79 protein-coding genes and 1 tRNA gene (2 of these 80 only partly in view) are annotated in these 115,343 nt (G+C 46.4%); 42 read left to right on the forward strand and 38 right to left on the reverse strand.

All coding sequences use genetic code 11. From position 1 onward, the window contains the following. The 3 genes from BUR42_RS08110 to BUR42_RS08120 all read right to left on the reverse strand — a co-directional run. Positions 1-486: the 5' end (the start) of an HlyD family secretion protein gene (locus BUR42_RS08110; protein WP_074238747.1), read on the reverse strand. 666 nt of this gene lie to the left of the window's left edge; 486 of the gene's 1,152 nt are visible here — the first part of the coding sequence; its start codon is at positions 484-486; the stop codon falls past the left edge of the window. A gap of 99 nt (positions 487-585) precedes the next feature. Beyond that, complete coding sequence (gene rnhA, locus BUR42_RS08115) at positions 586-1,050, reverse strand: ribonuclease HI (protein ID WP_074238748.1); 465 nt, start codon at positions 1,048-1,050, stop codon at positions 586-588. 44 nt (positions 1,051-1,094) lie between these two features. Beyond that, a complete protein-coding gene (locus BUR42_RS08120) occupies positions 1,095-2,732 on the reverse strand; it encodes an acyl-CoA carboxylase subunit beta (protein WP_074238749.1) in 1,638 nt (545 codons plus the stop codon). Between the two features lie 107 nt (positions 2,733-2,839). Between BUR42_RS08120 and BUR42_RS08125 the strand changes: the two genes are divergently transcribed. Both BUR42_RS08125 and BUR42_RS08130 read left to right on the forward strand, forming a co-directional pair. Continuing rightward, positions 2,840-3,298 carry a DinB family protein gene (locus BUR42_RS08125; RefSeq protein WP_074238750.1) on the forward strand — a complete coding sequence of 153 codons (459 nt, stop codon included), beginning with the start codon at positions 2,840-2,842 and terminating at the stop codon, positions 3,296-3,298. 137 nt (positions 3,299-3,435) lie between these two features. Continuing rightward, positions 3,436-4,587, forward strand: coding sequence for an acetyltransferase domain-containing protein (locus tag BUR42_RS08130; protein WP_074238751.1), 1,152 nt, complete (start codon positions 3,436-3,438; stop codon positions 4,585-4,587). Here the strand turns inward: BUR42_RS08130 and BUR42_RS08135 are convergent. Next, complete coding sequence (locus tag BUR42_RS08135; protein ID WP_074238752.1) at positions 4,584-5,510, reverse strand: bifunctional helix-turn-helix transcriptional regulator/GNAT family N-acetyltransferase; 927 nt, start codon at positions 5,508-5,510, stop codon at positions 4,584-4,586. The two genes, BUR42_RS08130 and BUR42_RS08135, sit on opposite strands and share 4 nt — an antisense overlap. Positions 5,511-5,669: 159 nt before the next feature. Here BUR42_RS08135 and BUR42_RS08140 point away from each other — a divergent pair, with 159 nt between their 5' ends. Both BUR42_RS08140 and BUR42_RS08145 read left to right on the forward strand, forming a co-directional pair. Further along, positions 5,670-6,377: a hypothetical protein gene (locus tag BUR42_RS08140; protein WP_143197384.1), complete on the forward strand. Its 708-nt coding sequence runs from the start codon at positions 5,670-5,672 to the stop codon at positions 6,375-6,377. Between the two features lie 20 nt (positions 6,378-6,397). Then, a complete protein-coding gene (locus BUR42_RS08145; RefSeq protein WP_074238754.1) occupies positions 6,398-7,681 on the forward strand; it encodes a M64 family metallopeptidase in 1,284 nt (427 codons plus the stop codon). Between the two features lie 60 nt (positions 7,682-7,741). Here BUR42_RS08145 and BUR42_RS08150 read toward each other — a convergent pair whose 3' ends face one another. Both BUR42_RS08150 and BUR42_RS08155 read right to left on the reverse strand, forming a co-directional pair. Then, entirely contained in the window at positions 7,742-9,619 is a 1,878-nt protein-coding gene (locus BUR42_RS08150) for a M1 family metallopeptidase (protein ID WP_084185456.1), read from the reverse strand. A gap of 50 nt (positions 9,620-9,669) precedes the next feature. Continuing rightward, positions 9,670-10,779, reverse strand: coding sequence for a helix-turn-helix domain-containing protein (locus tag BUR42_RS08155; protein WP_074238755.1), 1,110 nt, complete (start codon positions 10,777-10,779; stop codon positions 9,670-9,672). 38 nt (positions 10,780-10,817) lie between these two features. Between BUR42_RS08155 and BUR42_RS08160 the strand changes: the two genes are divergently transcribed. Both BUR42_RS08160 and BUR42_RS08165 read left to right on the forward strand, forming a co-directional pair. Beyond that, positions 10,818-11,630 (forward strand): glycoside hydrolase family 16 protein, encoded by an 813-nt coding sequence (locus tag BUR42_RS08160; RefSeq protein ID WP_074238756.1) that lies wholly within the window; start codon positions 10,818-10,820, stop codon positions 11,628-11,630. A gap of 13 nt (positions 11,631-11,643) precedes the next feature. After that, complete coding sequence (locus BUR42_RS08165; RefSeq protein ID WP_074238757.1) at positions 11,644-12,501, forward strand: pirin family protein; 858 nt, start codon at positions 11,644-11,646, stop codon at positions 12,499-12,501. Here BUR42_RS08165 and BUR42_RS08170 read toward each other — a convergent pair. Then, positions 12,498-13,607 carry a DUF2911 domain-containing protein gene (locus BUR42_RS08170; protein WP_074238758.1) on the reverse strand — a complete coding sequence of 370 codons (1,110 nt, stop codon included), beginning with the start codon at positions 13,605-13,607 and terminating at the stop codon, positions 12,498-12,500. The two genes, BUR42_RS08165 and BUR42_RS08170, sit on opposite strands and share 4 nt — an antisense overlap. A 131-nt stretch (positions 13,608-13,738) precedes the next feature. Here BUR42_RS08170 and BUR42_RS08175 point away from each other — a divergent pair, with 131 nt between their 5' ends. From BUR42_RS08175 to BUR42_RS08200, 6 genes are all read left to right on the forward strand, one after another. After that, entirely contained in the window at positions 13,739-14,719 is a 981-nt protein-coding gene (locus tag BUR42_RS08175; RefSeq protein ID WP_074238759.1) for a DUF2157 domain-containing protein, read from the forward strand. Further along, the gene (locus tag BUR42_RS08180) at positions 14,706-15,872 is read left to right on the forward strand and encodes a hypothetical protein (protein ID WP_074238760.1); all 1,167 of its coding nucleotides are present in this window, start codon (positions 14,706-14,708) and stop codon (positions 15,870-15,872) included. The genes BUR42_RS08175 and BUR42_RS08180 overlap by 14 nt, the downstream gene beginning before the upstream one ends. Before the next feature lie 258 nt (positions 15,873-16,130). Next, the gene (locus BUR42_RS08185) at positions 16,131-16,925 is read left to right on the forward strand and encodes an SDR family NAD(P)-dependent oxidoreductase (RefSeq protein WP_074238761.1); all 795 of its coding nucleotides are present in this window, start codon (positions 16,131-16,133) and stop codon (positions 16,923-16,925) included. 175 nt (positions 16,926-17,100) lie between these two features. Beyond that, entirely contained in the window at positions 17,101-17,763 is a 663-nt protein-coding gene (locus BUR42_RS08190) for an SGNH/GDSL hydrolase family protein (protein ID WP_074238762.1), read from the forward strand. A gap of 410 nt (positions 17,764-18,173) precedes the next feature. Further along, positions 18,174-18,635: a redoxin domain-containing protein gene (locus BUR42_RS08195; RefSeq protein WP_074238763.1), complete on the forward strand. Its 462-nt coding sequence runs from the start codon at positions 18,174-18,176 to the stop codon at positions 18,633-18,635. Between the two features lie 5 nt (positions 18,636-18,640). Next, a complete protein-coding gene (locus BUR42_RS08200) occupies positions 18,641-19,165 on the forward strand; it encodes a DsbA family protein (protein ID WP_074238764.1) in 525 nt (174 codons plus the stop codon). Positions 19,166-19,469: 304 nt separating this feature from the next. Here the strand turns inward: BUR42_RS08200 and BUR42_RS08205 are convergent, their stop codons facing one another. Continuing rightward, positions 19,470-20,087 (reverse strand): response regulator transcription factor, encoded by a 618-nt coding sequence (locus tag BUR42_RS08205; RefSeq protein ID WP_074238765.1) that lies wholly within the window; start codon positions 20,085-20,087, stop codon positions 19,470-19,472. Between the two features lie 163 nt (positions 20,088-20,250). Next, positions 20,251-23,211 carry a ligand-binding sensor domain-containing protein gene (locus BUR42_RS08210; RefSeq protein WP_074238766.1) on the reverse strand — a complete coding sequence of 987 codons (2,961 nt, stop codon included), beginning with the start codon at positions 23,209-23,211 and terminating at the stop codon, positions 20,251-20,253. 240 nt (positions 23,212-23,451) lie between these two features. Between BUR42_RS08210 and BUR42_RS29955 the strand changes: the two genes are divergently transcribed. The 5 genes from BUR42_RS29955 to BUR42_RS08235 are packed head-to-tail and all read left to right on the forward strand — an operon-like array spanning position 23,452 to position 33,629. Then, positions 23,452-30,012, forward strand: coding sequence for an RHS repeat-associated core domain-containing protein (locus tag BUR42_RS29955; RefSeq protein ID WP_084185458.1), 6,561 nt, complete (start codon positions 23,452-23,454; stop codon positions 30,010-30,012). A gap of 12 nt (positions 30,013-30,024) precedes the next feature. Continuing rightward, on the forward strand, positions 30,025-30,450 hold the full coding sequence (locus BUR42_RS08220) for a hypothetical protein (RefSeq protein ID WP_074238768.1): 426 nt from the start codon (positions 30,025-30,027) through the stop codon (positions 30,448-30,450). 10 nt (positions 30,451-30,460) lie between these two features. Continuing rightward, a complete protein-coding gene (locus BUR42_RS08225; RefSeq protein WP_074238769.1) occupies positions 30,461-31,462 on the forward strand; it encodes a hypothetical protein in 1,002 nt (333 codons plus the stop codon). Further along, positions 31,462-31,839: a DUF4430 domain-containing protein gene (locus BUR42_RS08230; RefSeq protein ID WP_074238770.1), complete on the forward strand. Its 378-nt coding sequence runs from the start codon at positions 31,462-31,464 to the stop codon at positions 31,837-31,839. Before BUR42_RS08225 ends, BUR42_RS08230 begins: the two co-directional genes overlap by 1 nt. Before the next feature lie 41 nt (positions 31,840-31,880). Then, a complete protein-coding gene (locus BUR42_RS08235) occupies positions 31,881-33,629 on the forward strand; it encodes an ABC transporter ATP-binding protein (protein ID WP_074238771.1) in 1,749 nt (582 codons plus the stop codon). Between the two features lie 2 nt (positions 33,630-33,631). On the opposite strand, the gene BUR42_RS08240 is transcribed toward BUR42_RS08235, so the two are convergent. After that, positions 33,632-34,639, reverse strand: a complete 1,008-nt coding sequence (locus BUR42_RS08240; RefSeq protein ID WP_074238772.1) for a LacI family DNA-binding transcriptional regulator — start codon at positions 34,637-34,639, stop codon at positions 33,632-33,634. A 367-nt stretch (positions 34,640-35,006) separates the two neighbouring features. Here BUR42_RS08240 and BUR42_RS08245 point away from each other — a divergent pair, with 367 nt between their 5' ends. Genes BUR42_RS08245 through BUR42_RS08275 form a run of 7 tightly spaced genes read left to right on the forward strand, consistent with a single transcriptional unit; the run spans position 35,007 to position 47,387 of the window. Further along, complete coding sequence (locus BUR42_RS08245) at positions 35,007-38,111, forward strand: SusC/RagA family TonB-linked outer membrane protein (RefSeq protein WP_159442239.1); 3,105 nt, start codon at positions 35,007-35,009, stop codon at positions 38,109-38,111. Between the two features lie 10 nt (positions 38,112-38,121). Then, a complete protein-coding gene (locus BUR42_RS08250; RefSeq protein ID WP_084185460.1) occupies positions 38,122-39,918 on the forward strand; it encodes a RagB/SusD family nutrient uptake outer membrane protein in 1,797 nt (598 codons plus the stop codon). A gap of 32 nt (positions 39,919-39,950) precedes the next feature. Next, a complete protein-coding gene (locus BUR42_RS08255) occupies positions 39,951-43,046 on the forward strand; it encodes a SusC/RagA family TonB-linked outer membrane protein (protein WP_074238775.1) in 3,096 nt (1,031 codons plus the stop codon). Positions 43,047-43,068: 22 nt separating this feature from the next. Continuing rightward, entirely contained in the window at positions 43,069-44,922 is a 1,854-nt protein-coding gene (locus BUR42_RS08260) for a RagB/SusD family nutrient uptake outer membrane protein (protein ID WP_074238776.1), read from the forward strand. Between the two features lie 18 nt (positions 44,923-44,940). After that, positions 44,941-45,330, forward strand: coding sequence for a hypothetical protein (locus BUR42_RS08265; RefSeq protein WP_074238777.1), 390 nt, complete (start codon positions 44,941-44,943; stop codon positions 45,328-45,330). A 4-nt stretch (positions 45,331-45,334) separates the two neighbouring features. After that, positions 45,335-46,036 carry a 3-keto-disaccharide hydrolase gene (locus tag BUR42_RS08270; protein WP_074238778.1) on the forward strand — a complete coding sequence of 234 codons (702 nt, stop codon included), beginning with the start codon at positions 45,335-45,337 and terminating at the stop codon, positions 46,034-46,036. A gap of 4 nt (positions 46,037-46,040) precedes the next feature. After that, positions 46,041-47,387, forward strand: coding sequence for a Gfo/Idh/MocA family protein (locus BUR42_RS08275; protein WP_074238779.1), 1,347 nt, complete (start codon positions 46,041-46,043; stop codon positions 47,385-47,387). 139 nt (positions 47,388-47,526) lie between these two features. Here BUR42_RS08275 and BUR42_RS08280 read toward each other — a convergent pair whose 3' ends face one another. Genes BUR42_RS08280 through BUR42_RS08290 form a run of 3 tightly spaced genes read right to left on the reverse strand, consistent with a single transcriptional unit; the run spans position 47,527 to position 50,374 of the window. Continuing rightward, positions 47,527-48,528 carry a bestrophin family protein gene (locus tag BUR42_RS08280; RefSeq protein WP_074238780.1) on the reverse strand — a complete coding sequence of 334 codons (1,002 nt, stop codon included), beginning with the start codon at positions 48,526-48,528 and terminating at the stop codon, positions 47,527-47,529. A gap of 15 nt (positions 48,529-48,543) precedes the next feature. Then, the gene (locus BUR42_RS08285) at positions 48,544-50,004 is read right to left on the reverse strand and encodes a family 43 glycosylhydrolase (RefSeq protein WP_074238781.1); all 1,461 of its coding nucleotides are present in this window, start codon (positions 50,002-50,004) and stop codon (positions 48,544-48,546) included. A gap of 28 nt (positions 50,005-50,032) precedes the next feature. Then, the gene (locus BUR42_RS08290) at positions 50,033-50,374 is read right to left on the reverse strand and encodes a hypothetical protein (RefSeq protein ID WP_074238782.1); all 342 of its coding nucleotides are present in this window, start codon (positions 50,372-50,374) and stop codon (positions 50,033-50,035) included. Between the two features lie 73 nt (positions 50,375-50,447). Here BUR42_RS08290 and BUR42_RS08295 point away from each other — a divergent pair, with 73 nt between their 5' ends. After that, positions 50,448-51,224, forward strand: coding sequence for a hypothetical protein (locus BUR42_RS08295; protein WP_143197385.1), 777 nt, complete (start codon positions 50,448-50,450; stop codon positions 51,222-51,224). 430 nt (positions 51,225-51,654) lie between these two features. Here the strand turns inward: BUR42_RS08295 and BUR42_RS08300 are convergent, their stop codons facing one another. The 4 genes from BUR42_RS08300 to BUR42_RS08315 all read right to left on the reverse strand — a co-directional run bounded on the left by BUR42_RS08300 (position 51,655) and on the right by BUR42_RS08315 (position 61,220). Continuing rightward, positions 51,655-56,523 carry a PKD domain-containing protein gene (locus tag BUR42_RS08300; protein WP_200798234.1) on the reverse strand — a complete coding sequence of 1,623 codons (4,869 nt, stop codon included), beginning with the start codon at positions 56,521-56,523 and terminating at the stop codon, positions 51,655-51,657. A 93-nt stretch (positions 56,524-56,616) separates the two neighbouring features. Next, on the reverse strand, positions 56,617-56,982 hold the full coding sequence (locus BUR42_RS08305; RefSeq protein WP_074238783.1) for a DUF2200 domain-containing protein: 366 nt from the start codon (positions 56,980-56,982) through the stop codon (positions 56,617-56,619). Between the two features lie 47 nt (positions 56,983-57,029). Next, on the reverse strand, positions 57,030-57,866 hold the full coding sequence (locus BUR42_RS08310; protein WP_074238784.1) for an SGNH/GDSL hydrolase family protein: 837 nt from the start codon (positions 57,864-57,866) through the stop codon (positions 57,030-57,032). A 114-nt stretch (positions 57,867-57,980) separates the two neighbouring features. Beyond that, positions 57,981-61,220 carry a glycosyl hydrolase gene (locus BUR42_RS08315; protein WP_074238785.1) on the reverse strand — a complete coding sequence of 1,080 codons (3,240 nt, stop codon included), beginning with the start codon at positions 61,218-61,220 and terminating at the stop codon, positions 57,981-57,983. A gap of 243 nt (positions 61,221-61,463) precedes the next feature. Here BUR42_RS08315 and BUR42_RS08320 point away from each other — a divergent pair, with 243 nt between their 5' ends. Beyond that, positions 61,464-61,979 carry a hypothetical protein gene (locus BUR42_RS08320; protein WP_074238786.1) on the forward strand — a complete coding sequence of 172 codons (516 nt, stop codon included), beginning with the start codon at positions 61,464-61,466 and terminating at the stop codon, positions 61,977-61,979. Between the two features lie 60 nt (positions 61,980-62,039). On the opposite strand, the gene BUR42_RS08325 is transcribed toward BUR42_RS08320, so the two are convergent. Continuing rightward, positions 62,040-62,123, reverse strand: a tRNA-Leu gene (locus tag BUR42_RS08325). A 6-nt stretch (positions 62,124-62,129) separates the two neighbouring features. Further along, complete coding sequence (locus BUR42_RS08330; RefSeq protein WP_074238787.1) at positions 62,130-62,471, reverse strand: iron-sulfur cluster co-chaperone HscB C-terminal domain-containing protein; 342 nt, start codon at positions 62,469-62,471, stop codon at positions 62,130-62,132. Positions 62,472-62,525: 54 nt separating this feature from the next. On the opposite strand from BUR42_RS08330, the gene BUR42_RS08335 reads away from it, so the two are divergent. Next, positions 62,526-63,761: an NAD(P)-dependent oxidoreductase gene (locus BUR42_RS08335; protein WP_084185462.1), complete on the forward strand. Its 1,236-nt coding sequence runs from the start codon at positions 62,526-62,528 to the stop codon at positions 63,759-63,761. Here BUR42_RS08335 and BUR42_RS08340 read toward each other — a convergent pair. The 4 genes from BUR42_RS08340 to BUR42_RS08355 are packed head-to-tail and all read right to left on the reverse strand — an operon-like array spanning position 63,724 to position 68,815. Further along, complete coding sequence (locus BUR42_RS08340; RefSeq protein WP_074238788.1) at positions 63,724-64,428, reverse strand: tRNA1(Val) (adenine(37)-N6)-methyltransferase; 705 nt, start codon at positions 64,426-64,428, stop codon at positions 63,724-63,726. The two genes, BUR42_RS08335 and BUR42_RS08340, sit on opposite strands and share 38 nt — an antisense overlap. After that, the gene (locus tag BUR42_RS08345) at positions 64,428-66,527 is read right to left on the reverse strand and encodes an alpha-L-fucosidase (RefSeq protein WP_074238789.1); all 2,100 of its coding nucleotides are present in this window, start codon (positions 66,525-66,527) and stop codon (positions 64,428-64,430) included. Before BUR42_RS08345 ends, BUR42_RS08340 begins: the two co-directional genes overlap by 1 nt. Positions 66,528-66,537: 10 nt before the next feature. Continuing rightward, complete coding sequence (gene tsaD / locus BUR42_RS08350) at positions 66,538-67,545, reverse strand: tRNA (adenosine(37)-N6)-threonylcarbamoyltransferase complex transferase subunit TsaD (protein ID WP_074238790.1); 1,008 nt, start codon at positions 67,543-67,545, stop codon at positions 66,538-66,540. A gap of 19 nt (positions 67,546-67,564) precedes the next feature. Further along, on the reverse strand, positions 67,565-68,815 hold the full coding sequence (locus tag BUR42_RS08355) for an ABC transporter permease (RefSeq protein WP_074238791.1): 1,251 nt from the start codon (positions 68,813-68,815) through the stop codon (positions 67,565-67,567). Between the two features lie 111 nt (positions 68,816-68,926). Between BUR42_RS08355 and BUR42_RS08360 the strand changes: the two genes are divergently transcribed. Then, entirely contained in the window at positions 68,927-70,510 is a 1,584-nt protein-coding gene (locus tag BUR42_RS08360; RefSeq protein WP_074238792.1) for a peptide chain release factor 3, read from the forward strand. Between the two features lie 253 nt (positions 70,511-70,763). Here the strand turns inward: BUR42_RS08360 and BUR42_RS08365 are convergent, their stop codons facing one another. From BUR42_RS08365 to porG, 3 genes are all read right to left on the reverse strand, one after another. Next, positions 70,764-72,689: a menaquinone biosynthesis decarboxylase gene (locus BUR42_RS08365; protein ID WP_074238793.1), complete on the reverse strand. Its 1,926-nt coding sequence runs from the start codon at positions 72,687-72,689 to the stop codon at positions 70,764-70,766. Between the two features lie 93 nt (positions 72,690-72,782). Next, complete coding sequence (locus BUR42_RS29550) at positions 72,783-73,067, reverse strand: hypothetical protein (RefSeq protein WP_143197386.1); 285 nt, start codon at positions 73,065-73,067, stop codon at positions 72,783-72,785. Positions 73,068-73,317: 250 nt separating this feature from the next. Then, the gene (porG, locus tag BUR42_RS08370) at positions 73,318-74,178 is read right to left on the reverse strand and encodes a type IX secretion system protein PorG (RefSeq protein WP_074238794.1); all 861 of its coding nucleotides are present in this window, start codon (positions 74,176-74,178) and stop codon (positions 73,318-73,320) included. 338 nt (positions 74,179-74,516) lie between these two features. Between porG and BUR42_RS08375 the strand changes: the two genes are divergently transcribed. The 4 genes from BUR42_RS08375 (at position 74,517) to BUR42_RS08390 (ending at position 83,501) form a co-directional block, all read left to right on the forward strand. Next, a complete protein-coding gene (locus BUR42_RS08375) occupies positions 74,517-79,421 on the forward strand; it encodes a translocation/assembly module TamB domain-containing protein (RefSeq protein WP_143197387.1) in 4,905 nt (1,634 codons plus the stop codon). A gap of 9 nt (positions 79,422-79,430) precedes the next feature. Beyond that, positions 79,431-81,752 (forward strand): translocation and assembly module lipoprotein TamL, encoded by a 2,322-nt coding sequence (gene tamL / locus BUR42_RS08380; RefSeq protein WP_074238796.1) that lies wholly within the window; start codon positions 79,431-79,433, stop codon positions 81,750-81,752. A gap of 113 nt (positions 81,753-81,865) precedes the next feature. Beyond that, a complete protein-coding gene (locus BUR42_RS08385; RefSeq protein ID WP_074238797.1) occupies positions 81,866-82,546 on the forward strand; it encodes a T9SS type B sorting domain-containing protein in 681 nt (226 codons plus the stop codon). A gap of 34 nt (positions 82,547-82,580) precedes the next feature. Beyond that, positions 82,581-83,501, forward strand: coding sequence for a PorP/SprF family type IX secretion system membrane protein (locus BUR42_RS08390; protein ID WP_084185463.1), 921 nt, complete (start codon positions 82,581-82,583; stop codon positions 83,499-83,501). Here the strand turns inward: BUR42_RS08390 and BUR42_RS08395 are convergent. Then, complete coding sequence (locus BUR42_RS08395; protein ID WP_074238798.1) at positions 83,494-84,639, reverse strand: molybdopterin molybdotransferase MoeA; 1,146 nt, start codon at positions 84,637-84,639, stop codon at positions 83,494-83,496. The two genes, BUR42_RS08390 and BUR42_RS08395, sit on opposite strands and share 8 nt — an antisense overlap. A gap of 331 nt (positions 84,640-84,970) precedes the next feature. Here BUR42_RS08395 and BUR42_RS08400 point away from each other — a divergent pair, with 331 nt between their 5' ends. The 5 genes from BUR42_RS08400 to BUR42_RS08420 all read left to right on the forward strand — a co-directional run bounded on the left by BUR42_RS08400 (position 84,971) and on the right by BUR42_RS08420 (position 88,857). Continuing rightward, a complete protein-coding gene (locus BUR42_RS08400; RefSeq protein ID WP_074238799.1) occupies positions 84,971-85,951 on the forward strand; it encodes a terpene synthase family protein in 981 nt (326 codons plus the stop codon). 171 nt (positions 85,952-86,122) lie between these two features. Then, the gene (locus tag BUR42_RS08405; RefSeq protein WP_074238800.1) at positions 86,123-86,944 is read left to right on the forward strand and encodes a hypothetical protein; all 822 of its coding nucleotides are present in this window, start codon (positions 86,123-86,125) and stop codon (positions 86,942-86,944) included. 449 nt (positions 86,945-87,393) lie between these two features. Further along, positions 87,394-87,726, forward strand: coding sequence for a hypothetical protein (locus tag BUR42_RS08410; protein WP_074238801.1), 333 nt, complete (start codon positions 87,394-87,396; stop codon positions 87,724-87,726). A gap of 89 nt (positions 87,727-87,815) precedes the next feature. Then, the gene (locus tag BUR42_RS08415) at positions 87,816-88,061 is read left to right on the forward strand and encodes a TFIIB-type zinc ribbon-containing protein (protein ID WP_074238802.1); all 246 of its coding nucleotides are present in this window, start codon (positions 87,816-87,818) and stop codon (positions 88,059-88,061) included. Positions 88,062-88,080: 19 nt separating this feature from the next. Next, positions 88,081-88,857: a TerC family protein gene (locus tag BUR42_RS08420; RefSeq protein ID WP_074238803.1), complete on the forward strand. Its 777-nt coding sequence runs from the start codon at positions 88,081-88,083 to the stop codon at positions 88,855-88,857. Positions 88,858-88,947: 90 nt separating this feature from the next. On the opposite strand, the gene BUR42_RS08425 is transcribed toward BUR42_RS08420, so the two are convergent. The 10 genes from BUR42_RS08425 to BUR42_RS08470 all read right to left on the reverse strand — a co-directional run bounded on the left by BUR42_RS08425 (position 88,948) and on the right by BUR42_RS08470 (position 106,982). Beyond that, a complete protein-coding gene (locus BUR42_RS08425) occupies positions 88,948-89,337 on the reverse strand; it encodes a hypothetical protein (RefSeq protein WP_074238804.1) in 390 nt (129 codons plus the stop codon). A 49-nt stretch (positions 89,338-89,386) separates the two neighbouring features. Then, positions 89,387-93,877: a DUF6443 domain-containing protein gene (locus BUR42_RS08430; RefSeq protein WP_084185465.1), complete on the reverse strand. Its 4,491-nt coding sequence runs from the start codon at positions 93,875-93,877 to the stop codon at positions 89,387-89,389. Between the two features lie 8 nt (positions 93,878-93,885). Next, positions 93,886-98,082 carry a DUF5977 domain-containing protein gene (locus BUR42_RS08435; RefSeq protein ID WP_074238806.1) on the reverse strand — a complete coding sequence of 1,399 codons (4,197 nt, stop codon included), beginning with the start codon at positions 98,080-98,082 and terminating at the stop codon, positions 93,886-93,888. 34 nt (positions 98,083-98,116) lie between these two features. Continuing rightward, entirely contained in the window at positions 98,117-99,109 is a 993-nt protein-coding gene (locus BUR42_RS08440; RefSeq protein WP_074238807.1) for a hypothetical protein, read from the reverse strand. 19 nt (positions 99,110-99,128) lie between these two features. Then, a complete protein-coding gene (locus BUR42_RS08445; RefSeq protein ID WP_084185637.1) occupies positions 99,129-100,541 on the reverse strand; it encodes a hypothetical protein in 1,413 nt (470 codons plus the stop codon). 61 nt (positions 100,542-100,602) lie between these two features. Then, positions 100,603-101,550, reverse strand: coding sequence for a hypothetical protein (locus BUR42_RS08450; protein ID WP_074238809.1), 948 nt, complete (start codon positions 101,548-101,550; stop codon positions 100,603-100,605). A gap of 88 nt (positions 101,551-101,638) precedes the next feature. Continuing rightward, positions 101,639-102,112: a hypothetical protein gene (locus tag BUR42_RS08455; protein ID WP_143197388.1), complete on the reverse strand. Its 474-nt coding sequence runs from the start codon at positions 102,110-102,112 to the stop codon at positions 101,639-101,641. A gap of 275 nt (positions 102,113-102,387) precedes the next feature. Then, positions 102,388-104,847: a TonB-dependent receptor gene (locus BUR42_RS08460; RefSeq protein WP_084185466.1), complete on the reverse strand. Its 2,460-nt coding sequence runs from the start codon at positions 104,845-104,847 to the stop codon at positions 102,388-102,390. A 189-nt stretch (positions 104,848-105,036) separates the two neighbouring features. Further along, positions 105,037-106,431: an endonuclease/exonuclease/phosphatase family protein gene (locus BUR42_RS08465; RefSeq protein WP_074238812.1), complete on the reverse strand. Its 1,395-nt coding sequence runs from the start codon at positions 106,429-106,431 to the stop codon at positions 105,037-105,039. Then, the gene (locus tag BUR42_RS08470; protein ID WP_074238813.1) at positions 106,428-106,982 is read right to left on the reverse strand and encodes a GNAT family N-acetyltransferase; all 555 of its coding nucleotides are present in this window, start codon (positions 106,980-106,982) and stop codon (positions 106,428-106,430) included. The genes BUR42_RS08465 and BUR42_RS08470 overlap by 4 nt, the downstream gene beginning before the upstream one ends. A gap of 70 nt (positions 106,983-107,052) precedes the next feature. Here BUR42_RS08470 and BUR42_RS08475 point away from each other — a divergent pair, with 70 nt between their 5' ends. From BUR42_RS08475 to BUR42_RS08490, 4 genes are read left to right on the forward strand one after another with little or no spacing between them, the layout of a single operon-like run. Continuing rightward, the gene (locus tag BUR42_RS08475; protein ID WP_074238814.1) at positions 107,053-107,667 is read left to right on the forward strand and encodes a TetR/AcrR family transcriptional regulator; all 615 of its coding nucleotides are present in this window, start codon (positions 107,053-107,055) and stop codon (positions 107,665-107,667) included. A gap of 55 nt (positions 107,668-107,722) precedes the next feature. Continuing rightward, the gene (locus BUR42_RS08480; protein WP_084185467.1) at positions 107,723-109,084 is read left to right on the forward strand and encodes a TolC family protein; all 1,362 of its coding nucleotides are present in this window, start codon (positions 107,723-107,725) and stop codon (positions 109,082-109,084) included. Positions 109,085-109,092: 8 nt separating this feature from the next. After that, entirely contained in the window at positions 109,093-110,145 is a 1,053-nt protein-coding gene (locus tag BUR42_RS08485; protein WP_074238815.1) for an efflux RND transporter periplasmic adaptor subunit, read from the forward strand. An 18-nt stretch (positions 110,146-110,163) separates the two neighbouring features. Continuing rightward, positions 110,164-113,208, forward strand: a complete 3,045-nt coding sequence (locus tag BUR42_RS08490; protein ID WP_074238816.1) for an efflux RND transporter permease subunit — start codon at positions 110,164-110,166, stop codon at positions 113,206-113,208. A gap of 45 nt (positions 113,209-113,253) precedes the next feature. Here BUR42_RS08490 and BUR42_RS08495 read toward each other — a convergent pair whose 3' ends face one another. After that, positions 113,254-115,050 (reverse strand): AMP-dependent synthetase/ligase, encoded by a 1,797-nt coding sequence (locus BUR42_RS08495; RefSeq protein ID WP_084185468.1) that lies wholly within the window; start codon positions 115,048-115,050, stop codon positions 113,254-113,256. 251 nt (positions 115,051-115,301) lie between these two features. Here BUR42_RS08495 and ggpS point away from each other — a divergent pair, with 251 nt between their 5' ends. Beyond that, positions 115,302-115,343, forward strand: partial view of a glucosylglycerol-phosphate synthase gene (gene ggpS, locus BUR42_RS08500; RefSeq protein WP_074238817.1) — the 5' portion only. Its footprint extends 2,187 nt past the window's final position; the window shows 42 of its 2,229 coding nt (coding positions 1-42); it begins with the start codon at positions 115,302-115,304; the stop codon falls past the right edge of the window.

Consider the following 115,343-nt stretch of genomic DNA (forward strand, 5'->3'; position numbering starts at 1 on the left):
GTCGCTTTGCAGCTTGCGCATCGTGGCCTGCTGTTCATTCAGCGTGGACATAAACCGGGAGTATTGCTGCTGGTAAAGTGCAGACTGTAATCCGCCACCACCGCCACCGGAGGCCAGGCGCGACAGGTCATTCACATAAGATTCCCGTTGTTTGAGCTCAAAGGAGTTTTGCAGGAGTTTGCTGTTGCTGATATCTTCCTGCAGGCGCAGGATCAGCTGACCTTTTTGAACATGCTGCCCTTCTGATACCATCACTTCTTCTATAGTACCGGCAATAAGGCTGCGTAGTTCGTTTTTTTCTGTGATCGGGCGTACAATGCCGCCGGACTTCACGGAAACATCCACTTTAATGAAAGGTAAGGCAAGGATGCTGACCAGCACTGCCAATAGAACCGTTGTATAGATCAACTGCGTTCTTACCTGCACACGGGGCAACCACGTGAAGGTAGAATGCTCGATGACCTCCACTGGAAAGAGTTGAGGCATGCAACAAATTTCAATAATGAAAAATGATGCTTAGCGGTTCAAATAGGTGAAATCTTGCTTAGAGATTGAATAGCAATTTACAAATATTTATTGAAACTTTTATGCTCCCTGTTCATATCCCACGTCCACGAGCAAACCTCCGCCATCCGCAGCAGCGGTGGCCAGTTCATCGCAACGGTTGTTTTCCGGGTTGGTGGCATGGCCTTTTACCCATTGGAATTTCACCTTTTGTCTTTTGAATGCAGGAATAAAACGTTCCCAGAGATCACGGTTCTTTTTGTCTTTGAAGCCGGTTTTCACCCAGCTCCATAACCAGCCTTTTTCAACGGAGTTCACCACGTATTGGCTGTCAGTATAAATAACAACGGAGAGCCCGTCTTTTGTAAGCGTTTCCAGTGCAACGATCACGGCCAGCAGCTCCATGCGGTTATTGGTGGTCATCCTGTACCCCTGCGATAATTCCTTCCTCACCTTTCCCCAAATGAGCACAATACCATAACCGCCTCTGCCTGGATTTCCACGGGCGGCGCCATCTGTATATATAATAAGTTGCTGAGTCGTCAAATCCTTGGTTTTCGTTTTAAGGGAGCAAATGTAATACTTCTCCCTTACACCTGTATCACCCCTGTGCGGAACGTTTCGGCAACAGGTGCATGGTTACAGGCTTTCAGGCATTCTGCCACAATCTTCCTGGTGTTCACCGGTTCAATGATCTCATCCACCCACAACCTTGCGGCTGCATAGTAAGGAGTGGTTTGTGCATTATACCTGTCTGTAATATCCTTCAGTAATTTCTCTTCTGCTTCAGGTGTGATCACTTCTCCTTTTGCTTTGAGGGATGCTACCTGGATCTGCAATAATGTTTTGGCTGCCTGCTCTCCTCCCATCACCGCTATTTTTGCATTCGGCCATGCAAAGATGAAACGTGGGTCGTAAGCTTTTCCGCACATCGCGTAATTGCCTGCGCCATAAGAATTACCTATGATCACGGTGATCTTGGGCACTACGGAATTAGCCACGGCATTCACCAGCTTTGCACCATCTTTAATAATGCCGGCATGTTCACTTCTGCTGCCCACCATAAAGCCCGTTACATCCTGCAAAAAGAGCAGGGGTATTTTCTTTTGGTTACAGTTCATGATAAAACGCGCCGCTTTATCTGCGCTGTCGTTATAGATCACACCGCCCATCTGCATCTCTCCTTTTTTGCTCTTCACTATCTTACGCTGGTTAGCCACAATGCCCACTGCCCAGCCTTCTATACGGGCATATCCGCAGAGGATGGTCTTGCCATAATCTTCTTTGTATTCATCAAACACAGAGCCGTCCACCAGACGTTTGATCACTTCATGTACATCATAGGACTTTGAGCTGTCTACCGGAATGATACCATATAATTCATCCGCAGATTTCAGCGGGGCAACAGGGGCGATATGATCAAATCCTGCATCCGCAGGTTTTCCCAACCGGGAAACAATTTGTTTGATCCTGTCCAGGCACGCCGCTTCTGTTTTGAACTTATAATCTGCAATACCGGAGATCTCTGTATGTGTAACGGCGCCACCTAATGTTTCCGCATCCACATCTTCCCCGATGGCAGCTTTAACGAGGTAAGGCCCTGCCAGGAAAATGGAGCCGTTGCCTTCCACCATCAGCACTTCATCACTCATAATAGGAAGATAGGCACCACCGGCTACACAGCTTCCCATTACCGCAGCGATCTGTGTAATGCCCATGGCACTCATTTTAGCATTGTTCCGGAAGATCCTTCCGAAGTGTTCTTTATCCGGGAATATTTCGTCCTGCAGGGGAAGGTATACACCGGCGCTATCTACCAGGTAAATAACCGGCAGGTGGTTTTCCATGGCAATTTCCTGCAGGCGGAGGTTCTTTTTACCGGTGAGCGGGAACCAGGCCCCGGCCTTCACCGTCATATCGTTGGCGATGATCATGCACTGCCGGCCGCTTACATAACCTAATCCGGCTACCGTACCTCCGGCAGGGCATCCTCCATGCTCGGAATACATATCATAAGCCGTAAATGCACCAATTTCTGTAAAGGGGGTATTCTTGTCAGTCAGGTAACCGATGCGCTCGCGAACGGTCATTTTACCACGCTGGCGAAGTTTCTCTATACTTTTCTTTCCGCCGCCCTGTTCAATCACCGATAAACGTTGTTTCATGGTGCTGACCAGCCTGCGCATATGGTCTTCATTCTTATTAAATTCCAATTGCTGTTCCTCCATAAAGTGGTAGATATTTGATTAAAAATAAGGGAAATGGAGGAAATGGCCTGCTAATTGTGAAAAGGAGATTGGAATCATATCATTGGAAGAATCTATAACTTTACAGCATGTCCACACTTATCGTATTATCAGAATCTTTGCAGCATATTTACCACGGTCAGCCATGGCTGGAGGTAACCGTTATGGAGCATTTGCAGGAAACAGATGCGGTACAGGCATCTAAACGGATAGGCAACTCCCACAACATCTGGGAGCTGGTGAACCACCTGATCTGGTGGAACAAGAACGTGATCCGCAAACTATATGGAGAAGCGCCCGACCAGGACGGCGACCTGCCTGATTTCTATTTCCCTGAAAATCACGGGGAAAATAACTGGCAGGCTACCTTAAACCGCCTGGAACATTCCATTACCGAAATGGTGGAAACCGTCAGGAACTTCCCGGAGGAAAAGCTATTCACGCCGGTACCCAATACCCAGCACAATGCCTATTACTATATACAGGGCGTATTGCAGCACGTGCCCTATCACCTGGGGCAGATCGTACTGCTAAGGAAATATGCTTAAAATGATAAAACGCCGCTGATCAGCGGCGTTTCTTTTTTACATAGGAGATGGTTAAAAAGTACTATTGGTGGTTCAGTATTCAATATATAGTTTTATTTTCATATTGTAATCCAAATTAACCGCCAAATTATCTTGCCATGCATCGAATTTATTCAATTGACGTTTTGCGGGGGCTTATTATGATCATTATGGCGTTAGACCATGTACGGGATTTCTTTCACGTATCTGCGATGACGAGTGATCCCTTAGACCTGCAAACAACAAACCCCGCCCTCTACTTTACCAGATGGATCACCCATTTCTGTGCCCCGCTTTTTGTTTTCCTCTCCGGTTTATCCGTTCACCTTATGAATGGCAGGAAAAGTAAAGCTGCCATCAGTAAATACTTATTTACGCGTGGCCTCTGGCTCATCCTGATAGAGGTCACCGTAGTATCCTTTGGCCTCACTTTCAACCCTTTGATGAACCTGGCCATCCTGCAGGTGATCTGGGCCATCGGTGTTAGCTTCCTGGCTTTATCCCTATTGGTGTTCCTGCCCTGGCAGGCTGTACTGGGCATAGGTTTGCTGATCACCCTCAGCCATAACCTGCTGGATACCGCAAACCATAGTGTGTTCATGGAGTTTGCACACAATACCCGTTATACCTATTACCAGGTACTTCCCGGTCATGGTGTGATCGTATTCTATCCTTTCCTTCCATGGATAGGCATTCTGCTGATGGGTTACGGATTGGGCAGGATCTTCCGGCAGAATATACCTGTTGCCAGGCGTCGCAGGATCCTGCTCACTGCAGGTTCAACGATGGTGGTACTCTTCTTTGTACTCAGAGGCATTAATGTATATGGCGATCCCCGTACCTGGGCTTCCCAGGCAACGGCGCTGAAAACGTTCTATTCCTTCATGAACGTCACCAAATATCCCCCATCCCTGATGTACTCACTGATCACAATAGGGATAGGACTCATAGCCCTGGCCGCTTTAGAACATGCCCGCGGAAGATTCGCAGATATTGCGAAAGTATATGGCAGTGTTCCTTTCTTCTACTACATCCTGCATTTTTATATCATTCACACGTTGTGTGTGATCGTATTTTTTGCATCAGGATATGGTACAGATCAGATCGTGAACATGCAGGTGCCGTTTTTATTCCGGCCGCCGGAATTCGGTTTTCCTTTATGGGTAGTATATATTATCTGGATAGCTGTGGTAGCTGTTTTGTACCGGCCCTGCAAATGGTTCTCGCAATATAAGCGAACCCATAAGCAATGGTGGTTGAGTTATCTTTAACGCAGCTTTAGTTCATATCTTTCTTCATACAGGTCGTGCCCCCAGATGCGCTGTGGTGTGGAAGCGGTTTTAACGAAACCGGCTTTCGTATACATGCTGCCTGCTGTAGTTTGCTGATGTGTGGTGAGCAGGTAAACAGACCTGAAATTTTGTTGCCTGCAAAAAGCCATGGCTTCGCCCATGAGCTTTTTGCCCAGGCCTATGCCTCTGAATTCAGGCCGGAGCAGGAACCAGCGTAATTGCGCCACTCCTCTCCCTTTCCCGATGATCGCTATCATCCCTATCAGCTCCCCGTAGCAGTATGCCAGCCAAACCCTGTCCCTTGCAGGATCATAGGTTTGCATAAATTCATACAGCGTTTGGGTAACATAGGTTTCAAATGCCAGGTCGTATTGATACTCCTGTGCATACAGGATACCATGTAAACGGATCATATCCCCGATATCGCCCGGCTGCAGGCCATGGCGTATAACAACATCTTCCAGCGCAGGTGTACTGTCCGGCGCTTTCAGGAGATTACGCAGGATATTCATGGAGTTGGCTATCTTTTCCCGCTCTGCAGGGCGCAGGTCTTTCAGCATTTCCCGGATCTGCCCGTTAGAGCGCTCGTTCATACCCGCCATCAGCTTTTTACCCCGGGCCGTTAACTGCAAATAATAAGAGCGGCCATCTTCCGGCAAAGGATGTTTGAGGATCAATCCTTTCTTCTCAAAGTTGCGCAGGATCCTGCTGAGATAACCTGCATCTATCTGCAAAGCCTCCCGGATACCGGTAGCCGTGGTCTGCCCGTTAAAATCTATTTCGTAAAGCACCCTGATGTCCGTTAAGGAATAGTCCGTATCAAAGAAGTGCTGCTGCAACAATCCCAGTTGTTTGGTGTAATACCGGTTGAACTGGCGGATGTTAGAAATAAGCTGGTCCATACTGCAAATATAATAATTAGTTGTTTTTGTCAACTAATTTATTTGACAAAGGCAACTATTTATATGCGTATTAATACCTATCATAAACCGTATTAATTCCCTGTTCTTAAAAGCGCCTTAAGCGTTACTTGCATCAGAATCACCCCAAATTCAATTTCTATGAAACAAATTATTTGCATAACGGCCGTGATGCTCATGCTCTTTGCAGTAGCCTGCATACGGAAAACCGGGCAATCCACTTCCTTTACCGTTTCTACAGACATTTCATCCCCCGGAGAAGTTGTACTCCTTCAGTTTGCTGATACCGCGGAGGTAGATACCAGCGGTATGGAAGTGAGCTTCGGAAAAGAGGCAGCCCTCATTACCGGATTGGGCCGGCAGGGAGACCTTGCTGTACTGGTACCGGATGCCCCTGCAGGAAAAGTACAACTGCAGGTGAAGCGGAAAGATAAAATACTGGGCGAATCGGCCTTCACTATCCAGGATAACTCCGCTAAGTCCATCGCCTTCAGCATGCAGGGAAAAGAATTTAAAGTGCTGGCCAGCAAAGGCACCAATAATGCCGTAGAACAATACCAGGGCACAGAAGGCCGCATGCTGGCATTTGATGTACTGGATGCAAAGGGCCAGCTGGTAATGACCGGCACGGTAGCACATCCCGGCGCCATGGAAGTATTTGTGGAACCCAAAGTGATCCACCGGGAATCCATGCATGAGCACATGCCTTCCTTCTTTTCCATTACCATCCCCAATGCAAAAGGAAAGCTCACGATCAAATTCTATGAGCCAGACAGTAACCTGAGCATTACTTCCGGTAATTTCAGCAGCGCACGCACATTAATTTCCGAAGTAACCTTTAATAACTAAACCCCTAAATCTCTTTCATCATGAAAACACTTGTTAAAGGATTATGCGTGTTATTGATCTTAATATCCGTTCGTGTAAGCGGTGCTATCAATATACAAAGGAACGGGTCCCTCAATTATACACCCATACTTAACAACGGTCCTGTTTCCGTGAAGTACGACATCGTATTTGTAGGTGATGGATTCACTGCCGCACAGCAGGCTGCTTTTAATACGGCAGTGGACCAAGCTGTTCAGGCCCTGCGCAATCTTCAACCCTATGGCAGCAGAATGTGTGCCTTTAATATCTGGCGCGTGAATGTGGTATCTGCTGAATCCGGCGTAGACCATCCTGCGGATGGGGTTTTCGTTAACACGGAGCTGGATTGCCGGTATGGCAACCCTGCGGCCATGGAAGCGGAAAGATGCGTCACCAGCAGCTCTCCGGCTAAATGTTATGAAGCAGGCAACTTTGCTCCTGCAGCTGATGCCGTATTTGTATTAGTAAATGATACGCAATGGGGCGGTTGTGCCGGAGGCCTTGTTTTCTCTTCCATAGCCGCAGGTTTTGCCGGTATCATCACGCATGAATTAGGGCATAAAGTAGGCGGGCTTGCAGATGAATACGATTGTTATATGTGCGATGGTTCAGATGATAACCGAACTTACCAGGCAGCCTGGGGAGAACCTGCTGCCAAAAACCTCACCATCAATACAAACCGTGCCACTATCAAATGGGGTTCTTTCATTAACGCCACCACTCCCCTGCCTACCACTTCCAACGTACCTGCCGGTGTGGTAGGGTTATGGGAAGGCGGCGGATACTATCGTTTTGGTATCTACCGCTCACAGTTCAATTGCCAGATGCGCGACCTCAATGAGTTCTGCGCAGCCTGCAACCAGGAAATGAATATCATCCTTTCCGGGAAATGCACCGCCTGTGAAATTGATCCTGCAGGATTGCTCTGTGCCTTCCTCAAAAACCTGGACCGCTTCAAATGGATCAACTGGCGCTGCAGGTTCCGCTGGCCTATTCCGGGCTGCCCCTTCTGCCCGCCTGATTTCAGCAGGGATGATATTATCCGTGTTGTACTGGAAGGCATTGATCCCCGCGAATTCAATATATCGGTGATAGACGCTACCGGTAAAGTAGTGACCATGGGCCAGGGTTCGGAAAAAGGCGTGGAACTTTCCTTTAGCCGCAAATCAGGCAGCAAGGCTAACTACTTCGTGGAAGTAAGCGCTAAAAGTGAAGCCAGCCAGGGTAAAGTATCCACCATCAAAACCAACCTGTTCATCAATAACAAAGAGGTGGCGATGTACTAAATAAATTTTTTCCTTTCCAATAGTTAGAAGCATAATTCCTGAATGCCCGAAGGCCCGGATCTACCGGGCCTTCTCTTTCTTCAGCTCTACATAGAAATTATCTTTATCCACTTTAAAGGTCTTCTCTTTCAGGTATTTGGTGGTGATGGATTTCCAGTCGTTTTCAGGATAGAGGAATACATACATCTCATTATCCAGCATCACCTTCACCGGCATTTTAAATCCGGGTACGGTGTTGTTCCATTTATAATGCAATTCCCTGCCTTCCATGTAATACGCCAGTTCGGGTACTTTTATGGTCCTTAAGTATTGTTGAAAAAAAGCAGTGAGGTCCATGTTCGCCTTTTTACTGATATAGGCTTCTATCTCCTGCGTGGTTACCGTTTTACAGGCATAATCCTTCTGAATACCGCGCAGTATATCAAAGAAAAGCGTATCGTTGTTCAGCACACTCCGCAGGGTATGGATCACCCGGCAACCTTTGGAATACACATCATACAGGTTGTAAAAAACATGGTTCACATCATACTCTCCGATCATGGGCTCTTTATTATCTGCTTTTTCCCGTTCCAGTGCTTTTAATGCGGCCTCATATCCATACTTATATTCCACCATCATTTTCTCCGCATAGGTGGCAAACCCTTCATGCAACCAGAAATCCGCGAAGTCTTTCATGGAAACATTATTTCCCCACCATTCATGCGCCACTTCATGCCACATCAATCTCATCATTTCCGTGGTATCCCCGTAAAAGCCACCCAGCGCTACAGCACTCTGGTGTTCCATGGCGTGTATGGTTTCTATCAGTTTAAAACCATCCCGTGGAAATGGATAGGGGCCAAAATGTTTCTCGAATTGCTCCAGCATGGGCTTCACTTTGGCAGAGAGCCAGCGCGCCCTTTCCAGGTGAATGGGCAGGCAATAGTAGTCCAGCGTAAGATCACCATAGGTATCAGAGAAATGCGCATAGTCCCCGATATTGAAGGTTACGTTATAATTATTAATAGGATAGCTCACGAACCATTCCGTTAATGTTCTGTTGCCGGGCAGGTTGACCTTATTCCGTAATCTTCCGTTAGAGATATTCTGTACATCATCCGGTACGATCACACTGATCAGTGTACTGTCCGATTCATCGGAGAGATGATCTTTATTCGGCCACCAGAGGCTGGCGCCGGAGCCTTGCATGACTACCTGCGCAAAAGTTTTTCCGCTTGTATCCTTACGCCAGAGTACACCGCCATTCATACCTACAGTCATGTCCGGCTCCTGTGGCTGGCCATGATAATATACCCTGAATTCTTCTTTGCTACCCTTTGGGATAAGCGCAGGGAACTGTACAAATACCGCATCAAACTCCCGGGTATAGGTTAAGAGCTGTCCTTTATAGATGATGCTGTCGATGGGCATGTTCTCATAGAGGTCTACCTGTAGTTCCCGGAAAGGGTTTACCGTATTGAAGCGTATCAGGGTATTACCCTGAAGGGTGTGCGTGGCAGGAAACACTTCTACGGTGAGGTGATAATAGGTAACATCGTAACAGGCCCTCAGCGGGCTCAGTTTGCCTCTTAAAGTATCTGCCCGGGTAAAACCGTTCTTCCGGTTAGGGACCCTTTTGGCTTTCGGAAAATTTGGCATATCCCATACTTTCAGGCAATCGTAATCCCCTCCTCCCTGATGAACGATCATTTTACTTTTGGTAAACTCCACGATCGCTTCCGGTTTCACCACGTCGATCCGGTATTTATTTCCGCCAAGGGGGAACATGGTCAGGAAATTCTTCCCATTCTCTGAAAAGCGAAGGGAATCATTTTCTTCCTTTACGGCAAAAATGCGGATGGGGTTGATGTTAAATTGGTAGGTGCCAACAAAGCTGCTTTGTTGGGCTTTTGCATATTGCGCCAGCAATAAAAAGAGGATCATCGTCCGAATAATCATATGGTTCCGGTTTAGAAGCAAACCAATGAAAAAGGCCGCCCCTGGCCTATTCAATTCCGGATTTGAATAGTATTTTGCATGAAATCGCGGGGTGTTTGACCCGTTACGGCCTTAAATGCCCGTTGAAAAGTTGGCTGGGAATTGAAACCGCAATCGTAGGCAATACCGGTAATGGTCATCTTCCGGTTCGCCGGGTCCAGGATCATTTGTTTGACCGCTTCCACCCGCCAGGTGTTCACGTATTCCGAAAACCCTTTTTGCAATCCCTGGTTCAACACGGCAGATAATGTTTTGGAATGTACGCCGATATGTGCTGCCAGGCTGGCAGTGGTTAACTCTGGGTCTAAGTATAATTTATCTTTTTCCATGGCCTGCTGCAGGGCCTTTATACAGCTCTCCACTTCTTCTGAAGAGAGGTTATCAAAATAGGACTGGGTTTTCTTCTGCTGAGTGATATAAATAACCCGGGTGCGATGGTAACTGGTATATCCTATCCAGTAAATAAAGACTACCAGGGCTATTTCTATTACATAATACTTTTCTGCACCTATATTCATAAAGAAAGGAAGCCCCACCGTGCAGATCCAAAGTAAAGCAAACACTCCCATCACCGCCAGCAGGAGTTTCAGCCAGCGGGTGACCGTCTTTTCCTCTTCCGGCATCCTGGTCAGTAAACGGTATTCCCGGAGGGCCATCAGGTAAAAGACGGTGAAAACGATCACGCTCAGGGGCTCCAGGATGGTGCCATACCATGCATCGAGTAAAAATGGATCAAGAATGGCCTGCTTGCCATTCACATGCAGGATCCAGATCACTAATAAAGAGGCCCGGATCGTAAAAGCTGCCCACACGAACATATAATACCGCCAGGCATTCCGTACGGGAACAGTTGTACGAAAAGAACGTACATACAGGTAAAAGGATGGCCCTAATCCAAAGATCAATACAAAAGGGAACAGGTTAAAGAGGTACATGAACTGGAAAAGTTCCGAACTCCAGTTCAGTGTTTCAAAACCGTTATAGCTCAATATGAGGATGAAGAAAGCAAGCGAACGCTTCTGCAGTTTATTATCATTTGGTGAAAAATAAAGGTATAACCCGAAGAACAGGGCCTGCAGCGCTCCCAATAACACGATCAGCGAAAAAACATCCAGTTTCATACCACTTAAAGATATAAATTTGAAAGAATACTTTATCTATGAAACAGATCATCCTTATTCTCACAACACTCGTTACTTCTTCCTTTATACCCGCGAAGGATAATTATAAACTGGTATGGGCGGACGAATTCAATAAAGATGGCGCTCCCGATCCTGCAAAATGGGATTATGAATACGGTTTTGTACGGAACCAGGAACCGCAATGGTACCAGCCGGAAAATGCCAGCTGCAAAGATGGCTTCCTGGTCATTGAAGCAAAAAAGGAAAGAAAGAAGAACACTAACTACGATTCCACCAGCAAATATTGGCAGCGCAACCGGGAATATGCGGAATATACCTCCGCCTGCCTGATCACAAAAGGGAAATTCGATTTCAAATATGGTAAGGTGACCATGCGGGCAAAAATAGATATCCGTAAAGGCATGTGGCCCGCCTTCTGGATGCTGGGCAACAAAAAAGGCTCCACCCGCTGGCCTGCCTGCGGTGAAGTGGACATTATGGAATATTACCGTGGCAACCTGCTGGCCAATGCCTGCTGGGAAGGAGAAAATTCATCCGCCTGGGACGAAGCAAAATGGCCTGTGGCAGATATGGGCGGTGCAGCCTGGGCAGAAAAGTTCCATGAATGGCAGCTGATATGGGATGAGCAAAAAATGGTGATCTCTGTAGACGGTAAAGAACTGAACCAGGTGGATATGAGTAAAACCATCAACGTACACCGGGGAGATAATCCCTTTAAGGAGAATTTCTTTTTATTGCTCAACTTCGCATTAGGACAGTCAGGTGAAGAAATCCCTGCAGAAAACATTCCGGCGAAGTTCATTGTTGATTACGTTAGAGTTTACCAGTAAAAAGATAAAGCATATGAAAAAAGCGATCCTGCATGTATTATCAGGCCGGGAGAAAAAGATCACCGAAGAAGAAACAGTGATACAGCCGCTTCCGCATAAAGATTTCAGATTTGCCAATCCCTTCATAGTGATCCATCACATTGGCCCGGAAGAGATAAAAGCCGGATCGGAGTTGCGCATTCACCCCCATCCGCATCGTGGGTTCTCCCCTGTTACCTTTGCCATCCAGGGAGAAGGGTATCACATGGATAACGCCGGTCATTCCGGCACCATCTCCGCAGGTGGCATTCAATGGATGTTTGCAGGAAAAGGATTACTGCACAGCGAAGGGCCCACCAAAGCGATCTTGGAAAAAGGCGGCACGCAGGAATGGATCCAGATCTGGGTGAATGTACCGAAAGCCAATAAGTGGGATGATCCCTATTACCAATCTGCCGCAAAAGATCAGCTGCCCGTAGTGTTGGAACAGGAAGGCGTACAATTAAGACTGGCCAGCGGGGAATATGAAGGAAAGAAAAGCCCCATGAAAAGCTTCACGCCTGTTATTGCCATCATCGGTACCATTCAGAAGGGCAAAACGGTGAAGATCGATGCTACGCCGGGTTACCAGGCATTATTATATGTTTCAAAAGGCAGTATCTCTGCTAATGATAAAGAATCCATTCCCTTCCACAACCTGATCGTTTTTGAAAAAGAAAATGATGAGATCGTTATCACGGCGCTGGAAGATGCAGGTATCCTGTTCCTCTCCGCAGAACCGATCGATGAGCCGGTTGCCGCTAAGGATAATTTTGTGATGAATACGGCGGAAGAAGTAGAACAGGCCATCTCCGATTACAAAAATGGCCTGTTCGGAACACTGCAATATTAATTAATATCTTTCCCTTCTTTCAACTTCGCAATGTGCTGTTGCAGCTGCTTTTTGGCGTCAGCGCCAGGAGCTGCTGCCAGTGCCTGCGTAGCAAATTTGAGGGCATTTTTATAATCCCCTGCACCGGAATAACCACGTGTTAAACCCATCAGTGTAGTGTATTCACCAGGATGCTGATCATAGTTCATCTTAAAGATCTCCAGCGCTTCCTTACTCTTTTTCTGTGCCAGTAATTGACGGCCATATTGGTGTATGTCATTCATTCCGCCGAATGGAAGCGCCTTCTTCATAATTTCAGCAGCTTTTGCCTCCTGCCCCAGTTTGGAAAGTATTTGTGCCTTGGTACTCCAGGCAGTAAAACTTTTATCACCTCCGAAATTGGGGCCAGTGGCGGTATCCGTCCACAGCAGTGCTTCATTCAGGTTGGTGTTATGTTCTAAACAGTACTGTGCCGCATGGCTCCAGCTCTCCCACATAAAACCTTTTTCAGAACGTAACTCTTTGCGGATAGAAGCCAGTTGTTCTTCCACTGCATTTACTTCCACTTTGAAAGGGATCATCAGCTTTTCCCATTCCAGGCCAATAGTGGCGGAGTTATCTGTTTCATTCATAAATTCATACTTCAGCCACTCCACACTCTTATCCAATGCTACCGGTTTCACTTTTACACGCAGGGCATCTTCCTTATCGTCATAAAAATAATGTCCCCAGGAGCTGGAGTTTTTAGAAAAGATAAGCGTAGACTCCTCTGGGCCATAAGCAATAAAAAAGCCGTACTTCCCTTTTGCCAGGGGCTGCCCCTCGATCTTTACATCGCTGCTGAATTCAATGGTTGTGTTTTCATTCGCGCCGGCACGCCAGGGAGCAGATTTGCTGCTGCCGAAACCAGGGTTCTCAAAACCAACATGAACAAGCTGCCCCCAGACCTTACCCTCCCGGCCTTTTACACCGGGCCTGTCATAATTGATGGTTACTTCTGTGAGGCCGATCCGCTCTGACACAGCGGCTTTTTTGTTGCCCCCCTGGTGAGGAATGTTTAATAAAGATTGTGCAAATAAGGATGTTACGCACCACGTTAGGCAAATGGTGAAGGTGAACGTTTTCATAAGCAATAAGATTTTGTACCTGTAATCTAAACTGCCTGAATGAGCATTTCGGCTAAAATGTGATCAGGGTTAGCATTTCAGGATGAAAGGAATGCAAAATTTGTCCTATATTTCGCCATATTAAGGAAATTATGAACATACAATTGTTTGAAAAACTTTCAGGAGAAGGCCTCGTTTCCCCTGGATCACTCCAAAAAGTAAAAGCCGCGGAAGGCAAAAGGCTCTTTTCCCTGCATTGGGAATTAAAGACCATCCTCTACCTCGGTGTATTGCTCCTCAGCGGCGGGCTGGGCATCCTCATTTACAAGAACATAGACACGATCGGGCACCAGGCTATTTTGTTTGCCATTGCCGCACTTTGCCTGGGATGTTTTTATTATGCCCAGAAGCATAAACCACATTTCTCCTGGAACAAGGTGCTTTCTCCCAACAGTCTTTTCGATTACAGTGTACTACTGGGCTGTTTGCTCTTTGTGACCTTCATCTCCTACATGCAGGCGCAATACAATGTTTTCGGCACGCGTTATGGCCTGGCCGCTTTTTTCCCGATGGTGCTGTTATCCTTCAGTGCTTATTACTTTGATCACATCGGTGTGCTTAGTTTGGCCATCACGAACTTTGCGGCATGGCTGGGTGTTTCCATTACACCCTATCATATCTTCTCACAAAATGATTTCAGCAGCGACCGGCTGATCTATACCGGGTTGTTTTTAGGGGTGTTCCTTATTGCAGCGGGACTGTTCAGTACGAAAAAGAATATCAAGCAACATTTTGCTTTCACGTATCACAACTTCGGCACAAATATTTTATTCATCTCCCTGATCTCCGCAATGGTAGTGTTTGAACGCATGTACCTGCTCTGGTTCTTACTACTCGCCGGAGTTGCCTATGCTATTTATACCATGGCATTAAAGAACCGTTCCTTCTACTTTTTACTGATCACTATCCTCTATGCATATGTGGGGCTAACCTATGTAGTATTACGTTCCCTGTTCATCCAGGACCTGGATACCATTACGCTGGCACTGTTCTATCTCGTGGGCTCCGGCGTTGGTTTAGTTGTGCTCCTTGTTCACCTCAACAAAAAAGTAAAACAGCATGATAGCCTATAAAAGATTGGACCTCGAAAACAGCTGGATCCAGCAGGATGCAAAAGAGGCCTGTTTAAAAGAATGTATTACGAAGGAAGAGAACCAGCAAATAAAAGCGCAATATCCTACAGGATTATATACGCCTAATATCTTTATCCGCATCGGGCTATTCCTGGCTACAGCCGTGATAGGTATTTTCTCATTCGGCTTGCTGCTGCTGTTTATGGCCAGTGCATTGAACGAAGAAACCTTTGGCGGCATCGCGATCTTTTTTGCATTGGTTGCTTATGGCTGCCTGGAACTCATTGTAAAAGAGAAAAAACATTTTGGGGCTGGTGTGGATGAAGCTTTAATGTGGATGACGGGCGCGTTGGTGATCACCGCTTTCATCCTGCTTGGCAAATGGGATGTTGACCAGCCTGTATATTACATGGTTGTGCTTTTACTGGCCGGTTACTTCGCCCTGCGTTTCCTGGACAGCCTCATGGCCGTGGTATCTTTTATCGGCCTGCTGGGCACTTTGTTCTGCATCACCCTGCAACTCGGCAGTATCGCCAAAATGATCATGCCTTTTGTGGTGATGACCGCTTCACTGCTGGTATATCTCGCAGCATCCCGCTTATCCGGGAAAGCTGGCAACCGCCCCTATTTTAACTGTCTCAACTTAGTGTCCATTGCCTCCCTGCTCACCTTATACATCGGCGGGAATTACTTTGTAGTAAGAGAAGCGGGCAATGAAATGTTCGGTATGCACCTGGCGCCGGAAGACAGTATTCCGGGTGGCTGGCTTTTCTGGACCTTTACCGTTATCATTCCCCTGATCTATATCTTCCTGGGCATCCGTAAAAAAGATGCCATCCTGCTCCGCACAGGGCTTGTACTGGTAGGCGCCATTGTATTCACCATCCGTTACTATCACAGCGTTATGCCCATTGAAGGAGCCATGACCCTCGGTGGCATTCTGATGATCGTACTGGCCTATGGGGTGATCCGGTACCTGAAAGAGCCGAAGCATGGCTTCAGCTCCGAGGGAGAAGAAACTTCCGGGGAAGGCGCTATACAGCTGGAATCCCTGGTGATCGCCCAAACCATGAGCACTACTCCCCAACCGGACGAAAGCTTTAAATTTGGGGGCGGAACAGGTGGCGGCGGAGGGGCTTCTGACAGTTATTGATGTCCCATCCTTCTACCATCCTTCTGTCATCCTTCAGCCAAACTTGCTCAAACCCTTGCTGGCACACAGCACTGCACAACAATGGCAGGAGGTTGACTGAAGGATTACACAAGGATCAGGTAAAGATCAACCTGTTTTTGCACAATTTTGTACCCTTTTTACCCCTATCCATCAGTTTTATAATAGACATCTATAAGTAATCCTATATTATTTATACCAGAATAGTGCTGAACTTTGTATCCGATTAAAAAATAAAAGATGGACTTACAATTAAAAGGAAAAACGGCTTTTATCAGTGGCTCTACACAAGGGATCGGTTTTGCCATCGCATTACAGTTGTTAAAGGAAGGTGCCTTCGTAGTCATTAATGGCAGAACGGAAGACAGGGTGAAAGAAGCAGTGGCAAAACTTCAACAGCAGGTGCCCGGAGCTACCGTATCGGGTGTAGCTGCAGATTTTTCAAAAGCAGCAGACGTAAATAAACTGATCGAAAAGTTGCCGGTGGTAGATATCCTGGTGAATAACGCAGGGATCTTTGAACCTAAGCCATTCGAAGAAATAACAGACGAAGAATGGCTCCGTTTCTTTGAAGTGAATGTACTGAGCGGTGTGCGTTTATCCCGCCACTATTTCCAACATATGCTGCAACAGAACTGGGGCAGGATCATCTTCATCTCCAGTGAGTCTGCCGTAATGGTACCGGAAGAAATGATCCATTACGGGATGACTAAAACAGCACAACTATCTATCAGCCGCGGATTAGCAGAGCTGACCAAAAACACCAATGTAACCGTGAATACGGTAATGCCTGGCCCTACAAAATCCGAAGGTGTGGTGGAATTTATTAAACAGGTGGCCATCAGCAAAGACATCACGCCGGAAGAAGCGGAAAAAGACTTCTTCAAAACCATGCGCCCTTCTTCTCTCATTCAGCGCTTTGCGGATGTATCCGAAATAGCCAACCTCGTAACTTACGTTGCCAGCCCGCTTTCTTCCGCCACCAATGGCGCTGCCTTACGTGCAGACGGAGGACTGGTGAAATCTATCGTTTAAATCAATATAAGATGAAATACCTCGGAAAGCTGCTCCCTCACAGGAGCAGCTTTCCTTTCTATTGCCCATAGCTCCCGGGCACAAAAGGAATTCAGCAAAATTACCGCGCTCCTTTCAGCATTAAATTTTGATCCTTAATTGATAATGCGTACTTTTTTGCAAATTATCAATTCCAATGAAAAGACTATCGACAATGTTCCTCGTTTGCAGTGCCTTTGCGTTGTTCTCTTTTGCTCCGGCTAAAAAGAAAAAAGTGATCTTCTTCGGTGATTCCATTACGCAGGCAGGTGTAGGCCCGGAAGGATATATTACGCAGATGAAATCAATCCTTCCTTCGGATGGATATGAACTGATAGGTGCCGGTATAGGCGGCAACAAAGTATATGATCTTTACCTGCGTATGGAAGACGATGTACTCAATAAACAACCGGACATCGTTGTGATCTATATCGGCGTAAATGATGTATGGCATAAAAGCACACATGGCACCGGCACCGACCTGGACAAATTTGAAAAGTTCTATCGTGCGCTGATCAAAAAGATCCAGGCCAATAATGCGAAAGTAGTGCTATGTACACCCGCAGTGATCGGAGAAAAGAAAGACGGAGACAATGCGCAGGATGCAGACCTCAATAAATTCAGCGATGTGATCCGGAAGATCAGTGAGGATACAAAATTACCTTTATGTGATCTCCGTAAATTGTTCATGGATTACAACCTCCGGCATAACACGGAGAACAATGAAAAAGGGATCCTTACCTCTGATCGCGTGCATTTGAACAAAGAAGGAAATGCACTGGTGGCAAAGAGTTTATCGGATATTATTGCAAAGCTTTAAAACAACAAGGGCTGTTCGGTGTATGAACAGCCCTTGTTATAAATGATAAGCCCCTTTCCCTGCACATGTTGGGTAACTTTATTCCCATTACTGCTAAACTGCATAATAACCCGCGCAATTAACGCCATGCTGTTCAATGACGAGGCGGTTGCCTATGGTCTGATAAAATGATAACAGTTACGCCGCGGTAAATGGAACGGAATTTGATACCTGCCTGTTGGGCGTTGTTAAGCCTGCCGTTAGATTAGTCTTTCAAACCGGGAAAGTTTTTTTTGAAGATTATAAACATCCGGATGGTGGTTAACGTTAGGTAAATTAACAGATGTACCTGTTGCAAATCCGCAGCAGCGTATAAAAAAGGCCTATATTTGAAAGGCCCCTTATTGTTCACGCTTAATAAAATGTGCTGCATGTTAGAAATAGGAACACAAGCGCCTGACTTTTCACTCCATTCCACTCCTGACCAGAAAGTATCTTTACAGGATTTTAAAGGAAAGAATGTAATACTGGCTTTTTACCCGGCAGACTGGAGCCCTGTTTGCGGCGACCAGATGGCATTATACAATGAGATGTTGTCTATCTTCAAAAAATATGATGCGCAGATCCTGGGCATTTCTGTAGACAGCGCCTGGAGTCATACCGCCTATTCGCAGGACAGGAAATTACATTTCCCTCTCCTCTCGGACTTTGAGCCCAAAGGAGCCGTAGCAAAGAAATACGATGTATACGATGCCAAAGAAGGGCAATGTGAAAGAGGTTTATATGTATTGGATGGTGAAGGGATCGTACGCTGGCACTACCTCTCGCCTGTAGGCATCAATCCGGGTGCAGACGGGATCATTGAAGCGCTGGAGACTATCACCAAAAAATAACGATCATGGCTAAACTTTCCCCACCGGTTAATAACGAAGATCATGCAGAAGGTGCTGCAGACGCTCCCGTTACCCTGGTAGAATATGGTGATTTTCAATGCCCTCATTGTGGTGCGGCACATCCTATTTTAAAGCAATTGCAACAGGTGCATGGCAAAGACCTGCGGCTCATCTTCCGTCATTTCCCTTTATCAAATTCACATCCCATGGCTATTCCTGCAGCATTGGCAGCAGAAGCCGCGGCAAAGCAGGGTAAGTTCTGGGAAATGCATGATATGATCTTTGAACACCAGAATGAGCTAAGCCCTGAAGCATTCCTAAAGTTCGCCGGTAAATTAAAGCTGGACCTGAAAGCTTTTGAAAAAGACAGTGAAGATGAATCATTAGCGGAAAAAGTGGATGCTTCTTTTGAAAGTGGTGTGCGCAGCGGCGTGAATGGCACACCTTCCTTCTTTATCAACGGCAGCAAATATAACGGCGGCTACGATGCCGCTTCTCTCTCTGAAGCGATTACGGCTGCAGCACAATAATACGTGCCAGCCTTCTTATTTCCAGGCAGGTGGATAAGGTAAGTTGGGAAGCGTTGCTGGCAGGGATATAAGTGAACACAAAACCACAGATCTTTTTCTCCTGGAAAGTTTAAATGCGCTCCTGGTAATTGCCCGGACAGGTATAATTGTCCGGGCCACTTTACATTACCATTATTTCATCAGGTTAGGGAATTATAGGATTTCAAATGTTGTTGATTGAGTCACATAGATTGGGGCAAACAATATGTCGGTGTAAAGAAAGCAGATAAAAAGTTAACGGGGTATCCCTACTTTGGGGGAGAGCTTAATATTTGCCCCTGATAATGGCATGGCGGCTGTTCACTTCCAGCTTCTGGTAAATGCTTTTGATATGGGATTTAACCGTTTCCAGGGAAATGCCCAGGCGGATGGCTACTTCTTTATTGGTCAGTCCTTCTTCAATGGCCTGTACCACCTGTGCTTCCCGCGGCGTGATCTTTAAAGGGATGGTATCCGGGGTTTTAGGATTGAAATAAGCGACTACTTTACGTGCAATGCCCGGAGACATGGGGGCGCCTCCTTCATTCAGGGAAAGCAGGCCTTCTTTTATCTTTAGCAGCGGCGTTTGTTTCAGTAAATAACCGGTAGCGCCGGCGCACAGGGCCTGGAAGATCCTGTCCGGATCATCGTATACCGTGAGCATTACCACCTGGCATTGAGGGGAACGTTTCTTTATCTGGCTGATGCCTGCAATGCCGGATTCGCCGGGCAGGCCAATGTCTGAGAGAACTATGTCCAGGCGTACATCATTTTCCCAGGCATCCATAAAGGCTTCTACCGTACCGGCAGTAACAATACAGGTAAAGCCGGGCTGATCATTAAAGAACTCAACCAGTGTATTCCTGATCTCCGCGTCGTCTTCTATTATGCCTAAGTGTACCATGAAACAAAGATGATAATATAAGTGAAACAGCGCCATCCCTACTTTGGGGGGCTGGGTTTGATAAGGTTTAACGGATGGAACGGCTTTATATCATTACATGATGCCGGCTTTAAATATCCCTGAACCACGGGTCTCATACTACCTGCTAAAAGTCAATCACTTTCTACCCCGGTACCCTCAAACAAAGCGCATACACATTTTCCTCCGTACGCACTTCCAGCGTACCTTTCATTTTCTCCGCCCTTAACCGCATATGCTGCAACCCCTGCCCTCCCTGGTAATGCTTCATCTTCACCCTGCTGCCATCATATGCATTGCTCACCTGCAATACAATCTCCTGCCCGAATGTGAGCATTATTTTCATATGCGGCTCGCTGGCATACCGTGCTGCATTGTTCACCGCTTCTTTAAAGATCAGGAAAAAGTTCTGCCGTACCATCTGGCTCAGCGAACGTGCAGCATACTCTCCTTTTAGTGTAAGCGAACACGTGAGGTCCAGGTCGTTCTGCAGGTTCATGAGATGGTCCTTTATCCGGGAAACAAGGTCTGCCGCCGTATCAAAGCGTGAGTCTATGGACCATACCATATCGCTCATGGTACTCAGCGCATCTTTACTGGAAGCAGCTATCTTTTGAAGGGACACGGCGTCTCCGGGCTGCGTACTCAGCCTGTCCGCCTGGAAATAAATACGGGTAAGGGAGCTCCCTACTTCATCGTGCAGGTCTCCGGCGATCTTTGTTCTTAGCTGTTGCTCCTTCAGCAGCTCCCGCATGCGGTAACGGAAGATCAGCCAGCCTATACCAATCAGTACCAGCAGCACAAAGATCCTGAACCACCAGGTTTGATAATAAGCAGGATTCACGATCAGCGGGATGGACATAATTGTTTTGTATACTTTCTCTCCCGGCAGCAAGGTCACCAGTTCCAGGTTATAATCCCCGGGGGCAAGGCCAACAAAGCTCATTTCGTGCTGGCGCCCGATCTCCTGCCATGCTGCTTTATCCGTTAAGCGGTAATAATAATGTAATTGCTCTATGGCATTATCTACGCCTCCGAAACGCAGGGAAAAATATTGCACTTCAGGATTCACCTCTATGGCAGCCAAAGGTTTGTAAGGCATGGTAAAATCATGCAGCAACTTATTCTTAGTACCAGTTGTGAAATCCGTAAAGCAAAGAGATACCAGTGTATCTGCTGGTTTATATGCTTTGAGGTCTTTCACCGTAAAAGCAGTGATGCCATTAAGCGTTCCCAGGAAAATCTCGTCCTCATAAGTAAGGAAGGCAGAGTGATTGAATTCATTGGAGGGTAAGTGATCCAGCCGGGTGTAATTGCGGATCTGCTGATCGTGGATATTGATCAGGCTCAGGCCCTGGTCTGTTCCTGCTATCACTTCTTCTCCCCTCCTGATCAATGTATACACGGCATTACCTGCGAGGCCGTTGGTTACATTTATTTCTCTCAATACCTTGCCCTGTTCATTAAATACCAATATCCCCCTTCCGTTTGTACCCGCCCATAATTCCTGTTGCACAGGCGCTATACAGTAATAATCCCCTCCGGCATAGGAAGCATCCGTATCCTCAAAGAGGCGGACCAATTCATCATTTCCGGGTGTATATGCAAAGATGCCTTCCAGCGTGGCGAAATATCTTTTATTGCCATGAATGATGATATCGTATACTTTGGATTGACGGAGGATTTCTTCTGCTGCACCTTTGAATGCAGTGCGCGAAATGCCTGTATTTACATTCAGCAGGTATACGCCAAAGTAAGTACCTACCCATACCATGGAATCATTCTCCCTGTTCAGGCTAAGGATATACTTGTTATGCAGCCGTTTATTAAAGGGCAGGTTGGTTGTATCCATCTGCAGGGGCTGCATCTTTTGTGTCTTTATATCAAACCACTGCAGGCCATCTCCTTCTGTAGCCAGGAGCAAACGGTCCTTCGGCCAAAGCAATGAAGTATACATGATCTTTTTAGACAATACCTCCCGTTCACCTGTGTTCATGTTCAAACGGGAAAATCCATCTTTATAGGATCCGATATAGAACATGCCATCAGTGTGCCGGTATATGCTCCGGATACTAAGCGGGGAAGTTTCTATAGAAGGGGTACTGAGCGTATTCCTAAAAGGAGAATTCACCTGCTGCACTTCTGCAATTCCTTTATGAAAACCGAAATATAATTTCTGTTTATTCTCGCGGATATACCTTACCCTGATGTTCCTGAAATAATCTGCCAGGCCTGGCGCATATGCTTTTGCCGCTGCATCGTTCACGTCGTATGAAAAAAAGCCGCGGTTATTGAAAAAGATCCCCAGCCGGTTATGCGGCAATGGAAAAAGGTAAGCCCTGTCTTCCTTTGTAACACTGTCTTTAACAGCATATGTCAATGGTGCTATGCTGCCCGTCTGTAAGTTCAGGGTATAAACACCGCGTGTTTCCACATAAAAGATCACTTTACCGGAAGGATGATAAAAGACCTCCTTACTGATCTGCCCATCAATCTCCGGCATAGGATAATACCGGTTCACCGTATAACTGCCCTGCTGCTTTTTCAGGGTCACAAACTTTCCATTGCAGGTAACCAGCAACTCTCCTCCTTCAATCTCACGGATCATTTCAATAGACGATAATCCGGAGGGATTAGGATTGATCTTTGCAAGGTCTGTTACCAATACCAGCTGATCCTTCTCAATGCGGTAGATCTTTGCATCGCTGGAGCCAACATAGATAGTACCATCTTTTGCTTCATAAAATTCTTTTACGAACAGGCTCCTGGCAGGCCGCCCCGGCTGGCCTTTCTGATTAACAGAAGTAGTGGTCCAGTTCTTCAGATCGAATTTGGTGATACCACTTTGTGTGCCTACCCATAAGTTATCAGATCTATCCGCATACAACCTTGTGATGGCAATATTGATGATGGCGGGTTTACTGACCAGGTCGAAAGTGAGGATGCGATTACCGTCGTACCGGTGGAGACCACGGCTGGTACTGATCCACAAAAGACCATGACGGTCGATCTCCATGTCTTTAATATTTCCTTCCCGCAAAGTATTAGGCAGGTCTATATAACGAAAGCGAAAACCATTATTTGCAAATAAGGTTTCCGATATCATACATAGATAAAAGCATAACAGGAAGCGGGTCATTACTGCGTTATATTTTCACAAATAACCGGTATTTTCTGTCAAATGTCAAGACGCGTATATAATTGATTGCTTTTAATTTACACCTCAATTGTTAATGTAACAGCTGTTTAAAAATAAATCCCCTACATTTAACATCGTTAACCGTCAAGCCCCCTATTTGCCGCCGACCCTAAGCATTTTATTCACATTTAACCCTTTAACCGGAGTATGAAACGAATTCATCCAGGCCGCCCCAAGGCATTGCTGTTCTATGTATGCATGTTATGGTCCTGCATTGTTCAGGCACAATCTCATCCAGACGCTATTTATCCCATACCTCCCAATCCCGCATATACGTTATTGCATCATGACATTAACCTGTTTACCGGTGACGTCAACAATACGTTCGATCTGATAGGTATTACAGGCAATAACCTCAGCTTTAACCTCACAGCCCTTTACAATAGCCGCTCCGCGGGTCTTAACAATACTAATCCCGCCGGATATGTCAACAATGCATTAGGAGGTAACGGATGGAAACTGATGGACTATCCCAAAATAGCAAAGGATGCATCAGGGATCTACATGCTGGATGGCTATGCGGTGTATCCTTTAATTTCAACGGGCACCAACACGTACACACCCGGTGGTAAATATTATTTGTGGCAGGTGAGCCTGATCAACAACAGCAGCTGGGATATTGCCACTGCGGAAGGCCTCCACTATATTTTCAACACAAGGTCTGTACCATTACCCAATGCAAACGTATGGAATATTACAACCATCAAAGATGCTGTATGGGGAGACTCTCTGAACCTAAATTACTCCGGCACAGGCAACCTGAACAGTGTGAACAATACTTCCGGGGATACGCTGCTGCTCAACTACAACGGCATTCTCCAATCAGTTACACATCGTAAGAACGGGAACCTGATTGCCAATATAGGGCTTACCTATCAACAGGTGAATAATCATCCCAACCTATCGGCCATCAAACATTATCACCAGGTATATGGGCAGCATGCTGATCAGATGGCGGGTGGTTATAACTTTACTTACTGGCCGGCTACGGGAAATAATTACGCCAATGCCATGGCCACCTTCACTGATCAGGCCGGCGCTGTTACCACTTATTCCTATATCCCCAATGCGGGAGGTAACAGTTACAGGACCGTACAGCTGGCTGTGAATGACGGATATAGTAATAACTCCGGCGATACTGCGGACCTGAATACCTATACTGCCATAGTATATGATACAACGAATGTGATCACAGACCTTTCCGGTATCTACCATTACTACAATATTGTAAATACTTATCCGGGAAGCCGCTACGGCATGCCATACAATTATGGCAGTGTAACATATGGATTTTTAAATGGCCTTCCTGCGCAATCATTAAAGCAATTACCTGGCGGATACAGCATTGGCAGTGTACACAGCCCTGCCCTTCAGGGCTGCCAGTACCTGTACCTGGTGAACAGTGATACCAGCAATATTACTACTACACTGCATTACTGGAGCGGCAACACTTTCCCACAGCTGGATAAATTTTACAACCAGTTGCATGGCGTGGGGAAATGGATATCTTATACTTATGGCACACCTTATAATTTAATTGTGCAGATGGCTACTTCCCGCAGAACGCCGGAGCCTTTAAGCCCGGCCGTGAATACAGATTCTGTTGTCACTGCAATTCAATATGCCTTTCAGCAATATCCTGCATTAACGGCCCCCAATATTCACCTGCTCAGTGCAACAGCAGGAGAAATTGAATCCGTACAGGAAGATCTGCAGGGAGCTTTTAAGATCACGGCCTGCAAATGCACACAGTGGACGCAGTGGAGCCAGCAGGGTTTACCGGGCAGTAGTGGGAACTGGGGGCCGTGGAAACGTGTATCCATGCGGGATAGTCTTGCCACAGTGGAAGATTGCCCTACGGTCACCGCATCTTCTGCGCAATGGGTTGTAAACACCACGTATAACAGCCGGAACCAGGCAGGCATGGCTACAGACAGCAGTGATGCAACAGGAGACCGTAATGCAGCTATTTATGCCGTATCTCCAAATGCAGGACGTTTGGTGGCACAATTCACAAATGCCAGCGTCAATAACCAGGAAGCAGCCTACATGGGGTTTGAATCCTATGAGAATACCAGCGGATGGTATACGGCCCAGGGCACTGTCACAAATGCTTACTCACATACAGGCAGGGCATGTTATATGCCCGGAGCCGGAGGTTTACCCCTGAACAGGTTTACGCCTGCCCGCCAAAACCAGGTTTACCGGTACGGGTTCTGGTACCGCATGGATACTTTAACTGCCTACATGCAATACCAGTATTTCGACAGCCAGAATAACAGGTATGAAACCAAGGCATACCCCTTGCTGCCTACCAACGGAAAATGGACCTGGTTTTCCTGTGTGATGGATTTCCCCGCAGAACAAATATTACATCCCAATGTGATCTTCCAGGTAGATACTTACATCTATACGAATGACCCGCCATCAAACCTTGCAGTGGACGACATCAGCTTTATGCCGGTGAACAGTACCTTTGATGCCAGCGTGTATGAAACGCACCGTGGATTCACCACTGCCAGCTTAGGTATGAACGGCCAGGCTACTTTCTATGTGCGGGACCGCTACAACAAAACAATAGCAGAAATAGGCCCTGGCAGCGGTGATCAGATCAGCCAGGTGACCATTCCCTATAATTCCCGGGAAGGCAGCCTGCATACTACCGGCAAAGATACTTTCGATCCTATCTTCCCTAACATGTCCCTAAACCTCAACGCACATAAAGGTGGCACCTGGGACCCTTTCGCCAATCCGAATTCAAAGGTCTTTCCTGCTAGCGGCATGGTGAATATGCAGGTGATCAACAACTGGCTCACGACTACCGGATCGCCCGCATCAGCCACTTTTGCCGGCAATATTAACCAGGAGAATATTGCATTGTATACAGAGATCTTCCCTGACAGCCTTACCGGCAATAGTGAAACAGGTTTTGCCTTTCAGCTGGATAGCCTGGCTGCAGGTAAAGACAGCATCATATCTACCAGTACGCTGAAGTTTGTACTTACACCAGGGTTGGCCAAACTATACCATGGCAACATGATCTGTAAAACACAGCCCTTGATGCATGTACCGCATTATAATACCATGATGGTCACCATTTCAAATGGCAACTTCCTGATCGCATACCTCAATGGCCGTTATATTTTTGAATGTTACTTCCCGAACGGGCGTATCAAAGCACCGGCGCAACTGATCGCTGCCAATGTGCATGTAAATTTCGACAACTTCCTTTTCCTCAACGATGTACAGGCCACACAGCAAACATTTGATGCGCTGATGCGTCCAAGGCAGCAACTGATCAGGCGCAGTGTAAATGAATTACAGGTAAAGGAAATACTGTATGGCGGCCCGCTCAACTTACCCGTAGTAGAAACGAGGGCCGGGATCATTGGCGGTAAAAATGCAGATAGCCTGGGCCTGAGTTACAAACCCAATTTTGCCAGTGGTTTTAATTATGATTCCATGACGCTGAGTAAAAAGAGTGTGCTGGGTGCGGCAGCGGGATATGAAAATCCTTTCAGCTCTTCTGTAGCTTATAGTAAAGATCCTTTAATGCAGATCACCGGCATTGGCAGTGGCGGCAATTTCACGGCAGGTAAAAAAGATGATCATTACCTGCAATTCACTTATAGCAATGCCCAAGGGAACATCTTCAACTATACACCGTCCGATCTGATCAGTATCACCCGTGTTTCCAGTGACAGTACCACCACCATCACTTACCTGAATAAAGAAGAAGTGACCTTTGCAGAAGCGCGCATCAAAGGGAGCGATACACTGAAAACACAATACGAATATGATCGTAACATGCGGCTGGTAGCCACTTACCAACCTAACTACTACAATTCCTCGTTAGCCGGCAACAGTAATTTCATCCGCACACAAGCATATGATTACACGGGCAATAGGATCAGTGAAACCTCTTCCGATGCCGGCACCAGCCAATACATCTATGATCTCTCCGGCCGGCTGCGCTTCCGCATTGATTCTGCGGGTATAGCAGCCAACCCGGATACGATCATTTACACTAAATATGATCAGCAGAACAGGGTAACAGAAGAAGGTTTCCTGCAGCAGAACTGGAACAGGAGCACCTTACAGGCCATAGCAGATACCAGCAACGCCTACCCTTCCGCCGGAAACTACTCCTGGCGAAAGAGATATACCTACGATGCTTATACCGGCGATAGCATTTACCAGGGGAAACTCACCGGCGTAGCTGTGAACTGGAATGCAGATGCCATCCCTGATATCTATGAAACCTATTGGTATGACCGTTATGGACAGGTTACAGGAAAAGGTTTAAAGGTATTGGACTTTGATACCACCACCAGGATTGTACAGTATACTTATGATCAGCAGGGCCGTACCACCGGCGTACAATTTCCCGGTACCGGTTATCCCGGGCTGGTTTATACGTACAACGGCACCGGCAATCTCACCGCCATAGGCATTCCGGGAGATACCTCTTACTACGCCACTTACGACTATGGTTACGCCACCACGGAACGGTTGAACAAGGGTACCTTCATGCGTACCTACAATTATACGGAGAACGGATGGATCAATAGTATTAACGACCAGCTCTTCAACGAAAAACTGACCTACACTTATAAGAATACTAAAGACGGCCCGCAATATTACGATGGGAAGATACAGGCACTCAGTGATTATTATAAAAGTACCAACCAGGCCATACAGGCCAGTTACAGCTATGACAATAATGGCCGGCTTGCAGTAGCCAACCTGGGAGCAAACAATCCCTGGAGCATGGGTATTAAAACACCGCTCAGTTATGATAACAATGGCAATATCCTTTCATTACAGACAGGCACTACCAATGCATTACAATTCCAGTACCAGGCCGGCACCAATAAGGTAAATACCGTTCAGGGTTTCAATCAGAATTATACTTATAACGGAAATGGCAGCATCACTTCTGCACCATATGGTGTAAATAGTATTCAATACGATCCCTTATCCGGTCTTACACTTAGTATGAAGAACAGGTCCGGAAACACTTTGTCTTTTGAATATGATGGTAAAGATCAGCGTGTATTAAAAACCGTGCAGTATGGTAATGATTCCACGCAGCAACGTTTATATGTACATGGCTTAAATGATTATCCGTTATATGAAGTAACTAAAAATACCACCACCTTTTACATTTATGGCCCCAAAGGCATGGTAGCCATGCAACAGGGCGCTAAACGGTATTTTGTGATACGGGATTATCTCAATTCAACAAGGCTGCTGATAGATACAAACAACGTTACAAAAGCTACATTCAATTATAATTCCTACGGTACCATTTCTTATTCCGCTGTAGATACCGCCCTTGTTAAAATGCCGGTAGATTACCTGTATACAGGGCAGGAATATGATGCAGAAAGTGGATTATACAATTACCGGGCAAGGTTATACGATCCCGGAAGCGGACGTTTCTTTTCAACAGATCCGGCACAACAGTACCCCAGTCCGTATGTATATGCAGGCAATAATCCTATCTCCTATACAGACCCCACAGGCGCCTGGAGTTTTTGGGGTGTGGTAGCTGTAGTGGCGGCGGTTGTAATGGTAGCGGCAATAGTGGTAGTGGCGGTAGTAGCTGCTCCTGCGTTGGTGGCGGGTACAGCCATTGCTGCCAGTTCAGTGGCTGTTATCAAAGGCGCAATATTTGTAGGCCTTGCTGCGGGGGCTGTTTTATACATGTCGAATGCGGCAAATCTGCCTGATAGCCCTCAAATCTCCGTAAACAACAACACGAACACCACAACACCCATAGCCCCCACTCCTGTAGTACCTCCGATAGACGCTACAGGCGATGGCATCACAGCGCCTTTGAATGTAACGCAGAAAGATTTTGGCGTTACCAGCAGACCCATTGCCGGCAGGTATTCCATCGTTAATCTTACAAAGGCCACGCCCTTTGTACCTGATAATTCGTCTAACAGTACAGTGGGCTGCCCCAAAGATGGCGCCGCTCCTTATGCGGTTTTCCCTTACAGGCCTATTATCGCGGCATCAGGGCAAACACCTGTCAACCCTCCATGGACGGACCTTTACGACTATACTTTATACATCAATTCCAATTTCTTTGATATCGGGGATGATCTGCATCCATACATAGCATCCTGTACGAACATCCTGGGGCTTAGCGTGAGTAATAATAACGCTATATCCAATTGGCAGACTTACCCGGCATGGGTGTCCGGCAGCCTGAGCTATTACCTGGATGCGCTGGTGATCTATAAGGATGGCGCCCCGGCCGCTAATGGCAAAAAAGCGGAGATGGTGCGTTACAAAGACCTTACGCCGGATTTCATTACACAAAATGTAGCTTTTGCAGTAGGCGGCATGTATTACATCCGCAATGGTGAAGATACCAGCAAAGTATTCGGGGACATTGTGAGCAGAACGTCTCCCAAAGGGCGTACTGCAGTAGGCATTGATGATTCCGGCACACATCTCCTTGTACTGGAAGTGGACAGCAAACTACCTGGCACTAGTGAAGGCGTTACGTTTGCAGACATGGTGAACTTCTTTACCAGCCGCGGATACAATAATGTAATGAACCTGGATGGCGATGGCTCCAGCGCATTTTACTACAAGAAAAACGCTAACATCATTTCCAGTTTACCCATGGACACATATGGCGGAACTATCCGCCTGCACCGCCCGATCCCTAATTTCCTTGGTTTCAAATAAATAAGATACCTCATGCAACAAACAGGCAATTCCTTCACAATAGAAGTGAAGTTCTATAACAGTCCAAATATTATCACCTACAACATTCCATGGTCTCCCGGCCTGTATATACAGAGCGCCATGGAAGCCTGCTATAATACCACACCGGGGCCCGGTACTCCGCCATTCACATTTCAGATCCAATACTACGGCACCTACGATAAAAAATTCATTGGCTACATGGTGGTAGCAGTGAATGGTACTTTCCGTGCAGCCGGTTACATATGGTATGTGTACCTGAACAATGTAAAAACCAATAACAGCCTGAATGCCATACCACTGAACCCCGGAGACGTGATTGAATTCAAATTTGAAACATACGCAGCAGCAGCAGCTTCAGCTCCCGGTTCATTCTATCATACTTTCCTTCAGGCAGAAAAAGCACTTCTTTCATTATAAACAATAACACATGGCCAAACCTACCAACGTTTTTGTACGCGATTACCTTACCGATAACGGAGATATACCTAATTACGGCGGGTTGAACCTCAGTCCGGATATCATTCCCCAACTGTCTCCTGCCGATCCTTCCAAAGTACAGCAATTATATGGCCTGCCTACCTATGGCCAGGATATTGCCACACAGGAAAAGATCAATATAGAAGCAGGGCAAAGTAATTACATTTACATGCGGGCCAAAAATCCCACCAGTGCTTCCCTAACTGTTCAATTATCATTATACTGGTCTTCCGGCGGCACGTTGCAAATACCTTCCCAATGGATCAATCAGCAGATAGGCCAAAGCCAGCAGATCACCATACCTGCTACCAGCGTGAGGGCCGCACCGGAACCTTTCATCTGGACGCCTTTGCAATTACCGGACCTTGGCCACTACTGCCTCATTGCACAGGTTACCTGGAATGGATTCAACGGTATTACCAAATCCACTACCTTTCCCAACCTGGCGGCCTGGTGGATGTATTGCAGGAACAACAACACCATTGCACAAAGGAATATGGAAATGGTGAATGTAAAACCCAACAACCGTGTGGAATGGAACCTGGATCTCCTCAACCCTGATCCCAATCCATTGCTGCATACCGTTATGGCAGTATGTAATGTTCCGGAGGGATCTACTGTAGCTTTGTACTGCAGCGCACCGCAATTAAATCCGCCTATCAGTACAGGGCCGGTAACCATCCTTGGCACCGATAATAATCAGAATGTGATTGCCTCCACCATGTTCCCTGCTAATTTCCAGGGCACGCTGCAGCTCATTTTCCAGCCACCCGGTAATGCACAACCTGGGTTGTACAGTATCGTAGCACAACAATACGCAGCCAGCAGCAGCGGCAAATATGAATTCCTGGGTTCTTACACTTTCGAGATCACCATCAGCCTGAGTGATGATGAGCGTAAGATACGGATCGTGGAACACCAGCATCAGCTCCTGAATAAATTATTGTCCTGATGGCAAACACAATAAGCCTGGCCGTACAGGGAGGGGCCACTATCAATAATATTCCCTGGACAAGCGGCATGAATGTACAGCAGGCAATGGAAGCTGCTTACAATACTTTTGTGAACCCGCCCATGCTGCCCAGGCTTTCTTACTGGGTGGAATACTTCGGCGCTTCGCTGGGATACTTTGTAAGCATGATGGACGGCACTACCCGGATGGGCAACAAATACTGGATGCTGTATGTGAACAATGTGCTGGCAACCGGGGGAATAGATGCCACCATCTTAAATGACGGAGATGCCGTATCTTTTAAATACCAGGCATATTCCCCGGAGTTACATGGGCATACCCTGATGGCACAGGTACATGCGCTGAAAACGAAATAAACCCCGGGAACAGGCTGCCCCCTTTTTTGTTATATTGAGGTATGCAGATCCTCTGGAAATACTTCTCGCAACAGAAATGGTGGGTGGCCCTAGCCCTCCTGCTGGCAGCCATTGCACAATTGCTCAGCCTCATAGATCCCATCATCTTTGGGAAGATCATAGACAATTACGCCAGCAATCCGGATAACCTTCCGCAAAAGGAAATGATAGACGGTGTGTTGTACCTGCTGGCTATAGCCATAGGCGTTGCAGTAGCCGCCATCCTCACCAAAGCCCTGCAGGAATATTTCACCCGCCTGGCTGTACAGCGTTTTGGCATGCAGATCTTTAACGACGGGCTGAAGCAAACCCTCCGGCTTTCATTCCAGGAATTTGAAGAACAACGTAGCGGGGAAACATTGTCCGTACTGCAAAAGGTAAAAACAGATACAGAGAAGTTCGTCAACTCCTTCATCAATATCCTCTTCTCATCCATAGTAGGCATGGGTTTCCTGATCTGGTATTCCATCACCAAGAACTGGTTGCTGGTACCGGTATTTGTTGTTGGCATTGCTGTATTGGGTTCCTTAACCGGGCTGTTAAGCAAAAAGATCAAAACAGTACAGCGCTCCATCAATAAAGAAACCAACGAAATGTCCGGCGTGATCACAGAATCACTAAGGAATATAGAGCTGGTAAAAAGCCTGGGCCTCACCTTTCCTGAGGTGCGCAGGCTGAAGGTGCAGACACAGAAGATCTATGACCTGGAAATGATGAAAACAAAACGGGTGCGCACGCTCTCTTTCCTCCAGGGCATTACACTCAACCTGCTGAAGCAATCCATCTTATTCATCCTGCTCTGGCTCATTTTTCGCCATATACTCAGTACCGGGGAACTGATCAGCATGCAGTTCATTTCCACTGCTATCTTCGGGCCCTTGCAGGACCTTGGGAATATCATCCTCAATTACAGGGAGGTAGAGGCTTCCATCAATAACTTCGATCAGCTGATGCACCGGCCTGTGGAACGTAGACCAGATGCCCCTGTAGAAATAGGCCCCTTGCAAAGCATCCGTTTTGATAAAGTAGTGTTCAAACATAAAACAGCCAAAACAAATGCTATAGACGAAGTATCCTTTGATCTCCGGCTCGGGGAAACCATTGCTTTCGTGGGGCCCTCCGGTTCAGGGAAATCCACGCTTGTTAAATTACTGGTAGGGCTTTACCGACCTGTAGGCGGAGAGATCCTGTTCAACGGGATCCCCTCTTCAGAAATACGCTACAATGTACTGCGCAGGCAGATCGGCTTTGTTACGCAGGATACCCAGCTCTTTGCCGGTACCATCAAAGAGAACCTGTTGTTTGTAAAATCAGATGCCACAGATGAGGAAATAACCGATGCACTTAATAAAGCAGCCTGCACCGCTTTATTAACCCGTTCTGAAAAGGGCATCAACACCATGTTAGGAGAAAGCGGCATGAAATTATCCGGTGGTGAAAAACAACGGATCTCCATAGCGCGTGCCTTGTTACGGAACCCAAGGCTGCTCATCTTTGATGAAGCCACTTCCGCATTGGATTCTTTAACAGAAGAAGATATCACCAATACCATACGGGATGTTTCCCTGCGGAAAGAACAGATCACCATCCTGATAGCCCACCGCCTGTCTACCATCATGCACGCAGATGTGATCTATGTACTGGAGAAAGGGAAAGTTTCAGAGACCGGATCTCATGATGAACTGTTACAGCAGAAAGGGCTATACTACGCCATGTGGCGGCAGCAGGTGGGTGAAAAGAGAAGCACCTGATCTTAAATGGAGGTCGATTTTCTTTTCATCAGCAATGATTTTAAAATAACATGTTTATCTTTTGAAGCAGACTTGCTTTTTTTATTGATGATGTTCAATAATTCTTTTGCGGCGGCCTCCCCCATATCAAAGGCAGGCTGTGTGATGGTTGTTAAAGAGGGATTCAGGAGAGAAGCCGTCTGCAGGTTAGAGAAGCTGATGATCTTTATATCACGCGGGATCCGCAGGTTGATCTTCTCGCAGACCCTGTAACAGATAACCGCCAGTTTTTCCACAGAAGCAAAGATCCCGTCAGGTCTTTCCTCTACCAGCATCTTCTCGATGGTCTCAAAGGTTTCCTCATTTTCATTACTGCATTCAACGATCAGCGGGTGCTGCTGGGTAGAACCCTGCAACGCATCCAGGTAACCATTCATCCGGATCTTTCCGATGGAAATATTCTTATGCACCTGCAGGTAAGCAATCTTTTTACAGCCTGCGTCTATCAGGTGGCGGGTAGCAGTTACAGCACTTTCATAATTATCCGAAGTAACTTTAACACTGTCCAGGTTATCACTCACCCGGTCAAAAAGCACCAGCGGGATGCCATTTTTGGTAAGTTCCAGTAAATGGCTATTGTCGTTGTTTTCCCGGGACATGGATAATAATACCCCGTCCACTCTCCCATTCGCCAGTGTATTGATAAAGGATACTTCCAGTTCATAATCACCGTGCGTGAAATAAAAGAGTAAGTAATAACCCTGTTCCTGGGTTACTTTTTCTATACCGCCAATTACAAGAGAAAAAAAATCATTCACCATTTCAGGAATAACCACAGCAATAGTCTTTGTTTTTTGCCCCCTCAGGCCACTCGCATTGGGATTAGGTTGGTAATTTAATTGTTTCGCTAAGGCAAATACCTTCTTTTTAGTGTCGGCGCTAATTTCATAACTGTCCCTCAATGCACGTGATACTGTAGAAATGGATAAGTTTAACTCCTTGGCCAGTTGTTTGATATTAACTTTACTCATGATTTGAATCCACCTATTAATATAAAACTATTAGTTGGAACTACCAATTACGATGCCCCCTTTTCACGGAAACGTTTCCGTAAATAAATCCGCAAATTTACAAAAAGCCTGATTCTTTTTTATAACATTACACCTGCGCGTCAATGTTGTCCACGTTACAAGCAAACCAAAACTATAAGAACAAATGCCTGCATTAAGCTGACCATACCTGTTTAACATACAGTAAAATCGCATACCCACTGTCCTTTTCCGGCCGGGGAGGATAGTTATTCATGGGTTCTAATCAATACGAGCTATGTGTATGCTGCACAGAGATGGAACTTCCTGTGCCTGCTCATTCCAGATTTTTAACAAGAATTATTACGTTATGGAAAATTTAAGAAAGCGGAAAAGAGCCTTCTCCAGCCTGCGGCGCCTCTTTGGGGTTATTTTCTGCCTCCTCTACCTCCCCGTTCTGGGCGCCACGGGAAACAATTATGAGACCATCACCATTACCGGAACTGTTACTTCATCTGATGGCAATGCCCTTCCCGGCGTGGTCGTGCAGCTGAAAGGAAGCGGTACCAATGCCATTACCGGCAAGGATGGTCATTTCTCCATTAAGGCCGATAAAGATGCTGTACTCGTCTTTACTCATCCTGAATATGCCAGGCGGGAAGAATCGCTCACAGGCCGCACTAAATTATCCGTGGTGTTGAACAGCGGCACGGGCAATAACAAAGACAGTGTTTATATCAACACGCTCTACAATAACCGCCAGCTGAAGCACAACGTAACAGGTGCCTATTCACAGATCTATGGGCAACCTATAGAAAACAACCCGGTGATCAATAACGACAACAGGATGCAAGGCCTGCTTCCGGGCCTTTTTGTGATGCAGAACAATGGGGAGCCCGGGGATGAAGGCGCCTCCCAGCTGGTTCGTGGTAAACGTACCTTCAGGAGTAATTCCCCGATTGTACTGGTGGATGGATATGAAAGGAGCATGGACTTCCTGGATCCCAATGAAATAGCCACCATCACTGTTTTAAAAGATGCGGCGGCTACTGCACAGTATGGATTACGTGGCGGCAATGGCATTATACTCGTTACTACTAAACGCGGGGAGGAAGGCAAGATCAAAGTGTCCCTCAACGCCCGGGCCGGTATCAAAGCCCCTACCACAGAACCAAAATTCCTCAACTCCTTCCAGTATGCTACGCTTTATAATGAAGCGCTGACCAACGACGGAGCTGCCCCAAAATATAACGCGGCAGACCTTGCCAAATATGAGAAAGCTTCCCAGGGGATCTATGAAAATGAGATGGACCGCTATCTCTATCCTAATATCAACTGGTATGATCAATACATGAATCCAACCACTGTACAGCAACGCTACAGTTTAAATATACAAGGCGGTTCCAGGGTGGCGAAATACTTTATCTCTGCCGGGTATACGGATAACTCCGGTTCCTATAAAGTGGATAAGAACGCCAACACTTACAACACCAATGCGGATTTCAACATGATCACGCTGCGCTCCAATGTGGATATTACCGTAAACAAACGGTTCACGCTCACATTAGATATTGCCGGAAGACAGGAACAACGTACCTATCCCGGCTCAAGAACAGATGCAGCACTGCGTGTATTCCGCGCCTTATACAAAACACCACCCAACGCTTTCCCCGTATTTACACCCGGCGGCCAGTTGGGAGGTACCAAAGACTTTAAAGACAATCCATACGGCTTGCTGAATAAACAGGGTTATTCCCTTTATTATGTGCGCAGCATGTTTGCCACCTTAAGAGCAAAACATGATCTCGATTTTATCACACCCGGCCTTTCCCTGAGAGCCAATGTGGCGTTCGACAGCTGGTACGATCAGAACACCAACCGCAGCAAAAGCTTCAAAGTATACGATCTGCGCCAGCCTAACGGCACAGTGGAATACCTGCCCAATGGCAATATCAAGTATGTTGAAACCGGTTCTGATACACAAATGTCATCCGGCGTAGAATACCCTACCACACAGCGCGTCTTTAATACAGATGCCTCGCTGAACTACGACAGGGAATTCGGACGTCATGCCATTTCTGCTTATGTAGCCATGGCGCAGCGGATCTTGTCGGATGAAAACGATGGGAACGTTCCCAGGGCATATCTTGGTGCAAACGGAAAAGTATCCTATAGTTATAATAAACGTTACCTGGCGGAATTCAATTTCGGTTACCAGGGTTCAGAGCAGTTACTGGCTTCCAATAAATTCGGGTTCTTCCCCGCTGCTTCATTGGGCTGGGTATTGTCCGAAGAAAATTTCCTGAAGGATAACAAGTGGGTGAATTTCCTGAAGCTCAGGGGATCCTACGGTATTACCGGTAATGACGACCTGGGCGGATATTTCCTCTGGTATCAGAAATATGCATCTTCCGGTGGTGTGAACTTTGGTTATACTTCCATCTCCTATCCGGGTTGGAATGAAAACGCATTTGCGCTGAATAATGTTACCTGGGAAAAAGTAAAGAAAACAAACATAGGAATAGACGCGGTGCTGGTAAAGAATAAAGTGAACCTTTCCTTCGATTATTTCCATGAGCGTAACCAGGATATCATGATCCAGCCTGCGCTGCCAAATATCATGGGTATCCGCTTCCCTGACTTCCCTATCGGTATCATTGAGAATAAAGGTTTTGAAGCTTCCCTGGGGTATACAGACAGGATAGGTGACCTGGAATTCTCCATCAATGGTATGCTCTCCAAAGCAAATAATAAAGTAATAGACAGAGGAGAAGAAAAACAACGTTTTGCTTACCAGGCCCGTACCGGCCGGCCACTGGATGCCATCTTCGGACTACAGGCATTAGGCCTGTTCCGCGATCAGGCAGAGATCAATGCAAGCCCTACACAAACTTTCGGCGTTGTAAAACCGGGAGATATAAAATATAAAGACCAGAATGGCGATAACCAGATAGATGCTTACGATGAAGTATACCTTGGCCAGGGCAATATGCCAGATCTCCAATATGGCGCAGGCCTGGGATTAAAATACAAGGGTTTTGACATGAATGTGCTGTTCACAGGGCAACAAGGCACACAGCAAAACATGACAGGGGAAGCCATCTGGGAATTCCATGATAATGGCACCGTACGGGAGCATCACCTGGGAAGATACAATCCCGGAGACGCTGCCAGCTGGGAAAATGCCACCTATCCACGTTTATCGCTTTCCAATAAAGCCAATAACCAGCGTACCTCCACTTACTGGTTAACCAATGGGGCAATGGTAAGGCTGAAATCTATGGAACTGGGTTATACCCTGCCAGCAGGCCTCACCTCCAGGATAAAGATCGAAAAGATCCGCTTCTATGTGAACGGTTATAACCTGCTCACCTGGCAATCTACTGATCTGATGGATACAGAAGCGCGTTCAAGCCATTATGTGGTGTACCCGATCCAGCGCATTATCAATGGCGGCTTAAACGTAACATTCTAAACTTATTATCATGAAGAAGTCTACTTTAATATTCACGATAGCTGCGATGTCAGCAGGGGCGATATTCAGTTGCAAACGCCCTTTGTATGTAGTGCCGGTGGAATTTAAATCGGCGGAAGATATCTTCTCCGATTCTGCACGCGCCGAGTACTTTATAAACAATGCCTATACAGATATGCCGGCAGAAGTATCCAACAGCTACAACTGGCTGGATGGTAACGCCATGCTGGCATCTGCTTCAGATGAAGCCATGCATATCTCTACCAATAAAACCACACCCTCTGCCGCACAACGCATGAGTGCCGGTAACTGGAACCCTTCCAATATGCGGTATTACCGTGCAAGTGATGGAGCCGGAGAAATAGGCTCCTGGCTGAAATGGGGTGGCTATCATGGCAACCGGAAAGCCAATACTGTTTTAAAGAATGTACACCTGCTTCCTACCACTACAAGTCAGCGGTTCAGGAACAGGATCAAAGGAGAAGCCCTTGTTATCCGGGCATTACATCATTGGTTCATGTTCCAGAAATGGGGTGGTATCCCAATTGTAGACAAATCCTTTGAAGCATCTGATGATGTGCTCGTACCAAGGAGTTCCGTAAAGTCTGTGATCGACTTCATCGTCAATTCCTGCGATGAAGCTATTGCCCTCCTTCCCAATGATCCATATACAGAACCCAGTGAAGTAGGCCGTATAGACCGCGGCACCTGTATGGCGCTGAAAGCAAAAGCATTACTGTATGCTGCCAGCCCATTGTATAACCGTGCGGGTAACGACAGCCTCACTTCTTATGGAAATGTAGATATCACCCGCTGGGAACTTGCCGCTAAAGCAGCACAGGATGCAGTTGACCTCAACTGGTACCAGCTGTACAAACCTACTGCCAATGGCCAGCAGAACTATGCAACATTATTCACTGCATGGGGAGCAGGTACCGGTAACAGGGAGCTTATCTTTGCCCGTTTAAGAACACCGAACAGGGATACAGAAAACGACAACTTCCCCGCCGGGTTCACCAATGCAAAAGGTGGCACCTGTCCATCGCAGGACCTGGTGGATGCCTATGAAATGGATAACGGCACCATTTTCAGCTGGGCCAATACCACACAGGCAAAAGACCCATACCTGAAAAGAGACCCGCGTTTCTATGCCAGCATTATCTACAACGGCGCCAAGTATGCCAAGTTTGCCAACAAAACCAATTATACCTTCTCAACTTATGATGGTGGCGAAAATGCAACAGGGCTGGCAAAAAGTGAAACCTCTTATTACCTGAATAAATTCATGGACTATGCCAACGTAAATCCCGCAGGTGCTACAGGTTCTGCTTATCATAACTGGATGTATTTCCGTTATGCGGAAGTATTGCTGAACCTTGCCGAAGCAGGTAATGAAGCGGGCGGGCCAGGTTACTCCGCACCCGGAGCAACCAACCCCATGACTCCCGTAGCTGCATTAGACCTTATAAGAGCGCGTGCAGGTATGCCCACAGTACAAACTTCTTTTGCTAACAGGGGCCTGCCTTTAAACAAGGAAAACCTGCGCGAATTTATCCGTAATGAAAGACGAATAGAACTGGCCTTTGAAGATCACCGGTATTATGATGTACGCAGATGGATGATCATCGAGCAATTACCCAAATTCATCAAAGGCTGCCAGATCATCAGGGCTGCTAATGGTACCCTCACTTACAAGCCGGATGTAGTAGTGGAAAACAAAGTGTTTGAAACCAAACATTACTTCTTCCCTATCCCGCAAACAGAAGTGAACCGGAACCCTAACATGAAACAAAATCCGGGCTGGTAAGCATACAGTTCTTACAATTAAAATTCAGAAGGATGAAAAAAATATTATTGATCACCTTACTTCTCTTCATATCCCTGACGCAGTTATTCGCACAGGGGAAAGTGATCACCGGCAAGGTGATAGACAGTGATGGTGAAATACTGATAGGTGCCAACGTGATGGAAAAAGGCACTACTAACCGGGCCATCACAGATCCAAAAGGAGAATTTAAACTGACGCTTACCGGTGCGAGTCCCGTGCTGCAGATCTCCTATGTAGGATATCAGACACAGGAACTGCCCATCAAAGGTCAGGCAATCGTTCACATCACCTTAAATTCAGACGCTACCAAACTGGGAGAAGCTGTGGTAGTTGGTTATGGCACACAGAAGAAAGCCAGTGTGGTAGGAGCCATTTCCCAGGTGAAGGCAGAAGAGCTGCAGCAGTCTTCCACTCCCAACCTTTCCAATGCCATCGCCGGCCGTGTGTCTGGCGTGGTTACCATTATGGGAAACGGTAAACCCGGCAGTGATAATGCGGAGATCTATATCCGCGGTATGGCCACCACCAATACCACGGCACCACTTGTACTGGTAGATGGTATCGAACGGGAATGGCGGCAGATAGATCCGGTAGACATTGAAACATTTTCCGTACTGAAAGATGCATCCGCTACGGCAGTGTATGGTGTACGTGGTGCAAACGGCGTTATCCTCATCACTACTAAACGAGGCGTAAAAGGAAGACCGGTATTGAGCATCTCTACACAGGCAGCTGCGCAACAATCTATCCGCACACCCAAATACCTGGACTCTTACAACTTTGCTTTATTGACCAATGAAGCATTGACCAATGAAGGAAAACCGGCGGAATATTCCGCCAGCGACCTGGAACATTACCGGCTGAATAATTCACCCTACACGCATCCGAACAATGATTATTACAACGACTTTGTAAGGGATGCCTCCTGGCAGCAGATGACGAACGTGAACGTAAGAGGAGGAAATGAAGTACTGGCTTATTTTATTTCTGCCAACCACCTGCACCAGGAAGGGATCTATAAAGATTTCCCCAATGCGCAATATAACACCAACACCAATTTTGAGCGCTATAGTTTTCGCTCCAACCTAGACTTTACCGTGAACCCCACCCTGAAGATCGGTGTGGACCTTACCGGCAGGTTTGAAGTAAGAAAGCGGCCTAACTTTGGAGACGATAACGGAGAGGACCTGTTTGACAAGCTCCGCAGGCTGCCACCCAACTGGGCGCCGTATATCAATCCGGATGGTACTTTAGGTGGCCGTTCTGATGAATCGCGCCTCTCTCCTTACGCCCTGCTTTCTCAATATGGAAACCGTGAAAGGAACACCAATGTGCTGGAAGGTGCATTCACCATTAAACAGGACCTTGGCAAGATCCTGAAAGGTTTGTCCTTCCGCTCGCTCATTGGTTTTAACAGCAGCTATCAAAGCCGCCGGGATATTGTTGAGAAAGCTACAATGTGGGAATACAACCGCTTTGGCAGTTATATCCTCAATAGAAACCCTACCGAGATCTCCATATCAACCGGCAAAGGCCCCGGCAGGAGGAGAGAATCTTTTGAGGGCGCATTGAACTACAACCGCACTTTTGGTGATCATGCCGTTACCGCTATGGTACTCTATCAGCAAAGTCAGTATTTTGATGAAGCAAAAGTACCTACGGGGTATTTAGGCTGGGTAGGCCGGGCCACCTATGCATACAAGAACAAATATCTCTTTGAAGTGAATGCCGGTTACAACGGCTCCAAACAATTTGATCCCAGCAGGCGTTATGGATTTTTCCCCGCGGTATCAGCAGGTTGGGTACCATCAGAAGAACGCTTCTGGAAAGACAATATCCGCTTTGTGAATTACCTGAAAATAAGAGGTTCTTATGGTGAGATCGGTAATGACCAGATCGGGAACTTCAATTACCTGTATGAGCAACGTTATCTCTACGTACCCGATTCAGATGGCTGGAAATATGTATGGGGAGAGAATGCTTTCGGCGAACGTGGTATAGTTGAAGGGCAACCAGGCAACGCCTATGTAACCTGGGAAAGGGCCAAGAAATCAAATATTGGTTTCGATGCAAAAATGATGGACAGCAAAATATCTGTTACCGTAGACGTGTTCCACGAGAACCGGAGAGACATTCTGGCGATCCCCTATTCCGTTCCCCTGTTATTTGGTATGAACAATCCACAGGGTACTGTTAGAACAGACGGGCAGGGCCTTCCTCCTGAAAACATCGGCAGGGTGACCAACAAAGGGATAGATATGGAACTGGGTTATAGTGACAAGATCGGCACCTTCGGTTACTTCATCAAAGGTAATTTCACTTACTCCCGCAACGTAATAGACAGGATAGATGAAGAAGGTAAAAAATACGACTGGCAAAAAATAGAAGGGAAACAGATCGGTCAGCACTTTGGCCTTACAGATATGGGCCTGTATTCCAGGAATGATTTTCAGCTGGATGGAAATGGCGAACTATTACTCGAAGGTGGATTCCCTGTGTTGAAAAAAGATATAGCCCTTCCCTCCTATGGTGTTGTATACCCCGGAGATATCCGGTATAAAGACCTGAACGGTGATGGCATTATCGACAGTTATGATGTGGGAGCCATCGGTAAAGGCAGGGTACCGCAATACATTTATGGTATCTCCTTCGGCGCAAACTACGCCAACTTTGATATCAGTGTATTGTTCCAGGGCGCAGGCGGAGCAGATATGTATTTTAAAGAAGATGCCGTATGGGAATTCTTTGCACTGGGTAAAGTAATGGAGCATCACCTGGGCAGGTACAATCCAAATGATCCTTCTTCATGGGATAAAGCTACCTACCCAAGGCTGCACCCCAGCGAGAATACCAATAATCACCAGAAATCCACTTATTGGTTATCCTCCCGCAACTACCTCCGGTTAAAGAATGTGGAAATAGGATACAACCTGCCTAAATCACTGCTCTCCAGGGCAAGGTTCTCCAGCGCACGGATATTCGTCAATGGTACCAACCTTATCACCTGGGACAAGATGTTGAACTGGGATCCTGAATCCGGTAGTGAAACAGGTAACTCCTATCCGCAATTCAGAACATGGAACCTGGGGGCAAGAATTTCCCTGTAATGTTTTATTAAAACGAACGATCATGCAACAACTGAAATATATACTCACCGTTATCTCTTTTTGCGCAGTGTTCACTTCCTGCACAAAAGACGGGGCAGGTCTGCTGGATAAAGCAGAGTCCGGCGACCTGAATGAGGAAAGGGTATTTACCAATGCAAAATACACCAAGGAATTCCTCACGGATATCTACCGCCGCATCCCTTACGGATGGGACGATAACGTTTACCTGGATGCTTCTACGGACGATGGGGAAGCACGCCCCTGGTGGGGATGGGTGAACAACATCCATGTTGGCGCCTACAATCCTACCAGCATGCCGGATAAATTCAAACGCTGGGCGAATTACTATGCTGCTATCAGGGCATGTAACCTCTTCCTCAGCAAAATTGACGGCGCGCCCATAGATGCAGAACAATACATGAATTCTGAAGAAGTAAAAGAGCGCATGAAATATGAAGCAGTTTGCCTGCGTGCTTATTACTATACAGAACTGGTACGCTGGTATGGTGGCGTTCCCATCATCACCAAAGTACTCACACGCGATTCTCCGGAACTCTATTCCAAACGCGCCAGCCTTGCCGAGATACAGGAGTTTATACTCAAAGAGTGTGATTCAGCCGCAGCGCATTTGCCTGCAAGGCAAACAGGCGTTGATTACATGCGTGTTACCAGCGGTGTGGCCAAAGCCATTAAAGCCCGTTTACTCCTGCACCTCGCAAGCCCGCTGTTCAACAGTACCACGGCAGGCCCTGCCAGCCCATGGTCATGGGGAAGTTATGATGCTAACCGCTGGAAGAATGCCGCAGATGCAGCCAAAGCCGTGATGGACCATAAAGATGAATTAGGTGCCCCTGTTTACAGCCTGGTTGTAAAAACAGAAGCCAATAACTACTTCGGTGCAAAAGTTACCTATCCCGGCTCTTATAAAGCTATGGGCTGGTTCAACGTATTCATTACAAGGGTGAATACAGAAATGATGCTGGCTTATGGTAAAAAAGGAACTACCAACGAGCTGGATAAATGGCAGCTGCCAGGTGCCATGCAAAAAGCAGGTGATGCCTCTTATACACTGCCTACTTACAACTATGCTGCCTGCTTTGAAACCAAAGACGGTATTCCTGTATATGTAACGGATGAATATGGCGTGCCTGTAATAGATGCCAACGGGCAGTTCACCGTGAACCCCGCTTCCGGTTTCGACCCTCAGAAGCCTTACATCAACAGGGATTCCCGGTTCTATCATTCCATCTGGTACAACGGCTCCATGTTTGGCGGCACTACCTTTAATCCATGGCGTAGCGAGGATGGTTCTTTCGGACAGGAATTCCTCAGCGGCTATGCACATACCGGCCTCTTCCTCCGTAAGTTTATGGATCCCAAGAACATCTCCCTCAGTAACGGCGTAACCGGGCAAACCAATCACAACTTCCCTTTATACCGTTATGTAGAAATGCTCCTGAACTATGCAGAAGCCCTCAATGAGTTCCTGCCGGACGGGGCTTCCCGTATGGAAGTGATCCAGGCGCTGGACCAGATCAGGCTCCGTGCAGATATGCCAAATGTGAACACCACCTTTACCACCAACGGCTGGAATGTGAACGACCAGAAACAAATGCGCAAATTCATCCGTAACGAACGCCGGATAGAACTGGCCTTTGAAGAACACCGCTTCTTTGATATCCGCCGCTGGCTGATCGGTGAGCAAACACAAAAGGTGGTATATGAACACGATATCTTCAAAAAACTGGATGGTTCTTTTGTGTACACCATAAAGGTTTGGGAAAGAAGGGTATTCCAACCCAAACATAACCTGTTGCCTTTACCGCAATCAGAAGTGAACAACAATCCTAATATGCAGCAAAATCCGGGTTGGTAAATTTAAATTGTATTGATCATGAAAAAAGTATTTGTAATTTTCATACTGGCACTCGCCGCTTTCAGCAGTTGCAAAAAGGATGACTTCTACGCGAAGTTTGTTCCTGAAGTGCTGTTCTACGAAAAGGATAAAGTGGAGAACGCGGATTTTGTTACCACCACACTGCCCGCCGGCACCACGCAATGGACCGTAAAAGCAAGGGTGAGCGCTCCCATGAAGCTGAAGGAAATAAAACTGTATAAAGGGCAGGACCTCCTGGAAACTTATACAGACTTCCTGCAAACACCCACCGTATTCAATGTACAAAGGGTAGTAACAGGTATTACAGCTGAAACCACCATGAAGATAGTGGCGGTGGATGCAGACAATAAAAGCACTACCAGAACTTTTATCATTAAAGTAAACTAATCACATGAAAAAGCCGCTTTGCTTAATAGTGAGCTGTACATTACTTTCCCTTGCAGGTTTTTCGCAGGAAAACACGCTCACGGCAAAAGAGAAAAAACAAGGCTGGACGCTGCTTTTTGATGGCACCAGCACGAATGGATTTACAACACCCGGCGGCAAACCTGTTCCCGCAGGATGGCAGGTAAAAGATGGCAGCCTTACTGCCATTAAAGGCGGCAAGGGTGGTGATATTATCACTACCGGAGAGTACAGCAACTTTGAGCTGTCCGTTGATTACAACATTGAACCCGGCTGCAACAGCGGTGTTAAGTACTTCTTTACAAAGTATGAAAAGGGCGGTAACCTGGGCATGGAATACCAGATCCTGGATGATGCACTGGCAGAAGACAACAAACTGGAGAATCATCGTGTCGGCTCTTTTTATGATGTAATGCCTGTGGCAGTACCTGACAAAAAAGTGAACCCACCCGGTCAATGGAACACCATTCGTATTGTATCTAAAAAAGGGAAAGTGGAACATTGGCTGAACGGGAAAAAGATCCTTTCCTTCACACGCGGCGATGCTGCATTTTCAGCGGCTGTGGCCAAAAGCAAATTCAGCAAAGCAGAGCCGGCCTTCGGCACAGTGGAAAAAGGCCACATCCTTTTACAGGAACATGGCGGACAGGTATCCTTCAGAAACATTAAGATCTTAACATCAAAATAATACCATGGAGAAAAGACGCGATTTTATCAAGAAGCTCGCATTAAGTTCCGCAGGTTTCGCAATCGGTAACTCAGCACTGGGTTTTAGTGCTAAGAGCTATAAAAATATCATAGGCGCCAATAACAGGATCAGGGTATCCATTATTGGCGTGAATGGCCGTGGCAATGGCATGGCCGGTGTTTTCGCAAAACAGAAGGATACGGAAATAGCTTCTATCTGTGATGTAGACAGCAGGGCCATTCCCAAAGCCATTAAAACAGTAATGGCCACCGGGCATACCAATACTCCCAAAGGAGAAAAAGATCTCCGCAAGGTATTGGAAGATAAAGGTGTTGATGCCATCTACACCGCCACACCGGATCACTGGCATGCACCTCTGACCATTATGGGATGCCAGGCAGGCAAACATGTGTACGTTGAAAAACCTTTAAGTCATAATCCTCACGAAGGCGAAATGGCTGTTGCAGCAGCGCGGAAGTATAACCGTGTAGTGCAAATGGGCGCGCAACGCCGCTCCGCTCCCATCCTTACAAAAGGTATTGAAGAATTACACAATGGCGTTATCGGAAGAGTATATTTCGCCAAAGCATGGTATACCAATACCCGCAAATCAAATGTACTCAAACCGGCAGAAGTACCGGATTGGCTGGATTATGATCTCTGGCAGGGGCCCGCTCCCCGCAAGCCTTACAAAGATGGTCTGATCCATTACAACTGGCATTGGTTCTGGCATTGGGGTACAGGCGAAGCACTCAACAACGGCACGCACGAAGTAGACGTGGCGCGTTGGGGGCTGGGTGTTGAGTTCCCTACACGCGTTAGTTCTGTAGGAGGCCGTTACCAGTTTTCAGATGATTGGGAAACACCGGATACACAGATCGTTACCATGGATTATCCCGGCCGTGTTTCGCTCATGTGGGAGAACAGGAGTTCTAACGGAAGGAAGATCGAAGGACTCGATCGGGGTGTTATTTTCTACGGCGAGAAAGGCAGCCTGGATACCGGTGGAGACAACTACAAAGTATATGATCTGGACGGCAAGCTGATCAAAGAAGGAAAGACCGCCATGAAGGAAAGCGAAATGGACGGGCGTAATACTTCCAGCCCAAGTTTAGGCCTGGATAACCTGCACGTAATGGATTACCTGGATGCTATCAGGAATAACCGCAAACCGAACTGTGATGTTGAGCTGGGGCATAAGAGCACAGTGGCGATGCAGCTGGGTAATATCTCCTGGCGTGTTGGCCGTGATCTCAAGGTAGATCCTAAGAACGGGCATATCATTGGCGATAAGGATGCGGAGAAATTGTGGCGCAGAAGTTATGAGAAAGGTTGGGAACCGAAGATATAAGCGATACAAAAAGGGCTGAGCAATTGATGCTCAGCCCTTTTTGATATGAGAGGTAAAGTTATCAAAGATGTCTATCCTTAATGTAGCAAATCCCCACTCCTATGCGTTCTTTGTACCTTTTTCCCTAACCCCCGTTTTGCTACATCAAAACACCATTAACAGGCGTAAGCCTTTCCGGTATTTCTTTATCATCCATCATTTCCCGCAGGTCAATTTCTATATTACGGCAGATGGAACTCATGGGAATATCCGTCAATGCATTTTCAAAAGGGTTCTCGCTCAGGTCTCCTACTGCCTCCATGGCATTAAATACCCAGTTCACGATAATGCAAACGGGGAATAGAAGCCAAAGGGCGTTTGGCGTATGACGGGCAATTTCTGCAATCAGCCCGAATGGTAAAAGCATAATAAAGATATCTACGAACAAGCGGCTGAAAACAGCATACTGCCTGGGGAATGGATAGTTTTTTATACGCTCGCAGCCACCCTGCTGGTTGTACAGGTCCGTGATAACATTGGTAAGGTTGGCATGTTCAATATTATCTATCACGCCTTGCTCCTTGAGATATTTTATATCCCTGCTTTGCAGGTGTAACAGGTGTGTAGCAGGGTTCACTTTGCTGGTTGCGTAAGTTCTTTCATCCTCTCCACAGAACTTATCCAATGTTTCCCGCATCACCGTTCCATAGTCCTGGTTATCTTTATACTGTATGCTGGATATATAACTCTGATAATACTTTTGGGTCCATACCTTGTTCCGCCTTAATTGCAGCCTGAGAGCATTACACCAGCCAATGTGCCGCATTACCATGTGCCGCGCCATGGCCCGGATCTCCCGGTTTGCGTTATTACCTGCAAGATCAAGCACCATGGCAGCCCATACCCTGCTGGCATTGGTGATACTTCCCCATAACCGGCGCCCCTCCCACATCCTGTCGTACGATGAATTGTTTTTGAAGCCTACGTAAAAGGCAACGGCTGTGCCTATAACGCCAATAGGCAAAAGGGGGATGATCGCTTCTTTAAAACCAAATACCACATACAACACATAAGCCACAACCATTGGCGTAACGTGTATCAGCAATTGAACGTAAGAACGGGGCAGTACATACTGTAGCTTCAGGGTCCGGTTTGTATACATAATGAAAGGTTTAGTCTACTTATTATCAAGCCTGAAAAAAGAAAACTGTGCATTGTCTTTTTCATTGCCGCTGTAATGTAATCCCGGTCGGGGACTCCTGTCCCATTGGGGAAGAAATTTAACATCTACGTCTGCGGCCAGCTCAATCCATGATGCCTTTTCTGTTTGGTAGAAAAAGCTGCAGGTCTTGTTCGGAGACATGGAAATTTTCAGTTGGGTAGTTGATGGCTGTACCCGGGCGGCTTTAATAATTACCCGTTTGTTCTTCTCCACCTTCCACATTTTAACGCTGTCCCCTTCAACACCAATCCCTATGGCAGCATTTGCATCGCCGTAAATGGTAAGTCCTTTTAGTGCCTTATTACGGTTAACCACGGCGGTGGTCAGATCAAAGTTATCTGATGTAGGCCGGACTGTTAATGCAATACCGGTGAGGTTATCTTTTGTTTGCTTTCCGGATAAGCGCAGCATGCCTTTCTGCAGTTTATACGAAGGGGTGGCATGCCTGAAATCCCATTGCCAGTGGCGGTCAAGACTATTCCCATCTGCTTTGGCGGCAGTGTTGTTGGGCAGCAATTGAAGCAAAGGCCAGCCTGTGTACTCCTGGTAGATCAGTTGTGACATCAGTGCTTCGCGGCCTGTAAACACATCGCTCTTTTTATTGTACGCGTGGTGCAGGTAATACATAACACCGTCTGCCGAAGGAACAAAAGTTCCGTGCCCCATACATTTCCATTCATCCTTCTCGCTAAGGATCGGGTTACCATTAAAGTTTTGGTACGGGCCTTTGAAGTTCGCGGAACGGGCAACGCTCACGTTATAGCTGCATCCCTGCCCGCAGCAGTTGCCGGCTGAGTAGAAGAGATAATAGTAGTTATTTATTTTCAGGATACTTTGTCCTTCCATGCCTGCACGGCTGGTATCCTTCAGTAAAGTGAAATATTCACCTTCCGTTTTAAGTCCGTCTGCCGATAACCTGGCCCCTAACAGCTCAATTGGCCTGTCGTCCAGGCCATAGGCTTTGAAGGTAATGTAAAGCTGTCCGCCATCGTTAAAAACAAAGGCATCGATGGCTTCCTTTCCGTGTTCAATGATGATACCGTGGTCTGTAAATCCCCGGTCCGGGTGTTTTGAAGTTGCCACGCCGATGTAAGAGCGGTTATCAGATTTTCGCCTGGCCGTATAGTAAATGTAATAGGTGTCTCCGATCTTGTAGTATTCGGGCGCCCAGAAAGAACCGGTTGTCCATTCAGGGGCTTTATCGAAAACATAACCTGTTTGATGCCAGTCTTTCAGATTGGATGATCTGTAGATGGGGAAATAAGGCGCCCATTCTGAAGAGGTCCCTGTTGCATAATAAACACTGTCCACCCTTATTATGGATGGGTCTGCCAGATCACCCGCGATAGTTTGTGCATTAAGCAGGGTGCATTTCAACAGGCAGATAACAGAGAATATGATTTTAATCCTGTGCATGTAGTTCCGATTAAAAATATGATACGCGCTAAATACTATATCCCAATTCCCCCACGCGGTGTTTAAACCACAGGAATGTACCTATTGCTGATACAAGCGATAACCCGATCATCACCCAATATATTACACGTTGCCCTTGCGTCATCTCCGCGGGCTTTAAAGCGGCCGGCCGTATTATCAGAAGATAAAGGCCAAACACTACTAAAAATGGCCCTATGCCCACTCCCTTATAGGAATAGCTTAAGTTATCCTGCTTCTGAGCCATCGCCTCCAGGGGCCGCCAGATAAAGTAATAGATAAAACCAATGCCGCCTGCAAGGCTTAATAACCCGTATAGGATAGATCTGTTACCGCTGGGTGGAGTGCTCATGGTTTTATTAATTGGTTTATAATGCCGGCAATATACGCACCTAATGTTTTAAATGTATGTAAAAACCACTTTTTTGCATCTGATCATAAACGGCCATATGAACTTCCTTTTTATCCTGTTATCCACCTTTGGGAACTATACTCCTCCCCTGACCATTCATGTGCTGGTGGCGTTGTGTGACAATAAGTACCAGGGCATTGTTCCTGTGCCGGCGAAGATCGGTAACGGGCAGGATCCTGCCAATAATCTGTACTGGGGATGCGGATATGGGGTTAAAACCTTCCTGAAAAAACAGCCTGAATGGCAGCTTATTAAGCTGATCAAACAGCCTGCGCCTTATGTTCATGAGCGCCTTGTTTTCAAACATCGCGTACTTCGGGATGTTCACCTGGTTGCAGATGCTTATGATGGTGCCCGCATGAAAGAAACGATCACCTCCTTTTTGCAGTATGCGTCAGGGCGTAATGCTCTTGATATTCCATTGGATAAAGATACCCTGCATGCAGGAGGAGATGCCCGTTTGATCTGCTTTGTAGGCCACAATGGTTTAATGGATGCAGCGTTACCCGCTTATCCTGAAAAAGCAGATGATCGAGCGCGCGATGTAGCCATTTTCGCCTGCGCCGGTAAGCAATACTTCTCCGGACCTCTTCGCAGAACAGGTGCAAACCCGTTGATCTGGACCACACACCTTATGTCTCCCGAAGCTTATACCCTGGATGCGATGATAGACAGTTGGCTGCAAAAGGAAAAGCCTGCGCTTATCCATGAAAAGGTAGCCCAGGCTTATCACCAATATCAGCATTGTGGATTGAAGGGGGCCAGGAGACTTTTTGCTACAGGGTTTTAGGCTTTACTGCTCCAACAACCTATAAGCAATCCCGCACCAATCCCGTATCATTCCCGTATCAATCCCGTATCAATCCCGTATCCATCCCGTATCAACCCGGGGTACCTGACAAAAAAACATGCTCAAATATCCTCAATTGACATCAATTCCATCATAAACCCTCTATTCCCGCAAAACACCTCAATTCCCGCAAAATCCACTTAAAAACCTCAAAAACCACCCGCTGATTTTTCCTGCCTGTATCCTCAAACTACCTTCGAAGGAAGAAACAGGCAATCTCCCTTCCGCGAAAAAAATTCCGGAAAATAACCTAAGACTAATGAACTCACGAAAGAAGTACAATAAATGCTTACATACAAAGAAAGGAAACACCGTTTTTTCTTTGTTAACAACTTTGATCTATAAATGTGATGGAAGTCTTCAGTGTCATCTACTTAATCAACGTCACCGTTCCCCTGAACAGAAAACTCGTCCCATCCTCACAAATTGTCTCTATTGCATAAACATAGTTGCCCATCGGCGCTATCGAACCCTTCCAGTTCCCATCCCAGCCCGCACTTGCAATGTTCATCTGAAAATGTGTTTTCTCAAACACCAGACTGCCCCATCTGTCATAAATGCGCAACGATGCTACTTCTTTGATCCCACGCCCTTTAGGATAGAACCATTCATTCATCCCGTCCCTGTTAGGTGTAAAGGCAGTAGGCAGGAACACCGCTCCCCTGTCACAGGTTACCATCACCACTACTTCATCCGTAGCCTTACAGCCGTAGCTATTTTCCACCTCCACTTTATATTTGGTGGACAAGTTTGGTGAGGCCAAAGGTTTAGGACAGGTGGCACAGTCTAACTGATCCGGTGGCGACCACTTCCATTTTATAATATCCGGGCTACCTTGCCCATACAGCGTTACAGGCATCCCCGTCATCCTTATCCGATCCGGTCCCGCACTAACGACAGGCGCTGGATGTACACTTACCACCAGCGATGTATCATGTGTAAAGCAACCATCAGCATCATAACCGGTCACAGCATAGGTATAGTTACCTGCTGCTTTGATAGTGGCATGTGGATAAGGAATATTAGCAGCATTCAGCCCCTCTCCCTTCCATACATAGTGATCTGCACCCTTTACCCATAAAGGCAACACATACCCCAGGCACATGATCGTATCCGGTGTAGCCTGTATCTTAAACGGCTGCGCCACACGAATGCTTACATTATCCGTATTACTGCAACCATTGGCATCCGTCACACTCACCTGGTAAGTAGTGCTTACGCGGGGAGCCGCCACAGGATCAGGTGCCTGCGGATTGCTCAGATCTGGCGCCGGTGACCATAGATAGGTAATACCGCCACCAGCACTCAACGTTGTGCTTTTGCCCAGGCATATGACGGCAGAAGCTGCAGCAGCATTGATCACTGGTTTAGGTTGTATCGTAATATTGTGAAGCGCCGTATCACTGCAACCGTCCTTGCTGGCAACAATAAGTTGTACTTCAGAACGCCCCGCTTTGTTATATGCCTGTTCAGGAGGTCCCTGTACATTACCCGTATTGCCATTGCCAAAATCCCACTTCCAGGTAACATCACTCACTTTACTCACCGCTCCGCTGAAACTTACCTGCTCATCCTGGCAAGCTTGTAAAGGCGCAGTGATTGTGGCTACGGGTTTAGGATAGGCATACACCGTTTTGCTTACGGTTTGCGTACAGCCATAAGCGGTAGTAGTAGTAAGCGTAAAATTAAACGCCTGTGTTTTATCCAGGAAAAAACGAGGTGTGGCAGTGGCATCATCTTCCACCTGCAGCCCTGCATCAAATGTCCATTTGTATTCCGCCTCTTCTTTCAGTTCATCAATGGAATAGCTGTTGAATTGTGGCGCAAAAGCAATCCAGCCTTCGTCACATACAAATTCCGGTGTAGATGTGAGCTTCACATCCAGCTTATCTATAACAATGGGATCCTGCAGGAAAGCTGTTCCCTTACAACCTGCCTGATCAGAGAGGATGAGGCGCGGCTTGTAAATGCCGGGATCTTTGAAAGTATGTTTAATAGTACTCTCAGTTGTTGTAGTAACAATCCCATCCGTAAAATCCCAGGCAAAATCAACAGCATTTAAGGCACTTACCTGGAACTCGATCTCTTTGGAGAGGCAGCCACCCTTCGAAGACGTTGTAATGGTTGCATAAGGCCCTTTAACTTCTACTTCCTCCTCATATTCATCCTCGGTACCTGCATCACCTACCACTTTCAGTTTCACTTTATATTTCCCCGCATAGGTATAAGTATGAGAAGGATTACTGATAGTAGCAAAGCTGCCGTCACCGAAGTCCCAATAGGAACTGGTGGCGTTAACAGATGTATTGGTAAAACGGGCTATCACGGGTGGGCAACCACTGTTATTTACGAACGAAGTACTCACCGTAAAACTTGCGCTGACACTGGAAACTTTGATCTGTTTCTTAGCACTGTCTGAACAACCCAGGTTGTCTTTTACCAGCAGCTTCACTGTGTAAACACCTTTATCAGGATAGGATTTGGACGGACTGTTCTGTGCAGAGAATGTATTATCTCCAAAGTCCCACTCGTAGGTGGCATAACCACCTGTTTCACTCGTGTAATTATAGAACCATACATTACCACCCGGCCGTATCAGTGAAGCGCTTGGTGAAAAATCCGCATTAGGGCCATTCACCTGGAGATAGGAACCGGAAAAGGAGCTGGTACAACCATCCTGGTCCGTAACAGTGAGCCTGGGATAGAAATAACCGGACTTACTATAAGTATATTTGAAAGGAGCTGCGGTAAATACCTTTGTGCCGGCGCCATCCCCGAAATCAAATGCCCAGGTTTTTATAGGTTTCCCTTTTGAAACATCTGTCTGATCAACAAAGGTCAGTTCTGTACCCCGGCATTCCAGCACCGGCGGCGAAAGGAATTTAGCCACCGGCCCATGCACGTCCACAACAACCCCGTTGCTGGTATCCGTACATCCCTGGAAGTTATACGCTATCATGCGGATGGTATCCTTGCCAGGTTTGAGATTAGTAAAGAGCGCCGTTTCATAATTGCTGTAATTATACCAGTCCCCGCGTGTGCCATCTGAAGAGATCCACGAATAACTGTACTGGCCATAGATAGTTCTCTCTGCAGACACCAGGCTGGCCTTGAGTGTTTCATTGCCACACAACGATGCTTTGTCTGCAGTAATAACAACAGGCGAAGGTGCATACACATTAATGTTCATCGAGTCCGTACTGGTACAGGTGCCGTCTGAAACAGTGAGCCTTACCTTATACGCACCTGTTTTATCATATTTATGTTTGGCAGGTGTTGTTTTTGTAGTGTAGGTATCTTCCTTTCCATCTCCCCAACTCCACTTCCAGCTGGTAATGGTACCGATAGATTGTTCATCAAAGACCATCTCCGTACGGTTATCACATTTAACAGGCTGCATCGTGAAACGCGGGAATGGGTTTACGGCTTTGATATATGCCGTTTTGGTGACCGTTTCCACACAGCCATTATTTGAAACAGTCAGGCTTACGGTATAAGTGCCGGGCTGCCTGTAGCTGTGTGCAGTATTCTGGGTATAGTCACCATAACCGTCCCCGAAATTCCAGGTCCAGTTAAAGCCTACATCTGTAGTTCCGTTGAAATACACCCAGTTGTTACCGCAGATCTGGGGAGCTTGCGGGGATGAGAAATCAGGCTTTGGCTTTTTATATACCCGGATCTCATTGAAGGAATATAGTCTCACGGTTCCTTTACATCCATTGGTTGTTGTATAGGTAAGTTTTACCTGGTATGTGCCTGCTGTATTATACGTATGCGATGGGGTGGCAGCTGTGGATTTGGGGCTGCCATCACCAAAATCCCATTCATAAGTGGCAATGGCGTCTCCGGTACTCACATTACTGCTAAAAGAAGGCGTTATTCCTTCACAGCCACTGGCGATACTTGCGTATGCATATACCTCCGGTTTCACCACATTCACATAACGCTCTGCTGTACTGGAACAACCGGATGCATTGCTGGCGGTAAGTTTTATATTAAAATACCCCAGGTTGCTGTAAGTAACAGAAGGATTTTGCTGCGTGGAGGATTGCCCGTTGCCAAAGCTCCAGCTCCAACCTGTGGCCCCCTGCGATTTGTCTGTAAACTGAACAGTAGCAGGCACGTCACAGATAGCGGTCTGGTCACTCACAAAATCAGCCCTCGGTGCAGGTTTTACTTCAAGGTCCTTGGTCACCGATTCACGGCAGCTGCCATAGTCCGCCGTCATGGTCACCTTTACGATACCGGCGCCGGCAGGATAATAGGAAGCAGAAGTGCCATAGTAATAATTGATATAACCTTTGTCGACACCCCAGGTAATATTGTTTGCCTGCGGGCTGTTAGCAGCGGTAAAGCTGGTTCCGGAAACATTCTCGCAGATGCTGGCCGGCATCTGAAAATCCGTTTTAAAATTGGCTACATTGATATCTTCGGAGGTTTTGGTGGCGGTACAGCCTTTATCACTGGTAACAGTGAGCTTAACCTTGTAAACACCCCTGGTGGCATAAGTATGCGGGGCAGGGCTGGCTTCTGAAGCAGTACCGCCATCGCCAAAATCCCATTGATAGCTCAGAGTACCAGGCCCGGTAGTAGTGTTGGTGATAGTCAATGCTCCGGGTGCGGAACAAAGGAATTTATCAGACACGCTAAAATTGGGAACCAGGGACGCTGCCGCATCCACAATATTGCTGATCTGCTTTGATGCTGTACAACCATTACTGTTAGTGACGGTGAGCGTAACTGTGGGTGACAGGGCGTTGTTATAAGTATGCACAGGCATACTGCCGGAACCGGTAGTACCATCCCCGAAATCCCAGCTATAGGTGGTAATAGTACCATTCACCGGGTTGGACTTGTCCGTAAAAGTAACGTTGAAAGGAATACAGCCTTTAGCCGGGCTGGCGGTAAAATCCGGCTGGGGTTTCTCCCATACGGTAACCGTCTTTTCTATACTATTGGTAGCCCCGGCAGCGTTCTTCACAGTTAATTTTACCTTGTAGGTACCGGCAGTTGTATAGGAAGCACTGGGGCTTTGCTGTGTAGAGGTAGAACCATTTCCGAGGTCCCATTGCCAGGAAACAGGCGTGCCCGTTGAATTATCAACGAATTTAGTGATCAGGCTTTCGCAATCACTGGTTTTAGTGGGAGTGAATTCCGCCTTTAACTGCTGTGCATGTGCAGAAAAAAGCATGAGGAAGAACACAGTAAAGGTACAGGCTGCTTTGGTAATTAGGGACATGAAAAACAAGTTCGCGCCGGGAAAATAAGCATAAATTTCAATCCCGGCAATGATGATTGTTACCCGGCTTTTACAGGCCTGTAAATCACCCTTTTACGAACCACGCAGGATCTTCTCCATCTTCCTGCCCTTCGCCAGCTCATCCACCAACTTATCTAAATACCTCGCCTGCTGCGTTAAAGGGTTTTCGATATCTTCTACACGGTAGCCGCAGATCACCCCGGTTATAAGATGTACGTTAGGGTTGAGCGAAGCCTGCCGGAAGAACTCCTCAAAAGTCACTTTTTCTTTTATAAGTTCCTGCAGCTTCTTGTTGTTGAAGCCTGTCAGCCATGTTATCACTTCATGCAATTCTTCCTTAGTTCTGCCTTTCCTTTCTACTTTTTCAACATACAGGGGATAGACCGAAGCAAAGGTCATTTTTGCGATACGCTGATCTTGTTTGTGGGAATTGTCCATACCTTAAAGATACAAAGAAGCCCGAATTACCGCATGTGGCTTTATCTTTATTGCACAACCCCAATCTGCCTGAAAGTATTAATTACTTTTTTCGAGATGATGGCATTTCCTTTATCTGATGGATGTAATCCATCATAAGTAATATTTACTGCCTGGGGTGGATATGGATATTCATCATTTTTGGGATCAAATGGTATCGTAGTGAATTCCGGATAACGATAATTTACATATTTACCGCTGCGGGGATCTTTTAAACGCTTGAAGTTCACCATATGCTCCAGGTCAAGCAGCGGATCATGATACAGATCGATAACGGGTATATTCTCCATCTTTCCGATAGCGATCACCGCGTTGGCAAACGCTTCCAGTGATTGCCCGTTTTTAGCTTTATATGAACCATGCGCGTTATTATTGGCATCAAACAAATAAACAAAATCATTACGCTGCATAGGCGTAATGAGCACGATTTTCGCGGCCTGGTTCAACTGGCGTATCTTATCGATGATGATCCTGAATGAACCAAATACAGAATTAGTGCCTGTATTGTTCTTGTAATCATCGATGATCCCTACAGGCCGGCCACCCCACCAGTCATTTGTACCAAGGAATACGGTGTAAACATCTGCTTTCCCCAGCCCCAGATCTTCGATCTTGCCGGCTATATCACTTGACTTCCAGCCGTTATGTCCCTGGTTGATATAAAGCAGGTCAGGTAACCCCTCCACCACGCGGCTTAAATAACCTTTGGCAACACGATTGCCTGTTTCATCCGGGCGATCGTTCAGGTAGGTGATAGAGTCACCGATCGCCACCCAAACCGTTTGCTTTTCAGTAAAGGAAAAAAGGAACAATGTTCCGATGATTATGAATGTTCTTATCAGCATAAGGAAACCAAGATAAAAAGAATTGCAGGAAAAAGGTTACCAGGAATTGCCTGAACAGGGCATAGCTACTTAACCGATATACCGTATCCATGCCTGGCATATTAGATAATAACTTCAAAGTCCTTTTTCAACCAATACTGTTACCGGGCCAAGCAACCCACTATTCCTCAACGGCGACTCTTTAGATGGTCCGCTAATGGTCCATGTTTTCCGTTTTGCCTCCGGTAACGCAGCATCATAAACCAACCGGTTAAACCAGGTACTGGTTATTTCAACCTTCAGGGAATTTTTACCCGGAACTATTGCGTTGGTCATATCTAATTGATAAGGCGCACACCATACTGCACCGAGATCTTTTTCATTAAGCGTTACTTTTGCTATCATGTTCACGTCCCCCAAATCAATCGAAAAACGCATACCGGGTTGAACCTGTCCGATCTCAAACGTTGTTGTATAGGTAGCTGTACCGGAAAATGCTTTTGCTTCAGGCAACATCTCCAGGTCTTTCCATGGTTTTAACTCATTGATAACGATTGACTGCGGAGCACCCCAGCCCCCGGGAAACGAAAGGTCCCATGGCGCAGTCAGTTGCCTGGCAGTAATAGTTTTCATCTTTAATGGTTCATTTTGTTTTTCATTATTATGATGAAAGACTACAAAACATGCGCCTGCGACTGGCAGATCAAGCGATAGGGATGTACGGCCTGCATGCTGTTGTGTTGCAACAGCGCTGATGGTTCCGTTAACAGGGTCCCAGATCTCAACACTTCCGGTATTCCTGAAACTGAGTGTGCCCTTAAATGGCTGATCCCGGGGTGAACAAACAAAATACCAGTCAGCTCCTTCCGTTCTGCGATGCGTCCAGAGAACATTCCCTCCTGTAACATCGGGAGCGATCTTCAATTTCTTTAGGGCTTCTGATAAAGTTATGCCGGATATAATACGTCCTTTACCCCATATGTTTTCTACTGCTGTATTGAAGCGCATTTGTGACTTTTCGCCGCCACTAAGCGTAGCCAGGCTTTGGGGAGCATTGCCCACAACAGTAGCGCCATCACGTATGAGAGATTCCAGTTTTTCAAGGGTCTCCGGCAACATGTGCGTTGTTTCAGGTAACCATAATACCCGGTATTGTATTCCTTCAGGCGAAATAATCATGCCGTTTGCTACTGTAAGCCTGTTCAGTAAAATATCGGTGTTACAGTAATCATATTTGAATCCTTCAGGGAAAGAGGCATTCTGGTCTGGCTTATGATCCATTTCATCGCCGAGATACCAAAGCACATCAGACACCGGCTTGCCTCGCTCCTGTAAATACCCGCATCTTGCAAAATAGGTGTTCAGCAGGGGCATATGTTTCCACCAGGTTTGCTGCCGAAGGAATGGTGTTCCTATTTTTGCACCAAATGAAGTACCCGGTATTAAAGAGTCTGCGCGGGGATTGTGGGTATAGGTATGGTATACCAGATGTGTTACGCCTTCTGCCATGTTCACATTAGCTACTTCTTTAAGGGCCTGCCATTGTTCGTCCCACGTAAGTTCAAAAGATGTAAATGCTTCGGCAGCAACACGCGGTTTACCGTAAAGCCGCGCAGCAGAAGCAGTGGGTTTTATGGATTTGAAATTTAATGAGCCTACATATCCGTTTGAAAAAGGTTGCCAGAATTCGCACATGGGCACATCAGCAAACTTGTAATACTGCAGGATATCAGCGGGAAAAACATCTCCGGCCGCAGTCTCGTATGAGATAGCCATATTATTCTCTTTGGCTAACTTAGCCATTCGTCCAAAGAACTTATTCGTAAACAGATCGTTTGTAGTAGAACGCCAGTCATGCAGGAAACGGAATGTGGTCTCCTGATCTTTCAGCACATAACCGAACAACGCAGGAAGCCATTGCCGGAGTGAATAACCTGCTACACGACTAAACTCCGATTCCATATTATCCGTCCAGGTTTGTGTTTCACATTCCCAACTATCCATCAGCATGCCATTCAGCAAGCCTTTTCCCAAGATGCCTTTTTCTCCGGAGAGGCGGCCGATATACCCTGCAAAATGTGCGTCAGCACCTGCTTCTGAAAGTTTATTACATTCCCATCCGGTGCCCTCCGGAGGAGCCGGACCATTTTTCCTTCCGCTATTTACATGCCCTATACGCAGGATGGTCCACTCTCCCGGAGGAGCATTCCATGTCAGACCACCGTGCCCGTCTGCCATTTGAGTAATATCCAGGACCTGCGCCGGATCAATGTACGTTTGAGGGGATTGATGATATTTTGTCCCCTTGCGATCAATGCTTCGCAATGTCCATCCCGCTTCCGACTCCCAGTTATTCTTACGGGCAGCTGAAAAGAAATGAATGTAGCGCAGCGACATCTCATGTTTGTTATTGATAGAGATCCTATATTTCTTCACACCTTTTACTTCTTCACATGCAAAAGAAATGGGTTGGTTGTCCTGCCAATTAGCGGAAGGTATAGTTGTATTCAGAATATCTTTTGTTTTACCATCAGCCGTTATCGCCGCTACTTTCATCGTTACACCAGGCTCATAATTCCATGCATGGCTCAAACTGTTGACACTCGGAAATTCAATAGTTCGTACAGTTCCAGTATCAGGAAAAGTAACTTCAACCCAATATGGCTCCCCGGATGCTGCCGGAGCGAAACGCAAAGGACCTTGTCCCTGCTTCAGCACCAATTCATTCCATGAAATATTACTGCTGCCTGTAGCAGATTGCGGTGTAAGAGGCTTTGCCATATCTCCGGATGGTGTAGGAAATGCCAGCACTGCAATGTCTTTGTAATCCCGCCAGGGTTCCCTGCTTGGTTGCGGTTGGTCCAACTGCACCTTTATTACACCTTTTCCTCCTTTTATGTCCGTGCGGGTCCAGACCAGGTTACGCATGGCATTGGCGGGCGTGATCCAGGGACCTCCTGCCATTGCCCATCCCGGGCAGTTTTGCATGGTAAACCGTAAACCCAGGCGGCGGCATTCCTGGGCGGTATGCAGCAACGCGTCTTCCCATAATGGGCTAAGACAGGCAATCTGAGGATCTACACCTGGCCACGGACCACCAAACTGGCCGTGGAATAGTTGAATTCCGGAAATACCCGCATCCGCAATTGCATTTAGGTCTTCTGTAATGCCTTTTTTTGAAACATTTCCCCCTATAAAATGAAACCAGGTTTCCGGATAATACACTTTCGAAGGTGCCATGAAAGCGGCTTTGTCATGCGCTCCAAAACTACGGTTGAGTTGTTCTGCCGGGGGCAGAATTGGCGGTACCTGGGAGGATGCTGATAATATGTTTATCAGCAGCAATAGCAGGGAAAATATATTTCTTAGATGCATGTTATATTTTGAAGAGGAAAAAAGTACAATAAGTTCATGTCAAAAACAATAGATAACCCTGGAGACTTCTGCCAGGATAAAAAGCCTGCTCAATAAGTTGGCTTCAGAAGGGTGCCCGGAATGGTTCCCCGATCCTGGTATCAATATGTTATTCACTCATCCATTTCCGGGAATTGCTCATTCTTCTATTCACCCTGGGCGTATTATTACTAACATTGAAGCTGGAATAAAACAACCTTCAATATGTATACGCACAACCTGATACATAGCAAATTGTCCTGGTATTTTATGCTCCTGACCGGGTCACTCCTTTTCATTTCCTGTAAAAAGGAAGGCCCCATGGGACCTCCCGGCACGAATGGCAATGCCAATGTACACTCGGGTACAGTTTCTCTGACCAATACCGATTGGAAATGGGCTTCATCCTGGGCATTAATAACCAGTACCGGGACTTCTACCTTCTATGCCACAAGATATGCGGAGATCAACACAGAGCTGATTACCCAGGAAATTGCAGATAAAGGTTCAGTGCAGGTTTTCTTTAAGCCTAATAATGAAGGGTGGGTGCCATTTCCTTATATACTCCTGGATGTTACCCGCAATTATTTTTTCAATTTCATGTATGAGTATATGCCGGGAAAAATTCGTCTGCATTACTTTTGGAGTTCCAATATAGCGGGGGCCGGTGTTCCAACAGGGTTGAATACTTATCCCCTTCCCAATTACACGTTCAAGTATGTGATCACCGCTGCCCAGTGAAAGGGAATTTGGGGAAGGGTTAAAATAGAAAAAGGTTGGAAAATAATCCAACCTTCTAAGTGCCCAGAACAGGAATCGAACCTGCACTCCGTTGCCGAAACAAGATTTTGAGTCTAGCGCGTCTACCAATTCCGCCATCTGGGCAACGATTCAGGACTTAAATACCTGATCGCGGGATGCAAATGTAGATAATCTCTCAATAATCCGCAACAAATATTTTCTTGATACATAAAACTCCTTTAGCTGTACCACATCCCCTACCGTAGCATTCCCCGCAAGGTACATATCTATCACCGGCTGTATCCTGCTGCAAAGCTGCTGCTCCAACCCATTCAGCTGCTCACGAAGTTTAGCAATAGCCGCAGCTTCAGGCGCCAGCTCCAACTGCATCAATTTCTCATTCACTACCAGCATCTCCATTAAAAAAAGCTGAGGTAAAGGCTGCCGCTCTCCATGCCCCAGGATCTCTTTCAGTATTAATTCGTAGTCCATCCTTATTTTGCTGAAAAGCAAATTTACAGTAATGTTGTGTACCCAAGAACAATCATGACAAATACAATTCACATTGGCCTCATAAGGGAAGAAAAAATACCACTGGATAACCGCGTAGCTTTTACGCCGCTGCAATGCCAGTGGATCCTTACCCACTACCCTAACGTTCAGATCACGGTACAGCCCTCGCCGCACCGCTGTTACAAAGACGAAGAATATCGCGCTGCCGGTATTCATATGGCTGAAGACCTCTCCCATTGCAGCATCCTGCTGGGCATTAAAGAGGTACCTGTAAACAGCCTGTTACCCGGTAAAACATACCTCTTCTTCTCCCATACCAAAAAGAAACAGCCGCAGAACCAGGCCATGCTGCAGAATATCCTGCAGCAGAACATCCGGCTCATAGACTACGAATGCCTGGTACATGAAGATGGCCAGCGCATCCTGGGTTTCGGGTTCTTTGCCGGTGTGGTGGGCGCACATAACGGACTGCTGGAATATGGCCGCAGAACAGGCCTGTTCAACTTCAAGCGCGTACACGAGTGCCACGATTTCCAGGAACTGATCACCCACTACTTCGGCGTAAAGCTACCACCCATGAAGATAGTGGCCACCGGCTCCGGCCGCGTTACCGCAGGCATACTGGAAGTAATGGGGCTGCTGGCCATCAAGTACATCCCGCCTGAAGAATTTATGATCAACTCCTACGCCTACCCTGTGTACACACAGCTCAAGGCCGGGGAACTGTATTTAAGGAAGACAGATAAAACCTACAGCCGGGAAGACTTCCACGCCAACCCGGGTAAATACGACTGCAAATTCCTCCCCTATGTTACCTGCAGCGATGTACTCATGAATGGTATCTATTGGGACAAGAACATAGAACCCCTCTTCACCTGGGACGACCTTACCAAAGATAACTTCCGCATACAGGTGATAGCAGACATCACAGACGATCAGAATGGCTCTATTCCCTGCAATATAGAAGATGCTACCATCGAGGAGCCGGTCTATGGTGTAAACCGCTACAACAGGCAGAAAACAGCTCCTTACGAAGCAGATTCCGTTACCATGATGTGCGTGAGCAATCTCCCCAATGAGCTGCCCCGGGATGCCTCCCAGTTCTTTGGCGATCAGCTGATGAAATATGTGTTTGATGAATTGATGAAAGGAGATACAACCATGATCGAAAAGGCTACCATCACCCGCGATGGAGCACTCACGGAAAGGTATTCCTACCTGGAAGATTATGCTAAAGGTAAAGGTAGTACTGTTGAAGTAACGCACTGAATTCCGGGGTATAGTTCCGCTGTGCGTCGTAAATAGATATTTCGGTAGTATTCAAAGTTCCCGCAGGGCCAAAGATCCCTACCGCCCGGAAATAATCATGCGCAGGTGTTTGCCGTACCAACAGCAATTCACGCAATACAAAACCTCCTGAAACAGCCAGCGCATTAAATCGCTGAAAACCATCATAGGGCAGCAATACAGAAAAGGAACCATCTTTGCTAAGCAACCGCTTAATAGCAGCCAGCAATTCTTCATACCCCAGCGAAACAGCATGCATCGCTGCATTCCGTTGATGAGAAGGGCTCTTCAGATCTTGTTCGTAAAATGGTGGATTGCTTATAATGAAAGGGTAATGCTCACCGGAAAAAGCCCGCACATCTTCCCGGATCACGTGAAGACGGTCTCCCCAGGGGGAAGCCTCAAAATTAGCAGCAGCCTGCAACGCAGCCTGTTCATCCAGTTCAATGGCATCTATGGCAGCGGAAGATTGCTGCGCCAGCATCAGGCTTAACAGTCCGGTGCCCGTACCAATATCCAGCACCCGCGGTACAGCAGGCATACGGGAAGCCGTGAATGCCCCCTGGATACAGGCATCCGTGCAGACCTTCATGGCAGTCTTATCCTGGTGTACGGTAAACTGTTTAAATTCAAAAAACGTATTCGCCATTACAAACGGATCATCAAACTGGGTAAACGCATATCCCTGTGCGGAGATACAGGCTGGTATAACTTCACTTCCAGGTCGCTGTAAACACTCTTCTCCCCGAAGCTCATATTCAATGGCTGCTCATATAGTTCCTGCGGAACATCTTTATCGATAGCAAACACCGTTTTATCTGCAAAGCGGTTATAGAATTTCACGACCAGCTGATTTTTGCCTTCACGCAAAGGAAGCAACAAATACTCCTGTTGCAGGGTATCCCGTGCAGGGTTATTATGCACGGTTTGTTCTTCACCATTCAAAAACACCTGTATGCCATCCCCGCTGGTAAAGCGAAGCACATAAGGTGTAGCCTTAGCTGCATTGATCTCCTGCAAAACATAATATGACTGATCCGGCGTAACATCCAGTTCATAACGCGCTCCATTTTTCCACGAAGGCTGGGCTGTCCATACCTTACCGTTCTTAACAGGCCAGGATTGGGAAGGATCGATATTATACAAGTCTCCATTGCTCCAGCCAATGCCGGACCAGTAAGGGCCGTTCAGATACATTTGCCCGAAGCTGACTGCAACCGGAGGAATAGGAATAACACTGCCATTCAGCAAAACCTGCTGCTCATTACCATTCAGATTAACTGAAATAGTTTTTCCCTTCTCCTGCGCCGTATACACAAGCACCGGCGGCTTTGCCCTTCCTCCTGCAAAATGCCAGGAATACGCTACCGTGCTGCGATAATAACTGTTATAATCCGCACCGGAAATGCTATAATGTTTCACCGCATTATCCCTGTTCAGCACCGGAACATCTATGCCTTTATTCCTTTCTATCTTAACAGATTTTGCATGCCGGAATCGCAAAACCTTTACTTCATTCAATGTAAGATCAGCAGGAAGAATGATCTGCTTACCTTCTTTAGTATCCTTTGTGGAAAAACGTTTACCGGCATTATCAGTTACCTTAATTGGCCCGAATACACCTTTCAGATCAAGCACCCTGTCCGCAGGCAACTTCAGCACATACAAATACACCACATCATTTTTAACGGTCACTTCTCCCCAATCAAATGTATGATCGAAAGGGTTTGCTGATGCACCGTAGATCCCTTCCCCATTCACTTTCAGCCAATCTCCGATACGCAACAGTACATCCTTTTCAAACTCCACTACAGAGCCATCACCACGAGGGCCTATGTTCAACAGGTAATTCCCGCCGCGGCTCACTACTTTGATCAGGCCCACCAGTTTCTCATGCGCTTTATCTTCCACTTTACCATGCTCCTGCCAGGAACGATATCCCCAGGTTTCATCATACACAGAAGCGGGCGTTTGCCAGGGTGTGGCTATTTTATAATCAGGATAATCGTTATCACCCATCACACAGAAATCACCTGCATCATTGCCCAGGCGGCCGCTTACCATGCAATCAGGTTGAAGTTTGTGTACCAGGTCTGCCAACTCTTTACTCTGCACAGGTGTTAAAGATCCCATATCAAACCAGAGTTCAGAAATAGGGCCGTAATTACTCAGTAATTCTGTTACCTGGTTCAGGTTATACTGATGATGTTCAGGTGTGATCGGATCGCTGTTGCTGGCAGAAATAGGGTACGCCTGCGGATAATTCCAATCTATAAGGGAGAAGTAAAGCCCCATCTTAAAGCCATTCCTTTTGCAGGCTTCGGACAGCTCTTTAATGACGTCTCTTTTATAAGGTGTGGCATCCACCACATTGAATTTTGTGTAAGCGGACTTAAACATGCAAAAGCCATCGTGGTGTTTGGAGGTGATCACCACGCTCTTCATACCCGCTGCTTTAGCGAGTGCAACAATGGAATCAGGGTTCCATAAAGAAGGGTTGAAACGTTTGGCCACCGCTGCATAATTATCGCTGTAGATACCACCATGATGCGCACGGATCTGTTCACTGTAACCACGGCTCACCTTCTCTCCTTTCCACATACCACCCAGTGTGGAATAGATAGCGCCCCAGTGAATGAACATGGAATACTTCTGGTCTTTCCATTCCTGTAAAGCCTTAGACTGGGCCATAGCACCAGAACCCAAAAAGCACAGCACAACAATTGCGAGGATAGTTCTTCTGATCATACAAGATTATTTATTCAAAAGCAGCGCGGGCGCTCGGTATAGTATCTAAAGGACTGAATGCCCCTGCCAGGTATTTATAATGTGCCGTCATGGCTATCATGGCAGCGTTATCTGTGCAATATTCAAATTTAGGGATATATACGTTCCACTGATGTTTTTCTCCATACTCCTTCAAGCCCTGGCGCAACCCTGAATTAGCACTCACGCCACCAGCTATACTGATCTCCCGTACACCTGTTTCCTGCGAGGCTTTCACCAGTTTGTTCAGCAGGATGGTAACAATGCGGTGCTGAATAGAAGCACAGATGTCGCGCAGGTTGGCCTCCACAAAATCTGCCTGTTTCGCACGATTGTCCTGTAAAAAATATAAGATCGCTGTTTTCAGTCCGCTGAAACTGAAGTTCAGTCCGGGGATCTGTGGCTCAGGGAATTTAAACTTAAAAGGATCCCCTTCTTTCGCATATTTATCGATCAGCGGGCCGCCGGGATAAGGAAGCCCCAGTAATTTGGCGCTTTTATCGAAGGCCTCTCCTGCCGCATCATCTGTAGTTTCCCCGATCACCCGCATCTGCAAAGGGCTTTCGCATAATACAATTTGGGTATGGCCACCGGATACAGTTAAGCAAAGAAAAGGGAATGCCGGTTTGGGGTCTTCAATGAAATTAGCCAGCACATGCGCCTGCATATGATGCACGGCTATCAATGGCACATCCAGGGCCAGGGCCATGGACTTGGCAAAACAACTGCCTACCAGCAGGGAACCTATCAGGCCCGGGGATTGGGTGAAGGCAATGGCATTCAGGTCAGCAGGCACCATGCCTGCTTTTTTCAAAGCAGCATCCACCACAGGTACGATATTCTCCTGGTGGGCACGGGAGGCCAGTTCAGGCACTACGCCGCCATATTGTTCATGTACGGATTGATTGGCGATGATATTGGACAGGATCTTTCCATCCGCTATCACAGCGGCGCTTGTTTCATCGCATGAAGACTCTATTGCTAAAATATTAACCGGCATAATTGGGCGCAAAAATACGCTAATTGCTGCGGATCGCAACTACCGGGTTCAGTCTGCTGGCAGAAAAAGCCGGGATAAATCCAGCCAGTACACCCACTATAGCGGATATGGACAGCCCCAGGATAATATTCCCTGTAGACAAGGCTATCTCAAAACCGGAGAACATATTCTGGGCCAGTTTGGCCGAGCCATATACCATCAGCAGCCCCAATCCCCCGCCGATCATACAAAGCATCACGGCTTCAAAGAGGAATTCCAGCAGGATAATACCCGGCCGCGCGCCAATGGCCTTTTTCAGGCCTATGATATTAGTTCTTTCTTTAACGGTCACAAACATGATATTCGCTATCCCAAAGCCCCCTACGATCAGTGCAAAACCTGCAATGATCCAGCCGCCCAGGTTAATTACGCCAAAGATACTTTCCAGTTCGTCCTGCGCCGTGGTGATCTCGTTCAGGGCAAAATCATTATCCTGCCCGGGTTTCAGACGGTGTATAGCACGCATGGCGCCAGTGAGGTCATCTTTCAGCTGCCCCACGGCTACTCCCTCTTTTGCGCGGATCATGTAAAAAGGATCCGCAAAACGGCGTTCATCTATAATGGTCCTCGCAAACAGGTAAGGCATCAGGATGGTATTATCACCAAATACCCCGCCCAGCATACTATCGCCTTTTTTCTTCAATACCCCTACCACTTTGCAGTTCCTTCCCGCAAAACGCACCACCTTTCCCAGCGCAGCTTCCGCAGTAAAGAACAGGCCCTCCCATACATTGGCACCCAGTACGATCACGTTGGAACCTGCTATCAGTTCAGAAGGACTGAAATACCGGCCCATGGCTATATCCACAGACTGCATCTTTTCAAGGTCCATGGTCACGGCCAACAGCTCTACGTTTTCCATGTAATCGATCCCGTATTCTATTTTACGGCCGCCGGAACTGAAGAGATAAGTAACGGCATCCGCAGAAGCCACTTTGTCCTTGATCAGCTTCATCTCCGAATACTGCGGCTCAGGGCGCCCTACGTACTTCCACCAGTCCCCGTCTCCATCCCATGGCCATTTCTGCAGATAGATCACATTGGTACCCATGGATTTCAGGTCTTTCCTGATACTGGATTCCATACTGTCTGTTACCGTAAGTACGGCTATGATACAGAAGATACCAATGGTAATACCCAGCAGCGAAAGAAAAGTGCGCAGTTTATTCACCCGTAATTCGGACAAAGCCATACCAAGGCTGCTCCATAAGATCTTGAGGGTCGAAAGCATATTTCAAATTTACTATATAAAGCAATGCAACCAACGGGTTTGTGACTAATGGTTGTAAACCCTTATTTCGGGAGAAAAAATGTACCTTTGCCCCCATTTTATTAAAGACGGATGAAATACGAAAACGAGATCAACAAAAGGAAGTCATTTGCCATTATCGCCCACCCGGATGCGGGAAAAACCACCCTCACGGAAAAGTTCCTCCTCTTCGGGGGCGCTATCCAAACGGCGGGCGCGGTAAAATCCAATAAGATCAAAAAACATACTACTTCAGACTTCATGGAAATTGAACGCCAGAGAGGTATCTCTGTGGCTACTTCCGTGATGACCTTCGAATACAGGGACATTCTCGTGAACCTGCTGGATACCCCCGGTCACAAGGACTTTGCCGAAGATACCTACCGCACCCTTACAGCAGTAGACAGCGTTGTGCTGGTGATTGACTGTGTAAAGGGGGTGGAAGAACAAACCAAAAAACTCATGGAAGTTTGCCGCATGCGCGATACGCCGGTGATCATCTTTGTGAACAAACTGGACCGCGACGGCAAAAACCCCTTCGACCTGCTGGATGAACTGGAAGAACTCCTCAACATCCGGGTACGCCCGCTGAGCTGGCCTATCAATATGGGTAAAGACTTCAAGGGCGTATTCAACCTCTACGATAAAAGTTTTGTTTCCTTTGCTGCCAACAGGAAAGCAACAGACGATGATATCGTGCCACTGCAAGACCTCAGCAGTCCTGAAGTGGATGAACTCTTCAACCCCACCGATGCCAAACAACTGCGCAACGATGTGGAACTGATAGAAGGCGTATACGATCAGTTTGATAAAGATGCTTACCTGGAAGGAAAGCTGGCCCCTGTATTCTTCGGTTCTGCTGTAAACAACTTTGGTGTAAAGGACCTGTTGGATACCTTCGTAGAAATTGCCCCCACTCCGCGTGACCGGCAATCCACTACGCGGGAAGTGAAAGTGAACGAACCCAGGTTCTCCGGTTTCATTTTCAAGATCCACGCCAACCTCGATCCCCGGCACCGCGACCGGATCGCCTTCCTCCGTGTTTGCTCCGGTAAGTTTGAAAGGAATAAATACTTCCACCACGTAAGGCTGGATAAGGATGTGCGGTTTGCCAATCCTTACAGCTTCCTGGCACGGGAAAAGAATATCATCGATGATGCCTATCCCGGAGACGTGGTAGGTTTATTCGATACCGGCAACTTCAAGATCGGCGATACTTTAACAGAAGGAGAAAATTTCTATTTCACCGGCATTCCCAGCTTCTCTCCTGAGTTGTTCAAGGAACTGGTGAATAAAGACCCGATGAAAACAAAACAACTGGAAAAAGGCATCAACCAGTTAACAGACGAAGGCGTTGCACAGCTTTTCACACAACACAACGGTAACCGCAAGATCATCGGTTGCGTGGGAGACCTGCAATTTGAAGTGATACAATACCGGCTGTTACAGGAATATGGTGCCTCCTGCCAGTTCAATACCTTACCTTTCTACAAAGCCTGCTGGATCACAGGGCCTAAACAAAAGCTGGAAGAATTCACCCGCTTTAAAGGCGCTAATGTGGTGCAGGATAAAGACGGGCACCTGGTGTACCTCGCACAATCAGAATGGTACCTCAATACAGAACGGGCCAACAATCCGGAGATTGAGTTCCACTTTACTTCAGAGATCCACAAATAACTACTTTTTACCCATAAACCGCTGTACAGCCAAATGTACAGGGGGTTCTTTTTTTCCGGCAATTTGAAACACCTATCTTCCTGCAATTTGAAATACAAACGGCGCCCTGAAAAAGGCGCCGTTTTCTTGTACGACCAACTCAATTATTGCGTGAAAAGACTTTTGCTTGTTAGGCAAATTCCGCAGCAAAAATAATTGAATGCGTACCGCGTTATTTATGGATTTGGAAATTAGATTTACGCAATGCGGAAAACTACAGGGCAACCACTGCCCCATCTCCATAGATCTGTTGTTTGTATTTTAAAGAAGGCGAAGGAATAAAAGGCCCCAGGTTCAGCGCACTCCATTTCTCATCTATCTTTTTGATGGTAGCATCATCTGCCACGATAATGTTCGGCCAGTCGCGCTGAAAATCATCATGCTCTTTTGTTTTAATGGTACCATCCAAACCCAGGCAGGCCGTTACCAGGTGAGGATCTTTACCCGAAGGCCTTTCCGTGAGGATGTTATCCCGCTTAGGGTCCAGGTTATTACAGAAACGCCAGAGTGCGGAAGGCAGGTCCTGCGGATCAACTGTATGCTCTACATACAGGATCATTTTAACGCCTTCCATACCCTGCTCTGCTACCAGCCGGGGATGCAGTTCCCGCACATGATTGCGGCGCGATTTCTCTATGGCTACGATCAGGCAGGGAATGTCCATCTGCAGCAAAGCAGTGTTCACACCTTTTACTTCAGGATATGCAGCTTGTAATGCTGCTGCGTTCACGTTGGGTTTGAATACAGTCCGGTCAAAACGGTCATCTCTTTCTTCCGGTAGTTTACCTGTTCCATCGATGCACATCTTACCACCAAAGCCCATCCTGGAGCAGGAATGATCCAGTACATCCATTGGCCCCTGGCTGAAATAAACATCCGTGGCGGGGTTCAGGTCTTTAAATGCATATTGTGCCAGCGCTTTATAGTCTGTGATCTTTGTGCCGGTATCTGTAACAGCCAGTATCTTGTTGAACATCATCTGCCCGGCACCCCACATGGCATTCATCACTTTCTGTGCCTGGCCCGGATAATCTTTGTGGATCTGCGCAATCACCAGGTTATGGAAAACACCTTCCACCGGCATTTCCATATCTACTATCTCCGGCACCAGCGTCATTTTGATAGGTGCAAGGAAGATCCTTTCGGTAGCTTTACCGATCCATGCATCTTCCTGCGGGGGGATACCTACGATGGTAGAAGGATATACGGCATCTTTACGATGGGTGATGGCGGTAACATGGAAACGGGGATACCAGTCTGCCAGGGAATAATAACCGGTATGGTCCCCGAAAGGCCCTTCCCAGATCAGTTCTTCTCCCGGTTCTACATATCCTTCTATCACAAAGTCCGCATCTGCCGGCACTTCAATATCCGGTTGCGTGATGCATTTTACCAGCTCTACTTTTTTCTTCCGTAAAAAACCCGCCAGCATGTATTCATCCACATTTTCCGGTAAAGGCGCTGTGGCAGAATAGGTATATACCGGATCGCCACCCAGGGCTACCGCCACAGGCATGCGTTTATTGAGCTTCTTATATTCAGAGAAATGTTTGGCGGATACTTTGTGCATATGCCAGTGCATGCCCGTCATGTCTTTTTCAAACACCTGCATACGGTACATGCCCACGTTACGGGAACCAGTATTAGGATCTTTGGTATGAATAACGGGGAGCGTTATAAAAGGCCCGCCATCCTTAGGCCAGCAGGTCATTACCGGCAATTTGCCCAGGTCAGGATTGTTGATCACCACCTCCTGGCAGGCACCGCGCCCGGAGATCACCCTGGGCATCCAGGAAGCAAACTGGCTCAGCTTAGGCAGCATAGCCAGTTTATCGAGAATGCTTTCTTTAGGTTTGGAAAGCATTTTGAAAAGCCCCTCTATCTCGCGTGCCACATCATCCAGCTCCTGCACACCCAGGGCCATGCACATCCTGCGGTAACTGCCCATGGAATTGATCAGCACAGGGAAATCATATCCCGTGTTCTCAAATAACAAGGCCTTGCCGCCATCGGGAGATTTGCTGATCCGGTCTGTGATCTCTGCTATTTCCAGGTGAGGGTCCACATAAGTGCTGATGCGCACCAGTTCTCCCGCTTTTTCCAGCGTATCAATAAAATGCCTGAGATGCTTATATGCCATACTGTTTGCTGCTTTTCGTTCAGTAGGCAAAAGTACGCCATTAAAGACATAAAAAAAGGCCCCGACGGATCGGAGCCTTATTGCGTATACTACCTAGCGATTAAATACAATTACACCTGATATCCCGGGCCTGCGCGGAGGAGGCGGTGGCGGAGGATATGGATAACGTGGGCGAACCACTACCACTCTCTCCCTGCAATCATCTCTCCGGTAATCCCGGTGTTTGTAGTGTCCCCGTCCTCTACCCCTTCTGTCATCATAACAATCATCGTCGTAGTGTTGTACAACTACAACCGGACGTGGTGGCGGTGGGTGATGATGGTGACCTCTGCGTTGTGCCTGCGTTGCATAGGATGCTCCGATTACGAGGAGCGACATCAAAAGAAGCTTTTTCATAGCCTGCTGTTTTAATTTCTCTTTCTATCCGTTGTCCCCTTTTGCCATTGGCGGACGGACTCGTGATAGTAAATCCAATAAGTATGCCAATTCCATAACTACGTTTATACCAATACGTTAGGCACAAAAAAAGACAGTTCCGCTTTTCAGCAGAACTGTCTTTTTACTTTTCTATTTGGACTTGATTGGGGGATGAATGCATTTGTAAATGCAACCATCATGCCAAAATTATTTACATCTTAAAACACTTCGAGAAGTTGGTGCTGCGGCGGCCATCAGAGCCTCCGCCTAAACGGTACATAATAGTAAGCCCGGTAAATGTATACCAGTCTTTGTTCTTTGCAGAACCTCTCTGCGTACCATCCAGCGGATACGTTCCCGGGATCCCTTTTGTACCCGGCTCATCCCCGCGGTAGGCATAATCTACCGCCAGCTGGCCTCTTTCTGCCAGCAAAGTATTCTGGTCAACATAAGTAGTACTTACATCATCCAGGTAATCGGTAAAAGTAGCACGAAGCCCTATTTCAAAACCAAGTGTTAAACGGTCTGTAAAAAGATATTTAAAACCTGCGCCAAATGGAATAGATACCTGGTAAAGGCTATATTGATTCCCTCTTTCAGGATACTGTGGTAATCCCTGCCCTTCTGTGCTGAGGCGGCGTAATCTTATTTTATTACCTAAAGAATCTTTTGCAGTAGGATAAAAACTGAACAGCGCCACACCTCCGAAGAGATAAGGCGTAAACCCTTTTTCATCAATATCGAAGAAGTTTAACTCTGCTCCCAGGTGCCCTTCCCAGATAGGAGAACTGAAACTGAGGTTACGGCTTTGCAGGGCAATGCTGGCATTCGTTCTGTCGTTGGCAGCTACCATACCAAAAGTACCTCCGGCGCGCAGCGTCAGATAACGGTTGATGTCCTTTTTCACAAACAGCCCGATCATGGGGCGCGTGTAACCAAAATCGACCCTCTTTTCAGAAAGGTCTCCGCTATAATTGCTAATACCGGCAGTAGCGCCTACATGCCAATCCTGAGCAATGCAGCATAAAGGGGTAGAGATCATTATAACAAACCAGAGGATCTTCTTTTTCAAGGTTGATGGTTTTAATAGGTTACCGATAATAAAACGTTGCGTATAAGAGAATTAGTATTCGCCACGGCTACAATCGTGTACGAAATTATACATTTTTCTCATTTATTACAATTATAATCATATGATAATAAAAGGCTTTTGGCCCACAGTAGGGCTTAAAGCCTTATTTTTGCGGCAGGTACGATATTTGAGCCGCAGTTTAACCATTTACCATATAAAAAAAACGTAAGTACTAAGTGAGTAGTCCCCGCCGGAAAAAAATCATACGCTGGATCTTTGGTAGTATAATAGCCTTGTTGCTGCTGCCCGTTCTGTTACTAATCCTACTGCAACTGCCTGTGGTACAGAATTTCGTGCGTTCCAAGGCAGAGTCTTACCTGCAAAAACAATTAAAAACAGACGTAAGGATCGGCGGACTGCGTTTCTCCTGGTGGAATTCCATGACCCTCAGGCAGGTGTATATAGGCGATACCCGCAAAGACACACTCCTGTCCAGCGGAGAGCTGTCTGTAAAATACAACCTGCTGGGCCTCATGAGCAATGAACTAAAGATCAATACCCTCCATTGGGAGGATGCCGTGATCAATATCTACCGGCCGGCAAAAGATACTGCTTTCAATTACCAGTTTGTGATCGATGCATTCAGCTCTCCTGCCGCTAAAGAGGATACACTGATCGAAGAATCCGGCACCACCCTCAGCTATCACATCGGTAATGTTCAGCTGGAAAGGATGAACATCCGTTTCCACGATTCACTCGGCGGCATGCTCGCATCTGTCACCCTTAAAAACCTGGAAGTATTGCCGGATACCCTGAAACCGGATAATGGTACTTATTATATAAAGAATTTCCTGGCAGACGGTTTACAGGCCACCGTCGTGCAGCAATACAGGCCGTCATCAGCTAAAGCGGAAGTAGCAGAAAGTACAGCAACACCATTTGACCTTGCCGTAAAAGAACTTAGCATCCGCAACACACAATGGAGCTATAGTGATGAAGCCAGCGGATTATCTACCGAAGGCGTTATCGGCCAGCTGGCATCCCGCCGTTTACACTTCGACCTCATCAAAACCCTGATCACCACTGATCTGCTTTCCCTGGAAAGATCAAAGGCCACGCTCGATTTCCGGAAAGCGATGGACACCACCGTGGTGGTAAAAGATACCAGTGCTGCGCCCAATACCTGGAAAGTACTGGCTAAACAATTGCAGGCAAAGGAAGTGGATTTTGCCATGAGTAATCACCTGGCTCCCCGCCTTTCCTACAAACAGGCGATCGATTATAATTACCTCAACATCCGGCACCTGCTGCTGGATGCCAATGATATTGCATATAGTGCAGACAGTACCACCGCTACCCTGCTGGCCGGCGCCGTGGAAGAACAATGCGGCCTGCAATTAAAGCGGCTGAAAGGTAAAGTGCGTTACACCAACCAGGAAGCACAATTATCCGGCTTCATCCTGCAAACCGGCGAAAGTAATATCGATGCAGACATTCACCTGAAAGCCCCCTCCTGGTCTACGATCTCCGAACAGTTAGGTCTGCTGGAAATTAAGGCCAGCGTACGGCCTTCTTCCCTTACGCTCAAAGAGGCTTTATTCTTTGTGCCGGATATGCGCAGCAATCCTTCCCTGCAACCCATCTGGAAGAAACACCTCGCCTTACATGGAGAAATTACCGGCAGCCTCGCACAATTGAATATACCCGGCCTGGAAGTAAAAGATAACGATCAGAATTACCTCTATGTAAAAGGAACGACTTACCAGGTAACTGATCCGGACCGTATGGGCGCAGACCTCGTAACCGTGAAAATGCTGAGCAGTAAACGGGGCATTGAATCCTGGCTGCCTCCCAATACACTCCCCGCCTCTGTGCAGTTACCCAATAAGCTCATATTGAATGGCGCTATCAGAGGCGGCATGCAGCAACTGAAGCCAGACCTGATGCTGAGCACAGATATGGGCAATGCCAAACTGAAAGGTGAAGTAGCGGAATTTATGGATATGAAAAAGATCCGTTACAACATGACCCTTGATGCACAAAACCTGCAACTGGGGCGGATGCTGGGAGATACCGCCATGGGCAGCCTGGATGGTACCGTAACGGCCAAAGGAAAAGGAGTTGATCCTCAAACCGCAGATGCACAGGCGAATGTAGACATCCGCTCTTTCACGTATAACCGCTACACATACCAGGGCATTCAAATGGATGCCACACTGCTCAAGGGTGCTTATACCGCCAAAGGCGGCATCAACGATCCCAATGCAAAAGCCGTTTTTGACCTGGCCGGCAAACTGGATACACTCCACCCTGCCATCAGCGCAAAAATGGATATAGATAAATTCGATCTGCTGGCCACGCATTTTACTACAGACCCGCTGATCGTAAAATCCTGCCTGGATGTTCAACTGGACAATCTGGCACCCCGCAAGCTAAACGGGTACGCCGCCATCCACAAACTGCAACTCCTGGACGACAAAGAGATGTATGCCATAGATAGCATCCTGCTGAAAGCCAGTGTGGAAGACGGTCTGCAGAAACTTCGCCTTACGGGTCCCTTTGGATACCTCAGCGCTTCCGGTGATTTCAACTACCAGACGTTCGCCACCGCAGCAGGCAATCTTGTAACACGGCACCTGGAAGCAGTAGCCACGCAACCAACTGCTAAAACAGAAAGGCAGTGGATGCAATTTTCCGGCAGCCTTTCCATTCCCAAATCATTACGTAAACTCTTCCCCGATATACAACTCGAGAAACCACTTAGCTTATATGGCAGGTTGAATACAGACAGCAGCTTCCTCGATGCACACTTCTCCCTTCCCGGTATGCGCTACGATTCTTTTAAAGTAGATACGCTGATTGCCGATGTGATCGTAGACACCGCAAAGATGGATGCGAAAGTATTACTGGCACATTTATACCACCCGCAGATCCCCTTAAGGCGCACCAGGTTATCTGTAAGTGCCAGCAAAGGTTTAGTGGACTGGGACCTGCTGATGGGCAGAGAAAAATACAAGGTAGGCGGCCTGGTACACTTCCTGCCCAACGACAGTATGCTGATCTCACTGAAGAAGGACCTGGTATTAAACCGGCAGGCATGGACGGTAAGCGGAGATAATAAATTACTGATCAGGAGTGGCGGCGTGGCCTTTGCCGACATTGGCATAGAGAAAGGTGCGCAGGGTTTAAAGATCACTACAGCAGCGCCGCAACGAAGTAATTTCACCTTACCCGATCTTACCGTTACGCTGAAAGATTTCCGCCTCAGCACCATTACCAGCCTGATAGAAAAGGACACCGCACTGGCCGAAGGTATCAGTAACGGAAGCATCACCGTCACCAACCTGGATGATAATCCACTGATAGATGGTAAACTAACGATCGATAGTCTTGCCGCCATGGGTACACCTCTTGGCCAGCTGCAACTTACCGCCAATACCAATGCAGAAAAAGCGGTGCAGCTGGATGCCACCATCCAGGGCCATGGAAATGATGTACGCTTAAAAGGAACATATGCTGAAGTAATGGACCTCACGCTGGATATCGCCAAACTGAATATGAAAAGCGCAGAAGCATTTACGTTTGGAAATGTAACCGCTATGAAAGGAGATGTGAATGGCAGGATAACAGTAAAAGGCACAACAGATAAACCCATCATACGCGGCAATCTGCATTTCGAAAAAGTAGCAGGCCGCATCACCATGATCAATAACTACCTGCAATTACCTTCAGAAGACCTGGTGCTTGATGATAACGGCATCCGTTTTAACCAGTTTGTAGTAGCAGATAGCTCCGGCAACGAGGCTGTGGTGAATGGACAGATCCTTACAAAGGACCTCGAAAAGTTCCAGCTGCAGCTGGATGTGAATGCAGAGAACTTTATGGCATTAGGGTATGCAGACCCTAAAGATCCCGATCAGTTCTATTATGGCCCCGCATATATAGACGTGCGTGCACGCGTACGCGGAACACTGGACCTGCCAAGAGTGGAAATGAACCTGAAGCTGCGGGAAAAATCACAGGTAACAGTGCTGCTGCCGGAAGAAGAACCCGGCATTGCCAGCAGGGAAGGTATTGTTGAATTCTTTGACCCCGCAGAATGGCAGGATACTACGCTGCGTGTAAGAAAGGATACCATAGCAGCCACCAGGCTCAAAGGCATCATTTTTTCCGGGGATATAGAAATAACACCTGAATCCAGCCTGAAGCTGGTCATAGACCGGAATAACGGGGACTACCTGGAAGTAAAGGGAAATGCAACCCTGAACCTTACCATGGACCCCAGCAGTAAGATGAGCCTCACCGGCCGGTATGAGATCAATGAGGGAAAGTACGCCATGTCCCTCAATCAATTGATCAAAAGGGAATTCAAGATAGTAAAAGGCAGCACCATCATCTGGAATGGAGATCCTTTAAGTGCCGATGTAAATATCAAAGCCAGGTATGATGTAAATGCAGTGGCCGGCGATCTGATCCAGGACCAGATCAGCAGCACCGATCCCACAAGAGGCCGGTATAACCAGAAAGTACCGGTAGAAGTATACCTGAAGATCACGGGAGAATTAATGAAACCGGAGATAGCATTTGAACTGGATATGCCGGAGAAAGACCAGGGCGCATTGGATGGGCAGGTATACACCCGCATCAAACAGATCAACCAGGTACCTTCCGAATTGAATAAACAGGTAATGGGCTTATTGGTGCTCAACCGCTTCATCTCGGAAAATCCATTCGATCAGCTGGATAGCCAGAGCGGCAGCGCAGCAGAAGATATTGCACGAAAGAGTGTGAGCAAGATCGTTTCCCAGCAGCTGAATAACCTTGCCGGCAGCCTGATCAAAGGGTTTGATGTGAACTTCGATCTGCAGAGCGAAAATGCATATAACGATCAGGGCAGCAGATCTGAAAGTACCAATCTGAAAGTAGATGTATCCAAACGTTTGTTCAGCGACCGTTTAACAGTAAGTGTAGGATCTAACATCGGTATTTCCGGCGCACAAACACAGAACCAGAATGCCAGCTCCATCATTGGAGATGTATCCGCAGAATATACACTAACCAAAGATGGCCGTTACCGTGTAAGGGCTTATCAACGCAGCCTTACCGAAACCGTGGTGCAGGGCCAGATCGTAGAGACGGGCCTCACTTTTATGCTGGTAATGGACTATAACGAATTCAGGGAGATCTTCAGGAAAACCCCTAAAGAAAAGAAACAGGAACGCATCCGCAAGGACAATAAGTAATAAAGCATCATGATCAGATCAGTACGATACATACCATTTGTAATCAGCATATTGTTCCTCGCAGCATGCTCTACAACACGTACAGTACCGGAGGGAGACAGGCTGTATACAGGCGCAGACGTAAAGTGGAAGGATACGATAATAAAGAAAAAGCCAAAAGATTACAGCACAATCAAAACCGGTATGGAAGAGCGGATCAGGCCTTTACCAAACCGCAGGTTCCTGGGCATGCCCATTAAGCTGTGGCTCTATAACCTGGGCAATGAACCCAAAGGAAAAGGATTGAACTACCTGCTGCGCAAGAAATGGGGCGAAGCACCTGTACTGCTGAGCCAGGTGAAAGTGGATAGAACGGACGACATCCTTACCAGTTACCTGGAAGACAATGGATACTTTAATGCAGATGTTGACCATACCATAAAAAACAGCGGTAAAAAGAAAGCAGGCATTACTTTCACCGCCATTCCTGATTTCCGTTATACCATCCACCGCGTACGGTTTGATACGGACACCGGCCTGCTGGGCCATCACATCATGCTTACTACCCGCAAAACATTATTGAAACCGGATGATAATTACAGCCTTGATAAAATAAAAGAAGAAAGAGAAAGGATCCATGCTTTCCTGAAGGAGAACGGTTTCTATTACTTCACCCCGGACTATCTGCTGATACGCATAGATAGCGCACTGGGGAAACACCAGGTGGACCTGTATCTTACCACCAAGAAAACCACGCCGCCCACGGCACTCCGGCAATATTATATGAAGAACGTGGAACTGTTCACGAATTATGATCTTGCAAAAGACAGTGCGCAGCAATTCAGCAAAGGAGTGCAGTATCAAAACTTTACCATCATAGATCCGGACTCCCTGTTTAAACCCATTGTGTTCGACAGAACAGTATTCCTGCAACGGGATAGTATGTACCGCCTTAGCTCGCATAACATCACTTTACAAAGACTGGTGAACTTAGGTACTTTTAAATTCGTGCGGGGAAACTTCAGGCCGGCAAGGGATAGCAGCCTGCTCTATGCACGCTTCTTCCTAACCCCCTACCCTAAACGATCTTTACAGGTAGAAGTTTCCGGCACCTCCAAATCCAACAGTTTTGTAGGCTCACAATTGAAACTATCAGCCAAGAACAGGAACTTCCAACGGAAGGCTAATTTGCTGGAGATCTCCCTGGGCGGAGGTTTTGAAACACAGGTGGGTGGAAAAACCACACAGGTATCTACAAATGCGTATAGCCTTAATGGCGAAGTGTCCATTACTATTCCAAGGTTCTTCACCCCTGTTATCAGGTTCAACCCGCGTACCCCTTATGTGCCCAGAACAAGGTTCAGCCTGGGCTATGAAATGCTGAGCAGGCCTAACCTGTATAACCTCAACGCTTTCAATCTTCAATATGGTTATATCTGGAAGCAGACCAAATTCCTGGATCATGCATTGTACCCGGTAGCCATTACGTATGTACTGCCTTCCAGTGAATCACCTGAATTCCTGGAACAGAAAAAACAGGATCCTGCACTCGCTCAATCCATCTCTAAACAATTCATCCTGGGAAGCAATTATACACTCACTTACAATAACCAATCCCCGGAAAAATACCATAGCTTCTACGCCTATTTTAATACCGATGTAGCCGGTAACCTGGTAGGACTGTTTGCTAAAAAACAACCTGATGGGAAAAAGACCATTATCAATAACGACTTCTCCCAGTACATACGGTTCTCCGTAGATGGCCGTCATTATTTCAAACTAAGCGATAACCTCCGCTGGGTGAACCGTTTATTTGCGGGGTACGGGATTGCATATGGCAACTCTACCACCCTGCCCTTTGTAAAACAGTTCTTTAATGGGGGAAGCAACAGTCTGAGAGCCTTTCGTGCCCGTACATTAGGCCCCGGCTCCTACAGGGATGCGCCGGATGATCCCAACAACCCGGGTGCTAAGAACCTGCTGCTGGCCAATGCCGCCGGAGACATCAAACTGGAAGGCAACACAGAATTACGGTATAAACCAACCAGCCTGCTGGAATTCGCGGCCTTTGTAGACGCAGGCAATATCTGGCTGGGGAAAACAGACTCTGCATCCCAGGAGCCCAAAGTATTTAAAACCAACCGCTTCCTGAAAGAACTGGCAGTGGGTACCGGTTTGGGTATTCGGATAGACGCCTCCATCCTCCTTGTGCGGTTCGATATTTCCTTTCCCCTCCGCAAGCCCTGGCTGCCTGAAAATGAACGCTGGGTGTTCAAACAGATTGCCCTGGGGGACCCGGATTGGCGGAAAGAGAACCTTATCCTGAACATTGCCATCGGGTATCCCTTCTAGTGGATACATATATTTATTTTGTTTATTAATAAATTTATTTAATATATTTGTATTAAGCGGGTCCTCCATAAGAGGGCCTTTAGCAGCCCTATACATCAAAAAACCTATCCTAGATGAAAACATTTTTACCCTTTACCAAAAAGGTGGTACAAGTGCTGGTATTTATGGCTTCTGCCATACTGCTGCAGGTCCCTTTAGCAAGGGCAGGCCAGATCCCCACCATACTTCAGCTGGACATCTCTCATATTCACGAGAACAATACGATCGGTCAGGTGATCGGCACTTTTGCCACGGATCCGCAGTCCGGCGTATGCACTTATAGTCTCGCGGAAGGAGCCGATGATACGGACAATGATTACTTCACCATCACCGGAAATGCCCTGAAAGCCAAGGTGGTATTTGATTATGAAACAAAGGAAAACTACTTCATCCGTGTAAGATGTACAGACGGTAGCGGCGGTTATCTTGAAAGATCATTCCTGATACTGGTGGTGGATGTGTATGAAGTAACCAACAGCGTAGAAGCTACCAACCTTGTTACACCTAACGGAGACGGCAAAAATGATAAATGGATCATCCGCAATCTTCCTGCACACGGCAATAATGAAGTGCGCATCCTGGACCGTTCCGGCCGCGTGGTATATTACAAGAAGAACTACAGCAATGAGTGGGATGGCAAAACCTCCAGTGGAGAATTACTGGCAGAAGGCGTTTACTTCTATGTAATAGATTTCGGGGCGGGGCTCAACCTGTTCAAAGGCACTATTACCCTGATCAGGGACCGAAACCGATGATAAACCTATAACTGTCACACTAATCCTATACCGGATGAAAACATATTTCTACAAACTCACCCTTATACTTTTGCCCGCACTGTTACCAGTGCTCACAAAAGCACAATCTTTCGGCAATGGTAATGCGCAGCAGGACCCATTAGCTTCCCAGTATTTCCTGAATCCTTTCCTTGGCAATCCTGCCATGGCAGGACTGGACAGTGGTCTCAGCGTGAATATCAGCTACCGCAAGCAATGGACGGAAATAAAGGACGGCCCTGTTACCAAACTGGTCACGGCAGATTACCAGGTAGATAAAAAAATGGGCGTTGGGCTCACCATCTTCAACGATCAGGCAGGTATCCTGGACCGTACACGGATTGGACTCACCTATGCTTATCACGTTGCGCTGAATGAAGCAAACAATGAATACCTCCATCTGGGTTTAACCATGGCGCTGGACAATAAACGCGCGATTCCTTCCAAAGTTATAGGTGATATGGACGATCCATCCATTCCCCGTTATAACAGCCGGGATAACTTCTTTGAATCAGACTTTGGTTTAACGTATGCTAATGACCGGTTCACTTTACAGGCTGCGATGCCTAATATGGTGAGCATGTTCCAGAATAAGAGTGATGTGGAATCACGCAACACTTCTACTTTCTATGCAGCTGCCAGTTACAAGATAGGTACCGGCCACCCGCAGATCAACTCATTTGAACCAATGATCGCTTTCCGCGGCGTAAGAGGTTATAAAAGCATTATAGATATTGGCGGTAATGTAAAAATGGCCAAAGGTTTCGCAAACCTGTTCGCAATGTACCATACCAGCAAAAGTTTTACGGCAGGCGTTGGCTTCCAGTTTAAGAACACGGTGGAAGTACAGGCCAGTTATACATCACAAACAGCCGGTATCAAATCCAATGTGGATGGTAACTTTGGACTGAGTATGAAGATCCGTTTGTTTAAGTAGTGAGCTGATGATCTGCCCAGGGATAAAACGGGACCAGTGAACCTGGTTCAAGATGACCTGTATCCGTACTATGCAGAAAGATGCCGTCTGTACGGGAGGCAGCCATGATATCTCCTGCGCCGGATGCATGTGCAGCCCTTACCCTTAAACCATTTTTATTTGTCAGAATAGCTGGTACTATATCGTCCAATGTGTGCACCGCAGCCCGGTAATCCAGGAAAGGTAAAAGCCAGGGTTTTACCATAGGCAGGTTCCAGCAGGCACGGATATAGGATTCCAGGAATAATTTAGCACCGGCCTCTACAGAAAACGCATTTGCCGGAAATAACATCACCCTTGTTTTGGTAGGGCTGTAACCAAACCAGAAAGGTTTGCAGGGCTTTGCCCTCACCCGGTGGAATACCTGTTCTATACCGCAATCCTGCAGCAACTTCGGCAATACCGGTGTATCCGTTGTAGTTAAACCGGCGCTGATCAATAAAAGGTCCGCATCCAGGGATTCAATGACAGCCTGTTCCAGAGCAGGTTCCTGCACTACTATCCGGGATACGGCCTGTATGCCATACTGTGCCAGTAAGCCCGCAAAAATATAACTGTTCGCATCCCGCAATTCACTGCCTGCAGAAATGATCACCACCTTGGGAGGGCGATGGACCGTAATATGATGAATACCCAGGGCTGCCAAAAGTCCCATATGCTGAAACTGTATCCTGCAGCCCGGCTCCAGCAAACGATCTCCTTCCGCCGCGTCTTCTCCTTTGCGGATCACATGCTGATGAACTTTTACGCGATCATTGGAAACAGATACATTCCCCTTCTTTTCTTCCACGTCCTCCCCTCCTATTACCGTGTCCATTTCAGCTGGTAAAATGTCGCCATTCCGGATCCTGATCACATGCCCTGGTAATGCTTCTTCGATAGCACTAATGGGAAATAATTTCTTTTTGGCGGTGTTATAATCACTGATGCGGATGGCAAATCCATCCCGGAGAGAACGGTTAAAGGGTGGATAATCCCTGTCTGCCGTTACAGGAGCCGCCAATACGCGGCCGATAGCTTGTTCTAATGGTATGCGCTCTGTACCCCAGCTTGTACGGCAAGCTGCAATCTGCTGTATGGCAGCGGTGACACTAATCATAATCTATCACATACAATATTTAATAATATCTATATTCAGATAGAAGTAAAATACATTTCTTTATTATTATTTCATACTTGTTTAATATTTCATTATTATTTATGACTATGAACATATTAGCCCCTTTCATTTGTTATATTGATTTATTTCACATTCAATTTTTATTATATCCCATTAACAATTGAAACATCCATGTTAATGTTAAGTGATTGTTAACAAGTATTCCTTAAATTTAATTATCCAATCTAGCTTATAGTCAACATCTGGTAGAAATATTCAGCTGAATAATCGGCTCAGCGTCTTATTTCATCACGAGTAAACTATGTCAAAAATGCATCAAGATCTTAAGGAACGCCCGCGTTTATATTATCCCTGGCCGGACCTGATCAGTCCCTATGTTGACGAGCTGGAAGAGGAGATAAATTACTGGTTATTACATTCTTACAAATGTATCCCTCCGGAGATCAAGCGTAAGTATGAAAAAACCCGCCTGGGCCACATTACCGCACGCTTTTTCCCTATGGCCAGCCGGGAACGGTTAACGCCTTTAAACATGAACTCACTCTGGGGCATTGCTTTTGATGACTACCATGAACATTGTACCATAGATCAGTTAAGAAGACTGAAACACCGGGTGGAAGACATCCTGATCGGCGCGCCGCCTTTAAAAGAAGAGAATGATATCTTCTGGCAGCTGGCAGCCATGCGGGATTCCTTTGCGCAATTCATGCCCACCAACTGGCTGGCCCGGTTCTCTAATAGTATGGGAGAATATATACAGGGCATGGTGGAAGAAGCACCTTTTAAAGAAAGGCTCGTTTCCCCCAGCCTTAGCGAATATATGCAAATACGCATGAAAGCAGTAGATGTATATCCGCTTGTTTCATTTGCGGAAGTAGTGATCGGTTACACCTTTCCGCGGGAAGTGATCTATCATCCGCTCATGCGGCGCCTGGCAGACCTTACCTGCCGCATCGTAGCCTGGTGTAATGATTACTTCTCTATCTGGAAGGAAGAAGATAAAGATATCATGAACATCATCATGGTAGTACAACATGAATATAATATATCACGGGAAGAAGCTTTTGCGGAAGCCGTAAGGATCCACCAGGCGGATGTGGAGGAATATATCCACCTCTGCGATCACATGCCGCACTTTGGTATTCATAATGAAAAAGTAAAGGAATTCATCCATCACAATAACCTGATGATCCAGGGACATAAATCGTGGTACGAAAAGGATACCCAACGGTATAAACCTGGTGGGCATCCCGAAGCCGACCAATTCAGAGGGGTTGAAGTAGTTGTGTGATTGTTCGTTTTTTAAAGGCCGGTGTTTTTACCGGCCTTTTTTGTGTATTGTAAAAATGGATTACATTAAAAATGTGGGTAAATCCATGCATGCAGTTCATCATTTCTTGTCATTTGACAAACCGTCGGCAGCCTATTTTCGGTATTGTTAGTTTACCAAACAATCTTTTTTATGGCAAAACAAACCGGAGTTATTAAAGTAACAGGTGCTATCGGCGATAAAGTCGGGTACATCGTGGACGGCGAACCCCTCATGCGAAAAAAAGCAGAAAAGGTCAACAGAAGCGAAGCAACCAAAGAAGCCGCTACCGACTTTGGCTACGCCAGTAAAGCAGGCAAGCTGATCCGCCGCGCAATGCGCCAGGGTGTGAACATCCGCACCGATAACAAACTCACCAACCGCCTGACCACATTCCTGCTGGAGGTCCTTTATGTCAGCAGCGAACAAAGGGGTAGCAGAGGTTTTACGCGGCAAGCGCTGGCAGGATTAGCTGGTTTCAGGTTCAATATGCAAACAGAGCTGAGCCAGCTGCTGAACTTCCAGCCCAAAGTAAAGCAGGACAAAAACAGCCTCCGCATTGCCCTCCCCGCTTTAACGGCGGACGATATCCGCCATTATAAAAACACTTCGCATGTAGAGTTCAAAGCCATTGCCCTGGGCGTGAACTTTTCCGAAGAGAAATACCAGGAGGCCGTAACAGATACAGTAATGATCGATTTCAGGAAACCTGCGGAGGCAAAGGAATTAGTACTTCCTTTTAAAGCAGGGAAAGACGAAACGATCGTGGTGTTACAGATAACTGCATACCATGAGTTGAATGGAAAACTCTACAAGGTAGATAACAAGAAATACTTTGTAGCAGATATCATAGATGTGATACCATCATTACAGGAGGAAGATGATACAACCATCGAACACCACAGCCGGCCCTCGAAGCAACCGCTCTTCCGGCTGCATGGAGAGCATACCTACCCTGCACCACAAAGGGAATAAACCAGGGCGGGGCGGGTGACAGGAATTGATGTGAAGTTTTTCTTCCAACAGGAAAAGTATGCCCGCAAGCTAAATTCAGCACATTTTTTGCAGTAAATTTGTATTATGAAACACTTGCTTACAGCACAATTACACTTTCAACCCACCAAAGGAGCTGTTATCTCCCCCGATAACGCCCAAATACTCCCTTAACCTCCTCTACACCTCCCCTCCACCTCCGGTACACACCCTCTCCACATCAAGTCCACCTTCCATTCGTCTTCCACAGGGCAACCATAGGCCTGACATGGCTTTCACCCTCATAGCATACCCGAAACACAGCAGGAGAAGCCTTCTTCTCTAAACCATCTTCACAAACAGACTGCCTACAGATATTTTACCCATGCAGCGCTACACCAACCGTAGCGGATCAGAATAATTACTTACTTTAGCCCGCAAATTGCAGGGAATTGCTCAACTACGCTCCGGACATATCTTTCAAAGGCAGGTTTCGTATTATCTTATTGTTAGTACTGAGCCTGTGCTCCTGCATTTCCTACATTCTCCCTTCCGGTCCCGGGCAGGGCTACTTCCAGGAATCACTGCTTTATGAAAATGAAAACCCCGAGGCCTGCAAACTGAGCCTTGGTATAGAAACTTCCGTAAAGAACAAACGTACTTTCAGCAAACAGCAGTTTGCAGGTATCTGTAATACCGTTACCCACAGCGATGAATACTTCCACCTGGCATCCTGGATCAGGCCGGCGTATTATAATTTCCTCCACCGGTTCAGCCTGTTTTAATCTCTCCTCATTTACCGCACATCAATTGTTTCCTACCAGGAACAAGCCATTGTATTTCTATTTTCCGTAAATTATAAATTCAAGTATTCATGAAATGCCCAAATTGCAACGAAACACTGCTCATGACGCAGCGGAACAATGTCGAGATAGATTATTGCCCGAAATGCCGCGGCATCTGGCTGGATAAAGGTGAACTGGACAAACTGCTGGAACAAGACAATAAACGCAGCAGCGACGAATACCGCCGGTACGACGACGACCATGATCATGACCGCCATAAACAACATCCCAGGAAAAAAAAGGGCTTCCTTGGTGACTTTTTTGATTTCGATTAATTCTTAAAAAACTCAGATAATGGAATTTATTATTCCCGATTTTGCCGATGCTTCCGTTTGGATCAGCCTGCTCACACTTTGTTTCCTGGAAGTAGTACTGGGCATTGACAATATCATCTTCATATCCATCGTGGCAGGGAAACTGCCGGAGCACCAGCAGCGTAAGGCCCGGAACATCGGGTTGGGACTGGCCATGGTATTCAGGGTAGCCCTTTTGCTATGCATCAACTGGATCATCGGTCTTAAAGACCCTGTAGTTAATTTCAAATGGCTGAATGGAACCGTGATCCCGCTAAGCTGGAAGGATATCATCCTGCTGGCAGGCGGCCTTTTCCTGATCGTTAAAAGCACACTGGAGATCCATCATAAACTGCAGACAGATGCAGATGAAGGACATAAAAAGACCCGTACGCCCCATAGCCTGGCTTCGGTGCTTTTCCAGATAGTGCTGGTAGATGCCGTCTTTTCATTCGATTCGATCCTGACCGCAGTAGGCCTGGTAGATAATGTGCTGGTGATGATCATTGCAGTAGTAGTATCCATCCTGATCATGATGCTTTTTGCAGGGCCTGTTACAAAGATCATCAACAAACAACCTACGCTGCAAATGCTGGCGCTTACATTCCTGATAGTAATAGGCGTGGTATTGATCGCAAGTGGCTTCCACCAGGAGATCAGCAAGAGTATTATTTATTCCTGCCTTGGTTTTTCATTGATTGTGGAGTTGTTGAATATAAGGCTGAGAGGGAAAAATGCGAAGAATGTAGAATTGAATGTGCCGAGGGATATTGAATAATTATTTACGCAGGGCAGCCCCGAAAGGCTGCCCTGGTTATAAAAGTATTTTCCTATTCAGGTGCAAGTCTTGTTGACAGATCTTCTGGTTTCAACCAGCATCAAAAATATTACCAGGAGATTGAGTCTGTATGCTCCCAATCAGTTTATCAAAGTTGCTGGTCATAAAGAAAACATAAGCAGGGGCACGTTTAATTGCCCACTGTTTCACCATCACCGTAACGATACGGATCTTAGAAGAATTAAGCAGTTTCAGTTCACCTACAATTCTCTTTAATTCTTCCACCTCCTTTTCTGGTAACATGGAAACCCTTGCGCGTCTTTCGTAAATCTCTATTGCCCAGTCAGTTTCAAGAAGAGCGCCTTGATCTATCTCATAGTCTTTATCATCCTGAATCAAAGACATTGCCGCCTTAGCATAAGGGTTACTTATATGCTGCTGTAGCAATTCCACAAAGAGGTTATTTAATCCTTCTTTCATAAAAGTAGTTTTACAAAGTTTCAAACAGGGAAACAGCAATACCCTGGCATTAATCTCCGAAAGTCGACCTGCCCAGAGAGCGAACAGCGGGAACAGGAAGCGCTCCAGTGACAGTTCCCCTTATTAGCATCTCACCTTCTCCAAACCTATCAGGAGATATTGTTATTTCTGAGTACTTAAAAAGCTTTATCAATATTATTCCCCCATTTGATTGTCCTCCATTTGTTGCAAAATTGTTTGCAATAGTAGGAAAAAGAGTCCACGAAGTAAAGACACTTCTATTATTATAATAATTATGCGCCGCTGGGTCTGTATGCCCTTTCCCTCCCCGTGGCCCTCCACGTGGAGTAGCCCTGCCAAGTAATGCGTTGGCATAATCCGGATGTCCAAAATGCACTCCCCGATACAAAAGAACATAATCATTTGTATGCAGCGTTGTTGTTGTTGAACCTTCTCCTCCCTTAGGTTTTCCGAAGTAATGTAAAACCGTAGCTACAGCTGAAACCATCGGAACTGCTAATCCAGTTGCTCCAACTTCGGGATTGAGCTCAAATTTGGAATTAAAATCCGCCCACGCCCCATTCCAGTAGTCACGATACAAAAAATTTGACAAGCCTCCTGGTGCCAAAAGTCCAGTCTGTTCAGCTCCTCTGGTAGCAGTATAGGCAGTAACTAGCTCGCTAAATACAACAGCTGGTGCCGCATAAGCATTTCCCTTTTTTGTTTGCTTTTTCTTCTCATCTTCGCCTCCATTTATATTAAATGTACCACTCTGTAAGGAAGAAATAATTTGATCAAAACCTGCATCTCCACGATCATACTTCCCTTCCCACAAACCCGTTGGATCATTTAACAAAACAGGGTTATTAAACCCGAAACGATACCCCGTCCAATCATAAGCTAATTCAGTTGCCGGATCACTATTCAGGAACCTTCCCAATTGGGGATCGTAGGAACGGACATTAAAATCGTATAATTCCAATCCACTTCCATCAGCAAACTCCCCGCTCTGTAATTCATTCCCATTAAACCCACGTTTATTTTGTAGCTTTCCTACCGCTTTAGAAGATATCCCACTCATGGTGAGCCCGAACGGATAGTAATGCGTTTCTTCCAACAATGGCCCCGGCTCATGCAACACCACCACATTATCAAAATACACATTCTCCAAGGATTCATTATTGGTATAAACATACAAATACCCCGACTTCTGCATAGTCATTTGGCTGGTGGCTAATGTCTGCAGTTCATCCGGCACTCCTTGCACCTGCCTGGCACCGCTATTACCGTCTACCAATTTAAACTGATCATCGAACAATACAAAATTCAAATATGCCCGGGGCTTATTTGTCTGGTTTTGCGAAGGATCCTGTTCTCTTAATCGTTGATAATCTGCCGGCGAAAAATTATTGGAAAGAGGAGATGCCGCATCTACGGAAGTACCTTTACCACCTGGTAAGTCATTACCAGCAAAAGCTCCAACCAAAGCGCTCAATATACTGCTTACAGGTGTGGCAGCGGTATGGGTTCCGGTTGATTTATAAAATGCTTTGGCACCTATTTGTACCTTATCCCCTGCCATCACTCTCAATACAAGTGATGGACCCGTTTTCTGACTACCAGCATCTCCATTCAGTCTGGCTACATAGTCATTCGGGCTGGTAGTCCCATCACTATACCCAGATGGCTTAGCTGTGCGTGTATTATCTATATTACTGAATAAAGCATTTTCCACTGCTCCCTGTGCAGGTTCCATGGTTGCTTTATACAGGTGTTGGGACGTTTCCTCTGTCAATACAGTACGTACATTCCCCAGATGATCTTTCAGGAAATAATCATATACGAATGATACCGGTTGACCTACGGTAATTTTGGCACGTATTCTACCTTCTTCATGTCTAACATACTGCAATTCGTTATTTTCATATACATAATCGCCAATATAATCTGTGGTTGTCACCTTTTCAGGACTAACGGTCTGATCTGTAACAATCTTTCTTTGCTTAACGCCCATGGCATCATATATGTACTCAATCTTTCCCTTGCCGGTAATATCAACCCTTTCCGGAAGGTTCAAATGATTATAATAAATGGAACTGATGTTCTTATTATGATCTATTATCAGATTACCATTCAGATCATAATCATAGTCCTCTGTATAATCAGGATGCTGATCTTTAAAATCGCCAAGCGCAGATGACGGATCGTTATACGCATCATTAACCTTGTATAGTTTATTCGTATATACATTACCCGTTTTTTGCAGTGTATAGAAAAGATCATCTATCTGTGAACTGCCTCCTGCTTTTAATCCCCATTGCTGCATGCGCATGATGTTGCCGTTAGCATCGTAAGCACCTGTAGCACCATTCCCCATTTTCACATCAAAATTAACACCAGCGCTTTGATCCCAGTTACTTCCGGCTTGCTGGGTAAAATCTGCTTTTAGCAACCGGTTAGCAGCATCATATTTAAAATCATATCTTCTGGCTACAGGATCATTAAATCCCTTCCATTTGATACCCGCAATATTGCCGGTAAACTCTTGGTTAGTAAAACCAGCATCATAACCAAGTTCCTGCCCAAAGTAATGCGCAACGGATCCGCTGACATACTCTCTATTGATCGCAGCCACCCAGCCTCTTATATTGTAATCATAGACAAGGTTTTCAAGAGGGTCCCCATTCGGCATTTTGAAAGTTTTCTCCTTAAGCTGGCCCGCTTCATCATATTCAATAGTAACAATATCCCGTTGAAGGTTGGTATCATCATCGTTCAACCGTTTGGTAATTTTATCGATCCGCCCACCGTCATCATAGCTGTTCATTGTCAATAAGGTAGTTTCCAAAGTCTGACTACTTCGGGGACTACGATGGCGGTGATAGTTGCTGAGCAGCCTCCCACTAAAATCATAGAGGTTCGTAATGATATCTATCCCGCCAGCAGCATTGTCTGACAAGATCTGCTGCACTCTTCCTTTTTTATCGTAGTAAGATGTGGTGGTTAACCATTCATCCATACCAAGTATCCGCACCTTACTTCCTGTCAACTGCCCCACTGGCATCTGGTTAACTGCAACCGCTTCTTTATAAGGATTATTTCCCTCCTGCGGCTTAGTATAATCTGCAGTGTAAGGGTCCTTTTTACCCGGGTAATCGTAATTATCGTAATAGGTATAAATTAGTACTTCCAGGTCATTCTCATCCAGGGAAGGCAAAGGATTATTAGCATAAATAGTTTCTGTAGTCTGAATGTCCGTGGAATCGAGTATTGTTTCAAACTCGCTGGTATTACTGTCAAATCCATCTATGAACTCAATGCTCTTACGGGCCTTATAGATAAGCCGGCCATCGTGGCTGGCGACAATCAGGTTAGTTGTAGTTGGAATAGTTGTAACGATGGTTTCCGTAGCCGTAGCGGTGGCCAACTCACTTTCCAGTTGGCTGCGATTCTGACTCGTAGTATAGAAAGCCTTCATGATAGGGCGGTTTAGCTCATCATATAAAGTTGTGAGCCATTTACCGGGCAAACCTGAAGCAGGCCGCATATTGCCATCCTGCATAAATACAAGCCTGTCCCTTACATCATACACCATCTCCACTGGCTGTGTGCCTGGCGCTTGTTTAACGATCACCCGTTTCCTGCCATCATATTCATTACGGAAGCAGAGTTCTCTCCGAAAAGTTGAATCCGCTAAGTTCCAGCCATTAGAAACAAGGTGCTCTACTGCTTTGGGTGGTAATACATAACGAAGATTACCCAGATCGTCATACACATAATAGGTAGATAACCAACCTGTGTAAGCACCACCAGGAGAAGTAGCTATCTGTACCTTCTTTAAGATCAACCGGCCTTCTTTATCCTTGTATTCTACTATTTTATGATTGGCTTCATCTATACTGATATTCACGTACAATTCTCCGGTGGGGTAATAACTATCCGAAACAGGATAAGCACCGGGAGATGTACTGATTGTCCAGAGGCGAACGGTATCTGCTGTTGTATTAACAAGATATTCCCGAGACACGCCTCTTCCACTTCCAGCCCAGCTATTACCTGGCGATAAAGTTTTAACTACACGGTTCAGAGGAGATTCTTCAAAATCCATTTTAGTGTATGTATACTGTTCTCCGGCATAGGCATTGATCATGTAAGTAGCCTGATCAAAGAAAGGATTGGTATTAAATGAGCCATCCACACTTTGCGAAGGATATGGAAGGAATTTATATCGTTCTCTTCCCTGATCATCGTAAATAACAGGGCTTACCATGTCTTTACCACCTGGTGTAATCTTCTTCGTTACCGTTTGAATCACCCTGCCGAGACCATCAATATACTGAGTTGTTGCATCTACCTCCCTTGTTGTACGGAAAGGAGAAGTAACAATACTGATATCAGAAGACGCCATTCCTGGTGTCCATGCGCGGATGAAATTAGTTTTTAATCCAACTGGATATGCAGGTGGTGCATAAACCTGACCAAAGAGTAGTTTGGGCAGGGATAATAATATGCAGATAATTATATGGACTAATTGTTTCATAGTACAGATCAATTACAGGGTGAAGTGGAAATAGTAAAGCCGATATTTGCTCCGGAATAGCCTTTCAGGTTCAATTCCGTAAACTGGACGACCGCACCGGAAGAAGGCCCGTTTTCAAGTACTTTACAGGTTAATGAACTGTTCGAGAAATATACACTCCCCGTATAGTCGCTATCTGCACTGTTAATATAGATAAGTGCTTTATAATAGAATCCTGCCGGCATACTGAAGTTTTGAACGTTTGCACCAAAAGCATCAGGGTAGATAGAATAAACAGTACCGTTAGGCCTGTAGAAGTCTACCTGGTAAATACGCCCACCCAGCCACGCTGATTCTGTTTCTATTTTGAAGTTAATGGTAGTGGACAGGCATTCGAGATTTGCATTTGCATAAGTCTGCCCGCTGGTAGTAATTTCATTATCAGCTTTTGCATCTGCATCTACCTGGCTGATCGTAGAAGAATATTTTCCTGCATTTACTTCATATATAAGTGTATCACCAATAAAGCCGCTTCCACAATTATTCCTTACAAACGTCTGACCTTTATAAACATTGAAATAAGTAGTCTGGCAGGTACCATGCGTATTTGCGTACGTCTGCCCGTTTGCATTAATATCTGCCTGTGCCTGGGCATTTGCATCCGCCTGGCTGATCTGAGAGGAATAAGTATTGGCAGGTACTGAATAAATAACATAGCTTCCAACACTGTTTGTACCACAGTTGTTTCTTGTGAAACCCTGATGCATACTTACATTATAAAATGCGGAAACGCAAACCCCGTAAGCATTGGCATAAGCTTGTCCATTAGCTGTCAGATCTGCCTGCGCCAGCGCGTCTGCCGCAGCTTGTGTACCGGCTGTATATTTACCTGTTGGTACAGTATATATAACAGGAGCCGTAACAAGTCCGGAAGCGCAATTATTCCGTGTAAAATAATCACTGTAGGAACTGCTATAATATATGGTACCGGTTAGCGATGGCAGCTCCACATACTGGTAATCCATTACCTTCTGTATATTTCTGTCTTTATCCCTGATTACCTTAAGCCGGTTGTAAGCATCATATTCATAATAAGTAGCACGTCCTTCTACATTCATCTCACTGCTCATTCCTACCAAAGGTTCATAAGTATATGTGTTCATCTGTGCTCCGGAGGGATATAACCGTAACTCATCTATTAACCCGGATCCGGATATAGTTACGCCTGTTGTACTATTCAATAAATGCTTATACAGCGTCCAGCCATTGGTAGTTGCGATGGCAGTGCCTGAAACACCATTAGCAAGTATACTGCCTCCTTTGCCCCAATAAGTAACTATATAGTTTCCAGAAGGCAATGTATTGCTTGTTATTGTTCCTGTCAGTGATAATACTTTCTCCCCGGTCGGAGCGGTTGCATCCTCCTGCCCTACTGCACTATAGCTCCAGTTTCCTTTACCATCTGCTTCAAAAGAAGTATAAGCTACCTGATTCTGCCGGGCGTTTGAGATTCTGGCTACCGGGTACTGTCCTTTGTAAGACCAGATATAGCTTTCAAAAAGATCGTTTTCTTTATGCGTTTCAAGTATATTCCCTGTGAGGTCATATGAATCAAAATTTTTATCCGATTTATAGGTTGGATCAAGTACTACATTAGCGCTATTTACCGAAACGGGAACAAATGTATTTGTTAATGATGCATTTTCTGTTGTAAGTATTTGGGCCGGTACCAGCTGGTCTTTCTTATATCTTGTAAAAGAAGAATTAACCAGCCATTTGGCAGGTTCATTTACTTTCTTTCTATACGTACGTTTTTCCAGTACGGTTCCCAGCATATTATATTCCTTCAACAGGAGCACTGACTTATTAAGATCTGATGTGGATGCCGGATCTGACAGGTCAGATGGATAAGTGTATTCGGTAATAACAAGGTCCTTGCTGGTTGAAGCTTGCTCGCTTGCCAAATACCCCTTGTCATTATAAGCATATTCAATAGTATTTATAATGGAATCAACCCCACTGTATAGGGTCGCCTTCTTACCTGTCATCTGCCATTTTCCGCCGGTAATAGTATAGGTACCAAATTCGTAAAAGGAAGGGATAAATGAATAATACCTGTTCAATGCACCGGTAACTGGTTCAAATTCAGGGGAAGTAGCATAGGGCTTTACCTTAAACCCTGTTAAAGAAAACTGATTAGATGGCATGTAGCTGAACTCTTCTTTCCTTATTTTATTAAAAGCATTGTTTTTATACTCGAAGTATTGCTTCTCATATAGTAAAGGCCTGTTCCAATAAGCATAATTGGTAACATACAAGGTGGTATAATCCGCAGTTTCATCAGTCAGGCACTCTCCACCAACACGTGGGCCTCTTGAGATACCGGCTGCATTATAGGTATTCAGTATTGCGTAATAATATTTTATCTTTCCATGATGAGTTTCCTGAATGTCTGAACCACCCATCATGTATTCATTTACTTCAGGATAAACAACATAACTCCCAATAAACCCGCCTGCATCTATATCTCCACTAGGCGATGTTCCGTATAACACCGTAACCCGAGGGTTTGCATGTGCTATTTCTGACATTGCCGGATCATGAACAAAACTTAATATTTTCCTGGCAAACATTGTATAGTTCATTTGCAGCTGAGGAATTCCATTCCCATTCTCATTTACACCATAAGTATATTTTTTAGTCAGTGTTTTATCATTTACAAGATCTTTGCTGTGAATTTCTTTGATCCGTAGCCCACCACCCTGGTGATTCTGATTACCTATTCCCATGTATTGATTAGACTCATATGTATACTCTGTGGAACCACCTGTTGGATAAGTAATTTTCTTTAAGGAAAAATAATTAGGTGTATATAAAACAACATCGCGTCTTATTCGCTGCGTCAGATATTGGCCAACGGCAACATCTACCGGATGTCCTGTTGATGTATCATTATATTGATAACTGAGTTTATCCGTTTTAAACTGGTCGTGATAAACAAGCCTGTAATCACCTTCAAGATAATACCCCCATTCATCTGCAGTTAAACCATCCCAAGCTATATTCCGGAAATAATAATCAAACCGGTAAACCTCTACGGCCTTATCATTCCTGTCACGGATCACAACCGAATCAAGAAAAGTATGCAAACTGTTATCACTGTAATAAAAACGTATGCTTTTGATCTTTACATTATCATAATCATACACTTTAATTGTATCCAGTAAATTTGTTCCCGTTCTACGATAGAATTTAACAATCTCTTTATCAGTACTGATCTCCTGATTAAAAAAAGTAGTATAAGCAGTATTGATACCCACGTCATCATCATGAATTAAACCCGCAGCCATCGGATTACATAGCACTGCGGTAGTAAAAGTGAAAGTTCTCAAATCATGCCTGTAGCCACCTGTAGAACCCAGTGTATAGGAAAATGAAACTTTGTCGCCCGTTGGTGTTTCAAGGTCTCTTAATGCCCAGGCAGTAGCCAGGTAACCGCCATATTGCAGGTTGGATGTTTCAAACACTCCTGCTCCTCCGGATGCTGTTGCACCAAAAGAATACTTGATCCCTGATTCATCCTTCACACGAAACCTTGTTATGCCATTTATATTCCCAATGAGCCCAAGATCATAGTTAAACTGTATATTGGAACGTTCTATGATCTGAACCGTTTTATTGGTTCTGTCGTTAATAACAAAACTGCCACTTTCAGTTGGCAATGAAAAGTTGAATATATCATATTCCCCATCTGCCTTTTCATCATTATATGGTTTTGGAGAATAATCATCTCCAAATTCAAACTGAAACTTGGAAACAAATTTGTCCGTACGGAATGCGTCTCCCTGATAATAATTCAAACTATCAGTCACAGAAGCCGAAGTTGGCTTACTGAATAATTCATCAGGGCGGCCATAAACACTCCTGGAAATGCGATATCCGGGATTCAGCGACCAGCCAACACCCACTTCCCCATTCGTTTGACCAAGCTTAATACCGGAGGCGTGATAAGACAGGTTTATGGGAATGGAAACGCCTTTTAACTCAATATTATAAAGAGGAATAGATATTTCCGGCAATCCATTATAGGCACTTACATTGTAATTAATGTATTTTGTAAACTCTGCAGTCTGGGGAGAAGGAGGAATTACTTTTCCTTTTTTGTCCTGTCCATAGGAAAATACCAGCGATGCCAAAGCAGCAATAACAAGCAATAGTTTTTTCATAATAATATAGGCTATTATAAATTTTTCAGAATTATCACCTCCCCACCTTCTCCTCCAGCGCCTTCAAACGCTTATTGATCTCAATTATATACAAGGTCTGCTCCTCCACCTTCTGCAACAACTTCTTATTCATCTCCCCCAGGTCAACCCCATTCTCTTCCACCTCCTTAGCCGAAGGAATCTCCGGTAAATGCCTATGCTGAAGAATGAACTGCTCCACCTCAAACAAAGAAGGTAACCTATACTCTGGCTCAAACACAAAATCCGCCCAGCCCTGCGCCGTTACCTTCACTTTCTGCGCCTTTACGTTCCCTTTCACCTGCAACTTATATGCAGGATCATCAGTAGCAGTACCTATCAGCACATTTTGTGATGGCGTCAGCCGCATCACTTCATCCGTACCATCTCCCACCGTAAACCACTGCGTATTCGCAGCACGATAAGCTCCCGAGGCTTTTACATGGAACATAGTGCCATGGATATAAGACATCACCATTGCATTACTCCCATCGGTAGTAGCAGTAGAGTTATCTATTCTTTGTATATCAGTATTATTGGCCTTTGCATTATTCCCAATAATTGTAGCCGCGCCGGACATTGTTTCTCCAAACGTAGCATAGTCTTTAACAATGTAGTTCTGCCCCCTGTTACTGAGCCTCACATTCCCGTTAACGATCAGAGCGGAGGTATTATCATCCACAGCATTGTTCACCATCGTCCTGTTCCAGATATCTAATATCGAAGAAAACATGATCGTAGGACCGATTGCATTCCTGATACCAAATGCATTCGAGCCGGTAGTGCCAAATCCCATCCATGCTACTTCAGTATTAGCCGAATTGATCCAGTGAACATAACGGCCTTCATCACCTTTTAAAGCCAATAATCCACCAACCGCATTTAGGATAATACGATTATTGGTCTCATTACCATTATTTGTTACACTCTGTAAGGTCGGCGGAGTCTGCGCCAACACTGCACTACTAACAAACAACACAGCCACGCTGCTAACAAGGGATTTTTTCATAGATATATAAAAGCAAAGGTTAAAAATTATACCCCAACCTAAACTTCACCGGGTCTTGTCTCGGCACCTGGGAATTTGCCAGGAAATCATACAACAACATCATATTCCCCTTCAACTTATTATTGATCTTATACTTCTTACTCACTCCGATCAGAGCACTGCGTGACCAGCTATTCTGCTTATACAACTGTGCCGCATCCGCAAACGGCTGATTATAATTATACTCAAAACCGCCATTCACAAAGAACGTCCCCTTCAGCTTATAATCCCCGAAAGAACGGAACCCAACACCCTGATGCGAAAACCGGATATTATTAAACCCGGTTCCCATTCCCAGCTTATAAGATGCACCAAGCCCCAGAATTCCATTCTTGGAAAACTTATATCCCACCTGCCCCGCAAAATCCCCGGTGGTAGGAAAGAACTGCGTAGACCGCTGGAACTGCACATTCGTACCAAATTCCAGCCGTTGCAGCAGGCTTTTGGTTTTTAATTCTTTCGGCTTAAAATCCGGCATCTCTCCTGCATTATCCAGATCCGGGAAGTTCTTTTTCAATTCATCGAACTGGGAACGCGCCGCTTCCATCTGCTGGGTCAATGCCTGGCGGGCGTCCGGTCCTGCACTGCCGATACGTTGCTGGAGTAACTGATCTACCTGCGCACGGGTTTGTAAACCTTCCAGGCTTTGGGCAAGATCTGCACTGCCTCCCGAGGGTAAATTGAACAAACTGGCCAGTTGGGAATTGCGGGAAATAAAATCTTTATAAGCAGGCACCTTTTGTAAAAGCTCCATCGCCTTCCTCTCTGCCTTTTTGGAGTCTTTAAAACCTTCTTTGTATTCTTTTAGCTGCTGTGCGTAGTAATAAGCTTCTTTGTTGATCTTCTGAAGATCTTTGGTAAGCGCAGTATATTGACCTAACTGGGCTTTCAGCAATTGCTTCCGTTCATTGATATACTTTTTGATATTCTCTGCCTGCTGCAATTTGGATTGCAGCTCTTTCACGCTCTCCATGGACTTTGCCAGCTTCCCCTGGGCCTCTTTGCCCTTACCAAGTAGTTGTTTGGATTCTTTTAAAAAGCCAAGGGAATTAGACAATGTGTCCAGGTAACCGAAATACTGCCCATTTAAGGCCTTGCCCGGCACCTTGCCTTTCAGGCGCGCCTTCAGCCCACCCAACGAGTCAATTGATCTGGTGAAGATATTCTTAGCCGCAAGGGAATCGATCTTAGACAGCTTACGCTGCAACTTCTTCTCCTGCTTGATCATCCTGTCCAAAGCCTTGGCAGTACGCTTGTCTACCTGCTTTTCAAGCTGACGGCTTTTGCTGCTTACTTGTGAGAGATATTTTTGTGGGACCTGCCCGGCCTTAGCCAATATACTATCCTGTGCTATCCCTGGGTTAGAGAACGCAAACAGTAAAAAGACAAGCATGATGAACCGGGTTAGCATTATAATGGTATAAGGTGTATCACAATAATAAGTTTATTCTTCCTTATTTTTCTCTTAATTTCTGAAGTCCGCCGTACAACTGCTTCAATTCCTTCACGGTTTCTTCCAGCTTTTTACGCTCCTTTTGCTCCTCGATAAGGTACAATGTTAGTTCTTCGATCTTCTGCAATAGTTTGCTGTTGATCTCTCCTATATCCTGCCCGCCCTGTTCAATCTGGCTGGCTGAAGGAATACCGGGAAGGTGTTTATTCTCCTCTATGAACTGCTCTACTTTAGGAAGTGGCAGCAATGGATATTGCTTTTCAAACACAAAATCCGGCCAGCCGGTAGAAAGTACCTTTACCTTCTTTGCTGTAACAGTGCCGGCTACTGATAATTCTGATTGCGGGTTCCTGGTACCAACGCCCACATATCCGTTTTCTTTGACGTTTAAGGCTACTGCAGCAGAATTGCTGGAATAAGGACTCCCCACATACAAACTCCATTCACTCGTCATTGGCTGGAGTTTAACTACCGTCTGGTCATTTCCCGTAGCAGATAATGCTGTCCATCCAAAATCCATGTTAATGGACCGTACCTTAATATGAACAATTATCCCTTGATCTAAAACACCGAAGGTTTGAATTGCGCGTATCCTGAACCTGGGATTTGTATATTCAGTATTGCAATCCACGGTAAAATTATGCGCTCCTGACCAGGCGTAACCATTGCTATTGACAGTTCCCATTTCGCGCCAAACAGCCGGGTTAGCATGAGAAATGGCAGCACGGTGGGTAGCAGCTGATGCAATATTACCCCGGGTATAGGATATAGAAACATCGTAGTAACCGGCAGCTCCGGCGTTATAAGGCGCAACTTTCAGGAATTCTATGTAATCCCCAATTGCATAGCCCGGAGCAAAATATACACTCGTAGTGTATTCACTACTGCCTTGTGCAAAACTAAAAGTGCTTAATAAAACCAGAATAGGTAAAAGGATTAATTTTTTCATGGATACAGGGTTACATGGGTTACATTATAACAACTCTAAAATAAGTAAAAATTTAAAGTCCGCATGCAACACGCGGACTTTAAGTTTATCATTCCTTCTTCTTTTTCTCCTTCCCCTTCAGCTTCTTAATCACCTTCTCCTCATTCATAATATCCAGGTACATCAACCCATTGGCATGATGCAGCGTACAGGACAAATAATAAGTAAACCGCTCCCCAATGATGTAATCCATCGTCACCGTATCCTTCGCCAAACGAAGTTTCTTCTGCGGCTCACCAAACAACTCAATCAGATCAGATTCAGAACAGGCAGATTTAATCGGCAGATGCAACGCTTCCAGCACCTTCCCCGCCATATTGTTATCGTCTTTCGTAAAATCCAGGGAAATAGCCCGGGTATCTTCCGGCTCGGTGATCAGGCGCAGGAATGTATTAAACCCCGAAAGTTCTCCTATCCACTGTTCTCCCATAAAATCATAATTATCTACCTCCCTGTAGTCAGGACCGGCATAAAAGTCACTCAGCCGGATGTTATGGAAGTCCTGGTACGCTATAATGTCCATACAATTGTTCTTTAAGTTCTGCACTGAAATATTGATACGCGCGGGGATACGCCTCGCCTGGATGCTTTCGAAAGCCACCGTAAGAAATGTGGGGAAGAAATAGGGATTCGAGTTGCATAGGTTGAGCGGAACTAAACCGCAGTATAAATATATATCAATTTTTCACATTTTAAAATGTGGGGATAAAATTATAGCCCTGACACATAACACTTTATGGTAATGTATATAACAAAGGCCGGACTGAAAGCCCGGCCTTTAAACTCTTTTAATAATATTTAGAACCCGTCTCCACCCATATCGCCGCCTTCTCCGCCTTCACGTTTGCCTTTTTTAGAAAAAAGCTTGGTATCCATCTTTCCAAAACGCCAGCTGAGGTTCAAACGCAGTTCGCGGGAAACACGTTTCCGGTAACGCTCTGATGAGGAGAAGCTGGTATTGGTCCAGCTAAGGTCACGATCTGTATTGAAGATGTCCGTAAGGCCCAGCGCCACAGAGAAGTTCTTCTTCTTGAAGAAGTCTTTCTTCATAGCCAGGTCTACCTGGTATTCCGGCGCATCTTCTCCCTGCGGCAGGATCTGCCGGGATTCATATTCGCCGGTTACCTGTAAGGTCAGGTTCCAGGGGAGTTTGGTGTTGCTGTTCACTTTACCGAACCACACAAACCCTGAGTTATTCAGGTTGTTTGCACTGATCTTTGTTTGGGAAGCATTCAGGTTGGTAGTGATATCCCAGCTTTTGGTGATCTGGTTCCGTACAGTAAGTTCTGCACCAAAGGAATTCCTCTGATCAGCATTGATGGGATAGTTCAGTACTACTTTACGTTCCTGGCCATCCAGGTTCAGCGTGGTATCCACGTAGAAATTGGTGATGGCATTATTGGTATTACGGTAGTAAACTGATATCAGTACGTTATGTTTCTTCGCGAAATCCTTGAGGTAGGATAACTCGAAAGAATTGGTGAACTCTGGTTTCAACGCGGGGTTACCACGGTTAGCAGAGTTGGCATTGTATTGAATGTTCGGCAGCAGGTCACGGAACCAGGGACGCTGGATCCGGCGGCTGTAGTTTAATTGCAGCTCATGATCTCCTTTGAACTTTTGCGTCAGGAAAACACTGGGGAACAGGCTGATCGGGTAATCGATCTTGTAATTGGCATCTTTTACATTGCGCATCTCTCCGCTGTAATAAGATTGCTCCGCACGTAAACCGGTCTGGTAGCCAAAGTTGCCGGTACCACCTGTATAACTTACATAAGCAGCATTGATCTGTTCTGAATAATGATAGTTATTAGACAGGGCGGAATCGTATTCAAAAGCGCCGGTGTTGAAATTCTTTCCCAGCGTATTCAGCAAACTATTGAAAGTACGTACGTTGGTACGAAGCCCTGCTTCTAACTTTGATCTTTCGGAAAGCGGGTTCACGAAATCGATCTGGCCGGTGTAATAGGTGGTGCTGCTGTTTCCCCTGCCCTGCCGCAGCTCCGGCTGATTAGGTGAATTGCTTGGCTGCCCCTGCATATCGTAGTATTGCAGGCTGTAGTCGTTATTATTCTTACCGGTTGAACGGTTATAAGTAAAGTCTCCTGTCAGCTCCATGCCCTCTTTTGCAAAAGTGCGTTTGTAGCCTATCTGGCTGGTGTAATTGCGGAAGTTGTTCTTGCTGTCGTTCCGGCCAAGACCATAACGCAGCCTGGTCTGATGTGCATCCAGGTCGTAAGTTGTTTGTTCATTGAGGTTATTAAAATCACCACCAACGATCCCTTGTGATAAGGTGAGGGTGTTGCGGTTATCAATGAACCAGTCGAACCCTATCCTGCCGGATTGAAAACGGCGGCCGAAGTCACCGTCCTGGTACTGGTCCAGGAAAGTAGTATCAGCGCCATCAAAGTTCTTGCGGAAAAGATGCTGTTTCATGGGGCTCTTCCGGTCACGCAGGTTATAATTCACGAAGAAGTTGATCTTATCCTGGCGGATGTTGAGATCAATACCGGCATTGCTGCTTTTGGTGGTGGAATAACCACCGGTGATGAGCCCATTGATCCCTGCTCTACGGTTCTTTTTCAACACAATGTTCAGGATACCGCTCATACCTTCTGCATCATATTTCGCGGAAGGATTGGTCACCACTTCTATATTGGCAATAGCGTCCGCAGGGATCTGGTCCAGTGTGAGTGTACTGGGGCGGCCGTCTATGAAGATGGTGGGCGAACCGTTCCGCACAGATACATTTCCGTCAATGTCCACATTCACGGAAGGCACCTGCCGGAGTACATCTGTTGCAGTTCCGCCAACACTGGCCAGGTTCTTGTCTACGTTAAACACCCTTTTATCAATGGCCATGGTAAAGGCAGGTTTCTCTCCTACCACTTCCACTCCTTTCAGGTTGCGTGCAGTTGTTTTCAATCGGATATTACCTACATCTGATACTGTTTTCACAGTAACCGCTTTGAAGAAGGTTTGATAGCCGATGAAATATATTTTCAGGATATAACTCCCGGGCTTTACCGGAGAGAAACTAAAATCCCCGTTACCTTTGGACAGCATCCCGGTAACAAGTGCGGAATCTGATGCATTTAAAAGCGCTACGGAAGCGTATTCTACAGGTTTACCTGTTTGATCATCCAACAACTTACCCATTAATTCGGCATGCAATTCTCCTTGCTGCTGCCTTTGCGCGAATGCCTCGCTATTCATACACAAGACCCAACCTAACAGCAATATGACAATTTTCCTCATGTTTACCTTTACACAGATTGATTTACAATGCGGCTAAAAGTAGTAATTATAGCCTTTGGTAGTGATATTTAATGGATGGATGGTTAATTCACCACCACCCTGTTTGAGTTAGACGTCACTATCCAATGTTTCTTACGGTTATAAGAAATAAATAAATCTGGGTGGTTAACCCGGTTCAGGTACCGCGCGCTATTTCGGCAGTACTTTAAATTCCACTACCAGCGCCGCATGATCTGAAGGATACTTTACAGGATGAGTGGTGATCGTCCATGCTTTTACAGGTTGTATAAGCGCTCCTTTATAATAGATATAATCGATCCGGTCCTGGAAGGCATGCGGGAACTGCGGCGTCCAGGTGATACCGCGCTCCTTCAGCGGATCCGGATGTACGATGCGGAATGCGTCCTTGTATCCTGCATCATATAATGCAAGGCCCGCAGGGAAACGTACGGTATAACCGTTATTGAATTCCTTAGTGGCGTTTATCCAGTCAAGATGGGAACCGGTATTGAAATCGCCGCAGAAAAGTACAGGTATCTTATCTGCATTGGCCGTATGTGGCTGAATGGTTTTAAGGATGCTCCGCAAGCGGGCTGTATTCCCCTTTTCCATGTGTACCGCCAGTGAATCCGGGTTAATGGGACGGTTCTTTTCCAGCATATCCCAGTAATCATAAGGATAGTTCAGCCAATTGGTGAAGAATGCTATCTTTTGCTGATCACTTATTTTGATATAGGCGCCGCCGTTGTAAAAAGGTGCGTCTCCCTCCAGTGTTTCTGTGATGGGATAACGGCTCATGATACTCAGGTTTGTGCTGCGCAGGTAGAAGTAATATCCCAGTGCATCTGCGATCTTTGCGCCGGAGCCATAGGTTTCCTGCATGGAAACAATATCTGCCCCGGAAGATTGGATGATCTCTACGATCCGCTGCGGGCCTGTTTCCTTACCGGTTTCGTTGCCACCATGCCAGATATTGTAATTCATCACACGTAAGGCAGCAGGTGCTTTGGGTGGCCCCATTGGCCGTGGTGGCGGCACTTTCAGCGAATACAGGTAAGCGATGTTCTCCGCGGATGAACTATACAAGGTCAACTCCGGGATCTCTCCGTAAAAGGTTTCCCATTCACCCAGCTCCCCTTTTGCCACACCTCCTATGTTCAACGCGGAAGCATTCAGGCTATCCAGCCCGGGTGTGTAATAGATGGCTACGTTCTTACCGTCATAATATAAAGTGGTTTCTTTCTTCAATGTATCGTAAGCAAAGGCCAGCATATGCGTTCTGCCATCCCGGATGCCCTGGCGCTGTGGGGTTGGCCTGTATTCATAGTTTCCGGCTTTCCAGTACCAGGCGCCATTTTCCTGCACACCTATCTGCCAGCGTTTAGTGCCTAATATTTCATAAGCCGCCGATCCCTGTTCTGCTGCTTTTACCCATAGTACTGCGGTAAAACCACCCTTGTGCGTCCCTAATGGGTTTTGCACTTCCAGTGGTTTTCCGTTTAATACAATCTTTTCCTGTTTGTAAACCTGCGCTGTTGCCGGTAAAGAAAGGCAAAGCGTTGCTAATATCAATAGATGCTTCATAAACTTTTCACCATGTGCAGGTACTGCCCGCCTGCAAATTCCCGCATTTTTACGGCCTTAAACCCCAGCCGCTCATACAAACGCAAAGCATCCTCATTATGCTCATGTACCAGCAATCCAACACTGGATTGCCCTTCCTGCCGCGCTTTCTCTATGGCAGCGGCAATCAATTGTTTGCCAATACCCTTGCCCTGCCTGCCTGGCGCCACCGCAATACTATCCAGGTAGTATTCCCCCTTCCCGGTTTCCCTGCCCGGCACAAAATCGTTCTGTAAATGCTCCCGGATATGGTCCAGCACAGGGTCCCGCAAAAGATCCAGGTCATCCCCGTCATAAGAAAGGATCATCCCTCCGATCCCCTCCTCATCCTCATATACCAGCGTGTTCTTATAACTATACTGGTTCACATCCTGTTGAAAGAAATGCTCAAATAGCGCCTGTACAACGCCGGGGTTGCTTGTTCCCGCCAGTTTAACGGCTATTTCCTTCATGGCCTGGAAAAGCAAAGGTACTACGGTGGAGGCTTCCTCCTTTCTGGCAGGTCTGATCATAACATAAAGATAAATAAATTTGGTTTTACTGAACAGTGTTCATTATATTTGCATCGTAAACATTCTTAACATGGGTATAACTGACAGGAAAGAAAGAGAAAAGTTGGAAATGAAGCGGCTGATCATTGAAGCGGCGATGCAGATGTTCCTGGAAGAAGGGTATGAAAAAACATCTATCCGCAACATTGCTGATAAGATCGAATACAGCCCCGGCACCATCTATCTCTATTATAAAGATAAAGATGAACTCTTGTACGAAGTACAACGGGAGGCATTCGGCAGGCTGTATGAAACCTTTGTACAGCAAGCTCCCAGCAAAAGCCCCTGGAAAAGGCTGGAACAACTGTCCCACGCTTATGTGAACTTTGGTATGGAACATCCGGACCTCTACGACCTGATGTTCATCATCCGTGCCCCGATGAACACGGTGAACGAAAGAGAAGGCTGGAAAAACGGGGATGCCTGCTTTAATTACCTGATGGATTGTGTAGCGGCCTGCATCGATAAAAAACTGCTGCGTTATACGGATAAAAGGATGGCCGCATTGTCCATCTGGTCCATTGTGCATGGCCTGGTATCCCTCAATGTACGCTGCCGTTTCAAAGTAATGGATATGGAACCCGAACAAATCAACAAAGCCATGGAAATGGCTGTAAACGAACATTTAAGACTTATAAAAGCTTAGTCAGTCGCCCTGAGCGATTGGCTTTTTTTTGCCCATGCGCTAAACACCGTTCATTATGTTACCGAAGATCATTAAACTACACTTGTTTATTAGTGTTGGTTTTATCACACAGGTGGCCACTGCTCAAAGCCGGCTGGACCAATATATCCAGGAGGCATTCTCCCGCAACCAGGCCATAGCACGACAGAACTTTCAGCTGGAAAAGAACATGTATGCATTGCAGGAAGCCAAAGCGCTCTTCATGCCATCCGCCAGCTTCATCAGTAGCTATACCAAAGCCGGCGGCGGCCGTACTATCGACATTCCCACCGGCGATATGTTGAATGGTGTATATGCCACCCTCAACCAGCTTACCGGCAGCCAGAAGTTTCCGCAACTGGAAAATCAATCCATTCAACTCACCCCGGATAACTTCTATGATGCAAAGCTGCGCACCTCCATGCCATTGATCAATACCGAGATCATGTATGCCAAAAAGATCAGGCAGGAAGATATCACCCGCCAGCAGGCTACTGTGAATGTTTACAAACGGCAGCTGGTGAAAGACATTAAAACCGCCTATTATCAATACTTTCAGGCTACCCGCGCAGTGGATATCTATAACAATGCCCTCACTCTGGTGAAAGAGAACATCCGCGTGAACCAAAGCATGCTGAACAACGGTATCCGCAACAACACTTCACTCACCCGCGCACAAACAGAACAGCAGAAAACAGAAGCGGCGATCACACAGGCAGAAAATACGCAACAGAACGCCCGCTCCTATTTCAACTTTCTGCTGAATAAACCTTTAACAGACTCTATTGAACTGGATAGCGCAGCGCTGCTGGTAGCAGAATATATTCCTACCACCAGTGTTCAGAGCCGTGAAGAGATCCAGCAACTTACTTCGGTTAAAAAAATAGCGCTCCTGCAGGAGAAAATGCAGCATTCCCTCTTCACGCCCAAAGTGAATACTTTCCTCGACTTAGGTTCGCAGGGTTTTAACTGGGCATTCAATAATACCAGCAGGTATTACCTCTGGGGCCTGAACCTGCAGTGGGACATCTTTACCGGCGGTCAGCGGAAATACCGCACCAAACAAGCCGGCGCAGATGCTGCCATCGCGCAAGCCGCACTCACCGAAACTGTGCAGGGCCTCGAACTGGAACTCAACCGTGCAAATAATAATTACCGCAGCGCTTATGTGAATTATAAAAGCGCACAAACACAATTACAACTCGCTGAAAAATATTTCCGGGACCAGATGAAGGTCTATAAAGAAGGCCAGCTCCTGTACATTGAATTACTCGATGCACAAAATCAGCTGACCAATAGCCGCCTCCAGCTACTACAAGCCTACGCACAGGTGCAGATCTCACAGGCAGAAATTGAACGCGCACAGGCAGGATACCCTTTAAACAATAACCTTCAATAACTAATTATATGAAACTGTATCTTCTTTTATTATCCGGTGCAATTGGGTTCAGTGCCTGCGGTGCAGGGTCCGCCGCATCTGAAATACCACCACAGGCAGATATTCCTGTAAAGCTCCTCCCCTTGCAAAACCAGTCGGCGTCTGCCAGTATCCCTGTTTCAGGGATCTTTACCACAGACGATGAAGTGCTGCTCTCTTTCAAAACAGGTGGCATCATTCAGCGCATACTCGTGAAAGAAGGTGATGCCATCCGCCAGGGGCAAACAGTAGCCATCCTCAATCCCGTGGAGATCGATGCACAGGTGCAGCAGGCACAGCTGGCCTTTGAAAAAGCCTCACGCGATCATCAGCGGGCCACGAACCTGTATAACGACAGTGTAGCTACCCTGGAGCAATTACAGAATGCACAAACTGCAAAAGACATTGCACAGCAACAATTAAAAACAGCGCAGTTCAACCGCAACCATAGCGTGATCACCGCTCCCCGCAACGGGTACGTACTCCGTAAACTGGCTGCGGAAGGGCAACTCGTTGGAGCCGGCACCCCTGTTCTGCAAACCAATGGTGCGCAATCCGGCAACTGGTTATTACGTACCAGCATCAGTAATAAAGAATGGGCCGCTATCCGGTTAAAAGACAGCGCTATGGTAGAAGTAGAATCTGTTCCCGGAAAAACCTTTTCAGGAATAGTATCCCGCCGCTCCGAAGGTATTGATCCCACCACAGGCTCTTTTGCAATAGACATCCGCCTCACCGGCGAAAAACCCGCTGCCATTGCTTTTGGCATGTTTGGCAAAGCAGTAGTGCACACTACTGCCCAAAGCAAAAGCAGCACCGGTACCTGGGCCGTTCCTTATGATGCCGTACTGGACGGCGATGGCAATAGCGGATATGTTTTCATCACCAACGATAATAAAAGAGCGCATAAAGTGAAAGTGACCATTGCCGGAATGGAAAAGGATCATGTGATCATCAGCGGTGGACTGGAAAACGCAAGCCAGCTGATCATTTCCGGCAGCGCTTATCTAACGGACAGCAGCACTATCCGCATCATTCAATAACCCTCCAAGCCTGCAAACATGAAAATATCTGACTATGCCGTTAAGAATTACCAGTTCACACTGGTGATCTTTATCATGATCATTGCGCTGGGTATCACCACCATCCTCAACATGCCGCGTTCGGAAGACCCGGAGATGCACGCCCCCACTTATTCCGTAGTGGTGGTATATCCCGGCACCAATCCAAAGGACATGGAGGAACTGATCGTAGACCCGCTGGAGAAAGAGATCTATGAACTGGAAAACGTACTGCGCATCCGCACCAGCATCAGCGATGGCCTTGCCGTGATGCGGATAGAATATAAATACAGCAGTAATGTGGATGATAAATACCAGGAAGTAGTACGCGTTGTTAACAACAAACAAAGGGAACTACCCGCTGACAATATTTTCATTGAGGTGCAAAAGTTCCAGCCCTCTGATGTGAACATCATGCAGATTGCGCTGATCTCTGAAAATGCACCGCGCGATAAACTGAAATTCTATGCAGAGAAATTACAGGATGAACTGGAAAAGCTCAGCCCGCTCAAGAAAGTAGAGATCCATGGCCTTCCGGTGCAACAGGTACGGGCTGAACTGGACTTAGAAAAGATGGCCCAGATGAACCTCCCTGTAAACAATGTGATCAGCAGCCTGCAGAATGAAACCCTGAGCATTCCCGGCGGCAGTATCGATGCCGGCAATAAAACCTTTAATATCAAAACCAGCGGTAACTTTCATTCGCTGGAAGAGATCAGCAACACCATTGTATACACAGGCGCAGGCCGCAACGTATACCTGAAAGACATTGCCAAAGTATATTACGGTTATGCAGATGAAACCTACCAGACCCGCCTCAATGGCTTCCGCTGTGTATTTGTGGCAGCGGCACAGAAGGAAGGAGAAAACATCAGCAAAACACAATTACTTTATAAACCGGTCATTGAAAAGTTCCGGAAAACACTTCCGGCCAATATCGACCTGATCGAACATTTCGACCAGGCGGCCAATGTGAACAGGCGCCTCGGCAGCCTGGGGATCGATTTCATGATCGCCATCTTCCTGGTGGCCATCACTTTGCTGCCATTGGGTTTCAGGCAGGCCGTGATCGTAATGATCTCTGTACCGCTCTCCTTATCTATCGGTATCATCCTGCTGCAGTTATTCGGTTACAACCTGAACCAGCTCAGCATTGTAGGATTGGTGGTAGCATTAGGCCTGCTGGTGGATGATAGCATTGTGGTAGTGGAAAATATAGAACGATGGATGCTCGACGGGCATAGTGCGCTGGAAGCTACCCTTAAAGCCACCAAACAGATAGGTATGGCAGTACTGGGGTGCACCGTTACGCTGATCATCGCATTTATGCCGCTGGTATTTATGCCGGAAGGATCAGGGGATTTTATCAGGAGTATGCCTTTAGCCGTGATCTTCTGTGTGCTGGCTTCCATGTTCGTTTCGCTTACCATCATCCCTTTCCTTACCAGTAAAGTGCTGAAACCCCATACGGGCCACCCTGATGGTAACCTTTTCATGCGTGGGCTGAAGAAGCTTATCCACGGCAGTTACTCCCGCCTGCTGGATAAAGCGCTGCAACGTCCGGCACTCACGATTGTGATCACCGTGATCATTTTTGCCGGCTCCCTGGGTGTGTTTAAACTGATCGGTTTCAGTTTATTCCCGCCTTCTGAAAAGCCGCAGTTCATGATCAATATCACGGCGCCGCCTCAATCCAACCTGATGTATACCAATAGTATTGCCAGGCAGATAGAGCAAACCCTGAAAAAAGAGCCGCTGGTGAAATACTTTGCCACCAACGTAGGTAAAGGCAATCCGCGGATCTATTACAATGTGATCCCAAAAGAAGAACAGAGCGATTTTGCACAGGTATTTGTACAACTGGGAGAACATACCAATCCCCAAGAGAAACAAGCCCTGATGGAAAAGTTCCGCAAAGCCTGGACGCCTTACCCCGGTGCCAAAGTGGAAGTGAAAGATTTTGAACAAGGCCCTCCCGTAGTAGCACCTGTGGAAGTACGCATATTCGGAGACGATCTGGACACCCTCCGGCACCTGGCTTCCCGTGTGGAAGATATGCTGCACCAAACACCCGGCACCATGTACATCGATAACCCGGTGGACCTCCTGAAAAGTGATATCAGGGTAGCCATTCAACCGGAAAAAGCACAACAGCTGGGTATTCCTTTTGTGCAGATAGACCGCACCGTACGCCTCGCTGTTGCCGGGTTAACACTGGGTAAATACACAGATGAGAACACCAATGATTACAACATCCTGCTCACGCGGGCAAAAGAAGGGCGGCCTACGCTGGATGTATTCAATAACCTCTATGTGAACAACCTGCAGGGTAAAGCCATTCCCTTATCGCAGGTGGCAGAACTTAAAATGGAAACATCTCCCGTACACATCAATCACCAGGAGAAAAGAAGGGTGGTTTCCGTGAAAGCATTCCTGCAGCAAGGTTTCCTGGCAGATAGGGTTATTACCGATGTGATCAGCAGGATGGATGCCATGGCATTACCTGTAGGCTATAGTTATGAAATGGGGGGAGAAGTGGAATCGCGCAAGCAATCATTCGGCGGTTTTCAGAACATCATCATTGTAACGGTGTTCCTCTTTATTGCCGTATTGATCCTGGAATTCGGCACTTTCAAAAGTACCCTCATCATCCTTTCGGTTATTCCGCTGGGTGTGGTAGGTGCTGCCATTGCACTCTGGATAACCGGCAACTCCTTATCATTTGTTGCCATCATCGGGTTGATTGCATTGGCGGGAATTGAAGTGAAGAACACCATCCTGCTGGTGGATTTCACCAACCAGTTGCGGGCACAGGGGAAAGACCTGGAGACTTCTATCAGGGAAGCAGGAGAAGTAAGGTTCCTTCCGATCGTGCTTACTTCTCTTACAGCCATCGGCGGTTTGATCCCGATCGCTATTTCTAATAATCCATTGATCTCCCCGCTGGCGATTGTATTGATCGGGGGATTGATCAGTTCTACCTTACTTTCGAGGATCGTAACACCGGTGGTGTACAAGTTAATACCACCTAAGATCAAAGCTTAAAAAAGAAACGGGGTTGTTCTTTTCGAAGCAACCCCGTTTTATATTTTACGCTGCGTAGATCTTTTCCACTACATCTTTATATTTCTCCATGATCGCCTTCCTTTTCAGGCTCAGCTTCGGCGTCATCTCTCCGGTATCCACTCCCCACTCCTTCGGCAGTAATTCAAATTTCTTGATCTGTTCCACATGATTGAATAAGGCATTGTACTTCTCTACCACCTTTTCAAACATCGCCAATACTTCTTTATTCTTAATGGCTTCTTCCGCTGTGGTGAATGGAATGTTGTTCTGCCCCATCCACTGTTTCAGCCTGCTGATGGAAGGCACTATCAAAGCCGCCACAAACTTCCGTTCGGAACCGATCACCATGATCTGTTCAATGAAGGGGCTTTCCTTACATTTATTTTCAATAGGCTGCGGCGCTACATATTTACCACCACTGGTTTTGAACAGTTCTTTTTTGCGGTCTGTGATCTTGAGGAATTTTCCATCTACAAAGGTGCCGATATCCCCGGTATACAACCAGCCATCTTTCACGGTTTCATCTGTGAGGTCCTGCCGCTTGTAGTATCCCTTCATCACGGAAGGCCCTTTCACTAATATTTCGCCTTCTTCCGTCAGTTTTACCTCCTGCCCTGTTATTACCGGGCCTGTGGTGCCAAAACGGGTATTTTCGGTCTTATCGCGCCTGTTTACGCTGATCACGGGGCTGTTCTCCGTGGGGCCATATCCCTCATATACCGGAATGCGGGCTGCGGTGAAGATCCGCAAAAGGTTTTCCTGGCAGGCAGCCCCCCCGGTAACGATATAAGAAATGCGGTTGCCCAATGCATCGCGCCACTTGGAAAAAATAAGTTTATTGGCAATGGACAGCTGAAGGTTATACCACCATCCGCCACTGATATTATTATTATATCTCTTTCCCAGTGCTACGGCCCAGAAGAACAATCCGCGTTTAATGCCTGTCAGCTCATGGCCTTTGCTCATGATCTTCTCATACACTTTTTCCAGCAGGCGCGGTACTGTGGTGAACCCATCCGGTTTTACCTCTTTCAGGTTATCCCCGATCTTATCCATGCTCTCCGCATAATAGATGCTGATCCCGCTGAACAGGTAAATATAGGTACACATCTTTTCGAAGATATGGTTCAGCGGCAGGAAGCTTAACACCCTGGTTTGCGGAGCATCCGGGAAAGGAAAGCTCTCTTTGGAATGATATACATTGCTCACAATGTTCTTATGGGTAAGCATCACACCTTTAGGTGTGCCTGTAGTGCCGGAGGTATAGATGATCGTGGCCACATGCTCTTCGCTGATAGTGGGGGTTAAAGCCACCACACGGGCCAGCAGGTCTTCATTGGCCAGGTCGGTCACCTTCGTCCAGTGATCAGCACCGGGTACTTCATCAAAAGTGTAAATGTTTTGCAGGGAAGGAATATCTTTCATCAGCCCTTTCACTTTCTCACATAGTTCTGCATTGCTCACAAAAATATACTTCACCGCTGCATCATTGAGGATGAATTGCAGCTCGATGGGATTTGTTGTGGGATACAGCGGCACCAGTATAGCCCCCGTCTGTTGTACAGCAAGGTCCGTAATGATCCATTCAGGGCGGTTATTACTAATAATGGCAATCTTGTCTGCCCCTTCTACCGTATGGTCGTTTCCGCTTATGCCAAGGCTCAGAAGACCTGCGCTGAGGCGGTTCACGGTGTTCTGTACTTCTTTCGTGGAAACGGGCTTCCATGCCCCGTCTGTCTTGGCTACCAGCATATCTGGCTTAGGGAAGAACTGCAATTGGTGAGCTACCGCGTCAAATAGGCGTTTGGGCTGAATCATCATACATTTCAGAGCTTGATATACGGTAAGTTAACGAAAAACAGCAGATATTCAAATCAGGGGTATTTTTAGCGAATAAGTGCCTAATAGTCACCAATTAGCGCCATGATGTCACCTTTTTACACACATTTAATGTGTACCTTTGTGATCCCATTCTTACCCAAAATAATATCTCATTTATTGAGCACAACAGGGTTGCGAGCCATCCGTATATCGGCTTGAGGCAACTTATTTATATCACGAAAAACACAAGCATGATCCTAGCTACAGACCTTGACGGAACATTTTTAGGTGGA

It is taken from the genome of Chitinophaga niabensis (genome assembly GCF_900129465.1).
GTDB classification, from domain to species: domain Bacteria; phylum Bacteroidota; class Bacteroidia; order Chitinophagales; family Chitinophagaceae; genus Chitinophaga; species Chitinophaga niabensis.

Excerpts from the sequence above, each read along its gene's own strand:
- BUR42_RS08320 (WP_074238786.1), top strand. The coding sequence starts at position 61,464 with ATGTATACGCACAACCTGATACATAGCAAATTGTCCTGGTATTTTATG.
- BUR42_RS08390 (WP_084185463.1), top strand. The coding sequence starts at position 82,581 with ATGAAAACATATTTCTACAAACTCACCCTTATACTTTTGCCCGCACTG.
- BUR42_RS08265 (WP_074238777.1), top strand. The coding sequence starts at position 44,941 with ATGAAAAAAGTATTTGTAATTTTCATACTGGCACTCGCCGCTTTCAGC.
- BUR42_RS08255 (WP_074238775.1), top strand. The coding sequence starts at position 39,951 with ATGAAAAAAATATTATTGATCACCTTACTTCTCTTCATATCCCTGACG.
- BUR42_RS08165 (WP_074238757.1), top strand. The coding sequence starts at position 11,644 with ATGAAAAAAGCGATCCTGCATGTATTATCAGGCCGGGAGAAAAAGATC.
- BUR42_RS08415 (WP_074238802.1), top strand. The coding sequence starts at position 87,816 with ATGAAATGCCCAAATTGCAACGAAACACTGCTCATGACGCAGCGGAAC.
- BUR42_RS08405 (WP_074238800.1), top strand. The coding sequence starts at position 86,123 with ATGGCAAAACAAACCGGAGTTATTAAAGTAACAGGTGCTATCGGCGAT.
- BUR42_RS08495 (WP_084185468.1), bottom strand. The coding sequence starts at position 115,050 with ATGATGATTCAGCCCAAACGCCTATTTGACGCGGTAGCTCACCAATTG.
- BUR42_RS08145 (WP_074238754.1), top strand. The coding sequence starts at position 6,398 with ATGAAAACACTTGTTAAAGGATTATGCGTGTTATTGATCTTAATATCC.
- BUR42_RS29550 (WP_143197386.1), bottom strand. The coding sequence starts at position 73,067 with ATGTCGCTCCTCGTAATCGGAGCATCCTATGCAACGCAGGCACAACGC.
- BUR42_RS08450 (WP_074238809.1), bottom strand. The coding sequence starts at position 101,550 with ATGAAAAAATTAATCCTTTTACCTATTCTGGTTTTATTAAGCACTTTT.
- BUR42_RS08250 (WP_084185460.1), top strand. The coding sequence starts at position 38,122 with ATGAAGAAGTCTACTTTAATATTCACGATAGCTGCGATGTCAGCAGGG.
- BUR42_RS08435 (WP_074238806.1), bottom strand. The coding sequence starts at position 98,082 with ATGAAAAAACTATTGCTTGTTATTGCTGCTTTGGCATCGCTGGTATTT.
- BUR42_RS08290 (WP_074238782.1), bottom strand. The coding sequence starts at position 50,374 with ATGAGCACTCCACCCAGCGGTAACAGATCTATCCTATACGGGTTATTA.
- BUR42_RS08160 (WP_074238756.1), top strand. The coding sequence starts at position 10,818 with ATGAAACAGATCATCCTTATTCTCACAACACTCGTTACTTCTTCCTTT.
- BUR42_RS08195 (WP_074238763.1), top strand. The coding sequence starts at position 18,174 with ATGTTAGAAATAGGAACACAAGCGCCTGACTTTTCACTCCATTCCACT.
- BUR42_RS08130 (WP_074238751.1), top strand. The coding sequence starts at position 3,436 with ATGCATCGAATTTATTCAATTGACGTTTTGCGGGGGCTTATTATGATC.
- BUR42_RS08190 (WP_074238762.1), top strand. The coding sequence starts at position 17,101 with ATGAAAAGACTATCGACAATGTTCCTCGTTTGCAGTGCCTTTGCGTTG.
- BUR42_RS08150 (WP_084185456.1), bottom strand. The coding sequence starts at position 9,619 with ATGATTATTCGGACGATGATCCTCTTTTTATTGCTGGCGCAATATGCA.
- BUR42_RS08335 (WP_084185462.1), top strand. The coding sequence starts at position 62,526 with ATGACAAATACAATTCACATTGGCCTCATAAGGGAAGAAAAAATACCA.
- BUR42_RS08480 (WP_084185467.1), top strand. The coding sequence starts at position 107,723 with ATGTTACCGAAGATCATTAAACTACACTTGTTTATTAGTGTTGGTTTT.
- BUR42_RS08185 (WP_074238761.1), top strand. The coding sequence starts at position 16,131 with ATGGACTTACAATTAAAAGGAAAAACGGCTTTTATCAGTGGCTCTACA.
- BUR42_RS08280 (WP_074238780.1), bottom strand. The coding sequence starts at position 48,528 with ATGTATACAAACCGGACCCTGAAGCTACAGTATGTACTGCCCCGTTCT.
- BUR42_RS08300 (WP_200798234.1), bottom strand. The coding sequence starts at position 56,523 with ATGTCCCTAATTACCAAAGCAGCCTGTACCTTTACTGTGTTCTTCCTC.
- BUR42_RS08140 (WP_143197384.1), top strand. The coding sequence starts at position 5,670 with ATGAAACAAATTATTTGCATAACGGCCGTGATGCTCATGCTCTTTGCA.
- BUR42_RS08425 (WP_074238804.1), bottom strand. The coding sequence starts at position 89,337 with ATGAAAGAAGGATTAAATAACCTCTTTGTGGAATTGCTACAGCAGCAT.
- BUR42_RS08365 (WP_074238793.1), bottom strand. The coding sequence starts at position 72,689 with ATGGCATATAAGCATCTCAGGCATTTTATTGATACGCTGGAAAAAGCG.
- BUR42_RS08170 (WP_074238758.1), bottom strand. The coding sequence starts at position 13,607 with ATGAAAACGTTCACCTTCACCATTTGCCTAACGTGGTGCGTAACATCC.
- BUR42_RS08285 (WP_074238781.1), bottom strand. The coding sequence starts at position 50,004 with ATGCACAGGATTAAAATCATATTCTCTGTTATCTGCCTGTTGAAATGC.
- BUR42_RS08275 (WP_074238779.1), top strand. The coding sequence starts at position 46,041 with ATGGAGAAAAGACGCGATTTTATCAAGAAGCTCGCATTAAGTTCCGCA.
- BUR42_RS08120 (WP_074238749.1), bottom strand. The coding sequence starts at position 2,732 with ATGGAGGAACAGCAATTGGAATTTAATAAGAATGAAGACCATATGCGC.
- BUR42_RS08420 (WP_074238803.1), top strand. The coding sequence starts at position 88,081 with ATGGAATTTATTATTCCCGATTTTGCCGATGCTTCCGTTTGGATCAGC.
- BUR42_RS08230 (WP_074238770.1), top strand. The coding sequence starts at position 31,462 with ATGGCAAACACAATAAGCCTGGCCGTACAGGGAGGGGCCACTATCAAT.
- BUR42_RS08310 (WP_074238784.1), bottom strand. The coding sequence starts at position 57,866 with ATGCTGATAAGAACATTCATAATCATCGGAACATTGTTCCTTTTTTCC.
- BUR42_RS08340 (WP_074238788.1), bottom strand. The coding sequence starts at position 64,428 with ATGGCGAATACGTTTTTTGAATTTAAACAGTTTACCGTACACCAGGAT.
- BUR42_RS08470 (WP_074238813.1), bottom strand. The coding sequence starts at position 106,982 with ATGATCAGACCTGCCAGAAAGGAGGAAGCCTCCACCGTAGTACCTTTG.
- BUR42_RS29955 (WP_084185458.1), top strand. The coding sequence starts at position 23,452 with ATGAAACGAATTCATCCAGGCCGCCCCAAGGCATTGCTGTTCTATGTA.
- BUR42_RS08245 (WP_159442239.1), top strand. The coding sequence starts at position 35,007 with ATGGAAAATTTAAGAAAGCGGAAAAGAGCCTTCTCCAGCCTGCGGCGC.
- BUR42_RS08180 (WP_074238760.1), top strand. The coding sequence starts at position 14,706 with ATGATAGCCTATAAAAGATTGGACCTCGAAAACAGCTGGATCCAGCAG.
- BUR42_RS08430 (WP_084185465.1), bottom strand. The coding sequence starts at position 93,877 with ATGAAACAATTAGTCCATATAATTATCTGCATATTATTATCCCTGCCC.
- BUR42_RS08205 (WP_074238765.1), bottom strand. The coding sequence starts at position 20,087 with ATGGTACACTTAGGCATAATAGAAGACGACGCGGAGATCAGGAATACA.
- BUR42_RS08260 (WP_074238776.1), top strand. The coding sequence starts at position 43,069 with ATGCAACAACTGAAATATATACTCACCGTTATCTCTTTTTGCGCAGTG.
- BUR42_RS08270 (WP_074238778.1), top strand. The coding sequence starts at position 45,335 with ATGAAAAAGCCGCTTTGCTTAATAGTGAGCTGTACATTACTTTCCCTT.
- BUR42_RS08360 (WP_074238792.1), top strand. The coding sequence starts at position 68,927 with ATGAAATACGAAAACGAGATCAACAAAAGGAAGTCATTTGCCATTATC.
- BUR42_RS08155 (WP_074238755.1), bottom strand. The coding sequence starts at position 10,779 with ATGAAACTGGATGTTTTTTCGCTGATCGTGTTATTGGGAGCGCTGCAG.
- tsaD (WP_074238790.1), bottom strand. The coding sequence starts at position 67,545 with ATGCCGGTTAATATTTTAGCAATAGAGTCTTCATGCGATGAAACAAGC.
- BUR42_RS08125 (WP_074238750.1), top strand. The coding sequence starts at position 2,840 with ATGTCCACACTTATCGTATTATCAGAATCTTTGCAGCATATTTACCAC.
- BUR42_RS08395 (WP_074238798.1), bottom strand. The coding sequence starts at position 84,639 with ATGATTAGTGTCACCGCTGCCATACAGCAGATTGCAGCTTGCCGTACA.
- BUR42_RS08490 (WP_074238816.1), top strand. The coding sequence starts at position 110,164 with ATGAAAATATCTGACTATGCCGTTAAGAATTACCAGTTCACACTGGTG.
- BUR42_RS08475 (WP_074238814.1), top strand. The coding sequence starts at position 107,053 with ATGGGTATAACTGACAGGAAAGAAAGAGAAAAGTTGGAAATGAAGCGG.
- tamL (WP_074238796.1), top strand. The coding sequence starts at position 79,431 with ATGATCAGATCAGTACGATACATACCATTTGTAATCAGCATATTGTTC.
- BUR42_RS08465 (WP_074238812.1), bottom strand. The coding sequence starts at position 106,431 with ATGAAGCATCTATTGATATTAGCAACGCTTTGCCTTTCTTTACCGGCA.
- BUR42_RS08220 (WP_074238768.1), top strand. The coding sequence starts at position 30,025 with ATGCAACAAACAGGCAATTCCTTCACAATAGAAGTGAAGTTCTATAAC.
- BUR42_RS08455 (WP_143197388.1), bottom strand. The coding sequence starts at position 102,112 with ATGGACATTATAGCGTACCAGGACTTCCATAACATCCGGCTGAGTGAC.
- BUR42_RS08385 (WP_074238797.1), top strand. The coding sequence starts at position 81,866 with ATGAAAACATTTTTACCCTTTACCAAAAAGGTGGTACAAGTGCTGGTA.
- BUR42_RS08135 (WP_074238752.1), bottom strand. The coding sequence starts at position 5,510 with ATGGACCAGCTTATTTCTAACATCCGCCAGTTCAACCGGTATTACACC.
- BUR42_RS08330 (WP_074238787.1), bottom strand. The coding sequence starts at position 62,471 with ATGGACTACGAATTAATACTGAAAGAGATCCTGGGGCATGGAGAGCGG.
- BUR42_RS08305 (WP_074238783.1), bottom strand. The coding sequence starts at position 56,982 with ATGGACAATTCCCACAAACAAGATCAGCGTATCGCAAAAATGACCTTT.
- BUR42_RS08315 (WP_074238785.1), bottom strand. The coding sequence starts at position 61,220 with ATGCATCTAAGAAATATATTTTCCCTGCTATTGCTGCTGATAAACATA.
- BUR42_RS08225 (WP_074238769.1), top strand. The coding sequence starts at position 30,461 with ATGGCCAAACCTACCAACGTTTTTGTACGCGATTACCTTACCGATAAC.
- BUR42_RS08210 (WP_074238766.1), bottom strand. The coding sequence starts at position 23,211 with ATGATATCGGAAACCTTATTTGCAAATAATGGTTTTCGCTTTCGTTAT.
- BUR42_RS08400 (WP_074238799.1), top strand. The coding sequence starts at position 84,971 with ATGCATCAAGATCTTAAGGAACGCCCGCGTTTATATTATCCCTGGCCG.
- BUR42_RS08355 (WP_074238791.1), bottom strand. The coding sequence starts at position 68,815 with ATGCTTTCGACCCTCAAGATCTTATGGAGCAGCCTTGGTATGGCTTTG.
- BUR42_RS08485 (WP_074238815.1), top strand. The coding sequence starts at position 109,093 with ATGAAACTGTATCTTCTTTTATTATCCGGTGCAATTGGGTTCAGTGCC.
- BUR42_RS08345 (WP_074238789.1), bottom strand. The coding sequence starts at position 66,527 with ATGATCAGAAGAACTATCCTCGCAATTGTTGTGCTGTGCTTTTTGGGT.
- BUR42_RS08175 (WP_074238759.1), top strand. The coding sequence starts at position 13,739 with ATGAACATACAATTGTTTGAAAAACTTTCAGGAGAAGGCCTCGTTTCC.
- BUR42_RS08200 (WP_074238764.1), top strand. The coding sequence starts at position 18,641 with ATGGCTAAACTTTCCCCACCGGTTAATAACGAAGATCATGCAGAAGGT.
- BUR42_RS08235 (WP_074238771.1), top strand. The coding sequence starts at position 31,881 with ATGCAGATCCTCTGGAAATACTTCTCGCAACAGAAATGGTGGGTGGCC.
- BUR42_RS08445 (WP_084185637.1), bottom strand. The coding sequence starts at position 100,541 with ATGCTTGTCTTTTTACTGTTTGCGTTCTCTAACCCAGGGATAGCACAG.
- BUR42_RS08240 (WP_074238772.1), bottom strand. The coding sequence starts at position 34,639 with ATGAGTAAAGTTAATATCAAACAACTGGCCAAGGAGTTAAACTTATCC.
- BUR42_RS08440 (WP_074238807.1), bottom strand. The coding sequence starts at position 99,109 with ATGAAAAAATCCCTTGTTAGCAGCGTGGCTGTGTTGTTTGTTAGTAGT.
- BUR42_RS08460 (WP_084185466.1), bottom strand. The coding sequence starts at position 104,847 with ATGAGGAAAATTGTCATATTGCTGTTAGGTTGGGTCTTGTGTATGAAT.